Raw genomic sequence first — 115,343 nt, 5'->3', positions numbered from 1 at the left:
AGCGGACCGTTTCCCGTCCCGAGAATTCGTTGAAGCCTGCGACAGGACGTTGGCGGCCGAAGGAGCGTTGGTCCGCCTGCTACCGCTTCTCGAGGCAAGTCGCGCCAACGAGCGCACGCGGACAACATCCCCGAGCGGTCCTAACAACGGCAGCACCCTGCTGGCCGCCCAGGCGGTGAAGACGCCTGGGGCGGCGGACATGGTCGTCCGTGTCCCCTTCCAACCCGGCGTTCTTGACCGCGCCGCGCTGGACTGGCTGAACGCCTCAGCGGGGCCCCATGTACCCATTGCCGCCCGAGCCGACGCGCCCGATCGGGTCTGCGAAGAAGATCTCGACTCCGCTGAGGCTGTCCTAGCGATGTTCCGCCAGTTGGATCACACCCACGGGGCCGGACGAGTCCACGCCCAGGTGCAGCGGTACGTCGAACGCGAACTGAACCGGCTTCTTGCCAGCCCGCCCGCCTCGGAGGCGATCGGCCGGCACCTCTACACCCTGGCGGCGGGATTCTTCGAGCTCTGCGGATACCAGGCGGTCGACACGGGTGCCCAGGGCCTGGCCCAGCGCCGCTACCTTCGCGCTCTTCGTCTGACCGAAGCCGCCGACGACCGCCTGTACGGCAGCTACCTGCTCGCCGTGAATATCGGCCATCTCGCGCTGCACTGCGGCCACCCCGAGCCGGCACGCCGGATGGCGTTGACGGCGGTGAGAGGAAGCGAGACCCGAGCGACACCCGCAGTGGCCGCAGCGCTGCACGCGGTGGTGGCGCGCACGCACGCCCGCCTTGGACGCGAAGACGACTGCCTGCTCCACCTCGACATCGCGGAAAAGCAACTGGTCCGCAGCAAGCCCGAGATCGAGCCAGCGTGGATCCAGTACTTCGACGCGGCGTACCTCGCCGACGAGATCGCCCACTGCTTCCATGACCTGGGTCGACCGCAGCAGACTCAACGGCACCTGGGCGACGCTCTCGCCGCCCTAAGCCCTACTCACGTCCGGCGACTCGCCATCGACACCGCGCTCCTGGCCTCGTCGCTGGTCGCCGCCGGGCGCATCGACGAAGCCTGCGCCACCGCACGCGTAGCAGTCGACTACACGGCACGAACCACCTCACACCGCTGCCTGCAGCGCATCGTCGAGGTACAGGCCGACCTCGAGCCCTACCGGTGCGAGCCGGAGGTCCGCGAGTTCGGCGAGTATGTGCGCCACCAGCTACCGCTTGCCGCGGTGTAACCCCTCTTGATTGTTGGCCGCACCCGCCATCACCGAGCGGTAGTGAGTCAGCTCCGCATCCAGCGCCGCGCCTGCTCGATCGGATGTCGCTACGTAGTGGCCGACATCCGGAAGGAGCAACACCTCGGGCGCCATACCGAGAGATGTCAACTCCTCGGCGAGTTCCCGCACATCCTCGATGACAGCCACCTCGTCGGCGGTGCCATGAATCAGCAGCACAGGACGCTGGACATCGGCGGCACGGACCGGGCCGGCACCGCCTCCCAGCCGCATCGCGTGCGCCCGCTGGAACCGGGGCACCGTCTGCGCCCACCGATCCGGATCCACAATCGCCGAAACGGCGGTCGCAGCAGCGAACGGCCCGTTCTCTGCCACCGCGTGCAACGCGGTGTATCCGCCGGCGCTGGCACCACGGATGAACACCTGGCCGGGCACCGCCCGTCCCGTCGACAGCAGGTGAACCGCCACCGCAGCGCAGTCATCGACATCGTCCAGGCCCCACCGGCCGTAAAGCGATTCCCGGAACACCCGGCCGTAGCCGGTGCTACCCAGGTAGTCGACATCAACGACGGCGAACCCGCGGCTGGTGAAGAACTGCGCCTGCCAGTCCAGGCGCAGCAGGCAGGATGCGGTCGGCCCAGGATGCGCCCGAACAATCACCGGTGCCCGCCAGTCCGACGCCGCGTCCGTCGGCGGGTACACCAGGGCGAGCACCTCCCTACCACTGGCCACTCGAACGCGCAGCTCCGTCGGCGTCGATACTCGCGTGCGGTCGAGTTCTGCGTGCTCCGGTCTGGCAAGTACCTCCACACGGACGTCAGCGCCCGCCAGGTCCACGAGAGCGACCTGCGGGGCTGCGGTCGGTGAGGATCCGATCAACGCCGCCGTCGTCCCTTGGATGGCGAGGTACGGCTTGATCGACGTGTAAGGAAGGTCGACCGGGCAGACAGTGCCGTCGGGCTCGATGACGACAAGGCGTTGTCGCGGCCCCTCCTGAACGATCGCGACTATCCGACCGTCGTCGAGGAACCCATACGACGTGTAACCCAACTCCCACGGCTCCGCAGCGCACTCACCCGCGATCGACGCCACAGCCTCCGCCTCAAGGCCGTTCCAGCGGTAAGGGTTCCACCAGCCGCTGCGGTCCGACACGAAGTACAACACTCCGTCGGGCCCCCACTGCGGCTCCACCGCCGATTCCTCTGGACCACCGGCCAGCTTCACGGGGTTCTCGACCCCACCGTGGCCTGAGTAGGAGGCGGTCCACACCTCGCAGGCATCCCACGGCATGTCGCGCTCACTCCAAGCGGTCCAAGCCAACCGACCAGGGCCTGGCCGAGGAGCGCCGAGAAACCCTGGGGACGAGACGAGAGTCCGCATCTGCGAGGCGCCAGTGAATGACACAGCGACGAGCTGGTCACCCTGCTCCGACTCTCGTACAGCCAGCAGCTCGCCGTCACCGATCGTTAAGTCGCCGAAGCACCCGCGGCTGACCAATTCGGGTTCATTGCTACGAGGGCGGCTCCGGTACAGGCCGTCCCCAGCGACGCACCACAACGTCCCCGCGGCAACAGCGAACGACCCGCCTCCGTACGCATGCACTCTGCTGGCGACATCGAAGTTCTTCGGACTGACGTCACGCTTGCCATCGCTTGCCCGCCAGCGTGTCACCGTAGTACCCCGGTCCGCTCCGGGGCGAGACTCCAGCCAATAAAGGCCATCCTCACCGGCACGTAGCTGGTCGTAGCTAACCGAGGCGCGGACGGCGTCGTCGACCGATAATTCGGCGGTCCTGTGCGCCACCCTCACATGTCCTCCTCGAACGACCCTCCCAACGGGCCGGACGACGGCAGGCTCCTCAACCGGTCGTCCGGGCGTCGGCAGGGCCAGCGGCTGATCTCGGCCCTGCAGGCGCCGCGAGTGCTCAGACGACCGACTCTACGCCCGAGCGGTGTGTCCCTGCCGCTGGATGCCTCCTTGTAACGTGCCCGCCCTCTCGTGTCGGCTCTCGATGCAGCTTCGATGCGGACATCAATCCTTGTCCGCATCTCCGGTATCGACCAAGGCATTCAGAGCGAGCCACCATTCGGAGCGATAAGCCTCTCATGGGTGGCACGGCGATAGATGTTCCGGCCCCCCTTACGAATTCGATGGAAGGGTCTAATGCAGCCACAGGATGAATTGGCGCGCTACGGCTACCGCCAAGAGTTGGGCCGGAGGCTGCGGTTCCGGGACTTGGTCGCGTACGGCTTGGTGTATATGGTGCCGATCGCGCCGATGGCGATCTTCGGCAGCGTGTACGCCGGCTCCGGTGGGATGGTGGCCCTGGCGTACGCGGTCGGTGTGGTGGCGTTGGTGTTCACGGCGTTTTCCTATGCTCAGATGGTCAAGGCGTTCCCGATGTCGGGCAGCGTCTACAACTACGCCGGCCGGGGCATCAGCGCACCGGTCGGTTTCCTGGCCGGTTGGGTGATCCTGCTCGACTACGTTCTCGTGCCGGGCTTGCTGTATCTGGTGGCGTCGGTGGCGATGCATGCGACGGTGCCGGCGGTGCCGGTGTGGTTGTGGCTGCTGGGGTTCGTCGCGGTGAACACGGTCGTCAACTCGGTCGGCATACGGATGACCGCGATGGTGACTCGGGTGATGCTCGTCGGCGAGCTGATCGTCCTGGCGGTCTTTCTGGCCGTCGCCTGCTGGGCTCTCGCCTCGGGTAGGGGCCGGTTCAGCTGGGACGCGTTCTACAACGCCGACACGTTCACCTGGGCCGTGGTCGCGGGGGCGGTGTCGATCGCCGTCCTCAGCTTCCTGGGCTTCGACGGCATCAGCATGCTGGCCGAGGAAACCAGGGGCGGCTCTCGGCAGATCGGCCGGGCAATGGCCGCCGTTCTCGTCCTGGCGGGGGTGTTGTTCATCGCCCAGACGTGGCTGGCCGCGATGCTCGTCCCCGACCCAGGCGTGCTCCTGGCGCAGGCTGACCCGAACGGCACCGCCTTCTACGACGCCGCCGCGGTGGCCGGCGGCGGCTGGCTTGCGATGCTGTGCGCGGTGGCGACGGCCATCGCGTGGGGGTTGCCGAACTCAATGGTCGCGCAGGTCGCGACATCCCGGCTGCTGTACGCGATGGCCCGCGACCGGCAGCTCCCGGCCTTTCTGGCAAAGGTGTCGATCCGCCGCAACGTGCCGATCAACGCCACCCTGCTCACCGGCGCCGTGTCCCTCACGCTGGGCCTGTACATGGCCACCCGCGCCGACGGGATCACCCTGCTGTCATCGCTGATCAACTTCGGGGCGATGGTCGCGTTCCTGGTCCTGCACGTCTCCGTCGTCGTGCACCACCTCATCCGGCGGCGCAGCGGCAACTGGTGGGCACACCTCGTCATGCCCGGTATCGGGTTCGCGATCCTCGCCTACGTAGTGGTGAACGCGAACATCGCCGCGCAGCGCCTCGGCCTGGCCTGGCTCGCCCTCGGCATGGTCGTGCTCGCCGGCCTCTACGCCACCGGCCGCCGCCCGTCGCTGTCCGGCCTGGCGCCAGTGCAGCGGTCCGCTCGTGACCTGGAGCGGGTGTGACCACGATGTCTTCCGGAAGTCACTTCACGTATCGGCCGACGCGCGACGAGCTGGCCTACACCTTCGGCGGGCGGATCCCGGTAGCGCATGTGCGCTCCGGTGACGTGTTCATCGTGCACACCGAGGACTGCTTCGGCGGCCGGGTGCGAGGGCCGGCGGACCTGCCGTCGCAGGTGTGCGCGATGCCGTATCTGAATCCGGTGTCGGGGCCGTTCTTCGTCGAGGACGCCGAACCCGGCGACACCCTCGCCGTCCACATCGCCTCGATCGTCCCGGCCCGGGACTGGGGAGTGTCCGCGACGTTCCCGTACTTCGGGGCACTGACCTCCACTCCGCACACCGCGACCCTCCAACCACCCCTCGACGAGCGCGTCTGGGTCTACCACATCGACCCCACCGCCGGAACCGTGCGGTACTGCGCCACCAGCAGCGACCACAGCGTTGAGCTGCCGCTGGATCCGATGATCGGCACGATCGGCGTCGACCCCGCCGCGATGGAAACCCGCGCCACGATCGTCCCGGACTACTACGGCGGGAACCTCGACACCCCGCAACTGCGCGCCGGCACCACCCTCTACCTCGGCGTCAACGTCCACGGCGCGCTCCTCGCCCTCGGTGACGGACACGCCCGCCAAGGCGAAGGGGAGGCGTGCGGGGTCGCGGTGGAGATCGCCACCGTCACCACCCTCGCCGTCGAGGTCATCAAGGGCGGCCTTCCCACCGCGTGGCCGCGGCTGGAAACCGACACCGCGATCATGTCCGTCGGCTGCGCCCGACCACTCGAGGACGCCTACCGCATCGCCCACCAGGACCTCACCACCTGGACCGCCGACCTGTGCCGTCTGGACACCCTCGACGCCTACCAGCTCATCTCCCAAGCCGGCCGGGCGCCGATCGGCAACGTCTGCGACCCCAACTACACAATCCTCGCCGCCATCGACAAAGCCCACCTCCCCCAGCCGCAGCCCGCCTACGCAGACGCCCACGCCCGGCTCCGCAGCCTCACCCAGGGGCAGCCATGACCGCGCCGGTGCCCGGGCTGCCGCTGCGCGACGAGCTGTACCTGCTCGCCCACAACGACGACACCGGCCAACCCCACATCCACCGCCAAGCCCTGGCCCTCGGTCTCGCCGGCGCCGTCCTCATCGACCTCGTCCTCACCGGCCGCACCACCCTCGACGGCAGCGGCCATCCGGCCAGGGAGCAGCGGATCCGGCTGCACATCGACCGGCCCGTCGGCGACCTCATCACCGACGCCGCCCTCACCAGCCTGCGCCACACCCGGCCCGCCCCACCGCTGCGCCACTGGCTGCGCGGATTCGCCGACGACCTCTACGAACGCACCCGCGCCGGCCTGCACGCCGCAGGAATCCTCCGCCACACCAGCCACCGCCGACTCGGCGGACTGATCCGCGCCGACACCTACCTTCCCACCCACCAGCGGTGGCCCGTCATCGCGCGCGCTCGCCTGCGCTACCTCGCCGACGGCCGCGAGCAACCCGACAACCACACCGCCGCCCTCGCCGGACTCGTCGTCGCCCTCAACCTCACCGACCACCTCTATCTCCATGACGACACCACCACCGTCGCCGCCCAGCTGCGCGCCATCGCCGAGCAACACCACCGGCCCGTCCGCGACATCACTACCGCCGTCGACGCCGCCGTCGGCGACCTCGCCACCGCCACCTACCGCTAACCACGAGGAAGGAACCCCCGACACCGTGCTGCTCCCCTCGACGGTCCCCACCCGCCTGGCGGTGAACCTGGTCGGCAGCGTCCTGCTCGCCGACTGCCCCGCCAGCTCCCCCGGCCATCCGAGGCCCGCGTCGACCGCGCCCACGGTCGCCGGCAGCCGATCCGCCACCACGCACCCCAGCGCCACCGGGCCAGGATTGACCCCGTGGCAGCGGCTCACCGCCCTCGCCGACCCCATCGACACCACACCCGGCGAGGCGCCGAGGAAAACGAACGAGCACCTGCCCGGCGGCTTGCACCCATACCTGCCCGAAGCACTCCTGGAAGACGCGGACGTGCTGGCCGGGGCGGTAGCGCCCCGAGAACTGGCCACCGACCTCGCCTATTCGCGGGTGCTCATCAGCGGTGTCGTCGCGCTCGTGAGCAGCCGATCCCTCGACCAGGCCCTGCGGGCGACGAGCCTGCGTGTCATCGCCGACATCCCCGGCATCACCTCCCGCGGCCAGAGCACCGACCTCGTCGGCTGCACCGGCCTGACGTTTACCGTCACCGCCGACGGATCCACCTCGCAGCTCCTGGTCGACCCGCAAATCGGCGAGGTCCTCGCCGCGCACGAACGGCTGACCGGCCGCCGGGCGGGCCTGTTCTCGTACGTCCTCATCCTCGAACGCGGCCACACCACCTACGCCGGCGCCCCGTCGGACCCTGACCGGCCGGCCACCAACCTCCACCGTCGCAGGCGCGATCAGCAGCAGGGGTCACCCGAGCTGCGACGCGTAGCCACTGCAGCATCAGGCCACCGAATCATGGCCACCGCCTACCGACAGTGGCGAAGGAAAGAGGTACGTCCTCATGGCTCTACATACGTGGGCCGGCTCTGGCCGTCGAACGGGCCCGAGCGAGCAACCCCGCCAGGAACGGCAGGTGCGAGCATCTGGGAGCCGTCGGTGATGTCGTCGCAGTTGCAGACGCCGGGCGCCGGCCCGACGCCAGATCGGCCGCGCTACCGCACGCAGACGACGCCTCCTCACACCCCGCTGCGGCCGACGTGGGCATGCCGGGCATGCGGTCAGGCGTGGCCGTGCCCGCAGGCGCGGCTGTTGTTGAAAGTGGAGTACGAATCGGCTCTCCCTGCGCTCTCGATCTACCTCAGCGGGCTGATGTTCGAGGCGATGCGTGACCTGTTCCATCTCAACCCACACGACGGACCGAGCCCGCAGGAGATGTTCGACCGCTTCGTGGCCTGGGGCCCCTTCCGCAGATCAATCCTGAAGCAGCGGTGAGCAAGCACCGCAGCCTGCCGCTGGTGAGGGGACCTCCGCGACGGCCTGGCCGCGACGTCCCCTCTACATCACCGCACGACAAACGCTCGCATCACCGCCCCGACGGCGGCCTGATACGCGCTCATCCCCGTTCGCGATCAAGGAGGAACCTTGAGCATCACCGCAGACAAACCCGTCACGACCGTCGCACAGGACCCGCGCACGCTCGTGTCGGCCGAGGTGTTCGACAAGCTGACCCGCTACTTCGCCGCCCGGCAGGAGGTAAGCCACACCTACGCCGAGCGTGCGGTCGGGCAATTCCTGGTCTTCCTGAAGGCCCACGCCGACCACGTCGGCAAGCCCGACTTCGGGATGCTCCTGCCAACCGGCGAGTCCTACCGGGTCGTGCCCACCCGACCGGTCGACGCCGTCTGGCACGCCCTACTGCAGATCAGCGAGCCCTACACCGCCGCCTGTCACCAGATCGCCGGCCACTACGTGCACCACCGGCCGATCCTGACCGAAGCCATGCGAGACGGCACCGCGATCACCTACACCCTCGCGGCGTTGCACGACACCGGCTACCAGATCGACATGGAATTCTGGGGCGGTGAGGCCGAGTCCTGCTGTCCGCCGAACCCGCCGCAACCCGGCCGGTAACAGGAGAACCTGATGCGCAGCGACTGGACGACCCTGCCCCACAGCGTGATCACCAAAACCACCGAACAGGTCGGTGGAGCGTTCGAGGCAACCCCGGCACCCGACGGCAACCACGCACAGATCGCCTCGACCGTCACCGGCCCGTCCGGACCGGTCTTCGTCAAAGCGGCCTGCGGCGAATGGGCCGTCCAGTCGCTGCGCTACGAGCTGGCCGTCACCCAAGCCGTCGACCGGTACCCGCCAGCGCTGCGGTGGCACTTCGAGGCCGATGGCTGGCTGGTGGTGGGAACTGAGYATCTCGCCGGCCCTCACCCCGACCTGTCCCCCGGCAGCCCCGATCTCGACCTGCTCACCGCCGCCCTGAAAGACCTTCAGCAGACGCCGGCGCCGGGCGATCGGTGGTTCACCCCGGCCGAGCGGCTCGGGTTCACGCACCCGGCGATGGACGGCGGGACACTCGTGCACTCCGACCTCAACCCGACCAACCTGATCGTCACCCCGCACGGCCTGCGCATCGTCGACTGGGCCTGGGCCACCAAGGCAGCGGCATGGGTCGAACTGGCACTACTCGTCCAATGGCTGATCGGCAGCGGCCACACCGCCGACCAAGCCGAAGACTGGCTCGGGCAATTCCCGGCCTGGACCGGCACAAGCGGTGACGTGCTAGACCACTTCGCCTCGGCCAACGCCGCGAAGTGGGCGGCCAAGGCCCGACACAACACCGAGCGCTGGGTACACGACCTCGCCCGATGGACCGGCGACTGGGCGATCCACCGGGTCCGCGGGGCGTAGCTCAAGGCCGTGAGCCGCAGCCGAGGGCCCGGCGGTCTTGACAACCGACAGGCTGGACAAGGTCACCCCACGCCACAGGATCTCGGCCCGACAAAGTCAGGAATGAACACGCGCGCTGAGCGCCCGAACCGCAGGGAGCCAACAATGGCCGATCCGCTCGACACCGAGCTCACGGAGACGGCTCGCGCTCGACTGGTCGACAAGCTGCTCGCCGACGGTGCGATCACCTCACCGGCCGTGGAAGCGGCCTTCAGACAGGTCCCCCGCCACCTGTTCACGCCCTCGGGAATCAGTGTCGAGGCCGCGTACGCCGACCACGTGGTAGTCACCCGCCGCGGCCCGGACGGCAAGGCGACCAGTTCGATCTCAGCGCCGTGGCTTCAAGCCGCCATGCTGCACGCCGCCCACCTCCAACCCGGCGCACGGGTGCTGGAGGTCGGATCCGGCGGCTACAACGCCGCGCTCATCGCCGAGGTCGTCGGCCCACACGGCACGGTCACCAGCATCGACATCGACCCCGCCGTCACCGCCCACGCCCGCACCGCCCTCGACACCGCCAGCTACCCGCACGTTGCAGCGGTGCACGCCGACGCGGACAAAGGCTGGGCGGCGGCCGCCCCGTACGACGCCATCATCGTCACCGTCGAGACCAGCGACATCCCACCCGCCTGGACCGACCAGCTCACCCCCGACGGCGTCCTCGTCGCCCCACTTCGGATGCGAGGCCACACCCGCTGCCTCACCCTCATCCGCGACAGCGGACACCTCGTCGCCACCAATGCCCTCGTCTGCGGCTTCGTCCCGATACAAGGCGCCGGCGCCAACCCCGTCACACCACACCACCTACGCGGCGACGACGTCACCGTATTCGTCGACGACCCTGTCACCGAGGCCCTGGATCTCCGCGCGCTGCCCGCCGCCCTCGACGGACCGCGGCACGACGCCTGGTCACCGGTCACCACCCCACCGGCGACCCCGTTCGACACCCTGCAACTATGGCTGGCCAGCCAACCCCACCCTCACGGTCTGCTCGCCGTCGACCGGCAGCGCGCCGCCGACCTGGCACCGCAGAACTGGGTGGCCTGCCCGGCCCTGCTCACCGCCGACAGCATCGCCTACCTCGCCACCCGCCAACTCGACAACACCACCTGGCAGTTCGGCGCCCACGGCTACGGGCCCCGCGCCGCCGCACTCACCGACCGCATGCTCGACCTCATCGGCACCTGGGACCGCCACCACCGACACCAACCCGGCCCGCACATCGCCGTCTACCCCACCGGCACCGCACCCAGCCCCACCAACCACCTGCGGCTACTGATCCCCCGCCCGCACACCACCATCGCGATCACCTGGACCAGCAACGGCCATCCCGCATAACCAGCAACAGCCCCTCCACGCCCGCGCGAAGAACCGTCGCGAACAGAAGCGGCAGAACGGCACCCGCACCCAAGTTCTATCCCCGCCTCACGCCGCAGCCCACCCTTGTGTAATCAGTCAACGGGATCCACGGACCGCGGCGACTCCGCAGGCAAGCACGAACGCGAGCACGATCAACGCGATCCTCAGCCAGGGCACATCCCGTACCGGCCGGACACCGATCGATGCCGCCAGCCCCGACTGAGCCAGCAACAGCACACACACGACGACGCTCAACGCCGATACGTGTTCCCGAACTCGAACCAGAACACCCAGGCTCCGGCGATGGCGGGGACGACCATCAGCAGGCTCAGACCGATCAGCGGGACGGCAAGCCTCCACCGCAAACGGGCATCCACCGCCGCTCCCTCCGTCTACCGCCGTCGGCACACACACTGCCACCCTGCGGTCAGCAAGAGCTCCACGCGCGGCGGATCCTCGGCCTCGGCGGCAGACTGCCGCAGGAAGCCGAACACCCTCCCCCATGGGCTCTCGCGTTTCCCGTACGGTGTCCCTGCGCCGTAACGAGCAAATCACCGTATGCGTTGGCCATCTCGCGGGGGCTGAGACTGATGTTCGGAGACAGAGCCAACCTTCGGCTGTCCATGGCACACCTCGACTTCCTCGGCGACGACGAGACGCTTCGCACGAACGCCGCACACGCTGTCGACGAGTTCGCTTCCCGGTCCGCGCCGAGGCTCCACTCCGGCCAGGACCGCACAGCGTCCGTGAGCCTCGTCCTCGCCAGGTCCGGACAGGTGGAGGACGTGACGATCAGCCACGACTGGCGACGCCAGGCCGGCGTGACCCGTATCGGGGATGCCGTCTACGAGGCATACACCCGCGCGCTGGGAAGCCTCCTCGAAACCACCGCACTCGAGGAGTTGCAGCGAGACCAGCCCGCCCCGGCACGACCAGCACAGCCGCCAGCCACCAGCACGAAGCCCGAACTCGACCAAGCCCTCTGGCTGCAGCGCACGTGGGGCGCCCTGCACCACATCGACGCCGAACTCGCCCGGCTGACCCACGCACCGAAGCAGCCCGAGCAACGGACGATCTCCAGTCCGCACGGATGCCTGACGCTTCACCTGCGCGGCGCGGGCATCACGGCGATCACCTCAGACACGGCGCGCGTCGCCCGCATGGACACCGAACAACTCCGGTTCGAGACCCGATCACTCTTCCGGACCTACGAGCTCGCCCGTCCCGGCGAGACGGAGGCGCGATCATGAAGGACCTGGAAGTCATCACCGACGCGCTGCGCGACGAGGGCAAGAAGTGGCTGGCGATGTCCGACAGCATCGCGGCGGTCAAGACAGCCGCCGAACAGCTGCACCTCGAGCCGTCCGCGTTCTTCATCGGCGACGCGAGCGTCGTCCTGCACGCCGGCTCCTACCGGGACTTCCACACATTCATGGTGCGGATCCTCAACGGCGCCGTCACCGAGTTCGATCAGATCGGCGCGGCGCTGCGACGCATCGCTGACGAGTACGACCGGGCCGACGAGGTCATCTCCCTGGACCTCGACAAGATCTACCGCGCATGACGATGGAAGGCAGTGCAGGTGCAGCCCGCAAGCAGCGACCTTGAGTACGGTGAGCCGTTCAACAAGGCGTTCGACCAGATCCGCTCCGGCATCGACCGAGCCGTCGGCTCCTTCAACGACATCGTGGACCGAGTCAACGAGCACAGGTGGCTTCTCGGACCCGCCGGGCTGTGGTGGATCAAGCAGAACCTCGACGCCACCCGCCGGGCCATGAACACGGTGCTCGACCAGGTCGACCACGCGCTGGAACGCCAGGTGCCGGTGCTGTCGCTGATCAACGTCAGCTTCCGGTGGGTCAACGACGTCAAGACGCCCGTCTCCGAGTTGTCGTTCACCGCCACCGAGCCGCGCAGCGACAACATCGCCAAGTGGAGCGGTGACGCGGCGATCGCCTACAACGCCAAGGCCACCAAGCAGAAAGCCGCGATCGACGAGTCGGTGCTGAAGGCCGAGTTCATCAGCCAATGGCTGTTCAAGATCGCCCGCTCGAACGTCGACTACGCCGTCGAGCTGGCCAAGATCGTCACCGGACTCGCCGGCAAGTTGACGCAGGCCGCCACCGAGGCCAGCACCGTCATCGACATCCCCTGGGCCATCTCCACCCTCGCCAAATCGGTCGGTGACCTCGTCACCGCCGGCCTCAACACCCTGCTCACCGTCGGGCAGCGCTTCATGGACGCCCTCGGCAACATCCGGGACATCGCCACCCAGGTCGGTGACTACTCGAAGCTACCCGGAAGCCAGTGGCCGCAAGCCGTTCGGGACTGACCCAGCACGAGGCGCCCCTCTCCAGAGGCCACAGCGTGCGCTACCCGGCAAGCGTGGGCGTTCACGCCAAAAGGCAGTGGTTTCGGGGGGACGAGTCAAGGCCGCTCAGGCCGTCGGCACCGCCGCTTGCGTGGCCCGCAGGATCGTCAACGACTTCTCCGCCAGCGCCGAGTTCGCAACGTAGGAGTCGCCGCCGACGGCGAGCCACACCTTCACCACCAGGTTGCCGGTACGCGCGTGCACCATGTACTCGGCGTACTTGAACCCCGGTGATGACCGCTTGGTGAAAGCCTCCGCCTCCTCCCCCACCCCTGGCACAACTCCGGCGGGCGTCATCCCCGTAGCCCGCCTCGTCCCGCGATACAGCTGCCGCGCCTCGTCGGCCGTTGCAAGCGTCGACGCCTCCACCCGAAGATTCGCCTGGTAGCCAGCCTTCGTTCGCATCTCGAACAGGCAGGCGGCACCGGGCCGAGCCAGCGGCGGCCGCGGATCTTCGCGGGTCACCTCGGGCGCCAGGTCCGCCACGACCTTCACATCCGTCCTCGCGCACAGGTCCAGCCCATCCGCGGTGTACGCCGGTTCGGCAGGTGCTGTCGGGCTGGCCGTGACGCCGGTAGCCGAGGCAGATGGCGGGGTAGGCGCCGCGATGGGACCATCATCGGCGTTGTCACAGCCAGCCACCGCCACGGCGAGCAGTACGGCAGCGGCGACGGCCGGGAGACGGACCGAGGTAGGCACGACCCGAACATACCCGCTGTCACCGAACGCGACTGTCCGTGCAAGCGACAACTAGGGTTCACGTATGGCCGCCCGTGAGACACCGGAGCAGATAGCCCGCACGAGAACGGTCACCACCGACGCGGTCCTCGGCGGCAGTGTCGACCTGCGCGTCTACCCATACCGGCTTCTCACCGTCCTGTCGCATCGCGGCGTGGGCGGTGACCAGGTCACGCAAGCCGTCGCCGCCGCAGAGGTGCTGGAACGATTCGGCTGGGAACTGATCACAATCTCCGAGTTCGCGAGCAGCAGGATGGTCTACGCGATCATGCGCCGACGGTGACGCCAGCCCCTCCGTGACTACCGCGGGAACGCCGTCACGAGAGCGACTACTGGGCGATGGCCCACAGAATGACAATTATTGGTACACCGCCAGCATCGCGGGAGCGCCCGCTGCATCACGTCGACGCCCTGTTCTTATGATTGGAGCGCCCCAAGGTCGGCGGATAGCAAGCCCACCTGCCTGGGAGTCCGGGCTGTCGGCGTAGGGCGATTTGGACGTACGTCTGCGCGACAGGCTGGCCACGGGAACCACCGGTTCCAGTCATCGCGTCGAAGGCTTGGCTATCATGAACTCGCGGACTACTAGGTGCCTCCAGACTTCGGCGTTTAGTTCGCGTGCCTCCTGGAGCCATTGCGGTTGGTCGTGTGGATACGGGGTAGGAAGCCGTTCACCCCAAAAAAACCCGATCAACGCTCTCCCTGCCGCGTAGCTGTTGAGGATGTCCTCGCGGATATATAGCAGGTCGCCCTCGAAGCGGCTGGGTGCGCTGAAGGTCAGCGCTACGACGCTTCCGTCGGGTGCGCATTGGTTAAACGTTTGCGGTTCGGCCGTGAGTTGCATCGCCGTGGACAGGTTGCGTGAGGGTACGAGCAGGTGTCCGGCGTCGTTGAGCGGGGAGTGATATCCCTCCCAGCCGAATCGATGTGTCACGATCTCGGCTGGAACCAGCACTCGGCCTTCAAGTCGGATCGCCCCTAGGTACGGGTCGTCCTGGCGATCGTCTTCGTGAACGTGGGCGAAGTGCGGATGCCAGGGGATCTCTCCGGCGAACGTGTAGTGATCTTCGGGTGCCTCGGGAATCCAGTCGCGCCCCGGGTACGGGCGTGACTGGAGCGCTTCGCGGACGGCGTCGACGTGCTCGGGTGCGACGAGTGCAGTCGCGAGGAGTCCCCAGACTCTCCGGCCGGGAGTCTGTCCCCTGGTGGAGAGGTGTCCTCCGACTGCGATCCAGGGTCCGGGATGCCCGTTGAGTTCGGCCGGGTACAGCAGTTCGTCGGGGACAGTCACCTCGCCGAGGACGATCCAGTCTTCGTCGCTGGTGGGTGTCGGCGTAGCCCAGTCCCCGAGGGCGATGGGCAGCGGTGTCGGTCTCTCAGGAAAGGATGGGTCGACGCCGAGGTCGGAGAGACGCTCGGAGCGAGGCTTGAGTTCTCCCCGATCATCGAGCGCGCCGGCCTGCCCGTAGAAGGCGATCCAGCTGTACTTCTTGCCGTATCTCTCGGGGTTACCCTCCCTGTCGGCGTCTCGATAGGAGCGTTCGGCGATCTCGGAGTCGATGGCCGTGAACCTGTCGCGCGACCAGCCCAGTTCCGCCACCCCGCTGCGCACGTTGGTCAGGATTTGCTGATACTCCGGGTCATCGAAGTCGTAGTTGCTGCGCTCGGGAAGTAGCCGTCCAAGGGTGTAGTTCTCGAAGTCCATGTGTATAGCGTCACCGACGTCCTCGAAGCGCGGATCAGAGTCCTCGAGGAGGTTGACGGCGGGACCTTCGCCGAATGCGATCCGTCCGTTGGCGTCCAGGGCCGCTGTGTCCGCTCCGGGGTAGTACGTGGCGGCGAAGGTGAAGATGCCGTGGACGTGCAGGCGGGTCAGCCAGTGGTTGGTTGGGCGGCGGGCGGCGGGCCCAACGAGCGTTTCGACGAGGGCCGCCAGAAACGGGGGAAGCGCTTGGGCGATCGTCGTGTCATGTACCTGGTGGGCCATCACGACGCCGTAGCTTGCCGCAGCCATGCGCTCGGAGACGTACTCGTCGTTGATGTCGAATGACTCCATGGTGATCGTGAACAGCGCCTCGGGTTCGTGTCGCCCGAACCAGTACAGCGACCTGGTGGCCTGGTCCCGAAGCGCTCGCACGGTGCTTGTCAGGACCCACATCGCCCAGCGGGCCCGAAGCAAGTCACGAGCCGTGCGCACGGGTGATGCGCGCCATCCAGCTTCCAGATCCTGGAGGTCGCGCGTCAGTGCACGCCAGTTCTTGCGCGTCCACTCGGTCCAGCGAAGGTCGCGTTCATGGACAGACATCGCTTTGAGCGTCTCGTGGAGAAAGCTGGCGTTCAGCGGATGGTTGAGGGAGGCCCGGGTCTCGCGTAACCGGCGTAGCACCATCGCGGATGAGCTTGGTGACGCGGTCTGGACGTGTTCGGCCAGCGCCTCGACGGTGGGCATGTCGAGGTACGTGGATTCCAGCCCTGCGGACGGGATTAATGCCCGAACGCGCATGTCGTCGGGCACCATGGCCCATAGCTGCCGACGGTGGAGACGTGGCAGCAGGCCGGCAAGTGCTACGAAGATGTCTTCTGCGAGAGGATGCCGGTCGCCCCGATTGCCAGCGAAGGCGGCGACGGTTGCCGGGTCTTTAAGCCATGCGTTCATCTGGTCTCGGCTGTGGGTGGCGATAATTGCCTGGGCGATGACGTGCCCGGCGAGGGCGTCGTAGCTGATACTCACCCCAACCTCGCCGGTTTCGCCGATCGGGTCCCGGAGGAGGATGCTCTCCTGCTCCAGCACTCGCATCAGGCTGCCTTCCCAGCTGGCTCCGTTGTCGATGAGTTCGCGGAGGCTGGAGACCCGGAACCCATTGGCATTGTGTTCCCACAGGCACAGGCCAATCTTCTCCAAGCCTTCGCGGACATCGGTTTCGAAGAAGCGGTGCCCGATGGGCGACAGCTCTGCGACCCGGGTGGCGACCTGCTGGAGATAGCTGGCGAACACCGCGGTCAGCGAGTGTGGAATCGACTCGACGCCCACAACGTGTTCCCGTTTAGGGTTTGCCACCTCGCAGAAGAGCCGGAGAGTCAGCGGATGATCAAGTAGGCCCTCCGGCAATTCAGCGTCACCGGAGTCGATCTTGTAGTAATCCATGTACCGAGCAACTGCCGCCTTCTGGTCAGCGGCGAACCCGTCGATGGTGATCTGGAGCGTGTCGGGAGGCAGGCACTCCTCCACGAATGTCGACCTCAGCGTGCATACGAGCAGGACGTGCGGGTACTCCGATAGAACGCTTTTGACGTTGGCGATCAGGAGCTTCCAGACACGCGGGTCTTCAGACTCATTCAGCCCGTCGATGATGATCGGCAGTCGGCGATGGGTGCGTTCCCCTGCAGCGTCGACGGCGGCGATCAGAGCATCCATGCTCGGACACGGCTGCCCGTTCAGCGTGACCTGGCGGGCGAGGTCGTCGAGTGTCCCCCGAGCGGAAAGTCCGTGTCCGCGGAGGAATACGCCAGCCGGACGTGCCTCCTCGGCTGCCGTTACTTGGGCGGACAGGTGGGTCTTGCCGTTCCCGGCTGCGGCGGTGACCGCGACGATCTCCACCTGGGTGTCGCGGTCGGTCACCCGGAGGAGCTCGTAGGCCTGGTTCAGGTCGTCCAGCGCGTTGGTCACGGACATGGAGGGCTGCCGCTGTGCCCGTAGCCGGCGAGGAAGCTGACGGACGTCCTCGGGAGCCGTTGGCACATCGGAAGCGAGGTTCCGTAACGACTCCCAGTCGCCACCGATGAGGGCGTCATTCACCCTGGATAGGTGAACGGCTACGTCTTCCAGATGCATAAGGGTCGACTCGATGGACGCCACCAAGTCCTCGGGTAGTCCGAGACGGTCGGCGTTGATCGCTGCTTGAGCCTCCCGGAGTCGGGTCACGGCCTCGTGGATTTCTTCCCTGGCGTGCTTTCCACCGAGCATCCGCCGCAGGGCACGTTCGGCGTCAACCGGCTGATGCGCCTCAGGCAACCACCGGAACCGGACCGGCTCGACTGCCCGGGTGTGCTGGGAGCGAAGCGCGTCATCGGTGAGGACCAAATGCCCGAAGTAGGTGCCTCGGTAGATTTCTCCCGGCCCAGCCAGAAGCTCCTCGATGTTGTGGCCCGTCCACAAGGTCAACGTCATGCCATGGCTGTCGAGCCCGTAGAACCACTCCTGATCGGCCTCGGTAAGCGTGTGCTTGGTCCACAAGACCCAATCCGTGATCCCAGGGACATGCGAGGCCGTCTTCTTGATTCCGTCCTCGATGACCTTCTTGCGTGTGGTGCCGATCGCCCTGCCAGGTGGAAGGTCGTACCACTTGCACTGCCAGCCGTACCAGCGCCCGGCGTCGCCCAGCGGACAGGTGTCCCGCAGCTTGAGGTGGAACTCCACGCCGGGCTGGTTTGCCAGCGCCTTGAAGTCTCCAAAGCTCCCATAGTGGCGGTGAATCAGGTGGCGGGCAAGGTTCTCGAAATTGTTCTGCCGGCTGCCCGGGAGCGCGGCGAAGACGTCCCAGTTCACGCTTGCCATGTCGACTTAATTCGCTTCATCACAGTGACTTCGCCTGCTCCGGGAAGTCGTGCCCCGAGAAGACCTCGATGCGTGCACCCTTGTCGAGCAACAGCTTTAGGTACGCCGACACGTCGGACTCATCGGTTCTGATGATCACCGTGTTGTCGTACCGCTTCGTCGTAACGTTGTAGCAAAACTGCTCCAGCTCCGTAGGGCCGAGAGAGTAGAGGTGCAGCGCCCGAATGGCGTTCGACAATGCCTCCGGGTAGCGCCTGCTTGGTTCGCCGACAACCAGGCGGCCCGCCTCCATCTCGAGATGCGCCACCGTCTCCATCTCCTCGATGGCCTGCTCGACAGCCTCCGCGTCACCGGCGGTCGCGAAGTGGCCGATCATCACGAGGTTCATCGAGTGCTCCGACCCATACCCCGCCCAGATCTTCACGCCGTACCTCCGCGCTCTCGGAGCACTTGCAGGGCTGCCATGAGCCCGTCATCATCCACGGCAACTCCCTCAGAGTCGTAGGACGACCACTTCAGGACACCCTGCGCGTCCACATGAGCATAGGCTTCCGAAGGCAACTCCCCCGTCAGCGGTAGGCACACGGGCAGCCCGTCGGCCCCTGCGGTACTGACCGTCAGGCGCAATGGTGGATGGTTGTCGCGGACCCACTCACGTAGCCGCGTCGACGTGACCTCGTCGATGCCGGCCCGCTGCATGGTCGGCTGCTCTGGCAACAGGAGGAACTCCGACGCTCCCGCCTTCACCGCAACTTCCACAGCATCGTCAAGATCGCCGACTGTCTCGGCGTTCACCACGAAGTTGATCCCGAACGGCGCGACCTGGCGGACATCGTCCAGGCGGTCAACCAGAGTGGCGAACGGGCGCCCCCTGAGCCGCTCGTACGTGGCACCCACCCCGTCCATGCTGACCCTGACGAACTGCACGGACCCACGCAGCTCGTCACACAGCCCAGCGGTGAGCCGATGCCCATGCGTTGTGAACGTGACTGCAAGCCCGGTCTGGCTCGCCACCGCGGAGCACAAGCTCACAAAGCCCGGAAACAGCATCGGTTCACCACCTCCGAAGCCCACGCCCAGACACCCGTTGTCATCGAACTCTCTCAGCCAGCCGACGACGCGTGTCGCGTCTAACCGGGCCTTCAGCTTCGGTGCGTAGCAGTATGGGCAAGCCAGATCGCAGGAATTGGTGAGGGCGATGGACACCTGCCGAGGCGCCTGATCCCATTCCTGCGGGTCCACCGCCACCTCGTCGAGCAGAATGTTGAGCCCGGTAGCTACATCGAAAAGGTGCACCCCAGCCCGTGTGCGACGAACCTTCAGCCCAGACGGGATGCGGGAAGCGTAAGCATGAGCCGAGTCGATCGACGGCCGCATCGCACCTCCCACGAGCTGCCCACAAGAAGACTCACAGCCTACCCAGCCCAGAGCGGCGAAGGGGGAGGTGGCGTGACAGGGCTTTCCTCCGGCTTTCAGACGCACGACCGACATGTTGAGTCGAGCGACATCTCCGAGCGGCGGTTAGGACGCGTGCGATCGGCAGCAGCTAGGGAAATGACATGCGCTGGGCTTCGCACGAAGTGCCTCTGGTTCGTCGCGAGCCCGCTCAGGGCCTCCGCTTAGCCCTCGACAGTTGGTCTATAGTGGCCGGTGGCGACGACGAGGCCGTTCGCCGAGTTGTACACCACCCGCGTGCCGCTGGACTGGCGCGAGCACGCGCCCACACACCGCCACCTCACCGCCTCGAACCGATAGCCCAAAATCGAACAGGCTGCGATTCGCTTGGCCGCCACACTGCAGGTCGGCTGCAGTAGCCAGGACTGTGTGGTCGACGAAGACGGCAGGCAGGCACGATCAGCTGCACGTCAGCGATGCCTGCCGGTGCTCGGCGCGGATAGCCGGTCCGCTGATGCCCCACCGCTCAAAGCGGAACGGGCCCCGATGCAGGGTCGACGCCGGCTGTCAGAATGTCCGGCAGTTGGTGCGGGAGTGCGAAAGGCACCTGCGGTTCGGCGACGAACGCGGCAGGTTCTACGTCGCGGGTCACCAGGATCGGCACCACGCGCCACATTGCCCGGTCAGGACCGCCGGCCAACACGGCGACGCCGCGCGCGGCGTCGCGGACCTGTGCGGCCTTGGCGAGCAGCCGCGGCACGTACGGTTTCGGGCCGCGGTAGAACTTACGAATGTGGTTCCGGAGAGTCTCCGTGCTGAACGCCGCGATTGGGTCCTTGACCTCGCCGACCCACAGTCTGCCGGTGGCCGGATCGGCGACCACCAGGTCCACCTCCCCGAGCGGTTCCGGGATGCCAGCTCGCTTGAGCTCGGCCACCTCGACATGCGTGCGGCATGGCAACCCCGTCGCGGCGACGACGCCGTGGACGAGCTCCTCGAGTTGGGCGTTCAACTCCTGCCGATAGGCGCTCATCATGGCGGCGACGCCGGGCGGAAGGTCCCGGTGGGCGAACGGCAGCCGTGACCGGTGCAGGTAAGCGTTGAACAGACGCTGCGTGTCGAGTAACCGCCACGGCAAGATTAACAACTGTCCATCGACGTAGACGAGCGGGCGCAAGGCGAGGCGATGCGCGCGCCGCTCGATGTCGAGAAATCGCAGCGGGCCCGCCTCGCGCAGATGGTCACCGGACAGGGTGAGCAGGTCGACGGCTGCCTCAATCTGCGCCGCGCTGAGCTCGGACCATTGCGCGACGGCATCGACGAGGTCGGCACGGCTTACCGCGTGTACGCCGGAGGCGTCCGTGGCCCAGTCGACGGCCACGCCGAGGACAGCACGCATCCCGTCGAGACCCGTGCCCCAGTGATCGCGAAGTCGATTATCGACCCGTTGCAGTTTGACCGGCAGTCGTCCGTGTATAGCGGTGAAGGGGACCTGGTACCGATGTCCCGACGGTGTGTTTGTGAGGAGGCCGGAGTCATGGTCCTGATGGTCGTCGACGGCGCCAGCCGGCTGACTGTCCGCCGGGATGAGACGGGCCGCGCGGCGGCGGTGGTCGGTGTAGGCGGCGAGGTCGATTTCGACGCGCTCGACGTCGTCATGGTCGGACCAATCGGGTTCGACCGCGAACATGCCGCGGTTGATGGTGAGGCGCAGGCCGTGCAGCCGGTCGGTGTAACCGCGGACCACGGCGGCCGAGACCGCCAGCCGGTGCGCCAGCGCGGTGATCTCGGCGACGTCGAGCTCGTCGGCGACGGCGCTGCCTACGGGTGGTTCGGCGAGAAGGGACTCGAGGAGGGTCTCCAAGGCGTGGGTCTGCTGGTACTGATCGTCAGTGAGGGCGATCTCGTGCCAGTTGTGCGCCCAGGGCCCGGTGAGGGCTACGGCAAGTTGCTGGGCGCTACGATAGGCGGTGGCGTGGGCGTCGTTGACCCGGGCGGCGACGGCCAACGTCACCGTGCGATCGAACTGGCACGTTAGGTCATGCAGCGATTCCTGAACGGCCGGCAGGATGAATTCTTCGCACATCCGCAGTGCGTCCGGGCCGAGAAAGACGCCGTCGGGGGGTCGGCAGCGCAGAATGGCGGTGACGGCCCTCCGATTGGCGCGGGCGTGTACCGCCGCCGATCGCGGGAGGCCGTCATTGCGCGCTACCAGCGGGAGTGCCTCCACCTGTCGGTGCACGGTCATGAGGGGGCCTGCCTCCCGCCACGCCGTTCGGAATGCTGACGGTTGGAACCTGCTTGCTTCGTGGCCGGTGGCCAGCGCGGTGAGCCCGCGTTCCAGCCCTTCGCCAATCAGCGCATGCGCAGATGCCGGGTTGTCGGCGAGCATGATGAACAGCCCTGCTGCCATGACCAGGGCGATCTGCCGCAAGTTCGGGTCGACCCGCACGAACGCGAGAGCGCCGTCGGTGTGCTCGAATGAGGTGTCCGGGAGCCAGACCAGGGCCAGCCTCAGTGTTCGCCCCGTCCCGTCGCGCACGTGTTTACTGATGGCCGGCTTGCGTAGGTGTAGGCGCAGGCTGTCGGCGAATCCCACGACCGTGTCGGGATGGGTGTGCAGCGTGGCGGCGTCATTGAGGTCGACTTCGAGAACGACTGGCGGGTTGACGTTGACCAACATCGCCGGGCTGTCCGGCTTGTAGAACAGGTCGGCGCCATCACCGTGGTCACGACGCGCGAAGGGCCAGTCGATGTGCTCCGCGCTGATGCCGGCCCCGGCCAGCACGGTGTCGACGCCCTCCCATGACGCCGCCCTCTCCCAGGTCTTGTCCGTTGTCGCCGGCGCGACGGCCAAACCCTGCCTTGGTGCCCACACCGTGACCGGTCCGATCGAGCCGTGCTCCTTCCACGCTCGCCAGACGTCGAAGATGTCGACGAACGTCACGTCGGTGTAGCCGGGATGGAACGCGAGGTCTTCGAGGAAGCAGGCCACGGTGGTGAGGTCGCCACCGCACTCGGCGAGCATCTCGGCGAGTTCCTCCACGTGGAGGACGACGGCCTCGCCGACCATCTGCGCCACGACGTTCGCCGGCCCTCCGTAGACGATGACCTTCGCAACCGGCCGTTTCAAAAGTGCAGAACGGCCACCAGAGCCTTGGGCGATGTTGTGCGTCGTTGCAGTATCGACCGACAGCAGTTTCTTGCCCCAGGCGATTCCTCCTTGCAGCCCGGCACCACTTACGCCGCTGACCACCGCGATGCGGAGCCGCTGGCCCTCAATGACTGGTCGGACAGGTGCTGGTTCGGGCGTCTGGCCACGGCGGCTCACCAGTCGCCGCGAGAGCAGGTCTACGGTGTGCGACCACGTGCGCGCGTGCATCTGCACTGCGGCGGCCCCGGCGTCGCCGACCATCTCCCTGAGATACCGGGTGGCGGCGACCGCTGCGCTCAGCGCCAAGCAGGCCGGCACCCCGACGTGCCGATGATCGACGGACACTTGCAGGACTGGCCCGAGTGTTGCCTCGTCGGCATTGTGGCGCATACGCAGATGCTGACTGTCGCGGGTCAACCATGTCAGCGCCCGCCGGGCGGCCGCAGGCTTACTGCACTGGTCAAGCCAACCGAACGGCTCGGTGTCGACGAGCCGTCGGACTGCTGACACCTCAGTGTCACCGACACGAGGGGCAGCAGCGCCAGCCTCAGGGCCTGCCTGCCAGGCTGGCGCGAGCTCCTCGATGGTGTGGTCGCCGTGTGCGAGGCAGACCTCAAGGACGTCGCTGAGGGAAAAACCCATGCGAGCCGCTACGGTCTCGTCCACCGCTCGGGCGGTCTGTTCCAGCTGGCGAAGCAGCACCATGGGATGGTCGAAATCGCCGGGGTGAACTCGCCAGCGGCGGCTTCCAAGAGTAAAGCCAACCAAGCGGCGAGGATCGTTGGGCGTCCGGGACGTCTCGGGCACGCGGGACGGTGCAGCGTGCATCGCACTCTCGACCAAGCGGACCAGGTCCGCGGGCTGGGCATCGATACCGCCAGCCGGCGGCCGCCGCAGTGCTCGTCCCCACAGCAACGTCAGGTGGTACTCCCAGGGGCGACATGACGGGGAGTCGAGTGCCGCGGCGATCAATACGAGGATGGACTTGCCCGCGAAGGACGCAAGCGCCCGATCGATCACGGCCCATCGCGGCTGAGTACCCGTGTCGTTACGGGCGCCGGTGGGCTGGTAGCGAGTGGCGTGCACGGCGCCAATCCTGCGTGATCACGGCCCTCGCGGGCCAGCTAGTTCTACCGGTGCGTTGGCGTGGTGGCCTGACGTCGCGGCTGGCGTGTGGCCGTTAAGCCAAGTTGTCCTCCAGGCGCGTGCTTCTGACGCCACTGCTGGCATCGCCCGGCAAAGACGTCGTCGCGGACGTGTCTGCGGTGCGGCCGTCAGCTGAGGTCGGTCAGGGTCTGTCAAACGAACGGTGTAACTCGGGTTGTTGACGGCTACTTGCGGCCTGCGGACAGGCGTCCTTCGAAGGCGATGTCGAAGGCGTTCAGGGCGGGTTTCCAGCGCATGGTCCACCGTCGGCGGCCCTGCCCGGTCGGGTCGAGGCTCATCACGGCGAGGTAGACGCATTTGAGCGCGGCGGCCTCGTTCGGGAAGTGCCCACGGGCGCGGACGGCGCGGCGGATGCGGGCGTTGACGCTCTCGATGGCGTTGGTGGAGCACACGACGGTGCGGATCTCGGCGTCGAAGGCCAGGAACGGCACGAACTCCGCCCAGGCGTGCTGCCACAACCGGACGATCGCTGGATACTTGCCGCCCCACGCCTCGGTGAACTCGGCGAAGCGAGCCCTGGCGGCGGCTTCGGTCGGCGCGGTGTAGACGGGCTTGAGAGCTTTCGCGATGGCGTCCCAGTGCTGCCGGCCGGCATACCGGAACGACGCCCGCAGCAAATGAATCACGCAGGTCTGCACCACCGCTTCCGGCCACACCTCGCCGATCGCATCAGGCAGCCCCTTGAGCCCGTCGCAGACCACCATGCACGCATCCTGAACGCCGCGGTTGCGCAGCTCGGTGAGGACCTGAAGCCAGAACTTCGCGCCCTCGCCGCCGTCGCCGGCCCACAGACCGAGGATGTCCCGCGTCCCCTCGACGGTGACGGCCAGGGCCAGGTAGATGGGCCGGTTGGCGACCTTCCCGTCGCGGATCTTCACGTGCACCGCGTCGAGGAAGATCACCGGGTAGACCGGGTCCAGGGGCCGGTTCTGCCACTCGGTCATCCCCTCGACGACCTTGTCCGTGATCGTCGAGATCGTCTGCCGCGACACCTCGGCGCCATACACCTCAGCCAGGTGAGCCTGGATCTCCCCGGTGGTCAGGCCCTTGGCCGACAGGGAGATCACCATGTCATCCACGCCGGACAGTCGGCGCTGCCGCTTCTTGACGATCCGCGGGGCAAAGCTGCCATCGCGATCCCGCGGCACCTCAATCTCGACCGGGCCGACGTCGGTGAGCACCGTCTTGGCCCACACACCGTTGCGGGAGTTCCCGCTGTTCTTGCCCGCCGGGTCGCCCTTGTCATAGCCCAGGTGATCGGTGATCTCACCCTCGAGCGCGGATTCCAGAACCCGCTTCGTCAGCTGCTGCAGCAGACCACCGTCGCCGGTCAACTGAAGACCCGCCGCACGGGCCTGCTCCACCAGCTGGGCGACCAGCTCCGCGTCGACACCCTCCACCGGTTGCCCCGGCACGTTCCTCGCCACAGCGGCAGTATCCACGGCGATCGTCGATCCATCAGACATCAGATGCTGCTCCTTGATCAGGAGTTACACCGTTCGTCTTACAGTCCCGCCGGCCTGCTCACATGTCCGTCCGCTGGTCGATCGCGGCCTCGTAAAAGGCGTCCGCGAGCGCCATGATCACAGCGCTGATGCCAGGGCCGTCACTGAAGAAGTAGTCGGCCATCGTGTTGTGGGCCTCCTGGTTGTCAACGACCGCCTCAGTGACCGCCGCTTGGAAGTCCTGCGATTCCATGAACTGCTTCTTCGAGTTCACCTTGGCCTGGTTGACCAGGTCCGGGTAGGCGAGCAGCCGCTGTACCAGTCCCTGCACGAACTCACGGACCTGAGACACGGAGAACGACTCGGCGCCGAAGAGGTCGTTCATCTTGTCGATGACGACCTGTAGTGCGACGTACTTCGGCTCCTTCCGGGTGCCGGTGCCCGCGGCTCCGATGCCCTTGATCTGGCCGTCACCGGTCAGCGAGATGTCGACTGCGGCCATCTTGTTGTGCTTGACCCCGACTAGGACGACGTCGGAGAGGTCGACCTCCGCGGCCCAGGAGGAGTCTGCGATGACCTTCTCCAGGAGCCGCAGGAAGATCGATAGCATCTCCATGTACGGGTCGCCGTAGTCGACGATCTGGCTCATGAAGTCGTAGAGCCGGACGTAGGTGGAGACGTCCTTGCGGAACAGGTCGAGGGTGTTGAGGGTGACCTTGTCGTCGGCCTCGATCGCTGCCGCGTAGCGGCGGGCGAAGTCGCACTTAGCCGGGCTGATCGCAGCCGAGAGCGCATTGTTACCTTTGCGGGTGACCCACAGTTCGGCGACCTCGCGCACCTGCTCTGGCGTGTAGATCCCGGCTTGGGCGAGCTTGTTGGCGAGGTGGACGACAATGTACGGGTCGGTCTCGGTCTCCAGCGTGGCGTTGGTGAAGTACGGCTCGAACGCCGCCCGGATGTCCTCAGGCTTGTTCATGAAGTCGATGACGAACGTCTTGCGCTTCTGCTCCCCACCGGCAGTGCGGTGGGTGCGGTTCAGCCGAGACAGCGTCTGCACGGCGGTGACTCCGGACAGCTTCTTGTCGACGTACATGGCCGAGAGCAGCGGCTGGTCGAACCCTGTCTGAAACTTGTTGGCGACCAGCATGATCTTGTACGTCGCACCCTTGAAGGCGGCGGCGAGGTCCGGACCCGCGCCGGGGTTGAGCTTGGCCTCGGTGAACTCGTCGTCCTTGCTCGGCTGCGGCCCCCAGTCCGAAGCCCACTCCTCGTTCTCGGCCATCTTCACAGAATTGGAGAAGGCGACCAGGGTGCGGTAGTTGTACGAGTTGTCCTTGGCGGCCCGCTTGGCGATGTAGGAGTCGATCGCCTTCTTGTACTTCACCGCGGCCCTGCGGGAGTCGGTCACCACCATCGCCTTCGCCTTGCCTTCCAGCAGGTGGGCGACGTTGGTATGGAAATGCTCGACGATGATCTGCACCTTCTGGCTGATGTTGGTCGGGTGCAGCTTCACCCACCGCATCAGCCCCTTACGCGCCGCGGCCTCCTCCACCACCTCGTCGCCGTCGCCGCTCTCGGCCCGGCCGGCGATCTTCAGCGCGGTGTCGTAGGACTGATAGCCCCTGAGCACATCAAGGATGTAGCCCTCCTCGATCGCCTGTCGCATCGAGTAGAGGTGGAACTCGACCGGCTTCCCGTCAGGCCCCTTGCGGCCGAAGAGGTCCAGGGTCTTGTTCTTCGGCGTCGCCGTGAACGCGAAGTAGGAGATGTCCTCGGACTCGGCCCGCTCGGTCATCTCCGAGGCCAGGATCGCCTCGACGTCGACCTCGCCACCCTCCTCGATCTCCTTGACTTCCTCGGCGGTCAGCACGGCCTTGAGCTTGTTGGAGATTTTTCCGGACTGCGAGGAGTGCGCCTCGTCGGCGACCACTGCGAACCGCCGGCCCTTCAACGACGAGTCGACCCGGATCTCGTCGAGGGCGAACTGGAAGGTCTGCACGGTCACCGCGATGATCAGCTCCCCGTTCTTCAAGGCGGTCGCCAACAGTCCGGATTTCGACTTCGCACCCGCCTTGCGAACGTCCTGAGGGCTGATCGTGGCAACGATCTTTCCCGACCCGTCGATCTGCCGGATCGCGTCCTGGAGCTGGCCGTCGAGCACGGTGCGGTCCACGACCACGATCACTGAGTCGAAGACCTTCTCGTCGTCCACGTGCAGCCGCGCCAGCCGATGCGCGGTCCAGGCGATGGTGTTCGTCTTCCCCGATCCTGCCGAGTGCTCGATTAGGTAGCGGTGCCCCACCCCCTCCTCGCGCACCGCTGCCACGAGGTTCGTCACGGCCTCCCACTGGTGGAACCGAGGGAAGAGCATGCTCGTACGCCGCACCGACGTCCCGGTCGCGACATCCCACTCCTCCTTGGTCTCCACGATCATCAGCCGGCCGATGATGTTGAGCCAGGCGTCCTTCTCCCAGACCCGCTCCCACAGATACGCCGTCGCCGACCGCCCGCCCTCACCCGGCGGATTGCCCGCGCCACTCTTGTGCCCCATGTTGAACGGCAGGAAGTGCGTCTTCTCGCCCTCGAGCTTGGTGGTCATCGCGGCTAGGTCGTTGGAGACCGCGAAGTGCACCAGCGCCCGGTGCCCAAACGACAACAGCGGCTCCGGTCGCCCGTTGGTCAGCGGCCGCCGGCCTTTGCGGTACTGGCTGATCGCATCATCGAGAGACTGCGTGAAGTCGGTCTTCAACTCGACGGTGGCCACCGGGATCCCGTTGACGAAGAAGACCAGGTCGATGCTGCGCTGGTCGGCGGTGGAGAAGTGCACCTGCCTCATCACCCGCACCCGCATCGCCGCGTACTGCTCGTTGGTGGTCGCATTCAAGCTGGTCTCGGGCCGGAACTGCGCGACCTTCAACCGGCCGCCACCGATGTACTGCACTCCGTTGCGCAGGATGTTCAGCGTTCCGCCACCATGTTCGAGAGGCTTGTCGAGTGCCGTGGTCAGCACATCGAGAAACTTCGCCTCCGAACCTGCGGCCGTCAATGCCTTCTCGTACGCCGCCTGCTGAGTCACTTCCAGCCAGGCGAACAGGTCCTCGGGGAAGAGTGCCCGCTCCCGGTCGTAGCCGGTGTCGCTCGCAGAGTAGAGCCACCCGTGGGACTCCAGGTACGCGCAGATTTCGGACTCGAAGACGGCCTCGTTGTGATCGGCCATCACGCCATCTCCCATACGTCGATCTGCCCCGTCACCGCTGCCGTGATTAACGCCGCCCGCCGCTCACGGGCGAGTTCGATGAACCGCTCAGTCTCGGCGCTCAGCGCGTCGATTTTCGCGGTTCGCTCGTCGAGGTAGACCGCAATGGCCCGCTGCTCGTCGAGCGGCGGGAGATGAAGTTCGATCTCCCTCAGCTTCTCGCCGGTGAGGTGGACGAATGACACCGACCCGTAGTGCTTGGCATAGTAGGCGGACTCGTAGAGGCGGAGCATCGACCAGTACACGAACCGTGCATCCGCCTGTGATCCGACGCGTAGGCGGTTAACGGTCTTCTGGAAGGCGATCCCTGGTGCCGATTCGAACATGAATCCTGGACGCCCGACTGTGGCTCCGCCCTCGATTAGGAGGACGTCGCCCGCACGGAGGTCGAACACCTCCATCTCTGCGTCGGAGAATGGCATCTCATTGAGGTCCACGAGGTTCACAGAGCCATCCGCACGAACATCTGCTGCCCGGACGTAAGGCCGCGGCTGGTCTCCGTCGCGGACCGCACGGCCCGCGTCGAGCATCTTCCCCAGACTGGTCTCACCGATGTGCTTTATCCGGCGACGAACCCATGAGTCGGTCGGTGCCAAGGCGGATGAGATAACGGCTCTACGCCTTTCGCGGAGCATACCGATCAGGCGCTGCTGCTCCTCGATGAGCGTGTCGACGCGGGTGGTCTCGCGGTCGAGGTAGTCGGCGATGGCGCGCTGCTCCTCTCGCGGCGGCAGCGGCATCGGAATCCTCGCGAGCTTCTCCGCAGTGAGATGCGGCATCGAGACAACGTTGGAGTAGGCGCGAATGAAGCCGCTACCCCGCAGCGCGATCAGATAGAACGCGATGAACCGGCCGTCGAAGTCCCGAATCGGTCGAAGTCGGTTGATCGAGTTCTGGAATCCCCAGCCCGGAAGATCCTCGTCGACATACGCGGCACGACCGAACCCACCTTGGCCGCCCTCAACGACGACAACGTCGCCCGCTCGGATGCTCAACTGCTCCAGCTCGGCGTCGCCGAACCACATCTCCTTCACGTCCTCGAGAGCCAGAACGCCATCGGGCTGCACGTTCGCAGCACGCATATACGGGGCACGCACGTCACTGCCGGAGTCCTTGCTCTGCAGCATCTTGCCGAGCGTGACGGTCGCAGCGTTCTTGACCTGGCCAGCCATCCACCCGTCCGGCAAGGTGCCCCAAAGCGGTCCCGTCACTGCTCCACCTCTCGCAGCAGGTCAAGGATCTTGGCGACCTGCTTTTCCAGGTCGGCGTCGATCTCGGCGAGGGGACGGGGTGGGACGTACTTGTAGAAGTGGCGGGTGAAGGGGATCTCGTAGCCGGTTTTGACCTTTGTCCAGTCAATCCAGGCGTCGGGGACGTGCGGCTTCACCTCGGCGTCGAAGTACGCCTGGATGACCTCGACCTTGCCGGCCACACCAGCAGCCGAGCCGCCGTAGGTGAACGGGACGTTCTCGGTGTCGCGCTTCCTCGGGTCCGGCTTGGGCTTGCCCTTGCGGTCGAGCACCGGCTGGCCGGACTCGTCGAGGAGGGGGCGCTCGACGGTGATGGTCCAGTAGCCGAACTCGTCGTTCCGCAGCACCTTTGAGTAGTCCGGGTCGGCGTCGGTGAAGTCGGCGTACAACTGGACGACCTTGGCGCGGTCCTCCTTGCTGAGTTCACGGTTCTTGGCGCCGAGGTTCTTGCGCATCTTGGTCCAGAACGACGAACCGTCGATGAGCTGGACCAGGCCTCTGCGGTCTGGGTGCTTGTTGTTGTCGAGAATCCAGATGTAGGTGGCGATGCCGGTGTTGAAGAACATGTTGGTCGGCAGCGCGACGATGGCATCGACCAGGTCGTTCTCCAGCAGCCACTTGCGGATGTTGGAGGGGCCGGACTCGGCGGCGCCGTTGAAAAGCGGCGAGCCGTTCATCACGATCCCGGCCCGGCCGCCGCCGTCCTCCGGCGCCCGCATCTTGTGGACCAGGTGGAGCAGGAAGAGCATCTGCCCGTCTGAGGTCGACGGGAGGCCGGGGGCGAACCGGCCGTAGGGACCCGCCTCGTCGCGCTCTTTCGTCACCGCCTTGGCGTACTGCTTCCAGTCGACGCCGTAGGGAGGGTTGGACATGCAGAAGTCGAACTGGCGGCCCTTGAACGCGTCATCGGTGAGGGTGTTGCCGAAGGCGATGTTGGTCGCGTCGTGGCCTTTGGCCAGCAGGTCGGACTTGCAGATGGCGTACGACTGCGGGTTGTACTCCTGGCCGTACAGTCTCAGTTTCGCGTCGGGGTTCTGATCAAGCAGGTGGTCCTCGGCCAGAGCGAGTATGCCGCCGGTGCCCGCGGTGGGGTCGTACAGCGTGCGGATGATGCCGGCCTCGGTCAGGTCGGCGTCCTTCTCGGCGAAGAGAAGGTCAACCAGCAGCCGGATCGCGTCCCGCGGGGTGTAGTGGTCACCGGAGGTCTCGTTCGCGGCCTCGTTGAACTTGCGGATGATGTACTCGAACGCATCGCCCATGTCGGCGTTGTCGACGACGTTTGGATGCAGGTCGACGGCTTTGAAGGACGTGATGACCTCGCGCAGCAGCTCCGCCTTCTCCAGGGTGAGGATCTCCTTCTTGAAGTCGAAGTACTGGAACACGTCGACGTCGGGCGAGAACCGGTCGATGTAGTCGGCCAGGTTGTCCGCCAGCCCATCGACGTCAGCCAGCAGGTTGGCGAAGGAGTAGTTCGAGGTGTTGTAGAAGGTCCTCCCGGTCACCTTCTTGACCTCAACCTTGAGCCGGTTGGGGTTGTCGTTCTTCGCCGCCAGCGCGCGCACCGTCTCCCGGTCATCCTTGAGGATGCAGTCGAGGCGTCGCAGGATAGTGAGCGGGAGGATCACGTTGCCGTACTGGTTGGGCCGGTAGGGGCCCCGCAGTTGATCGGCGATCGACCAGATGAAAGTACCGAGGGTGCTCACAAGGCTCCTCACGAGGCTCGCTCGACGAAATCGTGGACGCCCAGCGCGAGCCCGCGCGCGCCGTCCGAACAGGCGTCGCACAGTCTACGACCGATGCCTTCGCGCTACGGGTCCGTCCTGCCGCCCTCTTCCGGACGCTGCCTTCGCCCCCCTAGCTGGACACGGCCCTGCCATCTGGAGTGCCGAATTGGGGCCCATCGGACCGGCGGCGATCAGCAGGCCCCCCAGCCGCTACCGGTGCCCCGTGGTAGGCGTCGGTAGCGGTCCTCAAGAGACCGACCGGGTCCGACGGGTAACGCCGCGCCTCTGCCGGATGGCTCCGACGCAGCCGGATACCAGCACCGGACGCCCTGCTCCCAATCTGCTCCCAACTTAAGGGGCAAGACGGCAGAAGCCCGTTACCGACGGTTCCGGCGACGGGCTTCTGACCTGCACACATACATGGTGGGCGATACTGGGATCGAACCAGTGACCTCTTCGGTGTGAACGAAGCGCTCTCCCGCTGAGCTAATCGCCCTCAGCGCGCATGACTCTACCCGATCACCCGCCCGGACCAAAAACCGGGCCTCAGTGCGTCGCGAGGTAGTGCAGCGCCTGCGCCACGACGTCGATGCCGAGGCTGTACTTGAGCGACAGCCATACCACCACGGACACGAACACGAGCCCGACCGCGCCCAACACGAACCGCACTCCCAGTGACTGGCGCTTCACCCACTGCGTCCAGGAGTTGACGTGCCGGCGGGTGAACGCGAGCAGCCGTCGCGCCCAGTGGAACTCGACGGCCCAGACGCCGAGGCCGGCGATGACCAGCAGCCAGCCGGGCCCGGGCAGCGGGATCAGCGCGATGCCGACGGTGACCACGATCGCGCCGAGGATGCCGATGAAGATCTTCAGGGCGACGCGGCCGGTGGGGTTGGCGCGGATGAGTTCGAGGGTGGTGTGCAGGCGCAGCCGCCAGCCACGTCGGCGCCGGCGCTGCTCCGTGAGAGTGCCTCGCGACCGCCCTTCCACAGGCACCTCGTACCCCCGACTTTCGGCTGCTCGGGCCGCACCTTTCGGCGATTCGGCCGTGGTCCGCGACGTCACCGACCCGCCCCCCGTGACCATTTCCACCCCCAGTGTCGCGCGGGACCGTCACCCCTGCTGACGACTGGACGTTACCGGAGTAAGTCGACGACTGAACCACCCGTTGCCGGGCGGGACGACGGAGTGGGCGGAACCGGAAATTCTACGCGGGGCCGAGTGGTTCCCGGGGGCTTTCCGAACCCCTTCCCACCACTGGGTGAAGTCAGCGTATGGCGGAGCGTAGCCAGGAGCAGCACCTGAGTATGGGAAAAGCGGGACACGCGCGTTCCGCAGCGGTGCCGGGGGGAGAACGTCCATGAGTGTCATCCGACCGACGACCGTAGAGGTCGAGACGTCGCTAAGGCTCGTCGCGCCTGACGCCACCGCCTTGCCGGTGCGTGCCAGTCTGCGTTACGACCCTGCTGACCCGTATGCGGTCCATGTCCTGTTCCACGCCGAGTCCGCCGGCGGCGAGGCGGTGAGCTGGTCGTTCGCACGCGAACTGCTGGTCACCGGGCTCGACGAGCCGGCCGGCATCGGTGATGTGCGGGTCTGGCCGTGGGCCACACCGCGCGGCGACTTCGTCGCGCTCGCGCTGTCGTCCCCGGACGGCAACGCCCTGTTCGAGGTTCCGCGCAGCGTGCTGGTGCGCTTCCTGCGCCGGACCTACGTCGTCGTCCCGCGCGGCCGTGAGGCCGAGCACCTGGACGTCGACACCGCGGTGAACCGGCTGCTCGCCGGTCGCTGACACGGCAACACCCGGGGCCGCGCGGATCTGCCGAGTCCGCGCGGCCCCGGGCCGTCTTCACCGGGGTACGCCTCAGCCGCGCGTGGTGATTCCGCCGTCGACCGGGATGACCGCGCCGGTCAGGTACGCGCCGGCGCGCGACGCCAGGTAGATCGCCGTGCCCGCCATGTCCTCGGGTCGCCCGATCCGGCCCAGCGGCACCTGCTGCTCGATCGCCGAGCGCGACTCCGGGTCGTCGAGCGCGAACGCCATCATCTTGCTCTCGAACGGGCCGGGCGCGATCGCGTTGACGGTGATCCGCTCGCCGGCGAGCTGGTGGGCGAGGCTGCGGGTGAGCATGTGCACGGCGGCCTTGGTGGCCGAGTACGCGTACACCTCCATCCACGGCACCCGGATGCCGTCGACCGACCCGATGTTGATCACGCGGGCCGGGTCGTCGGCGCCGGCCGCGGCGCGCAGTTGCGGCAGCAGCGCGGTGGTGAGCCGGAAGACCGCCTTGACGTTGACCGCCCAGAGCTTGTCGAAGGCGCCCTCCGGGTACTCCTCCAACGGCGCGCCCCAGGTGGCGCCCGCGTTGTTCACCAGTACGTGCAGCCGGTCGTGGCGTTCCCGCACGGCTTCGGCGAGCGCCAGCGCGCCCGCGTCGCTGCCGAGGTCGGCCGGGATCGCCTCGCAGTGCCCTTCGGCGGAGAGTTCCTTGGCGACCGACTCGCACACGTCGGCCTTGCGCGAGGAGATGATCACCTTTGCGCCGGCCCGTACGAAGCCCTGCGCGATCATCAGCCCGATCCCCCGCGAACCGCCGGTGACCAGGACCGTCTTGCCGTCGACCGAGAACAGTTCCGTCATGCTCATCCCATCGCCGTCGCCCGGCCGGGGGCCGGTCGGCCGACCCGGTGCTTACCGATCGGTAACCTAACCGTCGGCCGTGCGTGCCGACAAGACCGCCTCCGCGCGCGCGAAACCGTCGAGATGCAACGTGCGGCCGGGCCGGTTACCGTCGGGGAGATGGTCACTACCGGTCAGCCCTCCCCGGCCACCCGCACCGGCCCGCCGGAGCCGCGCCCCGGCGCCGACGAGATCCTCACCGGTGCGCTCGACGACCTCGCCGCCGAGCCCGGCTGGCCCCGGCCGGTCCTGCTCGACCGCGATGTGCTGATCCTGGTCACCCACGGTCACGGCACCGCCGAGCTGGACTTCCGGCCGGTGCCCTGCCGGCCCGGCACGCTGCTGCGCGCGTACCCCGGTCAGGTGTTGCGGTGCGTCGGCGCGCAGCTCGACGCGACAGTGGTGAGCTGGCGGCCGGACGCGCTGGCCGGCCTCGACGTCGACCCGGACGCGGTGCCCGCCCACCGTCAGCTCGCCGGCGAGGACGAGGACGCGGTGATCAGCGAGGTGAGTCAGCTCGCGGTGGACGCCGAACGGCACGCGATGGTGCCGCCCGCCGCGGCGCTGCTGCGTCACCAGCTCGCGGTGCTGCTGCTGCGGCTGAGCCTGCTGCCGCATCCGGAGAACGGTGCCGCGCCGCGGGCCGAGACCGACACGTTCCGGCGGCTGTGCCGCGAGGTGGAACGCGGCTACCGGCACACCCGCCGGGTCGAGGACTACGCCGCCCAGCTGGGCTGTTCGGTGCGTACGCTGACCCGGGCCTGCCTGGCGGTGACCGGCCGCAGCGCCAAGCAGGTCATCGACGAGCGGGTCGCGTTGCAGGCGTGCCGGCTGCTGGCCGCCACCGACGAGTCGATCGCCCGGATCGGCCGGGACCTGGGTTTTCCCGAGCCGACGAACTTCGGCCGCTTCTTCACCCGGGAGGTCGGGGTGAGCCCGGGCACGTTCCGGGCCAACCGGGAGCGGCCGCTGCCAGTCCGTCTGGTGCGACCCCGGCCGCCCGCCGACTCCCCCGCACCCACCGGCCAGGCATGATGGCACTGTGCAGATCTCCGCGCGCGGCGACTACGCGGTCCGGGCAGCCCTGAGCCTGGCCACCGCGTACCCCACCCTGCTGTCCACCCAGGCCATCGCGGCGGAGCAGGACATGCCGCGCAAGTTCCTCGAGGCGGTCCTGGCCGACCTGCGCCGGGCCGGGGTCGTCCGGGCCCAGCGCGGCGCCGAGGGCGGCTACACGCTGGCCCGGCCGCCGCGCGAGATCACCATCGGGCACGTGTTGCGCGCCGTCGACGGTCCGCTCGCCGGGGTACGCGGGCTGCGCCCCGAGGAGACGCGGTACGAGGGGGCGGCGGAGAACCTGCCCCGCCTCTGGGTGGCGGTACGCGCCTCGGTGCGCCGGGTGGTCGACGAGGTGAGCCTGGACGAGCTGGTCAGCGGCCGGCTGCCGGCGCACGTGCGCAAGCTGACCGCGCAGCCGGACGCGTGGGAGCCGCGCTGACTCACAGCGTGCCGACCACCTCCTCGTAGGGCAGGCGCGGCAGCCGTTCCCGCCAGGCGTCCGGCGCCGGGCGGCCGATGTTCATCAGCAGCAGCACCCGGTGCCGCCCGTCCGGGAAGAACTCCCGCTCCACAGCGGCCGCGTCGAATCCGGCCATCGGCCCGGCGGCCAGCCCGGCGGCGCGTACCCCGACCAGCAGGTAGCCGATCTGCAGCGCGGCGTTGAACCGGGCCTGGGCCTCCCGGCCGGCCGGGTCGCCGGTGAACCAGTCGCGGGCGCCGGGTCGGTGCGGGAACAGCTCGGGCAGCCGGTCGTGCCAGTCCACGTCGGCGGCGAGCACGGCGGTCAGCGGCGCGGTCGCCGTCTTGTCCCGGTTGCCGGCGCTGACGTACGGCAGCAGCCGCGCCCGGGCCGCCGTCGAGCGCAGCAGCAGCACCCGCAGCGGCTGGGCGTTCATCGCGGTCGGGCCGTACCGGACCAGGTCGTGGATGGCGCGTACCTGCTCGTCGCCGACCGGTTCGTCGGTGAACGCGTTGGCCGTGCGGGCCGCCCGGAACAGCAGGTCCTGGGCGGCCCGGTCGAGCGCGATCAGCTCGTCGGCGGCGGTGGTCACCACGCCTCGGGCCAGTCGCCGAGCGTGGTGGTGTAGCCGCCGCGGTGGTGCAGCAGCGGGTCGCCGTCCTCGCCCGCGCCGAGCGCGAGCGGCTCGCCGAGCAGGATGGTGTGGTCGCCGGCCTCGATCCGGCGCACCACCCGGCACAGCAGCACGGCGAGCGCGTCGCCGATCAGCGGCACGCCGAACGGCCCGGTGGTCCAGCCCGGGTGGGCGCTGAACCGGTCGATGCCGCTGGTGGCGAAGATCTGCGCGATCTCCTGCTGGCCGGAGGCGAGCAGGTGCACGGCGACGTGCTCGGCCTGCTCGACGGTGGGCCAGCTCGACGAGGCGCGGCCCAGGCAGACCGAGACCAGCGGCGGGTCGAGCGAGACCGACGTGAACGAGGTGGCGGTGAAGCCGGCCGGCGGCAGGTCCGGCCGCATCCGGTTGCCGCGCAGGCCGGGGGTGGTGACCACGGTGACGGTGGACGCCTGGCGGCGCAGCAGGCCGCGGAACGAGTCGACGTCGACCGGGCGCAGCTCGACCGTTCCGGCGCCGGGCCGGTCCACGGTGGTCACGACGCCACCAGCTCACGGGTCGCGTAGACGCTGGCCGGCCGGGGCAGCCCGTAGTGCTCGCGCAGCGTGCGCCCGGTGTACGCGGACCGGAACAGCCCGCGCCGGCGCAGCAGTGGTACGACGTGGTCCACGAAGTCCTCCAGTCCGTCGGGGAGCAGCGGTGGCATGACGTTGAAGCCGTCGGCGGCGCCCTGGGTGAACCAGAGCTCGATCTGGTCGGCGATCTGTTCCGGGGTGCCGACCACGACGCGGTGGCCGCGTCCGCCGCCGAGGCGGCCGATGAGCTGGCGCAGGGTGAGCCGTTCCCGGCGGGCCAGTTCGACGACGAGCTGGTAGCGGCTCTGGTGCGACTGCACCGTGTCGGCGTCGGGCAGGTCGGGCAGCGGGCCGTCCAGCGGCAGCCCGGTCAGGTCGAGCCCGGTCATGCCGGAGAGCTGGGCGAGCGCGTGCTCGGGCACGATCAGGGCCTCCAGTTCGTCGGCGAGGTCGCGGGCCTCCTTCTCGGTACCCCCGAGGACCGGCGCGATACCGGGCAGCACCTTGACCAGTTCGGGATCGCGGCCGGCGTCGGCGGTGGCCCGTTTCAGCGCGGCGTAGAACGCCTGGCCGTCGGCGAGCGTCTGCTGGGCGGTGAACACGGCCTCGGCGTACCGGGCGGCGAACGCGATCCCGTCGGCGGACGAGCCGGCCTGCACCAGCAGCGGCCGGCCCTGCGGCGGGCGGGGCGTGTTCAGCGGTCCGCGGACCCGGAACCGCTCCCCGGCGTGGTCGATCTCGTGCACCCGGGTGGTGTCGGCGAAGACGCCCGCGGCGGTGTCCAGGACCAGCGCCTCGTCCTCCCAGCTGTCCCAGAGCTTGATCGCCACGTCGACGTACTCGGCGGCCCGCCGGTAGCGGTCGGCGTGCGCCGGGTGGTCGTCGAGGTTGAAGTTGCGGGCCTCCCGGGCCTGGGCGGAGGTGACGATGTTCCAGCCGGCCCGGCCGCCGCTGAGGTGGTCCAGCGAGGCGAACGCGCGGGCCAGGTTGAACGGTTCGGTGTACGTGGTGGAGGCGGTGGCGATCAGGCCGATGTGCTCGGTCGCGGTGGCGATCGCGGCGAGCAGCGTGAGCGGCTCGAAGACGGCCTGGATGTTGTGCCGTACGGCCGGTCCGACGGCGAGCCCGTCGGCGAGGAACACCGAGTCGAGCGTGCCCCGCTCGGCGATGCGGGCCAGGTTCTGGAAGTGGCGGACGTCGGCCAGGCGGTCCGGGTCGGCGCGGGGGTGCCGCCAGGCCGCCTCGTGGTGGCCGACACCCATCAGGAAGGCGTTGAGGTGCAGGGTCCGGGACATGGCGGTTCCTCTCAGGCGGTGGTGACGTCGACGCGCCAGGTGGAGAAGCGGCGTTCCCCGGCGACGAGGAGCTGGTTGACCACCAGCCCGATGGCGGAGATGGTGATGATCCCGGCGTACATGTCGGGGATCGCGAAGTTGTACTGCGCGTAGTTCACGAGGTAGCCGAGCCCGGCCTTGGCGCCGACCATCTCGGCGGCGACGAGCACCAGGATCGAGTACGCCCCGGCGAGCCGGACGCCGGTGAACACGGTCGGCACGGCCGCCGGCAGGATCACCTTCTGGAACAGCCGCAGGTGGTTGAGCCCCATCGAGCGGGCCGAGCGGATCAGCAGCGGGTCGACGCCCTTCACGCCGGCGACGGTGTTGAGCAGGATCGGCCAGGAGCAGGCGTAGACCACCAGGGCGATCTTCGACGTCTCGCCGAGCCCGAGGATGAGCACGAAGACCGGCAGCAGCGCCAGCGCGGCGGTGTTGCGGAACACCTCCAGCAGCGGGCTGAGCAGGTCCGCGAGCGGCCGGTACCAGCCGATCAGCAGGCCGAGCGGGATGGCGGTGACCACGGCGAGCGCGAGCCCGGTCAGCGAGCGGGTGAGGCTCGCGCCGACGTGGTCGGCGAGCTGGCCGGTGCGCAGCAGCTCCCACCAGGCGGCGAGCACCTCGGACAGCGGCGGCAGGAAGACCCGGTCGACCAGCCCGGCGCGGGGCACCGTCTCCCAGATCGCGGCCAGCGCCAGCAGCGCGGCGCTGCGGTGCAGCGCCCGGCCGCCGAGGCCGAGCAGGCGTCCGGGCCGGCGGGGCGCGACGGCCGGCGCGGGCGGGGCGGCCACCGGCCGGGCCGGTGGTGCGGCGACGTCAACCAACGCGGGCCTCCTCGCGTACGGCGGACTGCGCGGCGCGTACCTCGTCGCGCAGCAGCGTCCAGATCTGGTGCCGGTGGTGGCGGAACGCGCCGGTGGAGCGGACGTCCTCCTCGGCCTCCCGCTCGCCCAGCTCGATGTCGATGACCTGCTTGATCCGGCCGGGCCGGGACGTCATCACGGCGACCCGCTGACCGAGGTGCACCGCCTCGTCGATGCCGTGCGTGATGAACACGATCGTCTTGCCGGTGGCCTGCCAGATCCGCACCAGCTCGTCCTGCAGCGAGTCGCGGGTCTGCGCGTCGAGCGCGGCGAACGGCTCGTCCATCAGCAGCACGTCCGGGTCGTACGCGAGGCTGCGGGCGATGGCGACGCGCTGCTTCATGCCGCCGGACAGCTCGTGCGGGTAGCGGTCGGCGAAGCCGGTGAGCCCGACGAGGTCGAGGTGGTACGCGACCCGCTCGGCGCGCTCGGCGCGGGGCAGGCCCTTGGCCTCGAGTCCGAACGCGACGTTGCCGGCGGCGGTGCGCCAGGGCAGCAGCGCGTACTGCTGGAAGACGATGCCCCGGTCCAGGCCCGGCCCGGTGACCGGGCGGCCGTCCACGAGCACCTGCCCGGCGGTCGGGGTGGCCAGCCCGCCGAGCAGGTCGAGCAGGGTGGACTTGCCGCAGCCGCTGGGGCCGACGACGACGAGGAACTCGCCGGGGCGTACCCCGAGGGTGAGGTCGTCGAGCGCGGTGACCGCGCCGCCGCTGCCACGCCGGCCCGGGAAGACCTTGCGCACCCGGTCGAAGAGGATCTTGTCGGTGCTCACGCGCCACCACCGGGGGTCGCGGCGGCGTTGAACCGGTTGGTGTAGAGGTCGGACGGTTTCGGCCGCTCGCCCTTGAGTTCGCCGGTGTCGGCCAGCCAGTCGATCCAGGTGGCGAACTCCCGGTCGGTGATGAGGCCGCCGGGTTCGGCGACGCCGCTGGACTTCCAGTACTCGACGAGCGTGGTGTCCTCGTTGCGTCCGCGCTTGGCGATGATCGCCTTGAGCCGGGCCACCACGGTCTCGCGCGGCTGGGTGCGCGCCCACTCGATCGCCTTGCCCACCGCGGTGACGAACGTCCGGACGGTGTCCGGGTTACGGGTGAGGAAGTCGTCGCGGAAGACGTAGCTGCCGGCGCTGAACGCGCCGAGCAGTTCGTAGTCGGTGAAGACGGTGCGGATGCCGCCGTTCGCGACCGCCTTGTCGCGGATCACGCCGCCGAGCACGGCGACGTCGATCTGCCGGGCGCGCAGCGACTGCTCGGTGTTGACCGGCGGCAGCGCAACCAGTTCGACAGTGCCGATCTCGGCGGCGGTGAGGCCGCCGCGGGCCAGCCAGGTGCGCAGGACGGCCTCGGCGTGCGCGCCGAGCGTGTTCATGCCGACCCGCTTGCCGATCAGGTCGCGCGGGCCGCGGATCGGGCTGCCGTCGAGCACGTAGTAGCCCTGGAACGTCTGCGCGTCGGAGCCGTAGTAGCTGACCACCGCGGTGATCGGGGCGTTGGCGGCCTGGAGCTTGACGATCGCGCCGTTGAACGCGCCACCGAAGTCGCTCTGGCCGGTGGCGGTGGCCTGGATGTCGGCCGGGCCGCCGGTGACGTTGCCGATCCAGTTGAGTTTGACGTCACCGAGGTAGCCGAGGTCGGCGGCGAGTTCGGGGAGGGTCACCTGGCCCACCGAACCCTGGTAGCGCAGTTCCTTGGTCTGTGCGCCGGCGGCGGCGTCGGCGCCGCACGCGGTGGCGGTGGTGGTGAGGGCGAGCAGGGCGACGGCGGCGGTGAGGGCACGCCGCGGTGATCGGGTCGAGGGCATGGCGGAGTCTCCTGATCTGTCCACGATGCGGTGGAGGGGGCCCGCGCGGGGCCGGGGAGCACGCCGTGCCGCGCCGGGCCACGGTGCGCCGGCTGCGGGAACGGACGGGCGGAGAGGGAACGACGAGCGCTCGGCTCAACAGAGCGCGCTCGCGTGCCGGACCAGGTCGACGTGCACGCGAGCGGTGAGGAGAAGCTCGTTCCGCTGCGACATGCCCTCATGCTGCCGACCGTTCTCCACGCCGGTCAATGCCCTTCCATTCAGTGAGACTTTCATCGCTGGCTTTGTTACGACCCGCCTCCACCAGCATTTACGACTCCTTAACACCTACCCGTTGGATAGAGATTTTGCCGGGCGGCAGTCCCACCGTCCAGAGCGGACCGGGCAGGGTTTCGCGAATCGTCGATCCGGGCATGTTCGATGCCGCGAAGGCACGCAGACGACTGCAGAGGCAGGGAGACGAAGGAGGCACCCCCGATGGGCGTCCAGTTCCGCAAGCGTAAGAAGTACGGGCCGCTGATCCTCCACTTCACCCAGAACGGCTTCTCGTCGTGGAGCATCAAGATCGGCCGCTGGTCCTGGAACTCGAACACCCGCGCCCACCGCGTGGACCTTCCGGGGCCACTGTCGTGGAAGCAGGACAAGGCCTGACCTTCCCAGGCGACGAGCGGGGTGCCGGCGACGTGCCGGCACCCCGCTCGTCGTCTGCGGGCCGGGTTCGCGGTTCCGCCCGCCACGGCGTCCCCGTGACCGGAGAATCGCCGCATGACGGACCTGTCCCTGCGGCGGATACGACGGCGGGCCGTGGCGGCCTGCGCGCTCATGCTGGTCGGCTACTTCCTCGTGCCGGTCGAGGCCGACCCGAACGGCCTGCGGCTGGCCCTGCGCTCGATCGGCACGGCGATCCTGGTGGCCGTGATCGCGTTCCTGGTCACCGGTCAGGTCCGCCGCCAGCTCGTCAAGGACCAGCCGACCGGCCGGGACGAGGACCGGGCGCTCACCCGGCTCGCGGTCGCGCTGATCGCCGGACTGCTGGTCTTCGCGCTCGGCGACTACGTGGTGGCGAACACCCGGCCCGGCGAGTTCGTCGGCCTGCGCACCCGGGTCGACGCGCTCTACTTCGCGCTCGCCACCCTCACCACTGTCGGCTACGGCGACGTGCACGCCCAGGGCCAGATCGCCCGCATCGCGGTGTGCGCGCAGATGGTGTTCAGCATCGGTGTGGTCGCCACCGGAGCCTCGATCGTGGTCAAGCAGATGACCCAGCGTTCGGGGCGGCGCTGATCAGCACGTCCCCGCCGAGCCGGCCGTGCTCGGGATCGCGGGTCGCCGCGCCGGAGGCGAGCAGCGAGGCCAGCGCCCGGTTGGCGTCGGCGGCCCGGTAGACGGTCGCCGTGGTGGCGAAGCGGCGCAGCTCGGTGACCGTACGCGGACCGGAGCGGGCCAGCTCGGCCAGCAGTTCCCGGCGCAGCGGGCCGGGCTCGGGTTCGAGCGAGATGTCGAGCAGCCGCCCCTGCGGGTCGGCCGGGTCGCGGTAGCGCACCCCGGCGTACTCGTCGACCGCCCAGAGCGCCTCCTTGACCGTCTCCAGCCCCTTGTCGGAGCCGGTGGCGTAGCCGAGCAGCCGCGCCGGGGCGTCCCCGTCGGGCACCAGCTCGACCTCGGTGGCGAGCGGGAACCCGGCGGCGCTCAGCGCCGGGCGCAGTGACCGGCCGGGCACGGTGACCAGCAGCAGCTCGGCCGGGCGGCCGGACGCGGCGGCGGCGAGCAGGGCCGGGTCCGGGTCGGCGCCGTCGGCCACGGTGAGCAGCGGCGCGCCGGCCGCGCCCGCGGCCTTGAGCGCCACCGGCAGCCGGTCCGGTCCGCCGGGCACCAGGTGCACGGCGACGTCGGCCGGGAGCGCGGCCTCGGCGGCGCCGAGCCGCGTCGCCAGGTCGGTGCCGTCGTCGGCCACCACCAGCACGGTCAGCCGCCGCCCGCGCAGCCGGTCGGCGAACTCGGCCACCACCCGCAACGCCTCCTCCGCCCCGGTGGCGTCACCCCCGGCGTACGCGAGCGCGAGCGTGGCCCGCCGCGCCCGGTGCAGCGCGGCGGGGAGCCAGTGGTCGAGCTGGCGGACGAGCAGCTCGCGCAGGACGGCGTCGGTCGACATGGTGCCGTTTCTACCGCACGGCGCGGTGGGACCGGCCGTGAACCCCGCTCAGACCGGGACGGAGATGCCCACGCCGCCGCGGGTCTGCCCGCCGTAGCGCTGCCGCTCGCGGTCCAGGTCGAGCCGCCCGATGCGGGTACGCGCGGCCAGCGCTGCGTCGTCGAGCAGCTCGGCCGGGACGATCCAGACGATCTCGAACTCCAGCCCGTCCGGGTCGCGGCCGTAGAGGCTCTTGGTGGTGCCGTGGTCGGACGCGCCGACCAGCGCTCCGGCGGCGGCCAGCCGCTCGGCGGTGGTGCCCAGCTCGTCGAGCGTGTCCAGCTCCCAGGCCAGGTGGTAGAGGCCGACGGTGGCCCGGCCGGCCTGGGACGCCCCGGCCGCCGCGCCGATCTCGAACAGCCCGAGGTCGTGGTCGTTGGTGGAGTCGGGCGCCTGGAGGAACGCGGCGCCGCGGAAGCCCTCGGGCGTCATCGGGACCCGCCGGAAGCCCAGCACGTCGCGGTAGAAGGCGACGCTGCGCTCCAGGTCACTGACGTAGAGGACGGCGTGGTTGAGTCGGTGGATGCCCATGCCACCGACCGTACCCCGGTTTTGTTGAGCGTTCAACTATCGGCGCTATGATGGGCGTCATGACCCGGTGGCTGGACCCCGACGAGCAGCGGACCTGGCGCGCCTTCCTGACCGCCTCCCGGGCGCTGATGGACGCGCTCGACCGCGAGCTGCAACGCGACGCGGGCATGCCGCACGCGTACTACGAGATCCTGGTCCGCCTCTCCGAGGCCCCGGACCGGCGGCTGCGGATGAGCGAGCTGGCCGAGCTCACCGGCTCCTCGCGCAGCCGGCTCTCGCACGCCGCCGCCCGGCTGGAGGCGTCCGGGTGGATCCGCCGCGAGGACTGCCCCACCGACCGGCGCGGGCAGATCGCCGTGCTCACCGACACCGGCTTCGCCACCCTGGCCGCCGCCGCGCCCGGCCACGTCGAGGGGGTACGCCGGCACCTGTTCGACGCGCTCAGCCCGGCCCAGGTCGACCAGCTACGCCGGATCAGCGAGACGCTCGCCGACCACTTGACGGATTCGGGACCAAACTGATCCACTCCGGGTCTTGTACATACCGTCGCCGGACGAGCACGATGGGGCGTGTCCTCCGGCTTCGCTGACCTGACCGTCCAGGCGCACCAACTGGTGTCCGAAGGCGACCTCACCGGCGCGGAGCGGCTGCTCGCCGACGCGCTCAGCGACGCCGATCCCCGCCCCGACAACGCCTCCCCCGAGCTGGCCGAGGCGGCCGGACTCCAGGCCCGGGTGCTCGTCGCGCTCGGCGAGCCGCACTCCGCCCGCGGCTGGGCCGCGTTCGCGTACGCGGCCGCCACCCGGCTGTTCGGCCGCTCCGACGAGCGCACAGTCACCGCCGCCGCGACGCTCGCCGCGGTGCTGCACCGGGTCGGCAGCGACGCCCGGGCCGCCCGGCTCTACTCCGACGTCATCATCGAGCTGACCGCCCGCGACGGCCCGGAATCGCAGCGGGTGCTCGCCGCGCACGCCGACCTGGCCACCGTGGAGTACGCGCGCGGCCAGTGCGAGGTGGCCCGCGACCGGTTGCAGGACGCCTGGGAGCTGCACCGGGAGGTCTACGGCGACGGCCACCCCAGCGGCATCAAGATGCTGGCGAAGCTCGGCGCGATGGAACGCGACTGCGGCCGGTACGCCGAGGCGCACGAGCACCTGACGCTCGCCGAGGAGCTGTGCCGCCAGCACCTGGACCCCGACGACCCGCTCGCCGCCCAGGTGGCCGGGCTGGCCCGCGCCGCCGCCGACCCGGACCACGTCTGCCCCGCGCCCCCGCCCGCGCCCGCTCCCGAGCCGCCGCCCGCCCGCACCACGCCGGTGGTGCCCGCCGCGCGGGTCCCCCCGCAGGACGAAGGGCCGCACGACCTGCCGCCGTACAGCCCGCCCGCGCTGGACGAGCCGGTCGAGACGCCGCTCTACCACCCGCCCGGCCGGGCCGCCGAGACCGCGCACGTGCCGACGCCGCGTACCGCGCCCGACGCCGACGCCGACGCGCTCGACGACTACCCGTGGCCGCCCGACGAGCCGGCCGACCAGCTGTGGCGCCCCGGCGCGGACCCGCTGCCGCCCACTGTGGTCGGGCTCACCGGCGACGAGCCGGACGGCGTACGCCGGGTGCCACCGGCCCCGCCCGAGCCGCCGTCGCGCTACCTGCCGGTGCACGTGCCCCGGCCACCGGCCGCCGAGCGGCGCACGCTGCCCTGGCTGCCGCTCGTGGTGCTCGGCGTGGTGGTGGCGCTGCTGCTCGGCACCATCGCGGTGATCGCCGGGGTGTCCCGGGTGGACGACCGCCGCGACACCCCGCCACCGGCCACCGGCGCACCGGCCTCCAGCGCGCCGCCGCCCACCTCCGCCGGTCCCGCGCCGTCCACTCCCGCCGCCGCCAAGCCCGGTACCCCGCCCGGCAGCTTCACGCTCACCGACCGCCGCGACAGCATCGTGCTGAGCTGGACGTACCCGGCCGGCGCGGAAGGACCGGTGGTGGTCGCCGGCGGCCGTGCCGGGCAGCCGCAGGGCACGTTCGCCACGCTGCCCGCCGGCTCCGCCGACTACATCGCCTACGGGCTCGACCGCACCACCGACTACTGCTTCACCGTCGCGCTCGTCTGGTCCACCGACACCGTCGCCCGCACCGGCCCGGTCTGCACCACCCGCCGCCGCTGACCGTTCACTCCGCGTCCGGCTCGGCCAGCGCGGGCAGCCGTACCGTCGCCCGCAGTCCCGGCGCGGCGGCGCCGGGCGTCGCGTCGGCCAGCTCCACCGCGCCGCCGGCCCGGCGCACCAGCTCACGCACGATCGCCAGGCCCAGGCCCGCGCCGCCCGCGTCGCGGGCCCGCGCGTCGTCCAGCCGGGTGAACCGGGCGAACACCCGCTCCCGGTCCGCCGCCGGGACGCCCGGCCCGTCGTCGGTCACCGTGACCAGGTGGTACGCCCCGTCCGGCCCGCTCACGGCCAGCTCCACGCCGGTACGCGCGTGCCGCAGCGCGTTGTCCACCAGGTTCACCAGCACCCGGCGCAACTCCCCCGCGTCCCCCTCGACCCACAGCGGCCCGTCCGGCAGCGTCAGCCGCAGCGGCGGCGACGGGTAGCGGGCCGCCACCGCGCGCGCCAGCTCGCCCAGCTCCACCGGGCCCACCGGCGCCGGCCGGGCGTCCTGCTCGTCCAGCCGGGCCAGCAGCAGCAGGTCGTCCACCAGGCGGCTGAGCCGCTCGGTGTCGGCGAGCAGGTCGTCGGCGACCGCCGGCCAGTCGGTGTCGTCACCGAGCCGCCGCGCCACCTCCAGCTCGGTACGCATGTTCGTCAGCGGGCTGCGCAGCTCGTGCGCGGCGTCGGCGACGAACGCCCGCTGCCGGTCCCGGGACGCGGCCAGCCGGTCCAGCATGTCGTTGAGCGTGACCGCGAGCCGGTGGATCTCGTCCTGCCCGGCCGGTACGGGCAGCCGCTCCGCCCCGGCCCGCCCGGTGATCTCGGCGGCGCCGCTGCGCAACTGCTCAACCGGTCGCAGCGTCGCGCCCACCACCCGCCAGGCCACCACCCCGAGCCCGGCCACCAGCAGCGGGAAGCCCACCAGCAGCAGGTTGCGGACCACGCGCAGGCTGTGCCGCACGTCGGTGAGCGACTTGGCGACCAGCACCGTACGCGGCTCCTGCGGCGTGCCGGCCGGCACCGTGACCACCCGGACCGGGCCGGGCATGCCGGCGCGCCGCCCGTCCACCACCAGCCGCTGCCGCTGCCCGGGCCGCAGCTCGTCCGGGCCGAGCATCGGCACCAGGCGGTCCGCGTCGATCGAGGCGGCCCGGATCCGGCCCTGAACGTCGACCACCTGCACCCGCAACTGCCCGCCGGCCACCGGCAGCGGGTCCGGCAGCGCGTCCTCGGCGGTGAGCAGCGCCACCGCGTCGGCGGTACGCAGCGCCTCCTCGTCCACCGAGCGCTGCAGCGTCCAGCCCAGCGCGCCGACCAGCAGCGTCCCGCCGAACGCGAACCCGACCGCCAGCCCCAGCACACCCAGCGCGAGCAGCCGGGCCCGCAGGCCGAGGCGCGGCAGCGGCCCGCGTACCCAGCGGCTCACGTGGCCAGCCGGTAGCCCGCGCCGCGTACCGTCTCCAGCCGCTCCCGGCCGATCTTGCGGCGCAGGTAGCCGACGTAGACCTCCACCGCGTTCGGGGCGGTGTCGACCGAGGCGTCCCAGACGTGGTCCAGCAGCTCGGTCTTGGAGACCACCTCGCCGGGGCGGCGCATCAGGTAGTCCAGCAGCGCGTACTCGCGACTGGTCAGCACCACCTCGGCGTCGGCCCGGGTGACCCGGCGGCGGGCCGGATCGAGGCGCAGGTCGCCGACGGTGAGCACGGTCGGCCGGCGGGGCGCGCCGCGACGCAGCAGCGCCCGCAGCCGGGCCAGCAGCACCACGTACGAGAAGGGCTTGGTCAGGTAGTCGTCGGCGCCGCAGTCCAGGCCGTCGGCCTGGTCGTACTCGCCGTCCTTGGCCGACAGCATCAGCACCGGCAGCCAGCGCTGCTCGGCGCGCAGCCGGCGCACCACCTCGTAGCCGGACAGGCCGGGCAGCATCACGTCGAGGATCATCGCGTCGTACTCGCCGTGCCGCGCCGCGTCCAGCCCGGCCGGGCCGGTCGCCGCCACGTCCACCGCGAAACCCTCCGCCGACAGACCACGGCGCAGCGCCGCCGCGAGCCGCGTCTCGTCCTCCACCACCAGCAACCGCACCGGTCCAGGGTGCCACCATGGGGTCACCCGTAGGGGATCTCCTCAGCGTGGTCACAGCGACGCTCGCGCAGCATGGTGCGCAGGAGGTGCACACTATGTCCGTGATGAAGAACCGCGCCGTGCTGCGCTGGCTGGTCCCGGTGACCGCGGGGGTCGCCGTGATCGGCGGTGGCGCCGCCGTCGGCACGTTCGCCGCCGGCGCCGACCCCGCGCTGCCGCCGCGCAGCGCCGCCCAGCTCCTGGAAGACCTGCGCACGTCCCGCCTGGACGGGCTCTCCGGCACCGTGGTGCAGCGCGCCGACCTCGGCCTGCCGCCGATCGCCGCGCTCGCCGGCCGGGCCGCCGGCAACGACCTGGCCGGCCTGGTCTCCGGTACGCACACGCTGCGCGTCTGGTACGGCGGCGAGGACCGGCAGCGGCTCGCGCTGGTCGACACGCTCGGCGAGCAGGACATCCTGCGCAACGGCCGCGACGTGTGGACCTGGAACAGCCGGGAGAACACCGCCACGCACCGGCTGCTGCCGGCCGACGCGCCGGACCGAGCCACCGTGCCGGCCACCCCGGCCGACGCCGCGGACCGGGCGCTGGAGGCGATCGACCCGACCACCGCGGTCACCGTCGGCCGCACCGCCACAGTGGCCGGGCGGGACGCGTACGAGCTGGTGCTCACGCCGCGCGACAAGGCGTCCCTGGTCCACCAGGTCCGGATCGCGCTGGACGCGAAGGAGCACGTGCCGCTGCGCCTGCAGGTGCTCGCCGACGGGCAGGACGAGCCCGCGTTCCAGGTGGCGTTCACCCAGGTCGACTTCCGCACGCCCGAGGCCGACCAGTTCCGGTTCAACCCGCCGCCCGGCGTGAAGGTCACCGAGGCGACCGAGGGCGAGCGGCCCGGACCGGCGGGCAAGCGGTTCGATCGCAAGGACGCCGAGAAGCCGGACGTGCGTACCGTCGGCACCGGCTGGACCACCGTGGTGGTCGCCAAGATCGGCGACGCGGCGACCGGCGACGGCGCGAAGCCCGGCGCGGACGCGCCGGACGCCCAGATGCTCACGCAGGTGCTCGGTGACCTGCCCAAGGTCAGCGGCGACTGGGGCAGCGGCCGGCTGCTCAGCGGCAAGCTGTTCAGCGTGCTGCTGACCGACGACGGCCGGGTGATCGCCGGTCTGGTCACGCCGGAGCGGCTCTACCAGGCGGCCAAGGGCTGAGAATCGCCGTGCCCGGGGCCCGGTCGGCTGACGTCGACCGGGCCCCGAGTCGTGTCCGGGCTTGGTCGGGTGGCGGCCGACGCGCTATCTTTCTCAGTTCAGGCACAAAAAAGGAATGGCTTCTGAATGCCATTCCTGCGGCAATTTTAGTCAATGAGGAGCCGGATTGTCAACGCACTCCGACGTGTCGGCTGACCTGCGCCAGGACGACGAGATCGGCCGCGAGCAGGAATACGTCTCGATGCTGTACGACCGGCTGGACGGCATGCGGGAACAGGCCGCCCGGCGGCTCGACGAGGAGTTGCGTCACACCGGCGGCACACAGCAGGCCCGCTCCCAGCGCGACTCGACCGTGGCGATGTACGCCGACCAGGTCGAGCAGTTCTCCGCCGTGGAGAGCGGCCTGTGCTTCGGCCGCCTCGACGGCGACGACGGCGCGGTCCGCTACATCGGCCGGATCGGGATCTTCGACTCCTCCGGCGACTACGACCCGCTGCTGATGGACTGGCGCGCCCCCGCCGCCCGCCCGTTCTACCTGGCCACCGCCGCCAACCCGCAGGGCGTACGCCGCCGCCGGCACCTGCGTACCCGCGACCGCAAGGTGACCGGGCTCAACGACGAGGTGCTGGACATCACCGCCGCCTCCCCCACCGCCCACGAGGAACTGACCGGCGAGGCGTCGCTGCTCGCCGCGCTCAACGCCGGGCGCACCGGCCGTATGCGCGACATCGTCGAGACCATCCAGGCCGAACAGGACCGGATCATCCGCGCCGACCTGCCCGGCGTGATGGTGGTGCAGGGCGGGCCCGGCACCGGCAAGACCGCGGTGGCGCTGCACCGCGCCGCGTACCTGCTCTACACCCACCGCCAGCAGCTCTCCACCCGAGGCGTGCTGCTGGTCGGCCCGAACGCCACGTTCCTGCGCTACATCTCCCAGGTGCTGCCCACGCTGGCCGAGACCGGCGTGCTGCTGCGTACCCAGGCAGACCTGTTCCCCGGCGTGCACGCGCGCCGCGCGGAACCCGCCACCACCGCGGCGCTGAAAGGCCGCGCGGTGCTGGCCGACGTGCTCGCCGCGGCGGTCCGCGACCGGCAGTGGGTGCCCGACGAGCCGGTCACCATCGAACTGCCGCAGCGGGAGGTGCTGACGCTCGACCCGGACACCGTGCGGCAGGCCCGCGACCGGGTACGCCGCACCGGCCGCCCGCACAACCTGGCCCGCGCCCTGTTCGACGTGGAGATCGTGCACGCGCTCGCCGACCAGGTGGCCGAGCGGATCGGCGCCGACCCGCTCGGCGGGGAGAACCTGCTCTCCGAGGCCGACCGCGCGGAGATCCGCCGCGAACTGCGCGAGGAGCCGGAGATCCGGGCCGCGCTGGACGAGCTGTGGCCGGTGCTCACCCCGCAACGCCTGCTCGCCGACCTGTACGCCTCGCCGGAACGGATCGCCACCGCCGCGCCCATGCTCACCGACGCCGAACGGGCCGCGCTGCACCGCGAGCCGGGCGGCTGGACGCCCGCCGACGTACCGCTGCTGGACGAGGCCGCCGAACTGCTCGGCGAGGACGAACGCGCCGCCGTCGCCCGGCGGGAGCGGATCCGGGCGCTGGAACGCGAGTACGCCGAGGGCGTGCTGGAGATCTGGCGCGGCTCCCGCTCCATCGACGTCGAGGACGAGGCAGACGGCGGCGAGATCCTCGGCGTCACCGACCTGATCGACGCCGACCGGCTCTCCGAACGGCAGGAGGAGTCCGACCGGCTCACCACCGCCCAGCGCGCCGCCGCCGACCGGACGTGGGCGTTCGGGCACGTCATCGTGGACGAGGCGCAGGAGCTGTCACCGATGGCGTGGCGGCTGCTGATGCGCCGCTGCCCCAGCCGGTCCATGACGATCGTCGGCGACGTGGCGCAGACCGGCGCGCTCGCCGGCACGCCGTCGTGGGGCGAGGCGCTGGCGCCGTACGTGGCGGACCGGTGGCGGCTGGAGGAGCTCACGGTCAGCTACCGCACCCCGGCCGAGATCATGGCGGTCGCCGCCGACGTGCTCGCCGAGATCGACCCGGCGCTGCGGCCACCCCGCTCGGTACGCGCCACCGGCGTACCGCCGTGGGACCGGACCGTGCCGGCGGACCGCCTCGTGACCGAACTGGTCGAGGCGACCGCCCGGGAGGCCGCGTCGCTCGGCGACGGGCGGCTCGGCGTGCTGGTGCCCACCGGGCGGGTGGACGAGCTGGGCGGCGCGGTGGTGGCGGCGCTGCCGGAGGCGACAGTGGGTGAGCAGCCCGAGCTGGCGAACCGGGTGGTGGTGCTGACCACCGAGCAGGCCAAGGGCCTGGAGTTCGACTCGGTGCTGGTGGTCGACCCGGCCCGCATCGTGTCCGAGTCCCCGAGGGGCCACAGCGACCTCTACGTGGCCCTGACAAGAGCCACCCAGCGCCTGGGCATCCTCCGCACCCCCTGACCGCCTCCGCCTCCGCCCCGTTGATCATGAAGTTGACGGCCTTGTCGATCTCTAAGTCGGCCGCCAACTTCATGATCGACCGGGCCGAGCACGTGCTTCCTCACGTCCCGCCGCGCCCCTCTCACCCTCGCTCCGCTCCGCTCCACTCCGCGATCATGGAGTTGCGGCCCCGGAAAACTCCACCAAACGGACAATCTTGGGGGCGGAAGTGCAAGATCGACGAGTGCCGGCTTTGAGGGGCGGGGCGTGTCCGGGCGGCCTGTTCGCGCCAGTTCGCCGGAGTGGCGGGGCGGGCATCAGATCGGGGAAGTTGCCACATCATGGCCGTGCTGACTGCGCCACTTCGGCGAAGTGGCGGGTGCGCGAGGGCGGGGGTGGCCGGAGGCCGCCCCCGCCCTCGCGTGCTGCCTCGGTCAGCCCGGATTAGGGCGATTGTTGGTGAAGTTGCCCACCTGCGCGCCGGTGGCCGAATTGTCGCTCGTGGAGCCACCGGCCGGGGTGCTCAGGCCACCCGTACCCGCGTCCCCGGTCGTCGTCGGGGCCACCTTGCCCGGGTGCTTCTCGGGCTGCCGGGCCAACCGGCGCACACTGGCCGGGCCGGCCGTGCCACCGGTCGTGGTCACCGCGCCCTGACCCCGGGTCGGTCCGCCGTCGCGCAGCACCGTCGGGTCGACGGGTACGTCCGCCGGGTCGTCCGGGTCGAGTTCCTGCCGCATCCGTTCCACGTCGGTCTGCGGCACGGTGATCTCGTCCAGCGCGCCGTCGCCGTACACGCCGCCGGCGACCCGCTGCTCGGCCCGCCGGGCGGCGTCCTGCCGCATGTCGTCCTCACGCACGTCAACCACCTCGCAGCTCTCTCGGGGTACCGGTGTTGCGTGCCCGAGGGTGGGTGGCTGAAACCGGAACCGGCGGCGGGAGGACCGGTGTGCGCCCTCGTGTCCGGTTCCGGCTGCGAGGCCGAGCGTGGTGGCCATTCGACGGCGACCGGCGGTTACCTTGTCTCCGGCCTCGGGTAGACCCAGGGTGCCCCCGCCACAGAGCGCGAACCGCGCCGTGGCCGACCTGCGGTAGCGGGGCGAGGGTGTGCAGGTTAACGACTCATCAAATCCTGAGGAGGACCAGATGAGCACGCAGGCTGCATCCACCAGGCCGATGAACCGGCCGATGTCCGACGTCCAGAACCGGTCGAGCATGCAGGACACGTCGACCCGGCACATGCCGTCGATGCACGACGGTCACCGGGAGAACATGCCGTCCCCGGGTACGGAGACGAAGCAGGCGTTCCTGACCACCGAGTTCTGGGTGTACGCCGCAGCGGTCGCGCTCGTGGTGATCGCCGCGTTCTGGAAGGGCACCACCGCCAACGGCCTGAACATCAACAACCCGAACCAGGCCTGGTGGTACCTGACCGCGCTGACCGGCGCGTACCTGGTCAGCCGTGGCCTGTCGAAGGCGGGCAGCGCGCGCCGCTCCGGCAAGGAGCGCCGCGGACGTTGATCCGACGCCGCGCGAACGGCGACGCCCCCGGGATCCGTCCCGGGGGCGTCGTCGCCTCTGCTCACTCCTCGCCGAAGTCACCGAAGTCGTCGCCGCCGCCGTCGAAGGCGTCGTCGAGCATCTCGCCGGCGATCATGCCGCCGGCGACGCCCAGCGCGGCGCCCGCGATGACGCCGCCCATGCCCGGGCCGCGCCGCCCGTGGCCGGCGTAGCCGTGGTGACCCGGGTAGCCGTGGCCGCCGTGGTGCGGCATGCCGAAGCCCTGGGCGCGCATGCTGCCGTAGCGGCCGGTGGTCTCCCGCAGCCAGCCGTCGACGACCTGCACCCAGTCGGTACGGGCGGCGTCGGTGTGCGGGACCGAGTAGCGGCCGATCACGTCGTGCCCGGGGCTGAGGAAGCCGCCCCGCTTGTCGCACTCCAGGATCACCTCGACGCCCTGCGGGCTGGTCACGAACGTCAGCTCGACCTCGTTGACCGTCTGCGCGTACTGCGGCGCGGCGAAGAACTCGATCTCCTGGTAGAACGGCAGCGTCTGCGGCACGCCGTAGATGTGGCCCCGCTCCAGGTCGGCGTGCTTGAACCGGAAACCGAGCGCCTGGAACGCCTCCAGGATGCGCTCGTGGACCGGCAGCGGGTGCACCGACACCTGGTCCAGGTCGGACTTGTCGACGGCGCGGGCCACCGCCAGCTCGGTACGCAGGCCCATGGTCATGCCGTGCAGCCGCTGGCCGTAGACGTCGGTGATCGGGGTCTCCCACGGCACCGGCATCTGGAACGGGATCGACAGCTGCTGCTTCGGCGCCAGATCGAACGCGCCGCTGACGGGCAGCCGGTGGAACTCCATGACGCCCGCGTACTCGTGGTTGCCGCTCTCGATCTCGACGCGGGTGACCAGGCCGAGGTTGATCTGCTCGATCCGCGCCGGGCTGTCGCCGCCGACCAGGTTGACGTGACCGTCCAGGGTCAGCCCGGGCCGGGTGTTCGGGTTGGTGAGCACCGTGTCGACGCTCGGACCGCCCACGCCGAACGCGCTCAACATCTTCTTGAAGACCATCGGTCACTCCCGCTGAACTGCATTCCGACATGGACCGTCGGACGCTTCGTCAGGGCACCCTAAATGCCGCGACTGAGAAGTGGCTGTGAGGCGCACCGGATCACAGGCCCTCCTCCTGGTGCTCGGTCTCCAGCGTCGGCGGGCTGTCGGCGTCGGGGGTGATACGGATCCGGCTGGTCTTGATCCGGTCGTCGAGTTTCGCGTAGCAGAACTGCGGCAGGGGTTTGCCGACCGGCACCAGCGCGACCTCCGGGAACTCGTCGCACCGCAGGTCGCTCCAGCGGTTGTCGCTCGTGTACTGGCGGTGGAACAGGGCGAGCAGCCCGTCCCGGGTGACCACCGTCCGCTCGGCGGTCGCCGTCCACTTGAAGAGCTGGGAGCCCGACGGTGTGGCGACGACCGTGTAGACCACGTCGAGTCCGGCGTACGTGACTGTGCAGTCGAACGTCGCCGCGTGTTCGCCGGTGAATCCCTTGTTGTCGCAGGAGCTCGTCATCGGCTTCAGCACACCGGCGGAGTCGAGCACGTTCTGCTCCAGCGTGTGCCGGATGCCCGGATCGGGTCGGCCGTAGAGGAGGTTGGGCTTGGGCCAGGTCGGTTTCGGCGACTCGGGCACCGCCGGTGACGTCACCGGGCGGCCGAGGCCCTCCCAGTCGTCCTGGTTGACCACGTTGGTGATGAGCTGACCGACGCCGCAGAGACCGCCGCAGACGAGCAGCGCGGCGAGCACGCCGAGCAGGATCTTCCGCCTGCCGGGTCTCGCCTGCTGCGGGCCTGCCGGCTGGGCTGGCGCCTCGGCGTACTGACGATCACCGTCCATGTTGTCTCCCCCGTCGGTCATGGCGAGGGCAGAGGGTAGCCGACGGCGGGCCGGCTGTCAGTCCGCCCGGACCACCACCAGTTCGCCGACCTGCTCGCCGAGTTGGCGTCGGGCCTCCGGCAACAGGCCGCTGTCGGTGATCAGCATGTCGGCCTCCTCCAGCGGCGCGATGGTGGCGATGCCGATCGTCTCCCACTTGGTGTGGTCGGCCAGCACCACCAGCCGCCGGGCGGAACCGATCAGCCGCCGGTTCACCGCCGCCTCCAGCAGGTTCGGCGTGGTGAACCCGGTACGCGGGCTCATCCCGTGCACGCCGAGGAAGAGCAGGTCGACGTTGAGCGCGGCTATCGCCGCCTCGGCGACCGGGCCGGTCAGCGCGTCCGACGGGGTACGGATGCCGCCGGTCAGCACGACTGTCTGATCGGCGCGGGGGTTCTGGTAGAGCGCGTCGGCCACCGGTATCGAGTTGGTGACCACAGTGATCCCGCGTACCTCGGCCAGCCGCGCGGCCAGCGCGGCGGTGGTGGTGCCGGCGGACAGCGCCACCGCCATCCCCGGTTCGACCAGGCCGGCGGCCCGCTCCACGATGGCGCGTTTCTCGGCCTGCTGGCGGACCGACTTGGCGGCGAAGCCGGGCTCCTCGGTGGAGCCGGGACCGGCGAGCGTCGCGCCGCCGTGCACCTTGTCGATCAGGCCGCGTTCGGCCAGCACCTCCAGGTCGCGGCGGATCGTCATGTCGGACACCCCGAAGCGGCTGACCAGGTGACTGACCCGGACGCCGCCACTCTGGCGGATCAACTCCAGGATGGCGCTCTGCCGTTGCTGGGCGAGCATGTGGACCTCCATCGGCGCGAACGGCAGGGTTGCGGTCAGGCGCTCACGGGCGCCGGCGCGGGCTCCTCGCGGACCACCGCCACCTCCCCCGCCGGCACCTCCAGCTCGCCGTCGCAGCGGGCGCCGCCGAGCAGCTCGACGCCGGTGACCGGCAACCGTACCGGCTCGGTGGTGTGGTTGATCAGGAACAGCCAGCTCCGGTCCGCCGCGCGGCGGCGGACCACCTCCACCCCGGTCGGCGCGCTCACCGGCGGCCGGACGCCGGCCTCGGCCAGCACCCGGGCCACCAGCCGGTCGGTGGCCTCGTCGTCGAGCCGGGTGCCGACGTACCAGGCCGCGCCCGCGCCGACGGCGTTGCGGGTCAGCGCCGGCACGCCGGGCAGGGGCCCGTCGGCGTACGCGGCCAGCACCTCCGCGCCCTCGGCGTGCAGCCACTCGGTCCACACGTCGGCGCGGGCGCCGTCGTCGAGGCGTACCGTCTCGCCGGCCCGCAGCGGGAAGAACTCCTCGACGTGTACGCCGAGCAGGTCGCGGTACGCGCCGGGGTAGCCGCCGAGCCGGATGTGGTCGTGCTCGTCGACGATGCCGCTGAAGTAGGTGACCACAGCGGTGCCGCCGGCCTCCACGAACCGGCGCAGCGCGTCGGCGTCGGCGTCGCGGACGAGGTAGAGCGTGGGAACCACGACGAGCCGGTAGCGGGACAGGTCGGCCGAGGGGTGCACCACGTCGGCGGTGATCCCGGCCCGCCAGAGCGCGGCGTGCAGCGCGGACAACCGGTCGGTGTAGGTGACGTCGACGCTCGGGTGGGAGTCGAGTTCGGCGCCCCACCACGCCTCGTAGTCGAAGAGGATGGCCACGTCGGCGTCGACGCGGCTGCCGCGTACCTCGGCGAGCGCGCGCAGGTCGGCGCCGAGCCGGCAGACCTCGCGGAACACCTTGGTGTCCGGGCCGGCGTGCGGTACCAGCGCGGAGTGGAACTTCTCCGCGCCGGCCCGGGAGGCCCGCCACTGGAAGAACAGCACGCCGTCGGCGCCGCGCGCGACGTGGGCGAGGCTGTTGCGGCGCATCTGACCGGGTGTCTTGGCCACGTTGCGGGGCTGCCAGTTGACGGCGCTGGTGGAGTGCTCCATCAGCAGCCACGGCGCGCCGCCCGCCACGCCCCGGGTGTGGTCGGCCGCGAGCGCCAGGTTGACCTGTGGCTGCGGGTCGGCGGCGGTGAGGTAGTGGTCGTTGGCGACCACGTCCACGTCGGCGGCCCAGGAGTGGTAGTCCAGGTACTTGATGCCGGTGCCGATCATGAAGTTCGTGGTGACCGGCTGCGGGACGAGCCGGTTCAGCAGTTCCCGCTCGGCGCGCAGCTGGGCGCGCTGCTCGTCGGAGGAGAACCGCAGGAAGTCCAGCTGCTGGGTCGGGTTGGCGAACGTCGGCGCGGTACGCGGCGGGTTGATCTCGGCCCAGTCGTGGTAGCGCTGGCTCCAGAACGCGGTGCCCCAGGCGGCGTTGAGCGAGTCCAGGTCGCCGTAGCGCTCGCGCAGCCAGCCGCGGAACGCCTCGGCGCTGACGTCGCAGTAGCAGTGCACGTTGTGGCAGCCGAGTTCGTTGGAGACGTGCCAGAGCACGACGGCGGGGTGGCGCGCGTACCGCCGGGCGACCGCCTCGACCAGGGCGAGCGAGTGGTCCCGGAACACCGGCGAGCTGGGGCAGTACGCCTGCCGGCCGCCGGGCCAGAGCACCGTGCCGTCGGCGCGGCGGGGCAGCGTCTCCGGGTGCCGGTGCGCCAGCCACGGTGGCGGGCTGGCGGTGGCGGTGGCCAGGTCGACGCTGATGCCGCCGTCGTGCAGCAGGTCGATCGCCCGGTCCAGCCAGTCGAAGACGTACCGACCGGGGGTGGGCTCCAGCAGGGCCCAGGAGAAGATGCCGACCGAGACCAGATTGACCCCGGCCCGTCGCATGAGTTCGACGTCCTCGGTCCACGTCTGCTCGGGCCACTGCTCCGGGTTGTAGTCAGCGCCGTACCAGATGCCCTCGCCGTGCCAGTTCCGCATGACAGCAGAGGTTGCCCCCCGAACAGCACCCAAGTCAACACTTTCCAACATCGACTGAAGTTCCAACGTTTACCGGCTCTTTGCCCTGCCTTACCACCAACGGCGTCGCCTTTTTGCCCTCTTGACAGCGCCGCGCCAAGGGGTAGCTTCAAGCGCCACCGGCTGTTTGTGTTCGGACGTGTGGATTCTCGGTGGATCTACCGCGACCGACACGACACCGCTCACCGCCAACGATCACGGTCCATGAGCGCAGCGCACCTCTTCCACGCAGGAGGCACCATGTCCCGTCCCCGCTCGCAAGCCGAATACCTCGCCCGGCTCGTACCCCCGTCCGTCGCCGGCCTGAACCGGCGCTCGCTGCTCGCCGGCGCGGCCGGCGCGGGAGCGCTGCTCGGCACCGGCCTGCTCGCCGGCTGCGGCGACTCCGACTCCGGATCCGGCGGTGACGCCAAGAGCGTCTCGGTCGGCTCGAACCAGTCGGACCCGAAGCCCAAGGACGTCGTCGCGAAGGTGATGGACGGCTTCAAGACGTCCTCCGGGGTGACGGTCAACATCAACACGGTCGACCACAACACGTTCCAGGAGAACATCAACAACTACCTGCAGGGCAAGCCGGACGACGTGTTCACCTGGTTCGCCGGCTACCGGATGCGGTTCTTCGCCGCAAAGGGCCTGGCCGGTGACCTCAGCGACGTGTGGGGCAAGCTCGACGGCTACTCCGACGCGTTCAAGAAGGCGTCCACCGGCGACGACGGCAAGCAGTACTTCGTGCCCGCGTCGTACTACCCGTGGGCCGTCTTCTACCGCAAGTCGGTGTGGCAGCAGCGCGGCTACGAGGTGCCGAAGACGCTGGACGACCTGAACACGCTCGGCGCGCAGATGAAGAAGGACGGGCTGAACCCGATCGCGTTCGCCGACAAGGACGGCTGGCCGGCGATGGGCACGTTCGACATCCTCAACCTGCGGATCAACGGCTACCAGTTCCACATCGACCTGATGGCCGGCAAGGAGGCGTGGACCTCCGACAAGGTGAAGAAGGTCTTCGACACCTGGGCCGGGCTGCTCCCCCTGCACCAGCCGGACTCGCTCGGCCGCACCTGGCAGGAGGCCGCCCAGTCGCTGCAGCAGAAGAAGAGCGGCATGTACCTGCTCGGCCTGTTCGTCGGCCAGCAGTTCAGCGGCGCCGACCTGGAGGACCTGGACTTCTTCACGTTCCCCGAGATCGACTCCACCATCGGCGCGAAGGCCCTGGACGCCCCGATCGACGGCTACATGATGGCCCGCAAGCCGAAGTCCAAGGACGCCGCGCAGAAGCTGCTGACGTACCTGGGCTCGAAGGAAGCCGCGGACATCACGGTGAAGAACGACCCGAGCACGCTCGTCGCCAACAGCGGCGCGGACACCGGTGCCTACACCGCGCTGCAGAAGAAGGCCGCCGAGCTGGTCGGCTCCGCCACCGAGATCGCCCAGTTCCTCGACCGCGACACCCGGCCGGACTTCGCCTCCACCGTGATGATCCCGGCGTTGCAGCAGTTCATCAAGGACCCGAAGGACATCGGCGGGCTGCTCACCAGCATCGAGAACCAGAAGAAGTCGATCTTCACCAGCTGACGGCGGAAGGGGGAAGGACATCATGTCCGACCTGCCCCTGATCCAAGCGGATCGCGCCGTGCCGCCGCCGGCCGCGACCACCAGCAACGGTGGTCGCGGTCGCCGGCTACGGCTCCTGTCCCGCACCGACCGCGTGGTCATCACGCTCATGGTGCTGGTACCCCTGCTGCTCGTCGCCGGCCTGGTCTGGCTGCCCGCGGTGGCGACGGTGCTGCTCTCCGGCACGAACTGGGACGGCATCGGCCCGGTCTCCGAGATCGAGTGGGTCGGCCTCAAGAACTACGACGACGTGGTGAACATCTACCCGCCGTTCGTCCCCGCGGTGCAGAACAACCTGCTCTGGCTGGCCGCGCTGTTCGTGGTGGCCACCCCGTTCGGCATGTTCCTCGCCGTGCTGCTGGACAAGGAGATTCGCGGCAGCCGCTTCTACCAGACCGCGCTCTACCTGCCGGTGGTGCTGTCGCTGGCGCTCATCGGCTTCGTCTGGCAGCTCATCTACAGCCGCGACCAGGGGCTGCTCAACGGCGTGTTCGGCGGCGAGACCGACTGGTACGGCGACCCGAACGTCAACATCTGGGCCGTGCTGGTCGCGGCCGGCTGGCGGCACGTCGGCTACATCATGCTGCTCTACCTGGCCGGCCTCAAGGGCGTCGACCCGTCCCTGCGGGAGGCCGCCGCGGTCGACGGCTCCTCGGAGACCAGCACGTTCTTCCGGGTCGTCTTCCCGGTGATGCGCCCCATCAACATCATCGTGCTGGTGGTGACGGTGATCGAGTCGCTGCGCGCGTTCGACCTGGTCTGGGTCATCAACAAGGGCCGCAACGGGCTGGAGCTGATCTCCGCGCTGGTCACCCAGAACGTGGTCGGCGAGGCCAGCCGGATCGGCTTCGGCTCCGCGCTGGCGACGATCATGCTGGCCGTCTCGCTCGTCTTCATCACCATCTACCTCTGGACCGTGATGCGGGAGGACAAGCGATGACCGCCGTCTCCGCCGGCCGCCGCCGACCCGTGCGGCCCGCCCGGGTCGTCCTGCACCTCTTCCTGGGTACGGTCGCAGTGGGCTGGCTGTTCCCGATCCTGTGGGCGGTGCTCACCTCGTTCCGCTCCTACGAGTACACCGCCGCCAACGGCTACGTGTCGCTCGGCGGCTGGACCGTCGACAACTACGTCACCGCCTGGCGCACCGCCGAGTTCGGCAAGCACTTCCTCAACTCGGCGTACATCACCGTCCCGGCGGTGCTGCTCACGCTCTTCCTCGCCTCGTGCGTGGCGTTCGTGATCGCCCGGTTCAGCTGGAAACTCAACATCGCGCTGCTCGGCCTGTTCACCGCGGCGAACCTGCTGCCGCAGCAGGCGCTGCTCATCCCGCTGTTCCGGATGTTCACCGAGATCCCGCTGCCGGCCTGGATGAGCGACTCGGAGCTGCTGTACGACAGCTACTGGGGGCTGATCCTGGTCAACGTCGCGTTCCAGTGCGGCTTCTGCGTGTTCGTGCTCAGCAACTACATGAAGGCGCTGCCGCACGAGCTGTACGAAGCCGCGATGGTCGACGGGGCGAACGTGTGGCGGCAGTACTGGCAGGTGACGATGCCGCTGTGCCGGCCGGCGCTCGCCGCGCTCGCCACGCTCGAGGTCACCTGGATCTACAACGAGTTCTTCTGGGCCACTGTGCTCATGCGTACCGGCGACAAGTTCCCGGTCACCAGCTCGCTGAACAACCTGCGCGGCGAGTTCTTCACCGACAACAACCTGGTCTCGGCCGGTTCGGTTCTGGTCGCGATCCCCACCCTGGTGATCTTCTTCCTGCTGCAGAAGCAGTTCGTCCGGGGTCTGACGCTGGGAGCCTCCAAGGGATGACGATCGTCCATCTGCGCCGCGCGCGGACCAGCCTGGTGCTCGACGCACGCGGCCCGGGGCTGCCCCGGGTCGTGCACTGGGGCGCCGACCTCGGCCCGCTGCCCGACGAGGACCTGCCCGCGCTCGCCGACGCCACGGTGCCGCCGGTGGTGCCGAGCAGCTTCGACGCGCCCACTGTGCTGTCGCTGCTGCCCGAGGCGAGCGCCGGGTGGAGCGGGCGGCCCGGTCTCGCCGGTCACCGCGACGGCCGGGACTGGTCCACCGCGTTCCGCCTCACCGGCCTCGACGTGCACGACGAGCCCGCAGCGCAGTCGCCCGACCTGTTAGGAGGGGCCCCTTTACATGCACCAGGCGTTAACAAGGGGCCCTTCCTTTCCTCCGGGCGGGTGGTGGTGCGGGCGGCGGACGCGGATGCGGGGCTGAGCCTGACCGTCGAGATCACGTTGGACCCGGCGGGTGTGCTGACGCTGCGGCACCGGCTGCGCAATGACGGCGACTGCCGGTACGAGCTGCGGGAACTGACGCCCGTGCTGCCGGTGCCGGCGGTCGCCACCGAACTACTCGACCTGACCGGACGGTGGTGCCGGGAACGCGCGCCGCAGCGGCACCCGTGGCCGATGGGCGCGTGGGTGCGCGAGGGGCGGCACGGCCGCACCGGCCACGACGCCACGCTGCTGCTGGTCGCGGGCACCGCCGGGTTCGGCTTCCGGCACGGCGAGGTGTGGGCGGTGCACACCGCGTGGAGCGGCGACCACGTCACCGCCGCCGAGCGCCGCCCGACAGGCGAGTCCACGCTCGGCGGCGGTGAGCTGCTGGCGCCCGGCGAAGTAGTGCTCGGGCCGGGCGAGGAGTACGCCACTCCCCTGCTCTACGCGGCCCACTCCACCGACGGGCTGGACGGGCTCAGCGAGGCGCTGCACACGCACCTGCGGGCCCGCCCGTCGCACCCGCGCACACCGCGGCCGGTGACGCTGAACGTGTGGGAGGCGGTCTACTTCGACCACGACCTGGACCGGCTGCGGGCGCTCGCCGACGCCGCCGCCGAGGTCGGCGTGGAACGCTTCGTGCTCGACGACGGCTGGTTCCGGGGCCGGCGGCACGACCAGGCCGGGCTCGGCGACTGGTGGGTCGACGGCGAGGTCTGGCCGGACGGGTTGCAGCCGCTGATCGACCACGTACGCGGGCACGGCATGCAGTTCGGGCTCTGGGTGGAGCCGGAGATGGTCAACCCCGACTCCGACCTGTTCCGCGCCCACCCGGACTGGGTGCTCCAGACGCCGGGCCGGCTGCCACCGCCGTGGCGGCACCAGCAGGTGCTCGACCTGGCCAACCCGGACGCGTACGCGTACCTGCTCGAACGGCTCGACGCGGTGCTGAGCGAGCACGACGGGATCGCGTACCTGAAGTGGGACCACAACCGCGACCTCACCGAGGCCGGGCACGCCGGACGGCCCGGCGTGCACGCGCAGACCCTGGAGGTTTACCGGCTGCTGGACGAGCTGCGCGCCCGGCACCCGGGCGTCGAGATCGAGAGCTGCTCGTCCGGCGGTGCCCGGGTCGACCTGGAGATCCTGCGCCGCACCGACCGGGTGTGGGCCAGCGACTGCAACGACGCGCTGGAACGGCTGTCCATCCAGCGCTGGACCGGCCTGCTGCTGCCGCCGGAGCTGATCGGCACGCACATCGGGCCGCAGCGCTCGCACACCACGCACCGCGTGCACGACCTGGGTTTCCGGGCGGTCACCGCGCTGTTCGGCCACTACGGCATCGAGTGGGACATCACCGCGATCGACGCGACCGAGCGGGCCGAGCTCGCCGCCTGGGTGGCGCTGCACAAGCGGCTGCGCCCGCTGCTGCACGGCGGCCGGGTGGTCCGGGTCGACCACCCGGACCCGGCCGTGCAGGCCCACGGCGTGGTCGCCCACGACCGCGACCACGCGGTGTACGCGGTCAGCCGGGTCGCCACCTCGGCGGCGCAGGTGCCGGGCGTGGTGCGGCTGCCTGGGCTGGACCCGGCCCGGCGCTACCGGGTCCGTCCGCCCGCCGAGGCGCCGGAGCCGGCGATGCTGGAGCTGTCCCCGCCGGGCTGGCTGGCCTGGCCGGGCGACGGCGTCACGGTGACCGGTTCGGTGCTGACCTCGGTCGGCCTGCAACTGCCGGCTCTGCACCCCGAACAGGCCCTCCTCCTGGAGGTGGTCGCGGCCTGACCCCGCGCCCCACCCCGGTGATCAAGGAGTTTGTGTCACCGCAGGCGTCCGAACGGGACACAAACTCCTTGATCACGCACTAGAGGGTCAGGCGGGGGTGCAGGTCACGGCGGGGGTGGAATTCGTGCCCTGCCAGCTGCCGATGAAGCCGAACGTGGTGCTCGCGCCCGCGCCGAGGCGGCCGTTGTAGTCGACGTTGCGGGCGGTGTACGCCGACCCGCTGTTGCTGACGCTCGCGTTCCACGCCTGGGTGACGGACTGGCCGTTGGCGTACGTCCAGCGCACCGTCCAGCCGGTGATCGCGGCCGCTCCGGCGGTCACCTTGACCTCGCCCTGGAAGCCGCCCTGCCACGAGTTCGCGACGGTGTAGGTGGCGGTGCAGCCACCGGACGGCGGGGGCGTGGTGGGCGGCGGCGGGGTCGGGCTGACGGTCGGGCTGGTCGTCGGGCTCGCGGTGGGGCTGACCGTCGGGCTGGCGGTCGGGGTGGTGCTCGCGTACACCGACGCCTCACGGGAGGTGGCGGCGATGCCGTTGGCGCCGTTGAAGATGCGCTGCCCCCAGCTGGTGAGCTGGGCCGGGTTGAACGACGTGGTCATGTCCAGGTACTCCACGCCGCCGCCGTTGCCGCTCCACGACCAGCCGAGGTAGCCGATGCCGTTGGCCTGGGCGTACGCCATGATGGCGTCCTCGTCCGGGTTGCCGTCGGAGTGGTTGAACCCGAACTCGCCGACCACGATGGGCAGCCCGGCGGTACGGAAGCGGCCCAGGTAGTCGCTGATCTCGGCGGCGGTGTCGAACACGCCGTACATGTGGATGGAGAAGACGGTGTTGCGCTGCGGATCGGCGGCGAACACGGTGCCGGCGTTGTCGCGCATGGTGAACGACCAGTCCTGGCCCCAGTTCGGCGCGTCCACCATGATCGTGTGGGTCAGGCCGGCGGCGCGCAGCCGCTTGATCGCGTTCGACGTGTCGGTAATCCAGGCGCTGTAGCCCTGGTTGCCGAACGGCTCGTTGCCGATGTTGACGATGACGTACCTCTCCTGGCCCTTGAGCACGTCGGCGATGCTCAGCCAGTAGTCGGTGGCCTTGGCCAGCGTGGTGGCGGCGCCGTCCTCGCCGTACCCGGTGGTGTCGTGCACCTCCAGCACGCAGATCATCCGGTTGCCCTTGCACAGGGAGATCACGTTGGCCACGTCGGCGGCGCTGTTCTTCGTCCAGCGGTCGCCGCTGGACAGCACCACCCGGACGGTGTTCGCGCCGAGCGCCTTGATGTTGGCGAACGAGCTGGTCTGCTGCGGGTACCAGGTGTGCGCGTGGTTGACGCCACGCATGACGAACTCGACACCGTTGGCGTCGTAGAGACGCCCGTTGGAGACGGAGAAGCCGGTGGCCGCCTGGGCCGGCTGCCCGAGGGCGAAGACGGCGGCGAGGGCCGTCAGCAGGGCGGCGCCCGCGACGGAGAGCAGTTTCTTCATGGCTGTCCTCAGGGGAAGGATCCCCCGTGCCCGAGCGGGGGTGCGGTGACGGTGAGAGGGTGGTGGCGACTGAGCCCGGTAGCCGCCGCCCGGTTCCCGAACGGACGCAGGCATCAGCGTAGGACGATGGAAGGCGTGAGGCAACCGGTTAAGCAGGATCGGCCGGGAGGCGACACCGCTTGGCGCGCCGCATGAACTGAACCGGTTAAGAGACGAATGCGAAAGCGGACAGCAGGGTTGACCCGCGCCGGGCGGGGTATCCGGGGACGATCCGCCCGGGAAGGAGACGTGCCATGGTCAACGTCGGTTACACCCTCATGTGCGAGCAGGCCGGCCCGAAGGAACTCGTCGACCACGCCGTACGCGCCGAGGCCGCCGGCTTCGACCACCTGGTCATGTCCGACCACTACTACCCCTGGCTGGAGTCCCAGGGCCACTCCCCGTACGCCTGGTCGGTGCTCGGCGCGGTCGCGCACGCCACCAGCCGGGCCGAGCTGATGTCGTTCGTGACCTGCCCGATCCGGCGGTACCACCCGGCCGTGGTGGCGCAGAAGGCCAGCACCATCGGGGTGCTCTCGGACGGCCGCTTCACGCTGGGCCTCGGCGCCGGGGAGAACCTCAACGAGCACGTGGTGGGCGGATGGCCGCACGTGCAGCAGCGGCACGAGATGTTCGAGGAGGCGTTGCAGATCATCCGGCCGCTGCTCAACGGCGAGACGCTGACGTTCTCCGGCAACCACTTCGACGTGCCCGACGCGTACGTCTGGGACCGCCCGGACCGGCCGGTGCCGATGGCGGTGGCCGCGTCCGGGCGACAGTCGGCCACGCTTGCCGCCGAGTACGCCGACGCGATGATCGCCACCGACCCGCTGTCGCACCTGATCGACATGTACGAGGAGGCCGGTGGCGCGGGCCGCCCCCGCTACGGGCAGGTGGCCATCTGCTACGGCCCGGACGAGGACGAGTGCCGCAAGATCGTGCACGACCAGTTCCGCTGGTTCGGCCTGGGCTGGAAGGTCAACGCCGACCTGCCCGGCCCGGAGTCGTTCGAGGCGGCCACCCGGTTCGTCCGGGAGGAGGACGTGGCCGAGGGCATCTCCTGCGGCCCGGACACCGACCGGCACGTCGAGGCGTTCAAGAAGTTCGTCGAGGCGGGCTTCACCCACGTCGCGCTGGTCCAGGTGGGCGGCGACACCCAGCCGATGTTCCTCGACTGGGCCCAGGAGGAGCTGCTGCCCCGGCTGCGGGAGCTGTGACCGCTGAGGAGTTGACGCCATGCGTATCGGGAACACCGAGATCCGGCCCGCCGGGGGCGGGCTCGGCTGCCTGCTGATGATCCTCTTCTCGATCGTCGCCTCGGTGGTGCTCACCGTGCTGCTCAACCTGGTCCTGTAGAACCCGGCCCGGCGCGCTCGGCGGCGACACCAGAACGGGGTGGCTGCGCCGGTCGCACCACGTATGCCTTCGGTCTGGGCTGGCGCGTTGTTCAGCCGGCCGTGAGGTCCACCTCGGCCAGCACCGGATAGTGGTCCGACGCCGAGTCGGCGTCACCGTCGCGGACCACCCGCACCGCGCGTACCCGGTCGGCCAGCGCCGGGGTGGCGAGCAGATAGTCCAGCCGCATCCCGGCGAACTCGGCGCCGCCGTGCCGGGTCGGCACGGTCCGGCCGCCGGGCTCGTCGCCGCCGGAGCGCGGCCACAGGTCCACCAGCCCGGCGTCGAGCAGCCGGGCCACCGCGCGGGTGTCCACGGTACGGCCGTCGCGGCGCAGGTGCCGCCGCCGGTACGGAGTGGCCAGCCCGGCCAGCCGGGCGGTGTGGTCGACGGTGGGCTCCAGCGTGTTCAGGTCCCCGGCCAGCAGCGCCAGCTCTCCCCCGGTCCGCCGCAGCGCGGCGGCGAGCCAGTCCGCCTCCATCCGCCGCCGCCCACCCGAGTAGGGGTACAGGTGCGTGCTCAGCACGGTCAGCGGTCCCGCGCCGGTGGCGACCTGCACCCGGGCGGCGGCGTGGTGGAACGGGCGGCGGACCCGGCCTGCGCGCAGCACCCGCAGCGGCGAGCGGACCAGCACCGCCACCGGCTGGCCGAGACAGGACCGGGCCAGGTACGCCGCCATCCCGAGCCGGTCGGCCAGGCCGCCCAGCGTGGCGTCCATGCCGCGCAGCTCCTGCAACGCCAGCACGTCGGGGCGCTGCGCGGTGACGACCGAGACGATCCGGTCCCGGCGGTCGGCGCCGCCCGCGTCCCGCCCGCCGGTCCGGATGTTCCAGGTCATCACCCGCAGCATCGGCTCAGTCCGGCCGCGCGGCCTTGGCCAGCTCGTCGTCCAGCTCGTCGACCTGTTCGGACTCGATCGCCGGCTGGTTGCCCTCGTGCACGTCGGCGTTCGGCTTGATCACCCAGTACAGCAGCGACAGCCAGAGCGCGCCGAGCAGGATCGCGCCCATGAAGTCGGTCGGGTGGTGCATGCCCCGGTACATCCGGGAGGTGGCCACGCCGACCGGCATCAGCACGGCCATGYCCACGAACAGCCACCGCCACCACCTGTCGGTACGCGGGAACACGATGACCGCCATGGCCGCCCAGAGGCAGATGGTGGCCGCGATGTGCCCGGACGGGAAGGACGAGGTGGGCATCTGCCCGTCCAGGTTCTCCACCGGCGGCCGGGGCCGGTCCACCACCCGGGCGCTGGCCAGGAAGAGGCTCAGCTCGCCGAACATCGCCAGCACCACGTACAGCACCGGCCGCCAGCGCCGCCACACGGCCAGCACGATCGGGCAGAACACCAGCGACACCAGCAGGATGGCGTGGGTGTCGCCGAACTTGCTCCACCACCAGCTCAGGTCGGTGAGCGCGTCGGTGTGCCGCTCGGCGAACCAGCGCGGCACCTTCGTGTCGAGCGTGTCGAAGAACGTGCCCTTGGCGTGGTAGCTGACGAACATGCCGAACGCGTAGAGCGCGCCGAAGACGAGCACCCAGCCGACCAGCAGCTCGGCCACCGCGGAGCGGGGGTGCTCCAGCACCTTCTCCTCGTCCGGCGCGAGCGCCAGCTCGTCGCCCGCCTCCGGTTCCAGGCCCTCGCGCAGCGGCGGCACCGGCCGGCCGCGCTCGCGCCGCCACAACCGGAAGGCGTACGCGGTGACGCCCAGCCAGGCCGCGCCGAGCAGCCAGCCGCCGATCACGTCGGACACGAAGTGCACGCCCAGCGCGATCCGGGTCAGCCCGACCAGGAAGACCAGCACGGCGGCGACGGCGATGGCGGGCTTGCGCCAGCGCGGCGACATGGCCGGCAGGAACACCAGCAGCAGCGCCCCGTACGCGACGAACGAGCCGAGCGCGTGCCCGCTGGGGAAGCTGTTGCCGGGGGCGTCGGCGATCGGCACGTCCACCACCGGGCGCAGCCGGCCGACGAGCGCCTTGAGCGACGGGTCGAGGATCAGCCCGCCCACGCCGGTGACGATCAGGTAGACCGCCAGCCGGGACTGGCGGCGGATCAGCAGACCCACCACCGCGATGGTGACCAGCCAGATCAGCACCGGCCGGCCGCCCAGGTCGGTGATCGCCTGGAGCACCGTGACCAGCGGGCCGTGCGGCGCCACCAGGCCGTTGAACCACTCGGCCGCCGCATGATCGGCGTCGCGCAGCGGGCTCCAGCGGAACCGGACGAGCATCAGGAGCAGCCCGAACCCGACTCCCGCACCGGCCACGGCGAGCAGGCCCGCCAGACTCCGCTCGGCGAAATGGCCCAGCGGCCGGCGCCCGGCTTCCTTGACCGCGGTCACACCGCACCTCCCTCGTTCCTCTGCGAGGCGCGCTGTACCCGATCGGCGTGTCCCGTACACGCCGGACCGGCGCGGCGTCAGAGCGAGGTCATCTCACCGGTGTCGAACAGGTCCTCGCGGTGCGCCTCCGGCTGCCACAGATCCGGCTGGGCCGGCTCCTCCACGCCGATGCGCATCGCCTCCAGCTGGGCGGCGAAGGCCAGCCCGCCGAAGAGCGCCATGCCGGTGAGGTTGGCCCAGAGCAACAGCGCCATCATGCCGGTCAACGCGCCGTAGGTCTGGCCGAATCCGCCGCTGTACTTCACGTAGGCGGCCAGCAGCAGGCTGGCCAGCCACCAGATCGCGATGGCGATGGCCGCGCCGAAGACGAGCCAGGACAGGCCGGGCTGGCGGCGGCGCGGCGCGTGCCGGAACAGCACCGCCACGGCGATCACCGTCAGGCCGAGGCTCAGCGGCCAGCGGATCACGTCCCATCCGGCCATCGCGGCGTCGCCCCACTCGTAGTGCCGCCGTACCGACTCGCCCATCGCCCGGCCGCCGACCAGGATGAGGAAGCCGGCCAGCGCGGGTACGCCGGCGACCACCGCGAGGACCGTGGCGCGCAGGTACTTGGCCAGCGCCGGACGGTCCCGCTCGACGCCGTAGATCCGGTTCGCGCCCCGCTCGATCTGCGCCATCGTGGTGGTCAGCGCGACCAGCCCGGTGAGCAGGCCGAGGGTCAGCGCCAGCTCGCCGGCGTCCTCGCTGCGCTCGCTGTCGGTCAGCAGGTCCTGCACCATCGCCTCGCTCTGGCCGGGCGTGATGGCCAGTACGGTGTCCGCGACGACCTTGCCGCCCTCGTCCACCCCCAGGTCGGTGATCAGGCCGGTGAGCGCGATCAGGAACGGCACCACCGCCAGGCAGAGCTGCAACCCCAGCGCCCGGGAGTGGCTGAATCCGTCGCCGTAGCGGAACCGGACGAACGCGTCCCGCAGCAGGCACCAGCCGCCGTGCCGGCGCAGCGTGTGCCAGGCGTCGTCGGCGGATAGCTCGTTCTCGGTCATCAACCGGGTCTCGGGGACCAGCTTGGTGCTACTCACGGCGGGCCTCCTCGACCAGGTGCTCGCCGCGCTCGCCGACCGCGTCGGCGTCCACCGCCAGGTCGGGGTGCTCCTCGGGGCGCGGTACGCAGAGCCAGAGCGACTCGGGGCGGATGGTGGCCTTCAGCGAGCGGCCCGGCTCGATCAGGTCGCCGTCGAGCTGCCGGGGCTGCGCCCGGGTGCTGGTGATCTCGACCGAGCGGGCCCGGAACACCTCCATCCGGGGCACGCTGTCGCGGCGGCGCAGCACCGCCCAGCCCATGGCGAGCCAGTGACGCAGCGCGCGCGGTGTCAGCACCGCCACGTCGAGCCAGCCGTCGTCCGGCTCGGCGTCGGTGAGCAGGCGTACCCCGCCCTGCAGGCGCCCGACGTTGGCGACCAGGACCGACCGGGCCCGGCGGCGCAGCGGCGGGCGGCCGTCGATGCGCACCGAGACCCGCATCGGCCGGTCGCGCAGGTGGCGGGCGGCGCCCATCAGGTACGCCGGCCAGCCGATCCGCTTCTTGGTGGTCTCGGAGGTGGAGTCGAGCATCTGGGCGTCGAAGCCCATCCCGGCCATCACCGCGAAGCACTGGTCGCCGACCACGCCGACGTCGAGGCGGCGCATCCCGCGTTCGACGGCGACCTGGAGCCCGGCGGCCAGGTCGTTCGAGAGGCCGAGGTTGGCGGCGAGGAGGTTTCCGGTGCCCTGGGGCAGCACCGCCAGCGCCACGTCGGTGCCGGCCAGCGCGGTCACGCACGCCATCACCGTGCCGTCGCCGCCGCAGGCGAAGACGACCTCCGCGCCCGCCTTCACCGCCTGTTCCGTCTGCCCGCGGCCCGGGTCCTCGACTGTCGTCTCGTACCAGGTCGGGGCCGGCCAGCCGGCGGCGGCGAGCGCGCCCTCCACGGTCCGGCGGAACTCGTCCAGGTCGGCCACCTTGACCGGGTTGACCACCACTGCCGAGCGCGGGGTGCGGTTCTCCGCGTTCACCGGGCGCTTGTCGTCTGCACCGTCCACGGCGTCAGTGTGCAGGACACGGGGCGTGACGGCGACCCGGCGCAGCGGGACGTTGCGATGACCGCAAACAGGTTTGAAAACCGGGTACGGGTCAGGCGGCCTCGCGCAGCGCCGTGTCGATGCGGCGTCGCAGGTCGTCGATGTCCACCCCGGCCTCGGTGAGCACCGCGGCGGCCAGGCCGTCGCCCTCGCGCAGCAGGCCGAGCAGGATGTGTTCGGTGCCGATGTGCCGGTGGCGCAGCCGCAGCGCCTCGCGCAGCGACAGCTCCAGCACCTTCTTGGCGCGGGGCGAGAACGTGCCGTGGTGCGTCCCGCGACGCCACCACCGGCGCGGGCGCGGGGTCGCCTCACGCAGCGCGTCCGGGCCGAAGGACTCCTCGATCCGGGCCACTATCGCGGCGAGGTCGATGCCGATCTCGCGCAGTGCCGCGGCGTCCGCCGCGCCGAGCCCGTCCACGCCCTGCGCGGTGTGGCGGGCCACCGCGGCGCGCAGGGCGTCGGCCTCGACGCCACCGGCCGCGAGCAGCCGTACCGCCAGGTTGTCGCGGTCGGCGAGCACGCCCAGCAGCAGGTGCTCGGTGCCGACCGGCCGCCGTCCCTCGGTGCGGGCCTCGTCGAGCGCGTGGTGCACCACGGCACGGGCCCGGTCGGTGAATCGTTCGAACATCACGCCTCCCAGCTGTCGCGTACCGCCGGTCGCCCGGCGTGCTTCTTGTGGACCGCCTGCCGGCTGACCTCGAGGGCGTCGGCGATCTCCTGCCAGGACCAGCCCTGTCGCCGGGCGTTGTCCACCTGGATCACCTCCAGCCGCTCCAGCAGCCGGCGCAGGGCGAGCACGGCACGCAGGCCGATCTTGGGGTCGGTGCTGCCGGCCGCCGCCGCGAGTTCCGTCGCCTGACTCATGCTGTCAATTTAGGTTGACAAGCACCCGCGTGTCAACCCCGGTTGACACGCGGCCCGGCACGCCGCCCCGGGGCGGGACTATGCCCGGGGCGGGGTGGTTTTGTTCGCGGTGGACGTCCGGTCGAACTCGTCACGGTTGCGGACGATGTCGCTCTGGTGATCACGAACCCAGTGCACGAGTCCACTCACGGCCTCACCCAGTGAGCGGCCGAGCGGCGTCAGGGCATACACGACCCTCGGAGGCACTTCCGGGTACGCGGTCCTGGTCACCAGCCCGTCGCGGTTGAGGGCGCGCAGCGTCTGGCCGAGCATCCGCTGGGAGACGCCGGCGACCTGCTCGTGCAGCGCGGTGAAGCGCAGCGGGCCGGACGCCAGGGCCGTGATAGTCAGCAGCGTCCACTTGTCGCCCACCCGCGCCAGCACGTCACGGACGAGCTCGATCGTCTGAACGCAGTCCGGCGCGACCCCGCGCTGCGCAAGTTCGGCACCAAGGAGGCTTGCCATGCTCTTCCGTTCCTCGCGCGTCAGTAACTGACTTCAAAGTGCGTATCGGGCGGCCGGACTAAATCCGTTGGACGCATGTTTCTTACTAATCGTAACTGGCGTGCGGTCACCCATTCGTGGCCGTGACAGCGGGAGGACGGCATGGTCCGGCACGACACGTTCACGATCACGCGGCACCTCGACGGGCCGCCGGGCGAGGTCTTCACCGCCTTCGCCGACACCACGATCAGGCGCCGATGGTTCCGGCTTCCCGGCAGCGGAGCCTCGTACGAGCACGACTTCCGGGTGGGTGGTGGCGAGACGGCACGCAGCACCTTCACCGTGCCGGACACGGCACCCGAGCGACTGGAATACCGGTCGCGGTACATCGACATCGCGGACGCGCGCCGGATCGTCTACGGCTACGAGGCCGTCGTCGACGACGAACTGCGATGGACCTCGCTGGTCACCATCCGGCTCGGCGCCGAGACGACCGGAACCCGCCTGGAGTGGACCGAACAGGTGACTTTTCTCAGATACACGGGGGACGGCAGTTCCGACCTCGCGCACCTGCGCGGCGCCAGCGTGCTGCGGCTGAACGGACTGGACGCCGCCCTGCAATTCGAATCGACGAGAACGGATCACTCATGACGAACATCGGGATCATCCTCGGCAGCACCCGCCCCGGCCGGGTCGGTCACCAGGTGGCCGAGTGGGTGGCGAAGCACGGCAGCCGGCACGAGGGCGTCGACGTCGAGGTGGTGGACGTCAAGGACTACAACCTGCCGGTCTTCGACGAGCCGCAGTCACCGCTACTCGGCTCCTACACCCACCCTCACACGTGGCACTGGAGCAAGAAGATCGCCGAGTTCGACGGATACGTCTTCGTCACTCCGGAGTACAACCGATCGATTCCCTCGGCGCTGAAAAACGCCATCGACTACCTCTACGGCGAGTGGAACAACAAGGCGGCCGGATTCGTCTCCTACGGCAGCAACGTCGGCGGCGCCCGCGCGGTGGAACACCTACGCCTCATCACGGCAGGTCTTCAGCTGGCAGGCGTACGCACCCAGGTCAGCCTGTCACTCGCCACCGACTTCGCGGCATTCACCACGTTCACTCCTGGCGACCGCCACGACACCATGCTCCGCCAGCTCTTCACCGAGGTGGCCGTCTGGGCCGACGCGCTCGCGCCACTGCGCCGGCCCTGACCGCGCAGGCCGCTCACGACCACCGCCAGTACCAAAATGCGCCCTGAAGATTCCACACCCCGGCCCGTCCCGGTGTTAGGTTCCGCTGGTGTTCCGCCGCCGTCCGCTGGACCGGCCGGTCGAGCCCGCGCGCCGGCTCACCGCCGGCCGCCTCACCCTGGAGATCGCCGGGGGCAGCGTCGTCGGGCACCGCTACCCGGAGAACTACGACGTGCTGCACGTCGACCCGGAGCTGCCGCTGGCGGTGGTCTGCGACGGCATGGGCGACGGCGAGGGCAGCCGGATCGCCGGCACCACCGCCGCCGAGACGTTCGTGGCGCGGGTCCGCGCCGACTGGCCCGCCGTCGGCCCCACCGGGCTGCGCGCCGCCGTCGCCGAGACCCAACGGCGGGTACGCCAGGCCGGAGCGGCGCAGCCCGGCCTGACCGGATGCACGCTCACCGCGCTCGTCGTCCAGCCCGACGGCGACCAGGGCTGGCTGGTCCAGCTCGGCGACTCGCGGGCGTACCGGCTGCGCGACGGGCTGCTGGAGCTGGTGACGGTCGACCACACCATGGCCTGGCTGGGTCTGCTGCACGGCTGGTGGCCGCCGGACTCGCCGGAGGCGGCCCGGGCCCGCTACCAGCTGCTGCGCTACGTCGGACACCCGGACCGGCCCGAGCCGGACCTGCTCGCCGTGCCGCTGCGCCGGGGCGACACCTGGCTGCTGTGCACCGACGGGGTCAGCGACCAGCTCGGCTACCACCGGCTGCGCGACCTGCTCGCCGCCCGGCGCGACCCGGCGCGCACCGCCGAGGCCCTGCTCGCCGCCAGCCTCGACGAGGGCGGCGAGGACAACGCCACAGTCGTCGTGCTGCGCGTCCACCCCGCCCTGCCCGCCCCGCGCTGACCGCCGGTTTCCGCCGACCCGGTCCGGCGCACCCGGTCCCGCGACTACGGTGAGTAAAAAGCGGGGTCGGGAGGTGAGCCGGGGTGGCCGCACCCAGCCACGGTTCGGTGGTCGTCGGCGTGGGCCGGTCGGCGGAGGATCTGGCGGTGGTCCGCACCGCCGCCGCCGAGGCCGCCGCCCACCACCGGCCGCTGCATCTGCTGCACGCGTTCAACTGGGCCGCGACGCCCGGGCCCGCCCCGGCGGGCGGCAGCCGCACGGACGCGGAGAACCTGCTGGAGGCCGCCGGGCAGGCAGCCTCCGAGTGCGCGCCGGAGGTGCCGGTCAGCGGCGAGATCGTCGAGGGCTCACCCGTCGAGGCGTTGTTGCGGGCCGCCGACACCGCGTTCCTGATCGCGCTCGGTGACGGCGGCATGTCGACCCGCCCGCACTCGGTACCCACCGACACGCCGGCCGTGGAGGTGGCCGCCCGGGCGGGCTGCCCGGTGCTTGTCGGCCGCGCCGAGCCGGCCCCGCCCGGACCGTTGGTCGTCGGCTTCGACGGGTCGGCCAGCTCCCGCGCCGCACTCGGATACGCCTTCGACTGCGCGGAGAGCCGCGGCGCCCGCCTGCTCGCCGTCCGGGTGATCGAGCCCGGGTGCGGCGACGGCGACGACGGGCTGCTGGAGGAGGCGGTGAACCGGCACGCCGTCCGGCACCCCCGGGTCACCACCGACTGCCTCACCGTCCACGGTGAGCCGACATCCGTCCTGCTCGACCGGTCCCGCGCGGCGCAGCTCGCAGTCGTCGCCGCCCGCGGCGACGGGCCGGTACGGTCGACTCTGGGCGCGGTCAGCCAGTCCCTGCTCTACCATTCGCCGGCCCCGCTGATCGTCGTACGGGGACTCGACACGGGCGCCGGGGACGGATCGTGACGCCCACCCGAGGCGGGACCTACGGCCCTGACCGGCGGCCCCGGACCGGGGCGAAGCTGAACCCGCCGGGGAAGAAGACGTGGTCCCCGAGTGGCAGCAGATCCCGAGCCACGAGAGGCTAAGGCAGCATGGACACCGCGGTGAACCTGCACAGCCCCCTGACCGAGGACGAGTTGCGCCGGCTGGACGCCTACTGGCGGGCGGCGAACTACCTGACCGTCGGCCAGATCTACCTGCTCGACAATCCGCTGCTGCGCGAACCGCTCAGACCCGAGCACGTCAAGCCGCGCCTGCTGGGCCACTGGGGCACCAGCCCCGGGCTCAACCTGCTCTACACGCACCTCAACCGGGTCATCGTCGACCGGGACCTGTCCGCCATCTTCGTCACCGGTCCCGGCCACGGCGGCCCGGCGCTGGTCGCGAACACCTGGCTGGAGGGCACCTACAGCGAGCTGTACCACCACATCCCCCGCGACGAGACCGGCATGCAGCGGCTGTTCCGCCAGTTCTCCTTCCCGGGCGGGATCCCGAGCCACGTGGCGCCGGAGGTGCCGGGTTCGATCCACGAGGGCGGCGAGCTGGGGTACGCGCTGAGCCACGCGTACGGCGCCGCGTTCGACAACCCGGACCTGCTGGTGGCCTGCGTGATCGGCGACGGCGAGGCGGAGACCGGCCCGCTGGCCGGGAGCTGGCTGTCGAACGTGTTCCTCAACCCGGCCCGCGACGGCGCGGTGCTGCCGATCCTGCACCTCAACGGCTACAAGATCGCCAACCCGACCGTGCTGGACCGGATCCCCCGTGCGGATCTGCGCGAGATGATGCGCGGCTTCGGCTACCAGCCGTACGTGGTGGAGGGCGACGACCCGGCGACAGTGCACCAGTCGCTCGCCGCCACGCTGGACCGGGCGGTCGACGAGATCGGCGAGATCCAGCGCCGCGCCCGCTCCGGTGAGCGCGTGGAACGCCCGCGCTGGCCGATGATCGTCCTGCGTACGCCGAAGGGCTGGACCGGGCCGTCCCGGGTCGACGGCAAGCAGGTCGAGGGCACGTTCCGCGCCCACCAGGTGCCGATCTCCGGCGTCCGGGACAACCCGGAGCACCTGGCCGAGCTGGAGCGCTGGCTGCGCAGCTACCGCCCGGAGGAGCTGTTCGACGCCACCGGCGGCCCGGTCGCCGAGGTGGCCGACCTGCCGCCGACCGGTGACCGCCGGATGAGCGCGAACCCGGTGGCCAACGGCGGCCGGCTGCTGCGTAACCTGGAGCTGCCCGACTTCCGCGACTACGCGGTAGACGTGCCGACGCCGGGCGAGCCGATGGCCGGCGCGACCGGTGTGCTCGGCCCCTGGGTCCGCGACGTGATCGCGCGTAACCCGGAGACGTTCCGCCTGTTCGGCCCGGACGAGGTCGCCTCGAACCGGCTCGGCGCGGCGTTCGAGGTGACCGGCCGCGCGTTCATCGGCGCGGAGGTGCCCGGTGACGACCATCTCTCCCCCGACGGCCGGGTGATGGAGGTGCTCTCCGAGCACCTGTGCCAGGGCTGGCTGGAGGGCTACCTGCTGACCGGCCGGCACGGCATCTTCACCAGCTACGAGGCGTTCATCCACATCGTCGACTCGATGGTCAACCAGCACGCCAAGTGGCTGAAGGTGACCCGGGGTATCCCGTGGCGGGAGCCGGTGGCCTCGCTGAACTACCTGCTGTCCAGCCACGTGTGGCGGCAGGACCACAACGGCTTCTCGCACCAGGACCCGGGCTTCATCGACCACGTGATGAACAAGAAGGCCGAGGTGGTCCGCGTCTACCTGCCGCCGGACGGCAACACGCTGCTGTCCACCATGGACCACTGTCTGCGCAGCCGGCAGTACATCAACGTGGTGGTGGCCGGCAAGCAGCCCGCACCGAACTGGCTGACCATGGACGAGGCGATCCAGCACTGCCGCCGCGGCCTGGGCATCTGGGACTGGGCCAGCACCGACGACGGCGTCGAGCCGGACGTGGTGCTCGCCTGCGCCGGCGACGTGCCGACGCTGGAGACGCTCGCCGCTGTCGACCTGCTGCGCCGGCACCTGCCGGACCTGAAGGTGCGGGTGGTCAACGTGGTCGACCTGATGCGCCTGCAACCGCCGTCGGAGCACCCGCACGGTCTGCCGGACAACGAGTTCGACACCATCTTCACCCGCGACAAGCCGGTGATCTTCGCCTACCACGGCTACCCGTGGCTGATCCACCGGCTCACCTACCGCCGGACCAACCACGAGAACCTGCACGTACGCGGCTACAAGGAGGAGGGCACCACCACGACGCCGTTCGACATGGTGATGCTCAACGACCTGGACCGCTTCCACCTGGTCATCGACGTGATCGACCGGGTACCGGGGCTGCGGTCGCGGGCCGCGCACCTGCGTCAGGACATGGTGGACGCCCGCCAGTCCTGCCGCGACTACACCCGGCGCTACGGCGAGGACGACCCCCGCGTCGCCGAGTGGCGCTGGGTCCGCGAGAACGATCCGGCGGTAAGGAGTGGCGAATGAACGAGGAGATCCTCGTCGGCTACGACGGCTCCCCTGACGCGGCTGTCGCCCTGAACTGGGCGCTGGACGAGGCGGGCCGCTCGGGCCGGCCGGTGCGGCTGGCGTACGTCTTCGAGTGGTTGACGGTGACCGGCTGGATCGGTCCCGGGGTGGCCCCGGGGGTGTGGCCGGACGAGGCCGCCCGCCGGCAGGTCGAGGAACTGGTCCGCAAGGCGGCGGCGGACGCCGCCGCCGACCGGCCCGGCCTCACCGTGCACGGCGAGGTGTTCGACGGCCCGCCCGCGCTGGTGCTGCAGGAACGGTCCGCCGAGGCCGGGATGCTGGTGCTCGGCAGCCGGGGCCACGGCGGCTTCGGCGGGCTGCTCGCCGGCTCCACAGCGGTCTCGGTGACAGCGCACGCCCACTGCCCGGTGGTGGTGGTCCGCGACGGTCAGGCCGCCACGTCCGGGCCGGTGGTGGTCGGCTCGGACGGCTCGGAGACGGCGCTGCGGGCGCTCGGCTTCGCCGTCGAGCGGGCCGCCCAGCGGGACGTGCCGCTGCGGGTGCTGCGGGCCTGGGAGCCGCCCGGCGACAGGTGGGTGCCGCCGGGCTTCGACCCGGAGGAGACCGCCGCCGCCGAGCGGGCCGCCGCCGAGGCGGAGCTGGCCACCTGGCGGGAGAGCTTCCCCGACGTGCCGATGGAGGTCGAGGCCGTTCCCGGCAGCCCGTCGGCGCTGCTGGTGGAGGCGAGCCGGTCGGCGCAGCTCGTGGTGGTCGGCAGCCGGGGCCGCGGCGGGTTGCGCGGCATGCTGCTCGGCTCGGTCAGCCAGCAGCTCATCCAGCACTCGCACTGCCCGGTCGCCGTGGTACGCGAGCGCTGACCACCCTCAGCGGCCGGACGCGGTGGAGCCCTCCTCCGGGTTGAGCGAGAAGTAGTCCTCCTCCTCCTGCGCCAGGTGCAGGCGCAACACCGCGTCCAGGCCGTAGAGCGCGGCGAGCAAATCGGGCACCTCGTCACGGCGCAGCCGCCCGTCCGGCTGCGCCGTGAGATGCCCGCCGATCCGCTCCACCAGCCGCACGATCTCCACGTGCGCCCGGCTCATCGTGGAGGTCGCCTCGTCGCTGCCGAGCGGCCCGGCCAGCGCCGGGTACAGCTGCCGGTCCTCGGCCGCCTCGTGCGGCAGCACCTCGTCGACCAGACGCCGGTGCACCTCCCGCAGCGCCGGCAGGCACGCCGGGTCGTCCGGTCGGGTCGCCACCATGTCGGCGGTGTCCCGCAGCCGGGCCAGCACGTCCCGGATGCCACCGTGCTCGCCCGCGTACCTGTCGATCAGCTCCGCCGTGTGCGGGGGCAGGTCCCGCCGCCGCAGGCCACCGCCGAGCGCGCGCAGCGCATTGAGGATCACCAGGACGTCGATGCCCTCCTGCAGGAACGCGCCGGCCACCGGGGGCAGCCGGCCCGCGGCCGCCACCAGCATCGCCAGCACCGCCAGGCCCATCCCGACGGTGGCGCTCTGCACCGCGATGCGGCGGGCGTACCGGGCGATCTCGACCGCGTCCGCGAGCCGGTCCAGGCGGTCCACGGTGAGCACCGCGTCGGCCACGTCGGCCGAGGCGGTCGCCCCGGTCGCGCCCATCGCCACCCCGACGTGCGCCTCGGCCAGCGCGGGCGCGTCGTTCACGCCGTCGCCGACCATCACTGTCACCGCGTGCGCCGACTCCTCGCGTACCCGCTCGGCCTTCTCCTGCGGCGAGCAGCGCGCGATCACGTCGTCCACGCCCACGATCTGCGCCACCTGGCGGGCCGTGCCCGGACGGTCGCCGGTCACCATGACCAGCCGGGTCAGGCCCGCCTCGCGCAGCCGCCGCACGGTCCGCCGGGCGTCCGGGCGCACCGGGTCCTCCAGCAGGATCGCGCCCAGCGGGCCGTGGTCGTCGCTGACCCAGACCGCGGAGCGCCCGGCCCGTTCGGCGCGCTCACCGAGCCGGCCCACCCACTCCGGCGGCTCACCCGCGAACTGCCCGACGTGCACCGTCCGCCCGTCGACGCGCCCGCTCACGCCGTGCCCCGGCTCCTCGGTGACATCGGTCGGCTCGGCCAGCGCCAGCCCGCGCTCGCGGGCCTGCCGGACCAGCGCGGCGGCCAGCACGTGCGGGGAGAGCTGCTCGACCGAGGCGGCCAGCCGCAGCACCTCGTCCCGGTCGCCGCCCGGCGCCACCACCACCTCGGCCGCCCGGGGCCGCCCGGCGGTGAGCGTCCCGGTCTTGTCCAGCAGCAGCGTACGAGCGCGGCCGAGCTGCTCCAGCGAGCCACCGTCACGCACCAGCACGCCGCGCCGGGCCACCCGGGACAGGCCGGACACCACGGCGATCGGGGTCGCCAGCAGCAGCGGGCACGGGGTGGCCACCACGAGCACCGCCACCGCCCTGGTGAACTCGCCGGACAGCAGCCATGCCAGCCCCGCCAGCACCAGCGTGAACGGCACGAACGCGGCGGCGTACCGGTCGGCGAGCCGTACCATCGGCGCCTTGCGGGCGGTGGCCTCCCCGGCCAGGCGGACGATGCCGGCGTAGGTGCTCTCCGCCGCGTTGCGGCGGGCCCGCAGCCCGAACCCGGCGCCCGCGTTGACCACGCCGCTGGCGACCTCGTCGCCCGCCGCGCGGGTGACCAGCTGCGACTCGCCGGTGACCACCGACTCGTCGAGCGTGGCCGCCTCCTCGACCACACCGTCGACAGGCACCACGTCGCCCGGCCCGACCACGAGGCGGTCCCCCACCTCGACGCGGTCCAGCGGCACCACCTCGATCCCGCCGTCCGGGGTCCGCCGCCGCGCCTGCCGGGGCGCGCGTTCCAGCAGCGCCCGCAGGTCACGGGTGGCGCGGCGCTGGGCGTACTCCTCCAGCGCCCGCCCGGTCGCGACCATCACCGCGATCACGGCGCCGGCCAGGAACTCCCGCACCAGCAGCGCGCCGAGCAGCGCCAGCACCGCGATGACGTCCACGCCGAACTGCCGCAGCCAGAGCTGGCGCAGCGTGGTCCAGGCGGCCGGGACGAGCGCGACCACCGTGACCGCCGCCCAGACCAGCCGGGCGGCGTCGTGCGCGCCCACGAACCACAGCGCCGCCCCGGCCAGCACGGCCGCGGTGAGCAGCACCAGCGGCGCCCACTCGGCCCACGCCCACCGCCGGGCACGGGCCGGCTGCTCGGGTACGCACTCGCGTGGTTCGCTTCCCACGTGTGGATCGTCTCAGCCGGACGTGGGGCGGGCGGGCCGACACGGGTAATCCGGGGGATGGAACGGCGTCCCCACCCGGGCGTGGGGCACGATGGGGAAAACAGGAAAGGTCGTGACGATGAGCCACGAGACGCCGGCCGGCGATCGCCCGTTGACCACCGCGCTCGCGGAGGCCGCCGGAATGGCCGGCCACGCTCCCTCGGTGCACAACACGCAGCCGTGGCACTGGACTGTCCTGCCCGACGCGCTGGAGCTGCGGGTGGTACGCGAACGGCACCTCAGCGCCATGGACCCGGAGGGTCACCTGCTGGTGGTGAGCTGCGGCGCCGCGCTGCACCACGCCCGGGTGGCGCTGGCCGCCGAGGGCTGGACCCCGGTGGTGGAGCGGCTGCCCGACCCGGCCGAACCCGACCTGCTGGCCCGGATCACCACCCTGAAGCACACCGGCGCCGACCCCGACGCCATGCGCGTCGTGCAGTGCATGCAGGTGCGGCACACCGACCGGCGGCCGGTCAGCGACGAGCCGATCCCCACCGCCGCGCTCGACGACATCGAGCGGGCGGCCACGCTGGAAGGCGTGAACCTGCAACTGCTCGACGACACCCAGAAGATCCAGCTCGCCGGCGCCGCCCAGCAGGCCGCCGCCGTCGAGGCCGACAGCCCGGAGCTGCGCGAGGAACTGGCGTACTGGACCAGCCGGGCCGGCACCGGCACCGGGCTGCCGCCGGAGGTGCTGCCCGACCAGGCCCCGCAGACGACCGTTCCGGCCCGCGACTTCGGCCGCGCCGGCTCGCTGCCGATCGGGCCCGGCCACGACAAGACCGCCGTGTACGGGATCCTCTGGGGCGCCGACGACGAGCTGATGAGCTGGCTGCGCGCCGGTGAGGCGCTTTCCGCCGCCTGGCTCACCGCCACCCGGCACGGGGTGTCGCTGGTGCCGCTGTCCGGCGTGGTGGAGGTCGAAGGCACCCGCGAGGTGCTACGGCAGATGCTCGCCGGCCTGGGGTTCCCGTACATCAGCATGCGGCTGGGTGTGGCCGACCCGAACCACGCCGGCCCGCCGCACACCCCCCGGCTGGACGTCACCCAGACCGTCGACACCTCGGCAGTCCGCGACCGGCTCACCTGACCGGTCTCGATCAGGGCGGCCGCCGGGCGATACCATCGCCCGGTGGCCGCCGCACCCCAGCCCCAGCACGAGCACGTCGCGCCGTCGCTCGGGCTGACCCCGCTGTCCCGCGTCCGCCTGGACGAACTGCTCCAGGAGATGCTCGACCGCGTCGGCGAGGTGGTGACCAGCCGGGAGCGGCTCCGGGCGCTGCTGGACGCCGTCGTCGGCATCGGTTCCGACCTCGACCTGCGCAGCACGCTGCAGCGGATCGTGCAGTCGGCGTGCGAACTGGCCGGCGCCCGCTACGGCGCGCTGGGCGTGATCGGCCCCGACCGGATGCTGCACGACTTCATCGTCCACGGCATCAGCCCCGAGCTGCACGCGAAGATCGGCGAGCTGCCGCACGGCCGCGGCGTGCTGGGCCTGCTCATCGACGAGCCGAAGCCGGTACGCATGCCGGACATCACCAAGCACCCCAACTCGTACGGCTTCCCGCCGCACCACCCGCCGATGCACAGCTTCCTCGGCGTGCCGGTGCGCATCCGTGACCACGTCTGGGGCAATCTCTACCTGGCCGAGAAGCAGGGCGCCGCCGAGTTCACCGAGGACGACGAGGAGATCGTGGTGGCGCTCGCCGCCGCGGCCGGCGTGGCGATCGAGAACGCCCGCCTCTACGCGCTGGCGCACCGGCGCGAACGCTGGCTCGCCGCCGCCGCCGAGATCACCTCGGTGCTGCTCGGCGAGGTACGCCGCACCGACGCGCTGACCCTGGTGGCCCGCCGCGCCCGCGAGGTCGCCGAGGCCGAGCTGGCGCTGGTGCTGCTCTACGACGAGGACGAGGCGCAGTTCACCGTCGAGGTGGTCGACGGCGCCGACCCGGTCACCCGGGAACTGGTCGGCGCGGTGCTGCCGGCCGCCGAGACCAGCTTCGCCGCGTCCGCCACGTCGGGCCGGCACGACCAGGTGGAGAACCTGGCCGCCGCGGCGCCCTGGCCCCGGCCCGTGGTCGCCGGCCCGGCAGTGGTCTCCCCCCTCGCCGCCGCCGACACGCTGCACGGCGTCCTGGTGATCGGCTACCGGCCCGACCACGGCCCCGCCGCCGACGACGACCTCGCGCTGCTGGCCAGCTTCGCCGGGCAGGCCGCGCTGGCCATGGAACGGGCCCGCGGGCAGGAGGAGCGGGAACTGCTGGTGGTCCTGGAGGACCGCGAACGCATCGCCCGCGACCTGCACGACGTGGTGATCCAGCGGCTGTTCGCCACCGGCCTGCAACTGCAGAGCGGCGCGATGAACGCCCGCCCCGAGGCCGCCAAGCGGATCAACCAGGCGGTCGACGACCTGGACGCCACCATCCGCGACATCCGCCGCACCATCTTCGAGCTGCGTACCCCGATGAGCGCGGCGCTGCGCACCGAGATCCGCGAGGCCATCGAAGTGGCCGCCGAGTCGCTCGGCTACCGGCCCGACCTGGAACTGGTCGGCCCGATCGACAGCGCCGTCCCGGACGAGCTGCGCGGAGAACTCACCGCCGTGCTGCGCGAGGCGCTGTCCAACGCGGTACGCCACGCGCAGGCCGACCGGGTGTCGGTGCGCGTACGCGTCGACTCCGGCCGGGTCGAGATCACCGTCACCGACGACGGGATCGGCTGCGACCCGGAGGCGGCCCGCAGCGGTCTGGTCAACCTGCGGGAGCGGGCCGAGCGGCTGGGCGGCGAGTTCTCGCTGCGCCGGGCCGAGCCGCGCGGCACCGAGGTGCGCTGGAGCGTCCCGCTCGGCTGAGGCGGCGTCAGGTGTTCTTGCCGAGCAGCCGGGTCGCCAGCACCGCCGCCTGGGTGCGCCGCTCCAGACCGAGCTTCGCCAGCACGCTGGAGACGTAGTTCTTCACCGTCTTCTCGGCCAGGAACATCTTCCCGGCGATCTCCCGGTTGGTGAGCCCCTCCGCCACGTACTCCAGGATCCGCCGCTCCTGCTCGGTGAGCGACTTCAGCTCCCGGGGCTGCTCCACGCCGCTGCGGATGCGCTCCAGCACGCGGGTGGTGATCGCCGGGTCGAGCAGGGACTGCCCGGCCGCCACCCGGCGGACCGCGTCCACCAGGTCGGTGCCGCGGATCTGCTTGAGCACGTACCCGGCGGCGCCCGCCATGATCGCCGCGAACAGCGCCTCGTCGTCCTCGTACGAGGTGAGGATCAACCCCTTGATCGAGGAGTCCACGGCGCGGACGTCCCGGCACACGTCGATGCCGTTGCCGTCGGGCAGCCGGGCGTCGAGGATCGCCACGTCGGGGCGCAGCGCGGGGATGCGGCGCGCCGCCTCCTGGGCCAGGCCGGACTCGCCGACCACCTCGATGTCGCCGCTGCTCTGCAGCAGGTCGGCAAGGCCACGACGGACGACCTCGTGGTCGTCGAGCAGGAACACCCGGATCATCAGTCCTTTCTACCCGCTTTCCCGCGTCAGTAGCACGGGTCGAAAGTCCCGTCCTGCACGCGCCGGCCGGGACCGACGGCCGGGCCCAGGTGGGGACCTCCGGCCCTGCTCACCGCGCCGCCCGCTGACGCACCGTAGTGGTGTACCGGACGGGGGAGCCGGCGCCGCACGAGAGGAAGCACCACCATGACGACCGAATACACCACCGCGGACCTGCGGGCCGCGGTCGCCGACGCGGTCCGGGCGCCGTCGCTGCACAACACCCAGCCGTGGCGGTTCCGGGTGGTCGACGGCGGCATCGAGGTGTCCGTCGACCCGCTGCGCGGCCTGCCCGCCACCGACCCGACCGGCTGGGGCGCGCGCATGGCGGCCGGCGCGGCGCTGTTCAACCTGCGGCTCGCGCTCGCCGTGGCGGGCACCCCGGCCACGGTGCGGCTGCGCCCGTACCCCTCCGACCCGGACGTCGTGGCCCGGCTCGTGCCGGACGTGCCGCGCCGCCCCACCCCGACCGAGCAGAGCCTGTACGGGGCGATCAACCGCCGGTTCAGCAACCGCGCGCCGTTCTGGCCGGACCCGGTGCCGGCCGAGGCCCGCTGGCGGCTCGGCGAGGCGGCCCGGGCCGAGCAGTGCTGGCTGGAGCTGGTGATCGGCACCAGCGCGGTGAACGCGGTCGCCGAGGTCGCCCGCAGCGCCCACCGGGTGCTGGAACGCGACCCCGCGTACGTGGCCGAGCGGGCCGAGTGGATCCGCTCCGAGCCGGCCCCGGACGGCGTGCCCTCCGGCGCCGGCGGACCGCAGAGCGAGCCGCAGGACCTGCTTCCCCAGCGCGGTTTCGGCGGCCGCAACCGCGCCCCCGGCCGCGACTTCGAGCCGGAGCCGCTCGTCGCGGTGCTCGGCTCGGCCGGCAACACCTCCGCCGACCAGATCCTCGCCGGGCAGGCGTTGCAGCGGGTGCTGCTCACCGCCACCGACGCCGGGCTCAGCGCGTCGATGCTGTCCCAGCCGATCGAGGTGCCGGCCGCCCGGGAGGCGCTGCGGATGTCGCTGGGCCGGTTCGGCACCCCGCAGATGGTGATGCGGATCGGGTACGGCCAGCCGGGCCGCGCCACCCCGCGTCGCCCGGTCGAGGAAGTGCTCGACCTGCCGGTCGTGCCGGCCTGACCCGAACCCCTCCGCGGGTCAGGCCGGCCGCACGGCCCTTGTGCCGGCTCCGGGCTCCGGCGCTGGCTCAGGCCGGGAGCGAGGCCAGCAGGGTGGCCTCCCGCTCCGGCGCCAGGCCGACCGGCGCGCGCGTGGGCCGCCCCGCCCGGGCCGGCACCTGCCCCACCTCGCGCAGCCACCGCCAGGTGTCGGCGACCGTCTCGGTCACCGGCCGGCACACCAGCCCCGCCGCGTACGCCCGCTCGACGTTCCGCTCCTGCAACCACCGGTACTCGTGCCCCTGCGGCACCCAGACCGGCAGGTCGTTCCACGGCACCACCCCGGCCGCCAGGATCGGCTCCGGCGGCGTCCACCGCAGCGTCGCGCCCGACCCGGTCGCCGCCACCGCCGCGTCGAGCAGCTCACCCATCGTCGCGTGCCCGGTCCGACCGATCACGTTGTACGCCCCGCCGACGCCCTCGGCACCCCGGTCCAGCAGCCAGGTCGCCAGGTCACGGACGTCCACGTACTGGATCGGCAGGTCACGCGGCCCGGGCGCCAGCACGTCCCCGCCCCGGGCGATCCGGTTCAGCCACCACGGCAGCCGCCCGATGTCCTCCCCCGGCCCGAGGATCAGCCCGGCGCGCACGAGCAGCGCCCGGTCACCGAACACCCGCGTGGCGGCGAGTTCCCCGCCCGCCTTGTTCTCCGGGTAGTCGCCGTCGTCGGCGTCCGGGTCCGCCGCCACCGTCGGCGCCTCCTCGCCGGTGCCGAGCTCGACGGGTGGCGCGTACACCGAGCCGCTGGACACGTAGACGTAGTGCGGCACCGCGCCGACGAGCGCCGACGCCGCGTCCCGGACCACCCGGGGCGCGCCGTCCCAGGTGTCCACCACCAGATCCCACTCGCCGCCGGCCAGCGCGGCCAGCCCGTCCGGCGCCGTCCGGTCACCCCGCAACCGGTGTACGCCGGGCGGCGCCTGCCCGTGTACGCCCCGGTTGAACACTGTCACCTGCCAGTCGCGGCGTACCGCCTCGGCCACCACGGCACCACCGACAAAGCCCGTACCACCCAGCATCAGCAGTCGCATGCGTCCCAGCCTGCCGCCGCCCGCCGGCCATGGCGCCCCTTGTTCACGGTGAGCGGATCTGCCAGCGGCAGAACCCGGTCCGAGGGCAGCTCGGCCCGGACGGGGCGGCGGCGCATGTCTTTGTCCGCCGATCTTGGAGTAATGGTGCCCAGTATGCCCGGTTGACACCCTTCGCAAGGCACCACAACTCCAAGATCGGCGCACCCGCCCAAGACCACGGCGATTTCCGAGCCCTCTCAAACAGCCCTCGCCCCAGTCCTCCGCGATCTTGCACTTCGGTACCCCGCATAACGCGCAAACGGGGACACCCGAAGGGCTGCACCTGCAAGATCGACGCGGCACTACGCCGCCCTTCGGTCCGATCCGGCCCCACCCCGCCCCGCGCGAGCCGCCCCAAGGGCGTCGATCATGAAGTTGACGGCACTTGGTGTCCGGTTTGTCGCCGCCAACCTCATGATCAACCGATGGCGGGGTGCCTGGGGAGGGCTTGTTCGATCTTGGAGTTGTGGTGCCCAGGATGCCCGGCTTGACATCGTTCGTGAGGCGCCACAACTCCAAGATCGCGGTGATCAAGGAGTTTGTGTGCTCGTGGGTGCCGGAAAGGGCCGCAAACTCCTTGATCACCTGTGCAGAGCGAGGTGCCGGGTGGGGTGGGTGTGTCTGGTCGGTGGTGGGCGGGGTGTCGGGTTCGGGGGTGGTGGGCGGCACTCTGGTGGCGGAATCGTGGGCGGGTGCGGGGCGTTGTAATCGGGTGAACGACCGAGCAGGACCGCCCCCGAGCGGTCGGCTGAGGGAACACGGCCTGCGGGTCGTTGAGCCTGGTTCCGACGACGTGAACCCGCGCCCGGGTGGTGTGAGGCCCCCGGGAATGATGCCGGGTCGACGGTCGTTGGACATCCTTCCGGCGCCGCGTGAAGGCCCCCCGCCCTCCGCGAGCAGCCCGAGACCCCTGAGACTTTTGAGCGCCTGACGGTGCCCACGTATCCCGTCCCCCACGGGTGCGTCGACCCCCGAACGGAGCCCCCATCATGAACACGATTCTGCGTAAGAGCATCCTGGGTATTGCTGGCCTGGCTTTCACCGGTGGCGTGTTCGCCGGCCCGGTCGCCGCCCACGCCGTTGACACCACCCACGCCGCCAAGCCGGTCACCGCCACCGTGCAGGGTGACAAGCTGATCCCGCACGGCGTGCAGGGCGACCAGTCCCGCATCGACCTCAACGACGAGCAGACCGCCAACGTCAAGGCCATCATCGCCGCCACGAAGAAGGCCGGCATGGACGAACGCGCCGCGGTCGTGTCGATCGCTACCGCCCTGCAGGAGTCGAAGCTGGAGAACCTCGGCCACCTCGGTGACCGCAACGACCACGACTCGCAGGGCCTGTTCCAGCAGCGCCCCTCCAGCGGTTGGGGCACGGTCGAGCAGATCACCGACCCCGAATACTCCACCACCGCGTTCCTGAAGGGCCTCAAGCAGGTCGACGGCTGGCAGGACATGCCCCTGACCAAGGCCGCCCAGACCGTCCAGGTCTCCGCCTACCCGGACCACTACGCCCAGTGGGAACAGCAGGCCGCCGACCTCGTCGCCAAGCACTGGAACAAGTAAGACAAAACGTGAAGGCCGGCACCCCGAACCAACGGGGTGCCGGCCTTTTCGCGTACCCGATGGGTCAGGCCGGGGGCAGGACGAACGTCCACGTGGTGGTGGTCGTGCTGGCCGCGGCGCCGGTGGCGGTGAGCCCGCCGTAGCTGCCGGTCGGCACGCTGCTCGCCGAGTCGGCGAGCAGGCCGGTCACCCGTCCGCCCCCGGTCTGCGAGGTGTTGCTGCGCACCGCCACGCCGGCCGGCGGGGTGAGCGCGGTGGAGGTGCTGTCGCCGTGCAGCCAGTACGACACGGCCCAGCTCTGCGCCGCGGTCACCGGCGCGTACGGGGTGATGCGGGTGGCGGTGCTCGCCGGATCGGTGGCCCGGGTGAAGACCGGCGCCCCGGGCGCGACCCCCCGGTACGCGGCCAGCACCAGGTTGCCCTTCGCCTGACCGTCCAGTGTCACCCGGACCGCAGTGCCCGCATCACCGGCGCTCGCGGTCTTCCACCAGGCGGTGGTGGTGGCGAAGCCGCCGTCGAGGCGGTCGAGCCTGCTCCAGCCGGTCACGCCGGTCGGCTCGCCGGTGCCGGTGTGCGTGTTCTGGCTGAGCAGGAGCAGCAACATGTCACCGGCCTGCACGCCCGCCGGAACGGTCACGGTGTGGCTGGTCCAGTTGGCGTTCGCGGTGGCCTGGCCGACGAACGAGATCCGCTCCGGTACGGGCTCGACAGTCACCTCGACGGTCGCGGTGCCGGTGGCGCCCCGGTCGTCGGTGACGGTGAGCGTGACCGGGTAGGTGCCGGCCGCCGCGTACGTGTGGGACGTGGTCGGTACGGAGGCGGTGCCGGTGGTGTCGCCGTCGCCGAAGTTCCAGCTGTGGTCCTGGATCGCGCCGTCGGCGTCGGTGGAACCCGCGCCGGTGAACGTGCACACCAGCCCGGAGCAGGTGGGCGTCAACGCGGCCACCGGCGCCTGGTTCGCGGGGCCGCCCGATCCCTTCAGGATCTTCACGTAGTCGATGTCGCCGGCGAAGTAGTCGCAGGTGACCTTCGTACCGTCGCACTGGCTCTTGCCGCCGACGGACAGCGGCCAGGTGTTCGCGATGGTGCCGGTCGGCCCGTTGAGGCGGCTGGTCCGCACGCCGTCGACGTACATCTCCACGTACGCGGAGGTGCGGTTGCAGGTGATCGTGTGCCACTGGCCGTCGGAGATCGGCACGTCGGTGTAGCCGGTACGGGAGGCGCCGTCCGCGCCCCGGAACAGGCACTTCGGCTTGCCGTTCGGGGCCTCGAACTTCCAGTAGCCGCCGACCGTGTTGCCCTGTCCCTTCTGGAGGATGTTGCCGAAGGAGTACGTGGTCCGGTAACGGATGGTCACCGAGAAGTCCCCGGCGTCCGGGTTGAAGTCGGTGGTGTGCGGCACCAGGTCGACGTGGCCCGGGACGTACTCCTTGTCGGTGGGCAGGTGCGTGGCGAAGCGGTGGCCGGTCGCCCCGGCGTAGAGCGCGCCGGTGACCACCTCACCGCCGATCGTGCCGTGGCGGCCGTTGCCGCTGTAGTCGGTCAGCACCGTCGACGACGACGCCGGCTCGTCCATGCTGTAGAACGCCACCGTCCGCGTCGCGGTGGCCTGCGCGGGCGCGGCCGATACCGTCACCCCGGCCGCCGCGACGACAGTCGCCACCCCTAATCGTGCGGCCGTCCGCCGCCACCGTCCCCGCTCGATCGTTGCCATGTGACCGCCTCCCTGCGCATCGGGCCTCACAGTGACACGCGCGGTGGCGGCGGCAGAATAATCCGCACGGTGGACCTGGGAGACCGATGTAGCCGGTGCCGGCTGTCCGGTGGGAGACGACCGCCTGTCGACCGGCGGCGTGGTGACTCTCGGTGGGCGATACTGGGTTTGAACCAGTGACCTCTTCCGTGTCAAGGAAGCGCGCTCCCACTGCGCCAATCGCCCGGGCAATCGCGAGCGGACGACGGGATTCGAACCCGCGACCCTCACCTTGGCAAGGTGATGCGCTACCAGCTGCGCTACGTCCGCGTGCCGCCGGTTCGCGCCGGCGACGGGGTGAACTCTACCCGATGCCAAGATCGCCGTGCGGCAGACCCCCGCCGTGCCAGGTGGCCGTGTGGTTGCGCCGCTCACCGCCGGGGTACTGAGGCCGGTGACAGCACAACCATCCCCCCGAAGGAGGCTGTCGTGGGTATCGGTACGAGCATTTTCCTGATCGCGGTCGGCGCGATCCTCACGTTCGCGCTCAACGCCAGCGTCGGCGGGGTCGACCTCGACGTCGTCGGCTGGATCCTCATGGCGGCCGGCGTCCTCGGCCTGATCATGACCACGCTGGTCTGGGGCCGGCGCCGTCAGGTGGTCGCCACGACCACCGACGAGCCGGTGGAGTACCGCCGGGTCGAGGAGCGCCGGGACGTCGCACCGCCCATGTGATCGTGAGCGGGGCCGACGGAGCTGATCGGTCCCGGGACCGGACCGGCCGGATCGAACATCCGGCCGGTCCGGTCTGCTATGCCCGCTCGCCGTCGGTAGCGGCACCATCGGTGGCGGCGCGCAGCCCGTACCAGCCGATCGCGGCCACCAGCGCCACCTGCGCCAGGTAGCTCGCGACGACCACCGCGCGAGCGGCGTCCTGCGGCACCAGCACGAACGCCACCACGTAGACGAGCGCGGCGACGACCAGCGGACGCGGCATGGTCCGGCCGATCAGGATCCCGACGAGCGCCAGGACCATGCCGAGGACGATCGCCACCTGGCTGCCGAGGACGGCCGGGAGCAGCCCGTCCAGTTGGTCGTTGAACACGTCGAACAGCGCCCGTCCCTGCGCCTCCGGCACGACCGCCGGATCGGCGGCGTAGGCGAACGGCAGCACCTCCGCGGTGATCGCCAGCGCGAACACCACGCCGCCGAGGCCGGCCAGGAAGGCACCCACCAGGTTCAGCACGCCCGCGCGGCCCCGGGCCAGCCCGACGATGAACACCGCCGCGGCGATCCAGGACACCGCGTACGCGGGCCCGCCCAGGTAGAGGTTCATCGGCCAGTACGCGGACCCCAGCTCACGTACGTCGTCGTAGTGGATCGCGCCGTCGAACGGCGGCTCCCACAACATGAAGACGGTCCGTCCGGCCAGGGACGCCAGGAGCAGGACGAAAAGGGCGACGAGCGCGGCACGGCGCAACTTCGGTACGGGCACGGTGAGAGCCTCCGTCGATTCAGGTGTCGCCCCACCGTGCCGAGGTACCGCCCGCGCGGGCATCGGCCTCAGCACCTATCTTCGGAAAATCCCTGCTCAATGCGACTGTCGGGCGTGCTCCAGCCAGATCCGCGCGGCCCGCACCCGACGGTTCGTGGCGCCGCCGGGCGTCAGGTCGAGCTTGACGAAGATCGCGCGCAGATGGGCGTCGACGGTCCGCTCGGAGACCACCAGCTGCGCGGCGATCCCCGCGTTGCTGGCGCCGTCGGCGAGCGCGGCGAGCACCTCCCGTTCACGCGCCGTCAGCCCGCCGACCGACACCGGGCCCGCGGCATCCACCGCCGCCCTGGCCGGGGCCGCCGGCTCGATGACGTTCGTCGTCTCCGCCGCACCGCCTCCCGTCGTACCCTCTGCGCCGCCTCGCGGCGTCACCGGCGCTGTCGGCGCGGCGGTGAGCAGCGCCGACAGCCGGCCGGTGCCGGCCCACGCCCCGCCGACGACGGCGACGGTCAGCGCCGACACGACCAGGGCGACCGAGGTCGGGCCGAGGGACGTCCCGGGAGCGGCCACGAGTGTGCCGACGCCGACCACCAGCAGGGCCGCGGCGGCCAGGCCGGCGCCGCGCACCACGGCGCCGACCCGGCGCGGCTCGGTGGCGCCGCGGGCGGCGGTGACCGCGCACGCGGCGGCGAACACGGCGGCCCCGGCCAGCGCCACCAGGAAGGCGACCGAGCCCAGCGACGGTTCGACGTCGCCGGGCGTGCGGGCGACGGCGAGCAGCAGGCAGAAGACGACTGTCAGCGGCGCGGCGGTGGTGGCCGCCGCGGCCACGCCGAGTCGCGCCCGGACGGCGTGGTGCGATCCGAGAGCGGCCCGCCAGAGCGTCACCGGGAGCAGGAACAGCGCCACCGCTGCCAGCAGGGTGACGGCGGCGCCGACCGGCGCGAGCGCGGTACGCCAGGATTCCGCGGCGATCGTCGGAACCCCCGCGAACGGCTGGGTCGCCGTGGTCAGCAGCGCGTTGACGAGCGTGGCCACGCCCAGAGTGAGGCCCACGAGCCGGTGCGTCCACGGGACGGCGTCGCCGGTGCGGACGGCGGCCGAGGCCGTCAGCTGAAGGAGTGCCAGCGGCGGGATCCACGCCGAGTTCCACGCCGCGACGGCCGGCCCGGCCCACGGGTGTCCGGCCGCGACGGCGGCCACCGCGACGACGGCGAGCGCCAGATACGCCAGCAGCGACGCGGCGAGCCCGGCCGCCAGCCGGCCGGCGGCACGGTGACCCGACCGGCTGAGCCGGAGCGCGGCGAGCGCGGTGACCACGGCTGCCGTCGCGAGGGCAATGGCGCCGACCGGGTCGCTCGCGAAACCGCCGTGCCCGGCCGCGCCCAGGACGGCGAGCGCCGCGACGCCGAGGGTCGCCGTGGCGGCGGTGAGGACGGCCAGGCTCCGCAGCGCGCGCACCGGGCGGACGACCGCCGTCATCCGTGGTGATCCCGTCGACAGCCGGTCGCCGTCCGCCGGCTCGGACGCGGGACAACGGCCACCAGCACATTCAACCCGGTCCCCCGCCCGAGGTCGATCCCGTGGCCGGTCAGTCGCGCATCAGCTCGTTCAGCTCGCCGAAGTCGAGCCCGCCGGCGAGCGCCTCGTACGTCCCGGCGCCGAACACCTCCGCCGCCGCGCGCCGGACCACCGCGTACGCCGTCTCGGCCAGCGCCGGGCCGAGGCTCACCCGGGCCACCCCGAGTCGCGCCAGCTCGGCCACCGGCGGCGCGCCCGGCCCGGCCAGCACGTTCAGCGGGGCCGGGATCGCCGCCGTCAGCGCGGCCACCGTCTCCGGCTCCACGGTTCCGGGTACGAAGATCCCGTCCGCGCCGGCGGCCAGGTACGCCTCGGCGCGCTCGACCGTCTCCGGTACGCCCCCGGCGCCCCGCAGGTACGTGTCGACGCGGGCGTTGACGTACAGCGGGATGCCGGCGCGGTCGGCGGCGGCCCGGACCGCGGCGAGCCGGGCGACCTGCTCGTGGATCGGGCGCAGCGGACCGCCGCCGTCGTGCCGGGCGTCCTCGACGTTGACGCCGACGGCTCCGGCGGCGAGCACGGCGGCGACGGTCTCGGCCACCTGGTCGGGGTTGTCGCCGTACCCGGATTCGATGTCGGCGGTGACCGGAAGGCGGACCGCGTCGGCGACGCGGCGGATGACGTCGACGGCGGTGTCGCGGGCGAGCAGGTCGCCGTCGGGGGCGCCGCGACTCCAGGCGACGCCGGCGCTGGTGGTCGCGATCGCGTGGGCGCCGGCCGCGGCGACGAGCCGGGCGCTGACCGCGTCCCAGGCGTTGGCCAGGATCAGTGGGTCACCGGGCCGGTGCAGGGCGCGGAACCGCTGGGCTCGGGTCTGTTGATCGTCCACCGGGCCAGTCTGGGTGGGGCACGCGGGTGCGGCAATGGCCAGCGGCGCGGCACTGGACTGATCGATGGCGACGAGAAAGGCCGTGTCGAATGATCGACACGGCCTTTCCGCTGGTGGGCGATACTGGGTTTGAACCAGTGACCTCTTCCGTGTCAAGGAAGCGCGCTCCCACTGCGCCAATCGCCCTCGTCTACTGCGAGGTGGAGACGGGATTTGAACCCGTGTACACGGCTTTGCAGGCCGTTGCCTCGCCTCTCGGCCACTCCACCGAGGTTGCCCCCGAACTGCGTGGCGGCATCTCCGAGCGGACGACGGGATTCGAACCCGCGACCCTCACCTTGGCAAGGTGATGCGCTACCAGCTGCGCTACGTCCGCACGCCCCCGGTGTTATCCGGTGACGGATGAGAACTTTAGCCGAGCCCGGGAACGGTTGCCAAATCGGGTTCCGTTTCCGGCGCGTCCGGTGGTGGCGGACCCCGCTCCCCCTCGGCTTCCTAGGAGCCTGGGTGGCTTCCGTCCGAGAGCACCGGCGAGCGCTCCCACCTGCGGAAGCAGACCGGCGCGTCGAGTGTCCGGCATCCGACTGCCCGCCCGCCGACCAGCCGCTTCGGTAACTCCCCGTGGTCATGCGGATGGGTTACCGTAACGCCGTGACGAGACGAGCCGCCGAGATCCGCCTGGACGCGCTGCTGCGTACGGCCTGTGAGGTGATCGCGGAACGAGGGCTCGCCAACACCCGCACCGCCGACGTGGCGGAGGCCGCCGGGGTGAGCCAGGCCCTCGTGTTCTACCACTTCGCCACCAAGGACCGACTGCTCGCGCAGGCGTTCGCGTACGCCGTCGAGCAGGACCTGGCCAAGCTCGACGCGGTGCTCCGCTCCTCCGCGCCGCCGCTGGCGAAGCTGCGCCGCATGCTGCGCCTGTACGCGCCGACCGGCCGGGCCACCTCCTGGTCGATGCGCATCGACGGCTGGGCGGAGTCGCTGCGTACCCCGGAACTGGAGAAGCTCTCCCGGCGGCTGGACCTGCGGTGGCGGCAGGACCTGGCCGCGCTGATCACGGACGGGGTCGCCGAGGGCACGTTCGACTGCCCCGACCCGGCCGGCGCGGCCTGGCGGATCAGCGCGGTGATGGACGGCCTCGCGGTCCAGCTCGCGGTGCACGAGCGGGTGATCACGCGCCGCCAGATCGCCGAATGGATCCGCCTCGTCGCCGCCCGCGAACTGGGCCTCGAACCCAGTCAGCTCGACTGACCGGGCCCCGCCCCCGGCCCGCGCGGGCGGGTCCGCCGGTCAGGGCCAGGTCGGGCGGGGGCGCTCGAAGGGCGGTGGCAGGGTTTCCGGTTCGGTGACGGCGGCCGGGCGCAGCAGGCGGCGCATCCGCAGCAGCAACCCGGCGCCGAGGAACAGCAGCAGCCCGCCGAGCAGGAAAGCGGCCTGCACGAGGCCGAAGCCGCCGCTGTCCGCGACCGGGCGTCCGGCCACACCACCGGGCGGCGGCGGCTCCACCACTGCCGCGTCGGTCGGCTCGTCGGTCACCGGGTCGTCGGTGGGTGGCTCCTCGCTCGGCGTCTCCGAGGGCTCCGCGCTGGTGGGCGCCGGGGTCGGCGAAGCCTCCTCCCCCACCACCTCACGTGAGGCGGTCCGCCGGGCCAGCAGCCGCAACTGCGGGTCGTACGCCTCGGCGGCGAAACTCACCCGGCCGCGCGCGACGTCCTCGGCGAACGCCACCCGGTAGCGGGCGGTCACGGTCCGGCCCGGGCAGAGCACACCCGGGTCGAGTTGCCGGTCGGTGAGCCGGGCGGTGTCCCCCTCGGTGCGGATCTCCAGCGGGAACGACCCGCTGTCCTCCACCCGGTCCACCTTGAGCTGGTCCAGCCGCAGGCCCTGCACCCGCACCAACATCGACCAGCGCACCTTGACACAGCCGCCCCCGTCGGAGCGGGACACCACGGCGGACAGCGTCTCCACCCGGTTCCCGGCGGTGAACTCGTCCGGCAGACCGCTCAACTCGGTGGAGAAGGCCGCCGCCGCCCGCGCGGGCAGGGCTCCCCCGTACCCGGTCCCGGCCACGAAGGTCAGCACCAGTCCGATCCGTAGCGTGTGCCGCCACCCGCTCACCACGCCTCCTCACCCTCGGTCGTGTCCACAGGCAACGCTAGGAGCGCGCCGGGCACGCCGGTAGACGGGCGTGTTCGCATCCAACGCCACAACACGGGGGCCATTTCACCGAACGTGGTGAACCGGTCACGGCCCCGCCGCGACACGCCCGGGATCGGGCCCGGCCGGCGGGTGGGACACAATTCTCCGGTGTCCGAGCTGTCCGCCGCGTTCGTCCGGCTGCACGCCCGCCTCGCCCCCGTGGCGTTCGTACCCGAGGTGCGCCTGCACCAGGCCGACGAGCCGATCGGCCTGTGGGAGCTGACCGAGGGCGAGTTCCGCAGCGCCCAGCCGCCGCCGTTCTGGGCGTTCGCCTGGGCCGGCGGGCAGGGCCTGGCCCGCTACGTCACCGACCACCCCGAGGTGGTCGCCGGCCGCCGGGTGCTCGACCTGGCCTCCGGCTCCGGCCTGGTCGCCATCGCCGCCGCCCGCGCCGGCGCGGCCGCCGTCCGGGCGGTCGAGGTGGACGAGCGGGCCGTCGCGGCCGTCGCGCTCAATGCCGAGGCCAACGGGGTACGCGTCGACGCCGAACTCGGCGACATCCTCGACACCGACGCGGGCGACGCCGAGGTGGTGCTGGCCGGGGACGTCTTCTACAGCGAGGCGATGGCCCGCCGGATGCTGCGCTTCCTGCTCCGGGCCGCCCGCGCCGGCGTCCGGGTGCTGGTGGGCGACCCGGGCCGGGCGTTCCTGCCCCGCGAGCGCTTCCACGAGCTGGCCGCGTACGACGTGCCGGTGTCCGAGGCGCTGGAGAGCGTACGGGTGAAGCACACCACCGTGTGGGAGCTGGACCCGAACCCGCCCGGCGCCCGCCGCTAGCGTTACCGCGTGCTGTTCCGGGGCTGGGGGGAGTCCGTCGACGAACAGTGGCCCGACGCGGCCACAGTTGTCGACCACGTCGGCGTGCCGCACCTGGTGGTGACCCGGCACGCGCTCGTCCGCCGGGTGCTCACCGATCCGGTGACGTTCCGGCCGGACAACGCGCTCGACGCGGTCACGCCGATCCCGGTGGCCGCGCTGCGGGTGCTCGCCGGGCACCGGTTCCGGCTGCCGCCGACGCTGGCGAACAACGGCGGCGCCAGCCACCCGGAGATCCGCGGCATCGTCGCCGACGCGCTGCACCCGCACCGGGTGGCCGCCCAGCGCCAATGGCTGACCGGGCTGGTCCGGGAGCGGGTGGCCGGGCTGGCAGCGACGCTGGACGCGGGCCGCCCGGTCGACCTGTACGCGGGCCTCGCCGCCGACCTGCCGCTGCTGGTGCTGGCCCGGCTGGTCGAGCTGCCGGACGCGCCGGTCGGCGCGGTGAAGGACTTCGCCCGGGCGGCGCTGGAGCTGTTCTGGGCGCCGCTGGACTCCGCCCGGCAGCTCGCGCTGGCCGCCGAGGTGGGCCGGTTCCACACCGTGCTGCGCGAGTTCGCCGCCACCGGGGGCGGGCTCGCCGCGCGGCTGCGCGACGCCGGGCACTCCCCCGACGTGGTCGTCGGCGCGCTGTTCTTCCTGCTGGTCGCCGGCCAGGAGACCACCTCGCAGTTCCTGACCCTGCTGCTGCACCGGCTGTCCGGCGAACCGGCGGTACGGGCCGGCCTGCGCGCGGGCACGGTCGCCGTGGACGACGTGGTCGAGGAGGGGCTGCGGCTGGAGCCGCCGATCGTCACGTGGCGGCGGGTGGCGGCGGTCGACACCACGCTCGGCGAGCTGCCGGTGGCGGCGGGCACCAGCGTGGTGGCCTGGCTGGCCCGCGCCGGCCGCGACCCGTCGGTGGTCGGCGCGCCGGGTGAGTTCCGTCCCGGGCAGCCCGGCTCGCGGCGGCACCTGGCGTTCGGCGCCGGGCCGCACCGCTGCGTCGGCGCGCAGCTGGCCCGGATGGAGGCGGCGGTGGTGGTCGCCGAGGCCGTCGCGCTGCTGGACGACGTGACTGTGGTCCGTCCACCCTGGTGCCCGGACAACCTCACGTTCCGGATGCCCGACGCGTTCGTGGTCCGCCGTGCCTGAGCCCTGCGTGTGTTAACAGGGGGCCCTTCCTCTACCGGAGGCGTTAATAAGGGGCCCTTCCTTACTCCTCGGCCCAGGCGCGCCAGTCGTCGAGCACGCCGTACAGGGCGGGGGTGAGCCACCCGGGAGCGGACCGGCGGAACACACCGGGGTCCATCCCGCCCGCGCCGGCCGGTACCGCGCCGAGCAGGTTCGGCACCAGCTCGGACAGGTTGAGCCAGTGCACCAGCTCCGGTTCGGCCGGCCAGGCGCCGATCACCACGCCGGCCGGTACGGCCCGCCTCTCCAGCGCCTCCAGCGTCAGCGCGGTGTGGTTGAGCGTGCCGAGCCCGGCCCGCGCCACCACCACCGCAGGCGCGCCGAGCGACACCGCGAGGTCGGCCACCGTCCACGGCTCGCCGGACGGGCGCAACCCCATCGGTACGAGCAGCCCGCCCGCGCCCTCGATCAGCACCAGGTCGTGCTTGTCCGCCTCCTCGCGGATCGCGTCGACGGCGTTGTACAGCTCCAGCGGCGGCAGGTCCGCCACCCGGGCCGCGGCCAGCGGCGCGAGCGGGTCGGGATAGCTGGCGAGCGTCCGGCCGGTGAGCGGGGCGGCCAGCCGGGTCACCGAGTCGACGTCGCCGGGCTCGCCGGTGGCCGTACCGGTCTGGCCGGGCTTGACCACGGCGACCCGCAGCCCGGCGGCCTGCGCGGCGGCGGCGACGGCGGCGGTCACCACCGTCTTGCCGATCTCGGTGTCGGTGCCGGTCACCAGCACCGGCCCGGTCCAGGCGTCGCCGAGGCTCATGGCGCACACTCCACGATCACGTCCAGGGCCCGGTCGAAGCCGGCCCGGTCCACCCCGGCGCTGACCGTGAGCCGCAGCCGGGAGCGGCTGTCCGGTGTGGACGGCGGACGGAAGCAGCCGACCGCCACGCCCCGTTCCCGGCAGGCGGCGGCCCAGGCGGTCGCCGCCTCCGGTCCGGGCGCGGTCACCGAGATCACCGCGCCGTCGGGGGCGGACACGGACAGCCCGGCCTCGCCGAGCCGGCGCACCGCCGTCGCGACCCGGTCGGCCAGCTCGGCGCGCAGCGCGTCGCCGTCGCGGGCCAGGCGCACCGCGGCGCGTACCCCGGCCACCACGGCGGGCGGCGGCGCGGTGTCGAAGATGAACGTGCGGCCGGTCTCCACCAGGTGGCGGACGAACTCGGCCGGCCCGGCGACCACGCCGCCGGCCCCGCCGAGCGCCTTGGACAGCGTCGCGGTGACCACCACGTCCGGCGCGCCGGCCAGCCCGGCGGCGGCCACCCCGCCGGCCCCGGCCGGGCCGGTGACGCCGAGCGCGTGCGCGTCGTCGACGAGCAGCAGCGCGCCGTGGCGGCGGGCCACCTCGTGCAGCTCCGCGAGCGGGGCCAGGTCGCCGTCGACGGAGAAGACCGACTCGGTCACCACCACGGCCGGGCGGCCCGGCGCGGCGGCCAGCGCCGCGGCCACCGCTGCGACGTCCGCGTGCGGCGTCACCAGCGTCTCGGCGCCGGAGATCCGGCAACCGTCGATCAGCGAGGCGTGGTTGTGGGCGTCGGAGACGAGCAGCGTACGCGGCTGCGTCAGTCCCCGAACGGCGGCGAGGTTGGCCAGGTAGCCGGAGGAGAACACCAGCGCCCGGTCGACGCCGAGCCAGTCGGCCAGGTCGTCCTCCAGCGCGTGGTGGGCGTCGGTGGAGCCGCGCACCAGGCGTGACCCGGTGGCGCCCAGCCCGTACGCGGACAGGGCCTCCGCGGCGGCGGCGGTGACCTCCGGGTGGGTGGCCAGGCCGAGGTAGTCGTTGCCGGCCAGGTCGACCACCGCGTCGTCGGCGGCCCGGGGACGCAGCGTGCGGGTCAGTCCCGCCCGGGCCCGCAGCTCGGCGCGGCGGTCCAGGGCCGCCAGCCAGTCCGCCACCGTGCCGTCCCCTCCCGCCGACCACCGCCCCGCCGGGCGCTTCCGCGGGGCGAAGTTACCACCCGTCCCGAGGGCTCCGGCGTGGCGCGGTCCCGGCTCGCCGGGGCTGCTGGCGGCGGTTTCCCGGCCCCTCGGTGGCCTGTTAGGTTACGAGCCATGCCAGAGATCCTCGACCAGGCCCGGGAGCGGGTGCTGGGCAACGGTGTCGGCCTCGACGAGGCCGGTGTCCTCGCGGTGCTGAACCTTCCCGACGAACACCTGCCCGCCGCCCTCCAGCTCGCGCACGAGGTCCGGATGCGCTGGTGCGGTCCGGAGGTCGAGGTCGAGGGCATCGTCTCGCTGAAGACCGGCGGCTGCCCGGAGGACTGCCACTTCTGCTCGCAGTCCGGCCTGTTCACCTCGCCGGTCCGGTCGGTCTGGCTGGACATCCCGGCGCTGGTCGAGGCCGCGAAGCAGACCGCCGCGACCGGGGCGACCGAGTTCTGCATCGTGGCCGCCGTGCGCGGTCCGGACGCCCGGCTGATGAAGCAGATGCGTGAGGGCGTCGCGGCCATCCGCGCCGCTGTCGACATCCAGGTCGCCGCGTCGCTCGGCATGCTCACCCAGGAGCAGGTCGACGAGCTGGTCGAGATGGGCGTGCACCGCTACAACCACAACCTGGAGACCTGCCGCTCCTACTTCCCGAACGTGGTCACCACGCACTCGTGGGAGGAACGCTGGGAGACGCTGCGGATGGTCCGCGAGTCGGGCATGGAGGTCTGCTGCGGCGGCATCCTCGGCCTCGGCGAGACGGTCCAGCAGCGGGCCGAGTTCGCCGCGCAGCTCGCCGAGCTGGACCCGCACGAGGTGCCGCTGAACTTCCTCAACCCGCGGCCGGGCACGCCGCTCGGTGACCGTCCGGTGGTGGAGGGCAAGGACGCGCTGCGCGCCATCGCCGCGTTCCGGCTGGCCATGCCGCGCACCATCCTGCGGTACGCGGGCGGCCGCGAGCTGACCCTCGGTGACCTGGGCACCCGCGACGGTCTGCTGGGCGGCATCAACGCGGTGATCGTCGGCAACTACCTGACCACGCTGGGTCGCCCGGCCAACGCCGACCTGAAGCTGCTGGAAGACCTGAAGATGCCGGTGAAGGCGCTCTCGGCGACCCTGTGAGGCAGCGGTGACCGATCTTTCCCCCGCCCCGGCCGCGCCCGCGGCGCTGTGGTGCGACAGGTGCGGCGAGTCGGTGGCGGCCGGGCCGCATCCGGCGTGCGAGGCGGCCCGGGCGTGGGAGCCGCCGCGCTGGTGCGCGTCCTGCCGGCGGCGGATGAAGGTGCAGGTCGTACCGGCCGGCTGGTCGGCGGTCTGCGTCGAGCACGGCGAGCGGCGGGGCTGAGGCGTGCTGCGGGGGCGGGCGGTGACGCTGCGGCCAGTGACCGACGCCGACGTGCCCGCGCTGGCCGCGATCCGGGCCACCCCTGAGGTGCGCCGCTGGTGGCGCGGCGGGGACGATCTGGCCGAGTCGGTCCGGGCCGACCTGGCCGACGACGCGGTGACGATCTACGCGGTCGAGCACGACGGCCGGCTGGTCGGGGCGATCCAGTGGTACGCCGAGACCGACCCGGACTACCGCCACGCCAGCCTGGATGTCTTCCTCGACCCGGCGGTACGCGGCTCCGGGCTGGGCGGCGACGCGATCCGCACGCTGGTCCGGCACCTGATCGACGAGTACGGCCACCACCGGTTCACCATCGACCCGGCGGCGGCGAACACGGCGGCGATCCGCGCGTACGCGAAGGTGGGGTTCCGTCCGGTGGGCATCATGCGCCGCTACGAGCGCGGGGCGGACGGGCGCTGGCACGACGCGCTGCTGATGGATCTGCTGGCCGAGGACCTGGCCGGCTGAGCTGACGGACGGGCGTGCCCGGCACCACGCGGGTGCCGGGCACGCTCTCCGGTAACTGTGTGACGGTGTCAGCGCTGGAGGGTCAGCACACCCGGCCGCCACGGCAGCAGGTTGTAGTCGCCGCCCGCACTGGGGTTCTTGCCCTGGTACAGGAACTGCAGGTTGCAGGGGTCGATGGTCTTGGTCTGGTCGGGGTTGTTGCGGACCAGGTCACCGTGGCTGATGTCGTTGGTCCAGGTCGCGCCGCTGTTGGCCTTGCCGGCGAACGGGTTGCTCTCGGTGGCGGCCTGCGGGGTCCACGAGCCGCTCAGGCTGTTGGACGTGAACGACCGGAAGTAGCGTCCCTGGCTTCCGATCGCCTCGACGATCATCAGGTACTGGTTCTGGCCCGCCACCTTGTAGACCTCGACGCCCTCGAACAGGTTGTTCGTCGAGTCCGACATGATCGTCGTGTAGCTCGAGCCGAAGCTGCCCGGGAAGTTCCCGAGCGGCATGCTCGACCGGTAGATCTTGCCGTTGTCCCCGGCGAAGAACAGGTACATGTTCTGGTCGTCACCGATCAGGGTCTGGTCGATGACGCCGTACGGGGCGTCCGGCAGGGTGGCGGTGGACAGCGTCTGCGCCGAGGACCAGCCGTTGGCGTTGGTCGGGTCGCTCGACGTCTTGTAGCTGAACGAGGTCGGTCCCCACTGGTACGCCAGCACCCAGATGTTCTTCGGCGCGAAGTACAGCAGCGTGGGCGCCACGGTGCCCTGGCTCATCCCGTTCTGGCCGGCCGAGGCCATGTCGGACCAGTTGGTGAACGGGGTGAAGTTCATCGAGCTGTACTGGCCGCTGCTGTTGACGTACGACCCGTAGACCAGGTGCTTGCCGTTGTGGACGACGTTTGTGAAGTCCTTGAGCGAGACCCAGCCGTTCTGCGGGTTCGCCAGCGCGCCGGTCGACGACCACCGGTAGGTCGACGGGAGCGAGCAGCCGCCCGGCGGGGGCGTCGTGGTTGGCGGCGGCGTGGTCGGGGACGGCGAGGTGCCGCCACCGAAGTCGGTCCGCCACTGCTGGTTGGTCTGTCCGTGGCAGTCGTACAACTGGACCTGCTGGCCGTTGCCGGTGCCCCAGACGTCCAGGCAGCGACCGGACTGCACGCCGCTGATGGTGCCGTTGGAGTTGATGTTCCACTGCTGGTTGGACTGGCCGTTGCAGTCCCAGATGATGATTCCGGTGCCGTTGGCGGTGGCCGCGCCGTTCGCGTCGAGGCACTTGGTGCCGTAGACCATCAGCTGCTTGCTGGAGGTGTACGTCCACTGCTGGTTCGACTGACCGTTGCAGTCGTAGAGCTGCACCCGGGTGCCGTTCGTCTGGGTGGCGTTCGGCACGTCGATGCACCGGCCCGACTGCACGCCGACGATCCGGCCGGCGCCGCCGCTCGGCGGCGGTGCCGTGGTCGGGGTCGTGGTCGGGGTCGTGGTCGGCCCGGAGGTCGGGGCGGCCGCGTTGAGCGCGTTGAGGACCGAGTTGTACGCGGCCTTCTTGTTGCCTCCGCCGTCGAACAGCAGCGGGCTCTCGTTCGAGCGCCACGAGTCGCTGTCCCGCACGCCCCACACCGTGATGCCGATGCAGCGCGGCACGTTGATGCACGCCTGCGTCAGACCGGCGTACTGGCTGGTCGAGGAGTTGGTGACGTCGACCTCGGTCAGCGCCACGTCCACACCCAGCGCGGCGAAGTTCTGCAGCGTGGTCTGGAAGTTGCCCGGCAACGAGCTACCACCGGTGAAGTGGGTCTGCAGACCCACGCAGTCGATCGGCACACCCCGGGACTTGAAGTCCCGGATCATGTTGTACACACCCTGCGTCTTGCCGTACGACCAGTTCTCGATGTTGTAGTCGTTGTAGCACAGCTTCGTCGACGGATCGGCCGCCCGCGCGGTGCGGAACGCCACCTCGATCCAGTCGTTGCCGGTGCCCTGCAGGTTGGAGCTGCGGCGGCTGCCGTCCTCGTTGAACGCCTCGTTCACCACGTCCCACGCGGCCAGCTTGCCCCGGTAGTGGGCCATCACGCCGTTGATGTGGTCGATCATCGCCTGACGCAGGTTGCTGCCGTTCAGGCTCTGCATCCAGCCCGGCTGCTGCGCGTGCCACGCCAGCGTGTGGCCCCGGACCTTCAGGCCCCGCTGGGTCGCCCAGTTGTAGATCTGGTCGCCCGAGTTGAAGTTGAACTGACCGCGCTGGGGCTGCGTCGCGTCCGGCTTCATCTCGTTCTCGGCGGTGATCATGTTGAACTCACGCGCCGCGATCGTGCTGTACGTCGAGTCGCCGAGCCGGCCCGCCGCGATGGCGGTGCCGAAGTAGCGGCCCGACTGCGCGGCGGCCGCGCCGAGCGTGCTCGCGGCGGCGTTCGCCGCCGGCATCATCACCGCGACGGCGGCCACCGTCACGGCGCTGACCGCGCCGGCGAGCAGCGCTCGGACGGCTGGTGATCGCCGTCGCCGACTCCCGCCGCGATGAGCGGATGGGCTCATTGCCATCTTGGCCTCCTTACTGGCCAACACCCAGGCCGTCGGGGCGGGACGACTGGACGTTTCGGTTGGGGTATCTAGCTTCGTCGATGCTTCCACCACGCATCGGTGGGGACAATGGTGTTTCGGAAAAGTTTCGGAACGTTTTTGGCCGCGCGGGGCCGGGTGCGGCGTGGCCGGTCACACGGGGTGCGGTACCGGCCACGCCACGTCGACGGTCAGGAGACCGTGCAGGCGGTCCCGTTGAGCGTGAAGGTCGCCGGCCTCGGGTTCGAGCCGGTGTGGGTGCCGTTGAAACCGAAGCTCGTCGACGCCCCGGGCGCCAGCGTCCCGTTGTACGACAGGTTCGTCGCGGTCACCGCCGTGCCCGTCTGGGTCACGTTCGCCGACCAGGCCTGCCCGACCTTCTGCCCGGTGTTGCCGAACGTGAACGCCAGCGTCCAGCCGTTGATCGCCGTGGTGCCGGTGTTGGCGACGGTGATGTTCGCGGTGAACCCGGTGTCCCAGGAGTTCGCCGTCCAGGTCACCGCGCAGGTGCCGCCGGCCGGCGGCGCGGTGGTGGTCACCGTGACGCCGGGCGAGGCGGGTGAGACGTTTCCGGCCGCGTCCACCGCCACCACCGTGAAGGTGTACGTGGTGGAGGCGGTCAGCCCGGTCACCGCCAGCGTGGTGCCGGTGGCGGTGCCGACCAGGACGTTCCCGCCCCGGTAGACGCGGTACCCGGTGACGCCCACCGCGTCGGTGGACGGACCCCAGGTCAGCGTCAGTCCGGTCGGGCCGATCGCGGAGGCGGTGGGAGTGCCCGGCGCGGTCGGCGGGGTGGTGTCGGGCGCCGGGCCGGCCGGCGTGGTGACGCTGACCGCAGCCGACGACGCGGATCGGTTGCCGGCGCCGTCGAGCGCCCGCACGGTGAACTGGTACGTCCGCTCGGGTGCCAACCCGGTCACGGTGAGGGTGGTGCCGGTCGAGGCGGTGACGACCGGGTCGGCGCCGGCCGAGGTACGGGTCACCTCGTACCCGGCCAGCCCGCTGCCACCGGTGTCGGTGGACGCGGCCCAGGTCAGCGTGAGCCCGCTCGACGTGATGGCGGACGCGACAGGGGTGCCGGGCACCGAGGGCGCGGTGGTGTCCGGGATGACCGGGCCGGGCTCCTCGCCCCAGACCCGTACGCCGCCGGAGTAGAGCGGCACCTTGCGGTTGGGCCCGGCGGTGGCCTGGTACGACGGGTCGTTGGTCGGGTCCCAGGTGCCGCCCTCCGGCACGCCGATCTTGAACTGCACCTCCATCCGGTGCTGGGACTGCCCGGCGGGCGCGATGGTGTAGCCGGTGCAGTCGACCTCGACGTACCAGATGTCGCCGGAGAACTGCTTCGCCGTCGACGGCGACGGGCAGCCCTGGGTGTAGCCGGGGGTGACGGTGACCGGTCCGGTGCCGTCGGGCCGGAAGAAGTACCGGAACTTACCGGTGGTCAGCGCCCGGGCCGGGAACGCCGACTTGTTGTAGATGATCGCCTTCAGTCCGGTGGCGCGCGGCTCGGCCTGCATGACTGTGGTCTCCACGGTCATCTCGTCCATGTCGGGCGTCTCGGCGGACGGGAACCCGGCGCGCGGGCTGCCGCCGTACTCGTTGGCGAGCCGGGCCAGCGCGGAGGTGAAGCCGGCGTTGTAGTCGGTGGCCACCTCGTTCATCACGTAGTCCGACCGGCTGTCGGTGTACGCGTCGTTTGCCGATGACGGGCCGCCGACCAGCGCGCCGTAGAGCACGTGCCGGGTCTCGGTGGGCACGGTCTGGCTGTCCCACCAGGAGCCGTGCGCGGTGCGGTGGTGCGGGTTGCGCGGCGAGTTCGTGCCGAAGCCGATCTGGTAGCTGGAGTTGCGCGGGTTGTCGCCGAGCGCGTAGTTGATCTGCCGGACGGCGAAGTCGTGGTAGCGCGCCTTGCGCGTGGTGTCGGTGGTCTTGTCGCTGTAGACCAGCGCGGCGAACGCGGTGTTCGAGGCGTACCGCAGCGCGCCCCAGGAGTCGAGCACCGCCATCCCGCCGGGCGAGTACGGCACCCGCTGCCCGTTGACGCCCACCGTCCAGTAGTCCAGCCACCGGTTGGCGTCGTCGGCGTACTTCTGCTTGCCGGTCAGGTTGGCCAGCAGCACGTACGCGCCGAACTGCTTGTTGTCCCAGGCGATGGTCCACTTGTAGGAGCGGGTGGTGGACTGCGGCTCGGTGCCGAGCTTGTCGTACTCGCTCTCGGCCTTGGCCAGGTAGGTGGCGTCGCCGGTGGCCCGGTACAGCCAGATCGCGCCCCAGACCAGCTCGTCCTGGTAACCGCTCCACGACTTGTAGAAGCTCGTCGCGTCGGTGATGCACTCGTGGTAGCTCTTCCGCACCGTGTCGGCGAACGTGTAGAGCTGCTTGGCGTGGCCGAGCAGCTTGTCCGCGTAGGCCGCGTCGGTGGGGCGGAACACCATGGACGAGGCGGCCATCGCGGCCGCCGTCTCCCCCGCCAGGTCCGCGCCGCCGCAGCTCGCGTCGATCTTGTACGCGGGCCGCGCCATCGGCATCACCTCGGCCGAGCCCCACCACTTGTGGTCGTCGTCGCCCTTGCCGACCTGTCCGTACAGGACGTTCGGCGCGGGGTGCGCCTTGACGAAGTAGTCGTTGACGAAGCGCAGGTTGTTCAGCAGGTGGGTGAGCTGCCCGGAGGCGACGTAGCCGTCGCGGTACTCGACCGCGCCCCAGGCCAGCATGGTGGCGCTGAACGCCATCGGGAAGCCGAACTTCACGTGGTCACCGGCGTCGTACCAGCCGCCGGTGAGGTCGACGCCGACGTCGGCGCCGTCGGTGAGCGCCGAGTCGCCGCGCCAGGAGACGCGGTTCCACGAGGGCTTGGGGCCGGACTGCTGCGCCTCGTAGAAGAACAGCGACTTCTGCAACGCCTCGGCGTAGTTGAACGTGGCCGCGGCCTGCGCGGCGGGTACCTCGACGGCCGACGCGGGCGGCGCAGCGGCGACGGCCGTGGCCAGGCCGACGGCCAGCGCGGCGCCGGCGGCGAGCAACCGGCGCAGCCGCGACCGGCCTCCGGGCGGCGGTATCGGACGGGGCATGGCGAGCTCCTGTGGCTGGCGCCGCGCGGCAGCCGGAGCGGGGACGGCACTCGGGGCTCCGGCTGCCGCGAGGCAGTGGTGGTGGGGTGACCGCAGGAGCCTCGGGAGCGCTCCCATGGATAAGCGACAATGTAATGCGCGGGCAACATGTTGGGAAGGCCGCCGTCGGCGGGGCCCGCTCGGCGTACCGACGGGTAACAAACGGGAGCTGAATCACACCATCGATACAGCTCGATATCGAGCCGACTCGTTCCCAGCTCAGCGGCATCGCGGTGACGACGAACGCGCCGCGGACGACCCCGTCCAGGCCGCCGCCGTCCTGGCATACGAGCGTACGGTTGCCCGCCCGCTCGGCACCGCGCGACAGTACGCCTCACCTGCGGTGCCATCGACGCCGCCGCTCCCCGGACGACACTGAGGAGATCGCGATGGCTCTACGACTCGCCGAGGGCACCTCCTGGTCCGACACGCTCGCCCGGGCGGTGGCCGCCACCCCCGAGGCCTTCGACACCACCTCCGACGGCGTGCCCACGCTCCACAATCTCGTCCAGGGGCAGTGGCGCGCGCTCGGCACACCGGCGCCGGTCCGTACCCCTGTCGACAACACCGTCCTCATCCACCTGGCCCGGCTCGACGCCGAGGCCGCGCGCGGCGCGGTCGCCCACGCCGCGGCGGCGCACCGGGAGTGGGCGCAGACCCCCCTGGCCGAGCGCGTCGCCCGCGTCACCGACGCGCTGGACGCGCTCACCGGGCACCGCGACCTGCTCGCCCTGCTGCTGGTCTGGGAGATCGGCAAGCCGTGGCGGCTGGCCTGCGCCGACGTGGACCGGGCGCTGGACGGCGTGCGCTGGTACGTGGACGAGATCGAGCGGATGCTCGCCGACGGCCGGGAGCCGCTGCCCGGCCCGGTCAGCAACATCGCCTCCTGGAACTACCCGATGAGCGTGCTGGTGCACGCCGAGCTGGTGCAGTTGCTGGCCGGCAACGCGGTGATCGCCAAGACGCCGTCCCAGGGCGGCGCGGTCTGCCTCACCGTCGCCCACGCGCTGATGCGCCGCGCCGGACTGCCCGCCACCCTGCTGTCCGGCAGCGGCGAGGAACTGTCCGAGGTGCTCGTCCGCGCGCCGGAGATCGGCGCGGTGGCCTTCGTCGGCGGGCGCTCCAACGGCGGCAAGGTCGCCGCCGCGCTGCTCGACTGCGACAAGCGGCACTTCATCGAGCAGGAGGGCCTCAACGCCTGGGGCATCTGGAACTTCTCCCAGTGGGACTCGCTCGCCGCGCACCTGCGCAAGGGCTTCGAGTACGGCAAGCAGCGCTGCACCGCGTACCCCCGGTTCGTGGTCCAGCGCGACCTCGTCGACGAGTTCCTCGACATGTACCTGCCCGTGGTCCGCTCGATCCGCTTCGGCCACCCGCTCGCGGTCGACGAGACGTGGCGGGCCGGCGACCCGCTGCCGGAGCTGGACTTCGGTCCGCTGATCAGCGCCGCCAAGGCCGAGGAGCTGCGCCGCAAGGTCGAGGAGGCGGTACGCGGCGGCGCCGTACCGCTGCACCGGGGCAAGCTCGACGGCGCACCGTTCCTCGACGGGCAGGACACGTCCGCGTACGTCGCGCCCGCCGTGCTGCTGGCCCCGCCCGGCCGGTCCCGGCTGATGCACGCCGAGCCGTTCGGCCCGGTGGACACCATCGTGGTGGTGGACACCACCGACGAGCTGCTGGCCGCGATGAACGCCTCCAACGGCGCGCTCGTGGCGTCGCTGGCCTGCGACGACGAGGAGCTGGCCGGCAAGCTGGCGGTGGACCTGCAGGCGTTCAAGGTGGGCATCAACAAGCCCCGTTCCCGGGGCGACCGGGACGAGCCGTTCGGCGGCCGGGGCGCCTCCTGGAAGGGCGCGTTCGTCGGCGGCGACCTGCTGGTGCAGGCGGTGACGGTGGGCGGAGACGGCCGGCTCTACGGCAACTTCCCCGACTACAGCAGCTACCCCGCCACCTGATCCCCGCGAACACGGACGGGGCCCCCGCATCGGGGGCCCCGCCGTGTCACCGTCCCCCGCATCGGAGGTCGGTCCGGGTGGCGCGCGAACGCGCCGGTTGCGGCCCTCCGGCCGGACCCCTCGGGCGTGCCGCGCCGTTGCGGCTCACCTCCGTGGTCCGGTCGGACGGCCGTCAGCTCATCCCGGCCGCTGCGCCGGCACGACCGCGCCGGCACGCGCGCCGCTACCGGCCACCGCCGGTGCGCCGGTCACCGCGTCACCGCCGGACGCCGGCTCGCCCGTCGACGGCGCGGGAACCAGCGGAAGCGTCGCGGTCAGCACCGCGCCGTCGCGTTCCAACGCCACCGGCCGGTCCAGGCGGCGCAGCGTCCGCAGCATCGGGGTGTTCTCGGCCTGCACGTGCAGCAGCACCGCGGCGTAACCGGCCCGGTCGGCGTGGCCGAGCAGGCGGCGCAGCAGCGCCGAGCCCAGGCCCCGGCGCTGCCAGTCGTCGCGCACCAGCAGCGCCGCCTCGGCCTCGTCGCCCTCACCGAGCAGGTTCGCCATCGCCACGACCGGCTCCGCCGCCCCGCCGGAGCCCGCCGTCGCGAGCAGGGTCACGCCCCGGACCGGCTCCAGCAGCCGGCGCAGCCGCGCCGGCGCCGGGTCGGCCGCCCCGCTCAGGTAACGCCGCTGCCGGCTGCGCGGCGAGCAGGCCGCGTGCAGCTCGCGTACGCCGGGCACGTCCTCGGCCGTCGCCGCGCGCACCGACACCTCCCCGCCGTCGGGCAGCACCAGCGTGACCCGTTCGGTGTCCCGGCGGGCCAGCATCGCCGCCAGCTCGACCACTGCCTGCGCCCGGGCGTACTCGGCCGGGGTGAAGCTCGGCTCCCGGCGGCACAGCTCGTACGCCCCGCCGGCCGGGTCCGCGAGCGCCATGGTCGTGCCGCCCACCCCGCCCGGCGCGGTGGCCGGCGTCGGACGCCAGGTCACGGTGTCGGCGCCGAGCAGCGTGCGCAGCGCCGCGCCGGTCGCCTCCGGGTCACGGGCCAGCCGTCCGGCGAGCCCGAGCACCCGGGTCGGCTCGTCGGCCAGCCCGCGCGCCTCGCTGCGCGCGACCCAGCAGTCCCGGCCCCGGCCGCGCTCCACGGCGGCCCGCAGCTCCGCCTCGGTGACCTGCTCGGGCGCGTCGACCAGGAAGTCGTCGACCGCGCCGGCCTCGGTGGTGTGCACCTGCACGCTGAGGATGTTGACCCCGCGCAACGCGAGGCTCGCCGTGAGCACCGACAGGTAACCCGGCCGGTCGTCCACGGTGGCTCGGATCCGCCACAGCGCCATGGTTGTCTCCCTTCCTCGGCACCGACCATGCCGTGCCCCTGTTGCGGGCCCGTTGCCCCGGGGTGACGCGGCCCGTCCGGTCAGGTGACGGTGGTCACGGGTGGCGTGCCGACCAGGTCCAGCCGGTCGCCGAGGATCACCGCGCCGGCGCGGACGATCTGGGCGAGCCGGTCCACCTCGGTGGAGTGGAACCCGGCCGCGGCCAGTGGCTCGCTGTGGTCGCGGGCGACCACCAGCACCAGGCCGGCCCGGCCGAACGGCGCGACCGCGTAGTGGTGCCCCTCCGGGCTGGTCATGGCCCGCGCCCGCAGCGGGGTCACCTCCGGCAGCCGGGGCGGCGCCGGGGCCCGCCAGCTCGCGTGCCCGATCGCGGCGACGCCCGCCTCGCCGCTGCGCGAGGCCCAGTCCAGGGGTACGACGGCGGCCACCGCCCAGTCGGCGGCGAGCAGCCCGGGTGCCGCGTCGACGAGCGTGGCCACCCCGTCGGCCGGGTTGGCGGCCACCTGGGCGAGCAGTTCCGCGTCCTGCCCGGTGGTGGTGGGCGCGCCGATCGCCCGCCACACGCCGTCCACCCGCACGCCGGGGATCGCGGCCAGCCCGGCGAGCATCCGCTCCACCCGCGCCGCGCCCGGCCACACCACAGTGAAGTCGTCCACCGCCCGGCCGCCGAGCCGTTCCAGGACCACCACCTGCACGATGTCGGCGCCGGAGACGCCGAGTGTCCGGGCCACCTGGCCGAGCGTGCCCGGACGGTCCGGCAGGGTCACCCGAACTCTCAGCAGCATGTCTGATCCCCTCCGCTCGGCGGGCCGGCCGAGCGGCCGACAGGCTGGGGCCCAGCCTGCCGGTTGACCATTTCGCCCCTGTTGCAGCGGCATGTCCCGCCGGGAAAACCCCGACCTTGACAACAAAGCTGAGCTGCCATCAACTAATCGGATGACCGATCCGGCCGCCGCTGCCCGGCTCTCGGCCGGCTCGGCACCCCGCGGGCTCGACCTCGACCGGCTCGCCACCTACCTGGCCGCGCACCGGCCGGACCTGACCGGCCCCCTGTCGGCGCGGCTGATCGCCGGCGGCAAGTCCAACCTCACCTACCTGCTGCGCGCCGGTGACCGCGAGGTGGTGCTGCGCCGGCCACCGCTGGGGCACGTGCTGGCCACCGCGCACGACATGGCCCGGGAGCACCGGGTGATCTCGGCGCTCGCGCCGACCGGCGTACCGGTGCCGGAGGCGCTGGCGCTCTGCGCCGACGAGAGCGTCATCGGCGCGCCGTTCTACCTGATGGCGAAGGTCGACGGCGAGGTCTACCGGCGGCGCGAGCAGACCGACGCGCTGACGCCGGCGCAGCGGCGCGACCTCGCCATGGCGATGATGGACACGCTCGCCACGCTGCACCGGGTCGAGCCGGCCGAGGTCGGGCTGGCCGACTTCGGCCGTCCGGAGGGCTACCTGGCCCGGCAGGTACGCCGCTGGGCCGGCCAGCTCGACCGGTCCCGCAGCCGGCCGCTGCCCGGCATCGACGAGCTGCGCGACGCGCTGGCCGCCAGCGTGCCCGAGGGCGCGAACGCGGGCCGGATCGTGCACGGCGACTACCGGCTGGACAATCTGCTCGCCACCGTCGACCCGCCGGCGGTGCGGGCGGTGCTCGACTGGGAGATGGCCACGCTCGGCGACCCGCTGGCCGACCTCGGGCTGCTGCTGACGTACTGGGACGTGCTCGGCGACAGCGACCACGGCGAGGGCAACCCGGTGGCCGACGGCATCGGGCCGCGCGCCGGGTTCCCCACCGGGGCCGAGCTGATCGAGCGGTACGCCGGGCGCAGCGACGTCGACGTCGGCCCGCTGCACTGGCACGTGGCGCTCGGCTGTTTCAAGCTCGCGGTGATCTGCGAGGGCATCCACTACCGGCACACGCTCGGCCAGACCCTGGGCGAGGGCTTCGACCGGATCGGCGACATGGTGGCGCCGCTCGTGGCACACGGGCTGCACGCGGTGAGGGAGAGCTAGATGGAGTTCGCGTACGACGACCGGACGGTCGAGCTGCGGCAGCGGCTGGAGGCGTTCCTCACCGAGTGCGTGTACCCGGCCGAGCCGGTGCACCACGCGCAGGTGCTCGCGGCCGGCGACCCGTGGGCCCGCCCGCCGGTGATGGCGGAGCTGAAGGCGCAGGCGCGCGAGCGCGGGCTGTGGAACCTGTTCCTGCCCGACGCCCGCTACGGCGCCGGCCTGACCAACCTGCAGTACGCGCCCCTGGCCGAGCTGACCGGCCGCAGCCCGCACCTGGCCCCGGAGGCGCTCAACTGCGCCGCGCCGGACACCGGCAACATGGAGCTGCTCGCCGAGTTCGGCTCGGAGGAGCAGCGCAAGCAGTGGCTCATGCCGCTGCTCGCCGGGGAGATCCGGTCCGCGTTCTGCATGACCGAGCCGGAGGTGGCCTCCTCCGACGCGACGAACATCGGCACCCGGATCACCCGCGACGGCGACCACTACGTGATCAACGGCCGCAAGTGGTGGTCGTCCGGGGCGATGGACCCGCGCTGCGAGATCTTCATCGTGATGGGCAAGACCGACCCGGACGCCGACCGGCACCGCCAGCAGAGCATGATCCTGGTGCCCCGGGACACCCCCGGCGTGACGGTACGCCGCGGGATGCGCGTCTTCGGCTACAGCGACGCCCCGCACGGCGGGCACGCCGAGATCGACTTCTCCGACGTACGGGTGCCGGCGGAGAACCTCGTCGGCGAGGAGGGCACCGGGTTCGCCATCGCCCAGGCCCGGCTCGGCCCCGGCCGGATCCACCACTGCATGCGCCTGATCGGCATGGCCGAGCGGGCCCTGGAGCTGCTCTGCCGGCGCGTGCTCGACCGGGTCGCGTTCGGCCGCCCGCTCGCCGAACAGGGCGTGGTACGCGAGTGGATCGCCGAGTCGCGGGTCCGGATCGAGCAGGCCCGCCTGCTGGTGCTCAAGACCGCGTGGCTGATGGACACCGTCGGCAACAAGGGCGCGCACACCGAGATCCAGGCCATCAAGATCGCCACGCCGCTGATGGCCGAGTGGGTGATCGACAAGGCGATCCAGGCGCACGGCGGAGCCGGGGTCAGCCAGGACACCCCACTGGCCGAGCTGTGGGCGGCGGCCCGCACGCTGCGCCTGGCCGACGGCCCCGACGAGGTGCACCGCGCCTCGCTGGCCCGCCGGGAGCTGCGCCGCTATTCCTGACCGGCTCCCGCCGGGCGTGGTCAGGCGGAGGCGCGGTGGATCAGCTCGGTGTCCAGCAGCACGTGCGGCGAGGGAACCTCCTCGCCGCGGATGCGGGAGACCAGCAGCCGGGCCATCTGCCGGCCCATCTCCTCCACCGGCTGGAACACGGTGGTCAGCGGCGGCTCGGCCTGACGCGCGATCGGGGCGTCGTCGAAGCCGATCACCGCGACGTCCTCGGGCACCCGGCGGCCCGCCTCGCGCAGCGCGCGCAACGCGCCGAACGCCATCAGGTCGGAGGCGACGAACACGGCGTCCAGTTCCGGGCAGACGTCCAGCAGCCGGCGCATCGCGGCGGTGCCGCTGCCCTCGCTGAAGTCCCCGTACGCGATCAGGCCCGGGTCGATCCGGCCGCCGGACGCCCGGACGGCCTCCTGGTAGCCGGAGAGCCGGGCCAGGCCGGCGCCCATGTCCTGCGGGCCGGCGATGGTGGCGACCCGCCGGCGGCCCTGGCGGAACAGGTGCTCCACCGCCTGCCGCGCGCCGCCGACGTTGTCCATGTCGACGAACCACGCCGGCTGGGCGTTCGGGTGCAGCATCCGCGCCGGGCGGCCGCCGAGCACAGTCGGCAGGCCGCGCTCCTCCAGCAGCGTGGGCAGCGGGTCGGCGTCGTGCAGCGAGAGCAGGAGCACGCCGTCGACGTGCTGGTTGGTCAGGTGGTGCTCGACCCGTTCCCGCTCGATCGGCGACTGCACCATGGCCAGCCAGAGCTGCATCGGCGTCTCGACCAGCCCGGAGCTGACGCCCCGCACGATGGCCGCGAAGAACGGCTCGGTGAAGACCCGCTCCCCCGACTCGGAGACGACCAGGGCCACCGAGTCGGTCCGCTGGGTGACCAGCGCACGGGCGGCGCGGTTCGGCACGTACCCCAGCTCGGCGATGGCCTGCTGGACGGCGGCCCGGGCCTCCGGGCTGACCTGCGGCGAGCCGTTGACCACGCGGGAGACAGTGCCGCGCCCGACGCCGGCGCGGGCCGCGACCGCGTCGAGGGTCGGACGCCCGAGCGAGCGGGTGCGCTGCGTTGTCATCGTCTGTTGCTCCTCCGACGGTCGGGCGGGCCCGGCACCGATTGAGGCGTCGGCGCCGGGCCGCCCGTTACTGGCTGGCCCAGCTTATTGTGCGGGCAGTCCGTTGCGTCGGATCACGTCGGCGTACCACCTGGCGCTGGACTT

Annotated in this window: 100 protein-coding genes and 6 tRNA genes (2 of these 106 only partly in view); 47 read left to right on the top strand and 59 right to left on the bottom strand. The window is 71.3% G+C overall.

The annotated features are described in order from the left end of the window. Positions 1–1,231: the 3' portion of a helix-turn-helix transcriptional regulator gene (locus A8711_RS24860; RefSeq protein WP_069089457.1), read on the top strand. Its footprint begins 155 nt before the window's first position; the window shows 1,231 of its 1,386 coding nt (coding positions 156–1,386); the start codon falls outside the window, past its left edge; the stop codon is at positions 1,229–1,231. Here A8711_RS24860 and A8711_RS32170 read toward each other — a convergent pair. Continuing rightward, positions 1,211–2,422, bottom strand: a complete 1,212-nt coding sequence (locus A8711_RS32170) for a prolyl oligopeptidase family serine peptidase (protein ID WP_233607722.1) — start codon at positions 2,420–2,422, stop codon at positions 1,211–1,213. The two genes, A8711_RS24860 and A8711_RS32170, sit on opposite strands and share 21 nt — an antisense overlap. A 972-nt stretch (positions 2,423–3,394) precedes the next feature. On the opposite strand from A8711_RS32170, the gene A8711_RS24850 reads away from it, so the two are divergent. The 7 genes from A8711_RS24850 to fxlM all read left to right on the top strand — a co-directional run bounded on the left by A8711_RS24850 (position 3,395) and on the right by fxlM (position 10,587). Then, on the top strand, positions 3,395–4,801 hold the full coding sequence (locus A8711_RS24850) for an APC family permease (protein WP_069089456.1): 1,407 nt from the start codon (positions 3,395–3,397) through the stop codon (positions 4,799–4,801). Between the two features lie 5 nt (positions 4,802–4,806). Further along, positions 4,807–5,823, top strand: coding sequence for an acetamidase/formamidase family protein (locus A8711_RS24845; protein ID WP_069089532.1), 1,017 nt, complete (start codon positions 4,807–4,809; stop codon positions 5,821–5,823). Further along, a complete protein-coding gene (locus tag A8711_RS24840; RefSeq protein ID WP_069089455.1) occupies positions 5,820–6,497 on the top strand; it encodes a GPP34 family phosphoprotein in 678 nt (225 codons plus the stop codon). Before A8711_RS24845 ends, A8711_RS24840 begins: the two co-directional genes overlap by 4 nt. A gap of 949 nt (positions 6,498–7,446) precedes the next feature. Beyond that, positions 7,447–7,779 carry a hypothetical protein gene (locus A8711_RS24835; protein WP_069089531.1) on the top strand — a complete coding sequence of 111 codons (333 nt, stop codon included), beginning with the start codon at positions 7,447–7,449 and terminating at the stop codon, positions 7,777–7,779. Between the two features lie 150 nt (positions 7,780–7,929). Further along, positions 7,930–8,418 (top strand): hypothetical protein, encoded by a 489-nt coding sequence (locus A8711_RS24830; protein ID WP_069089454.1) that lies wholly within the window; start codon positions 7,930–7,932, stop codon positions 8,416–8,418. 12 nt (positions 8,419–8,430) lie between these two features. Then, positions 8,431–9,210, top strand: coding sequence for an aminoglycoside phosphotransferase (locus A8711_RS24825; RefSeq protein ID WP_069089453.1), 780 nt, complete (start codon positions 8,431–8,433; stop codon positions 9,208–9,210). A 144-nt stretch (positions 9,211–9,354) separates the two neighbouring features. Continuing rightward, positions 9,355–10,587 (top strand): methyltransferase, FxLD system, encoded by a 1,233-nt coding sequence (gene fxlM / locus A8711_RS24820; protein ID WP_069089452.1) that lies wholly within the window; start codon positions 9,355–9,357, stop codon positions 10,585–10,587. Positions 10,588–10,859: 272 nt separating this feature from the next. Here the strand turns inward: fxlM and A8711_RS32960 are convergent, their stop codons facing one another. Next, positions 10,860–10,985 carry a hypothetical protein gene (locus A8711_RS32960; protein ID WP_255365686.1) on the bottom strand — a complete coding sequence of 42 codons (126 nt, stop codon included), beginning with the start codon at positions 10,983–10,985 and terminating at the stop codon, positions 10,860–10,862. Positions 10,986–11,231: 246 nt separating this feature from the next. Between A8711_RS32960 and A8711_RS24810 the strand changes: the two genes are divergently transcribed. From A8711_RS24810 to A8711_RS24800, 3 genes are read left to right on the top strand one after another with little or no spacing between them, the layout of a single operon-like run. Next, entirely contained in the window at positions 11,232–11,858 is a 627-nt protein-coding gene (locus A8711_RS24810) for a hypothetical protein (protein ID WP_233607723.1), read from the top strand. Beyond that, a complete protein-coding gene (locus A8711_RS24805; RefSeq protein ID WP_069089450.1) occupies positions 11,855–12,172 on the top strand; it encodes a hypothetical protein in 318 nt (105 codons plus the stop codon). The genes A8711_RS24810 and A8711_RS24805 overlap by 4 nt, the downstream gene beginning before the upstream one ends. Before the next feature lie 18 nt (positions 12,173–12,190). Next, complete coding sequence (locus A8711_RS24800) at positions 12,191–12,940, top strand: hypothetical protein (protein WP_233607724.1); 750 nt, start codon at positions 12,191–12,193, stop codon at positions 12,938–12,940. A 105-nt stretch (positions 12,941–13,045) separates the two neighbouring features. Here A8711_RS24800 and A8711_RS24795 read toward each other — a convergent pair whose 3' ends face one another. Next, positions 13,046–13,678 carry a hypothetical protein gene (locus A8711_RS24795; protein WP_233607725.1) on the bottom strand — a complete coding sequence of 211 codons (633 nt, stop codon included), beginning with the start codon at positions 13,676–13,678 and terminating at the stop codon, positions 13,046–13,048. 64 nt (positions 13,679–13,742) lie between these two features. On the opposite strand from A8711_RS24795, the gene A8711_RS24790 reads away from it, so the two are divergent. Continuing rightward, entirely contained in the window at positions 13,743–14,000 is a 258-nt protein-coding gene (locus A8711_RS24790) for a transcriptional regulator (RefSeq protein ID WP_069089447.1), read from the top strand. A 261-nt stretch (positions 14,001–14,261) separates the two neighbouring features. On the opposite strand, the gene A8711_RS24785 is transcribed toward A8711_RS24790, so the two are convergent. From A8711_RS24785 to A8711_RS24740, 10 genes are all read right to left on the bottom strand, one after another. After that, on the bottom strand, positions 14,262–18,263 hold the full coding sequence (locus A8711_RS24785; protein WP_124778846.1) for a hypothetical protein: 4,002 nt from the start codon (positions 18,261–18,263) through the stop codon (positions 14,262–14,264). A gap of 28 nt (positions 18,264–18,291) precedes the next feature. After that, complete coding sequence (locus A8711_RS24780; protein ID WP_069089445.1) at positions 18,292–18,696, bottom strand: DUF6375 family protein; 405 nt, start codon at positions 18,694–18,696, stop codon at positions 18,292–18,294. Continuing rightward, entirely contained in the window at positions 18,693–19,649 is a 957-nt protein-coding gene (locus A8711_RS24775; protein WP_083297087.1) for a radical SAM protein, read from the bottom strand. The genes A8711_RS24780 and A8711_RS24775 overlap by 4 nt, the downstream gene beginning before the upstream one ends. Positions 19,650–20,193: 544 nt before the next feature. Further along, positions 20,194–23,907 carry a hypothetical protein gene (locus tag A8711_RS24770; protein ID WP_124778847.1) on the bottom strand — a complete coding sequence of 1,238 codons (3,714 nt, stop codon included), beginning with the start codon at positions 23,905–23,907 and terminating at the stop codon, positions 20,194–20,196. Positions 23,908–24,152: 245 nt separating this feature from the next. After that, positions 24,153–25,454, bottom strand: a complete 1,302-nt coding sequence (locus A8711_RS24765) for an IS256 family transposase (RefSeq protein ID WP_069089443.1) — start codon at positions 25,452–25,454, stop codon at positions 24,153–24,155. A 58-nt stretch (positions 25,455–25,512) separates the two neighbouring features. Further along, complete coding sequence (locus tag A8711_RS24760; RefSeq protein ID WP_069089442.1) at positions 25,513–28,650, bottom strand: type I restriction endonuclease subunit R; 3,138 nt, start codon at positions 28,648–28,650, stop codon at positions 25,513–25,515. Continuing rightward, positions 28,650–29,900, bottom strand: coding sequence for a restriction endonuclease subunit S (locus A8711_RS24755; protein ID WP_069089441.1), 1,251 nt, complete (start codon positions 29,898–29,900; stop codon positions 28,650–28,652). The genes A8711_RS24760 and A8711_RS24755 overlap by 1 nt, the downstream gene beginning before the upstream one ends. Continuing rightward, a complete protein-coding gene (locus tag A8711_RS24750; protein ID WP_069089440.1) occupies positions 29,897–31,642 on the bottom strand; it encodes a class I SAM-dependent DNA methyltransferase in 1,746 nt (581 codons plus the stop codon). The genes A8711_RS24755 and A8711_RS24750 overlap by 4 nt, the downstream gene beginning before the upstream one ends. A gap of 442 nt (positions 31,643–32,084) precedes the next feature. Continuing rightward, a tRNA-Val gene (locus A8711_RS24745) sits at positions 32,085–32,159 on the bottom strand. Between the two features lie 50 nt (positions 32,160–32,209). Further along, complete coding sequence (locus tag A8711_RS24740) at positions 32,210–32,749, bottom strand: TIGR02611 family protein (RefSeq protein ID WP_176722870.1); 540 nt, start codon at positions 32,747–32,749, stop codon at positions 32,210–32,212. 274 nt (positions 32,750–33,023) lie between these two features. Between A8711_RS24740 and A8711_RS24735 the strand changes: the two genes are divergently transcribed. Beyond that, positions 33,024–33,455, top strand: a complete 432-nt coding sequence (locus tag A8711_RS24735; RefSeq protein ID WP_007457244.1) for an SsgA family sporulation/cell division regulator — start codon at positions 33,024–33,026, stop codon at positions 33,453–33,455. Between the two features lie 72 nt (positions 33,456–33,527). Here A8711_RS24735 and A8711_RS24730 read toward each other — a convergent pair whose 3' ends face one another. Further along, positions 33,528–34,304: a RhlG family 3-oxoacyl-ACP reductase gene (locus A8711_RS24730; RefSeq protein WP_069089529.1), complete on the bottom strand. Its 777-nt coding sequence runs from the start codon at positions 34,302–34,304 to the stop codon at positions 33,528–33,530. A 159-nt stretch (positions 34,305–34,463) separates the two neighbouring features. On the opposite strand from A8711_RS24730, the gene A8711_RS24725 reads away from it, so the two are divergent. Both A8711_RS24725 and A8711_RS24720 read left to right on the top strand, forming a co-directional pair. Continuing rightward, positions 34,464–35,378, top strand: a complete 915-nt coding sequence (locus A8711_RS24725) for an AraC family transcriptional regulator (protein WP_069089439.1) — start codon at positions 34,464–34,466, stop codon at positions 35,376–35,378. 7 nt (positions 35,379–35,385) lie between these two features. Next, positions 35,386–35,841: an Rrf2 family transcriptional regulator gene (locus tag A8711_RS24720; protein ID WP_013284925.1), complete on the top strand. Its 456-nt coding sequence runs from the start codon at positions 35,386–35,388 to the stop codon at positions 35,839–35,841. A 1-nt stretch (position 35,842) separates the two neighbouring features. Here A8711_RS24720 and A8711_RS24715 read toward each other — a convergent pair whose 3' ends face one another. The 7 genes from A8711_RS24715 to A8711_RS33225 form a co-directional block, all read right to left on the bottom strand. Next, positions 35,843–36,454 (bottom strand): malonic semialdehyde reductase, encoded by a 612-nt coding sequence (locus A8711_RS24715; RefSeq protein ID WP_069089528.1) that lies wholly within the window; start codon positions 36,452–36,454, stop codon positions 35,843–35,845. Continuing rightward, positions 36,451–37,014, bottom strand: a complete 564-nt coding sequence (locus tag A8711_RS24710; RefSeq protein WP_043325522.1) for a flavin reductase family protein — start codon at positions 37,012–37,014, stop codon at positions 36,451–36,453. The genes A8711_RS24715 and A8711_RS24710 overlap by 4 nt, the downstream gene beginning before the upstream one ends. Then, positions 37,011–38,345, bottom strand: a complete 1,335-nt coding sequence (locus tag A8711_RS24705; RefSeq protein ID WP_069089438.1) for an LLM class flavin-dependent oxidoreductase — start codon at positions 38,343–38,345, stop codon at positions 37,011–37,013. Before A8711_RS24705 ends, A8711_RS24710 begins: the two co-directional genes overlap by 4 nt. 11 nt (positions 38,346–38,356) lie before the next feature. Continuing rightward, positions 38,357–39,208: an ABC transporter permease gene (locus A8711_RS24700; RefSeq protein WP_069089437.1), complete on the bottom strand. Its 852-nt coding sequence runs from the start codon at positions 39,206–39,208 to the stop codon at positions 38,357–38,359. Next, positions 39,201–40,019, bottom strand: a complete 819-nt coding sequence (locus tag A8711_RS24695) for an ABC transporter ATP-binding protein (protein WP_069089436.1) — start codon at positions 40,017–40,019, stop codon at positions 39,201–39,203. Before A8711_RS24695 ends, A8711_RS24700 begins: the two co-directional genes overlap by 8 nt. After that, positions 40,016–41,047, bottom strand: coding sequence for an ABC transporter substrate-binding protein (locus A8711_RS24690; protein WP_069089435.1), 1,032 nt, complete (start codon positions 41,045–41,047; stop codon positions 40,016–40,018). The genes A8711_RS24695 and A8711_RS24690 overlap by 4 nt, the downstream gene beginning before the upstream one ends. A 135-nt stretch (positions 41,048–41,182) precedes the next feature. Then, on the bottom strand, positions 41,183–41,260 hold the full coding sequence (locus tag A8711_RS33225) for a putative leader peptide (protein WP_355097166.1): 78 nt from the start codon (positions 41,258–41,260) through the stop codon (positions 41,183–41,185). A gap of 264 nt (positions 41,261–41,524) precedes the next feature. Between A8711_RS33225 and A8711_RS24685 the strand changes: the two genes are divergently transcribed. Both A8711_RS24685 and A8711_RS24680 read left to right on the top strand, forming a co-directional pair. Next, positions 41,525–41,698 (top strand): DUF4236 domain-containing protein, encoded by a 174-nt coding sequence (locus A8711_RS24685; protein ID WP_064498970.1) that lies wholly within the window; start codon positions 41,525–41,527, stop codon positions 41,696–41,698. A 114-nt stretch (positions 41,699–41,812) separates the two neighbouring features. Continuing rightward, entirely contained in the window at positions 41,813–42,331 is a 519-nt protein-coding gene (locus A8711_RS24680) for a potassium channel family protein (RefSeq protein ID WP_064447224.1), read from the top strand. On the opposite strand, the gene A8711_RS24675 is transcribed toward A8711_RS24680, so the two are convergent. Beyond that, a complete protein-coding gene (locus A8711_RS24675; protein ID WP_064447223.1) occupies positions 42,297–43,199 on the bottom strand; it encodes a hypothetical protein in 903 nt (300 codons plus the stop codon). The two genes, A8711_RS24680 and A8711_RS24675, sit on opposite strands and share 35 nt — an antisense overlap. A 48-nt stretch (positions 43,200–43,247) precedes the next feature. Further along, positions 43,248–43,769, bottom strand: coding sequence for a VOC family protein (locus A8711_RS24670; protein WP_069089434.1), 522 nt, complete (start codon positions 43,767–43,769; stop codon positions 43,248–43,250). Between the two features lie 50 nt (positions 43,770–43,819). Between A8711_RS24670 and A8711_RS24665 the strand changes: the two genes are divergently transcribed. Both A8711_RS24665 and A8711_RS24660 read left to right on the top strand, forming a co-directional pair. Next, positions 43,820–44,290 (top strand): MarR family winged helix-turn-helix transcriptional regulator, encoded by a 471-nt coding sequence (locus A8711_RS24665; RefSeq protein WP_043330503.1) that lies wholly within the window; start codon positions 43,820–43,822, stop codon positions 44,288–44,290. A 48-nt stretch (positions 44,291–44,338) separates the two neighbouring features. Continuing rightward, positions 44,339–45,931, top strand: a complete 1,593-nt coding sequence (locus tag A8711_RS24660) for a tetratricopeptide repeat protein (protein WP_069089433.1) — start codon at positions 44,339–44,341, stop codon at positions 45,929–45,931. Positions 45,932–45,935: 4 nt separating this feature from the next. Here the strand turns inward: A8711_RS24660 and A8711_RS24655 are convergent, their stop codons facing one another. Together A8711_RS24655 and A8711_RS24650 are read right to left on the bottom strand one after the other, a co-directional pair. After that, positions 45,936–47,339: a cell wall metabolism sensor histidine kinase WalK gene (locus A8711_RS24655; protein WP_069089432.1), complete on the bottom strand. Its 1,404-nt coding sequence runs from the start codon at positions 47,337–47,339 to the stop codon at positions 45,936–45,938. Next, positions 47,336–47,992, bottom strand: a complete 657-nt coding sequence (locus A8711_RS24650; protein ID WP_043325535.1) for a response regulator transcription factor — start codon at positions 47,990–47,992, stop codon at positions 47,336–47,338. Before A8711_RS24650 ends, A8711_RS24655 begins: the two co-directional genes overlap by 4 nt. A 95-nt stretch (positions 47,993–48,087) precedes the next feature. Here A8711_RS24650 and A8711_RS24645 point away from each other — a divergent pair, with 95 nt between their 5' ends. Next, positions 48,088–49,197 carry a sigma-E factor regulatory protein RseB domain-containing protein gene (locus A8711_RS24645; protein ID WP_069089431.1) on the top strand — a complete coding sequence of 370 codons (1,110 nt, stop codon included), beginning with the start codon at positions 48,088–48,090 and terminating at the stop codon, positions 49,195–49,197. A gap of 241 nt (positions 49,198–49,438) precedes the next feature. Beyond that, positions 49,439–51,658, top strand: a complete 2,220-nt coding sequence (locus tag A8711_RS24640; protein WP_233607708.1) for an AAA family ATPase — start codon at positions 49,439–49,441, stop codon at positions 51,656–51,658. 413 nt (positions 51,659–52,071) lie between these two features. On the opposite strand, the gene A8711_RS24635 is transcribed toward A8711_RS24640, so the two are convergent. Next, positions 52,072–52,494 (bottom strand): hypothetical protein, encoded by a 423-nt coding sequence (locus tag A8711_RS24635; protein ID WP_043325539.1) that lies wholly within the window; start codon positions 52,492–52,494, stop codon positions 52,072–52,074. 286 nt (positions 52,495–52,780) lie between these two features. On the opposite strand from A8711_RS24635, the gene A8711_RS24630 reads away from it, so the two are divergent. Then, positions 52,781–53,155, top strand: coding sequence for a hypothetical protein (locus A8711_RS24630; RefSeq protein ID WP_043325541.1), 375 nt, complete (start codon positions 52,781–52,783; stop codon positions 53,153–53,155). A gap of 61 nt (positions 53,156–53,216) precedes the next feature. Here A8711_RS24630 and A8711_RS24625 read toward each other — a convergent pair whose 3' ends face one another. From A8711_RS24625 to A8711_RS24610, 4 genes are all read right to left on the bottom strand, one after another. Continuing rightward, positions 53,217–54,209 (bottom strand): sporulation protein, encoded by a 993-nt coding sequence (locus A8711_RS24625; RefSeq protein ID WP_064447217.1) that lies wholly within the window; start codon positions 54,207–54,209, stop codon positions 53,217–53,219. 100 nt (positions 54,210–54,309) lie between these two features. Beyond that, on the bottom strand, positions 54,310–55,029 hold the full coding sequence (locus A8711_RS24620) for a hypothetical protein (protein WP_104114909.1): 720 nt from the start codon (positions 55,027–55,029) through the stop codon (positions 54,310–54,312). 57 nt (positions 55,030–55,086) lie between these two features. After that, entirely contained in the window at positions 55,087–55,863 is a 777-nt protein-coding gene (locus tag A8711_RS24615; protein WP_030501763.1) for a DeoR/GlpR family DNA-binding transcription regulator, read from the bottom strand. 35 nt (positions 55,864–55,898) lie between these two features. Continuing rightward, positions 55,899–57,908, bottom strand: coding sequence for a beta-galactosidase (locus A8711_RS24610; RefSeq protein WP_069089428.1), 2,010 nt, complete (start codon positions 57,906–57,908; stop codon positions 55,899–55,901). A gap of 279 nt (positions 57,909–58,187) precedes the next feature. Here A8711_RS24610 and A8711_RS24605 point away from each other — a divergent pair, with 279 nt between their 5' ends. The 4 genes from A8711_RS24605 to A8711_RS24590 are packed head-to-tail and all read left to right on the top strand — an operon-like array spanning position 58,188 to position 63,583. After that, positions 58,188–59,519, top strand: a complete 1,332-nt coding sequence (locus tag A8711_RS24605) for an ABC transporter substrate-binding protein (protein ID WP_043325545.1) — start codon at positions 58,188–58,190, stop codon at positions 59,517–59,519. Positions 59,520–59,541: 22 nt separating this feature from the next. Further along, the gene (locus tag A8711_RS24600) at positions 59,542–60,498 is read left to right on the top strand and encodes a carbohydrate ABC transporter permease (RefSeq protein WP_064447215.1); all 957 of its coding nucleotides are present in this window, start codon (positions 59,542–59,544) and stop codon (positions 60,496–60,498) included. Then, complete coding sequence (locus A8711_RS24595; RefSeq protein ID WP_013284905.1) at positions 60,495–61,376, top strand: carbohydrate ABC transporter permease; 882 nt, start codon at positions 60,495–60,497, stop codon at positions 61,374–61,376. The genes A8711_RS24600 and A8711_RS24595 overlap by 4 nt, the downstream gene beginning before the upstream one ends. After that, the gene (locus A8711_RS24590; protein ID WP_069089427.1) at positions 61,373–63,583 is read left to right on the top strand and encodes an alpha-galactosidase; all 2,211 of its coding nucleotides are present in this window, start codon (positions 61,373–61,375) and stop codon (positions 63,581–63,583) included. The genes A8711_RS24595 and A8711_RS24590 overlap by 4 nt, the downstream gene beginning before the upstream one ends. Before the next feature lie 87 nt (positions 63,584–63,670). Here A8711_RS24590 and A8711_RS24585 read toward each other — a convergent pair whose 3' ends face one another. Continuing rightward, positions 63,671–65,059: a cellulase family glycosylhydrolase gene (locus A8711_RS24585; protein ID WP_069089426.1), complete on the bottom strand. Its 1,389-nt coding sequence runs from the start codon at positions 65,057–65,059 to the stop codon at positions 63,671–63,673. Between the two features lie 293 nt (positions 65,060–65,352). Here A8711_RS24585 and A8711_RS24580 point away from each other — a divergent pair, with 293 nt between their 5' ends. Continuing rightward, positions 65,353–66,315, top strand: a complete 963-nt coding sequence (locus tag A8711_RS24580) for a TIGR03557 family F420-dependent LLM class oxidoreductase (protein WP_043325553.1) — start codon at positions 65,353–65,355, stop codon at positions 66,313–66,315. 230 nt (positions 66,316–66,545) lie between these two features. Here A8711_RS24580 and A8711_RS24575 read toward each other — a convergent pair whose 3' ends face one another. The 7 genes from A8711_RS24575 to A8711_RS24545 form a co-directional block, all read right to left on the bottom strand. Further along, positions 66,546–67,343 (bottom strand): endonuclease/exonuclease/phosphatase family protein, encoded by a 798-nt coding sequence (locus A8711_RS24575; RefSeq protein ID WP_069089425.1) that lies wholly within the window; start codon positions 67,341–67,343, stop codon positions 66,546–66,548. A gap of 4 nt (positions 67,344–67,347) precedes the next feature. Beyond that, on the bottom strand, positions 67,348–68,838 hold the full coding sequence (locus A8711_RS24570; RefSeq protein WP_069089424.1) for a phosphatase PAP2 family protein: 1,491 nt from the start codon (positions 68,836–68,838) through the stop codon (positions 67,348–67,350). Between the two features lie 77 nt (positions 68,839–68,915). Further along, complete coding sequence (locus A8711_RS24565) at positions 68,916–69,917, bottom strand: YihY/virulence factor BrkB family protein (RefSeq protein ID WP_043325557.1); 1,002 nt, start codon at positions 69,915–69,917, stop codon at positions 68,916–68,918. Next, complete coding sequence (locus tag A8711_RS24560) at positions 69,910–70,917, bottom strand: diacylglycerol kinase family protein (protein WP_043325560.1); 1,008 nt, start codon at positions 70,915–70,917, stop codon at positions 69,910–69,912. Before A8711_RS24560 ends, A8711_RS24565 begins: the two co-directional genes overlap by 8 nt. 91 nt (positions 70,918–71,008) lie before the next feature. Continuing rightward, positions 71,009–71,584: a Clp protease N-terminal domain-containing protein gene (locus A8711_RS24555; RefSeq protein WP_064447209.1), complete on the bottom strand. Its 576-nt coding sequence runs from the start codon at positions 71,582–71,584 to the stop codon at positions 71,009–71,011. Beyond that, positions 71,584–71,820, bottom strand: a complete 237-nt coding sequence (locus A8711_RS24550; RefSeq protein ID WP_064447208.1) for an HTH domain-containing protein — start codon at positions 71,818–71,820, stop codon at positions 71,584–71,586. The genes A8711_RS24555 and A8711_RS24550 overlap by 1 nt, the downstream gene beginning before the upstream one ends. A gap of 78 nt (positions 71,821–71,898) precedes the next feature. Beyond that, on the bottom strand, positions 71,899–72,324 hold the full coding sequence (locus tag A8711_RS24545) for a helix-turn-helix domain-containing protein (RefSeq protein ID WP_069089423.1): 426 nt from the start codon (positions 72,322–72,324) through the stop codon (positions 71,899–71,901). Between the two features lie 141 nt (positions 72,325–72,465). Between A8711_RS24545 and A8711_RS24540 the strand changes: the two genes are divergently transcribed. From A8711_RS24540 to A8711_RS24515, 6 genes are all read left to right on the top strand, one after another. Next, positions 72,466–72,954, top strand: coding sequence for an SRPBCC domain-containing protein (locus A8711_RS24540; protein WP_069089422.1), 489 nt, complete (start codon positions 72,466–72,468; stop codon positions 72,952–72,954). Then, positions 72,951–73,514, top strand: coding sequence for an NADPH-dependent FMN reductase (locus A8711_RS24535; protein WP_069089421.1), 564 nt, complete (start codon positions 72,951–72,953; stop codon positions 73,512–73,514). The genes A8711_RS24540 and A8711_RS24535 overlap by 4 nt, the downstream gene beginning before the upstream one ends. An 88-nt stretch (positions 73,515–73,602) precedes the next feature. Next, positions 73,603–74,403: a PP2C family serine/threonine-protein phosphatase gene (locus tag A8711_RS24530; RefSeq protein ID WP_043325565.1), complete on the top strand. Its 801-nt coding sequence runs from the start codon at positions 73,603–73,605 to the stop codon at positions 74,401–74,403. Between the two features lie 83 nt (positions 74,404–74,486). Then, on the top strand, positions 74,487–75,317 hold the full coding sequence (locus A8711_RS24525; protein ID WP_064447207.1) for a universal stress protein: 831 nt from the start codon (positions 74,487–74,489) through the stop codon (positions 75,315–75,317). Between the two features lie 128 nt (positions 75,318–75,445). Continuing rightward, positions 75,446–77,848 carry a phosphoketolase gene (locus A8711_RS24520; RefSeq protein WP_069089420.1) on the top strand — a complete coding sequence of 801 codons (2,403 nt, stop codon included), beginning with the start codon at positions 75,446–75,448 and terminating at the stop codon, positions 77,846–77,848. Next, positions 77,845–78,708 carry a universal stress protein gene (locus tag A8711_RS24515; protein WP_043325569.1) on the top strand — a complete coding sequence of 288 codons (864 nt, stop codon included), beginning with the start codon at positions 77,845–77,847 and terminating at the stop codon, positions 78,706–78,708. The genes A8711_RS24520 and A8711_RS24515 overlap by 4 nt, the downstream gene beginning before the upstream one ends. Before the next feature lie 6 nt (positions 78,709–78,714). On the opposite strand, the gene A8711_RS24510 is transcribed toward A8711_RS24515, so the two are convergent. Continuing rightward, positions 78,715–81,063 (bottom strand): heavy metal translocating P-type ATPase, encoded by a 2,349-nt coding sequence (locus A8711_RS24510; protein ID WP_069089419.1) that lies wholly within the window; start codon positions 81,061–81,063, stop codon positions 78,715–78,717. 91 nt (positions 81,064–81,154) lie between these two features. Here A8711_RS24510 and A8711_RS24505 point away from each other — a divergent pair, with 91 nt between their 5' ends. Together A8711_RS24505 and A8711_RS24500 are read left to right on the top strand one after the other, a co-directional pair. Beyond that, positions 81,155–82,192 (top strand): nitroreductase, encoded by a 1,038-nt coding sequence (locus A8711_RS24505; protein ID WP_255365683.1) that lies wholly within the window; start codon positions 81,155–81,157, stop codon positions 82,190–82,192. A gap of 93 nt (positions 82,193–82,285) precedes the next feature. Further along, positions 82,286–83,953, top strand: a complete 1,668-nt coding sequence (locus A8711_RS24500) for a GAF domain-containing sensor histidine kinase (protein ID WP_176722880.1) — start codon at positions 82,286–82,288, stop codon at positions 83,951–83,953. Between the two features lie 7 nt (positions 83,954–83,960). Here the strand turns inward: A8711_RS24500 and A8711_RS24495 are convergent, their stop codons facing one another. Beyond that, entirely contained in the window at positions 83,961–84,599 is a 639-nt protein-coding gene (locus tag A8711_RS24495) for a response regulator transcription factor (protein WP_013284884.1), read from the bottom strand. A 186-nt stretch (positions 84,600–84,785) separates the two neighbouring features. Here A8711_RS24495 and A8711_RS24490 point away from each other — a divergent pair, with 186 nt between their 5' ends. Then, a complete protein-coding gene (locus tag A8711_RS24490) occupies positions 84,786–85,760 on the top strand; it encodes a hypothetical protein (protein ID WP_064447202.1) in 975 nt (324 codons plus the stop codon). A gap of 67 nt (positions 85,761–85,827) precedes the next feature. Here the strand turns inward: A8711_RS24490 and A8711_RS24485 are convergent, their stop codons facing one another. Then, positions 85,828–86,829 carry an NAD-dependent epimerase/dehydratase family protein gene (locus tag A8711_RS24485; protein WP_069089417.1) on the bottom strand — a complete coding sequence of 334 codons (1,002 nt, stop codon included), beginning with the start codon at positions 86,827–86,829 and terminating at the stop codon, positions 85,828–85,830. Between the two features lie 1,028 nt (positions 86,830–87,857). Between A8711_RS24485 and A8711_RS24480 the strand changes: the two genes are divergently transcribed. Next, positions 87,858–88,433 carry a hypothetical protein gene (locus tag A8711_RS24480; RefSeq protein WP_043325575.1) on the top strand — a complete coding sequence of 192 codons (576 nt, stop codon included), beginning with the start codon at positions 87,858–87,860 and terminating at the stop codon, positions 88,431–88,433. A 64-nt stretch (positions 88,434–88,497) separates the two neighbouring features. Here A8711_RS24480 and A8711_RS24475 read toward each other — a convergent pair whose 3' ends face one another. The 3 genes from A8711_RS24475 to A8711_RS24465 all read right to left on the bottom strand — a co-directional run bounded on the left by A8711_RS24475 (position 88,498) and on the right by A8711_RS24465 (position 90,456). Beyond that, on the bottom strand, positions 88,498–90,147 hold the full coding sequence (locus A8711_RS24475; RefSeq protein WP_069089416.1) for a PKD domain-containing protein: 1,650 nt from the start codon (positions 90,145–90,147) through the stop codon (positions 88,498–88,500). A gap of 153 nt (positions 90,148–90,300) precedes the next feature. Beyond that, a tRNA-Val gene (locus A8711_RS24470) sits at positions 90,301–90,372 on the bottom strand. An 11-nt stretch (positions 90,373–90,383) separates the two neighbouring features. Continuing rightward, positions 90,384–90,456, bottom strand: a tRNA-Gly gene (locus A8711_RS24465). Between the two features lie 159 nt (positions 90,457–90,615). Between A8711_RS24465 and A8711_RS24460 the strand changes: the two genes are divergently transcribed. Then, entirely contained in the window at positions 90,616–90,861 is a 246-nt protein-coding gene (locus A8711_RS24460; protein ID WP_069089415.1) for a DUF6458 family protein, read from the top strand. 76 nt (positions 90,862–90,937) lie between these two features. Here A8711_RS24460 and A8711_RS24455 read toward each other — a convergent pair whose 3' ends face one another. The 6 genes from A8711_RS24455 to A8711_RS24430 all read right to left on the bottom strand — a co-directional run bounded on the left by A8711_RS24455 (position 90,938) and on the right by A8711_RS24430 (position 94,407). Then, positions 90,938–91,621: a hypothetical protein gene (locus A8711_RS24455; protein WP_069089414.1), complete on the bottom strand. Its 684-nt coding sequence runs from the start codon at positions 91,619–91,621 to the stop codon at positions 90,938–90,940. A gap of 96 nt (positions 91,622–91,717) precedes the next feature. Beyond that, positions 91,718–93,103 carry a response regulator transcription factor gene (locus A8711_RS32640; RefSeq protein WP_069089413.1) on the bottom strand — a complete coding sequence of 462 codons (1,386 nt, stop codon included), beginning with the start codon at positions 93,101–93,103 and terminating at the stop codon, positions 91,718–91,720. 109 nt (positions 93,104–93,212) lie between these two features. Next, on the bottom strand, positions 93,213–94,031 hold the full coding sequence (locus tag A8711_RS24445) for an isocitrate lyase/phosphoenolpyruvate mutase family protein (RefSeq protein WP_064447195.1): 819 nt from the start codon (positions 94,029–94,031) through the stop codon (positions 93,213–93,215). A gap of 111 nt (positions 94,032–94,142) precedes the next feature. Continuing rightward, positions 94,143–94,217: transfer RNA gene (locus A8711_RS24440), tRNA-Val, on the bottom strand. Between the two features lie 12 nt (positions 94,218–94,229). Continuing rightward, positions 94,230–94,300 (bottom strand) — tRNA-Cys (locus A8711_RS24435). A gap of 34 nt (positions 94,301–94,334) precedes the next feature. Then, positions 94,335–94,407 (bottom strand) — tRNA-Gly (locus A8711_RS24430). A gap of 275 nt (positions 94,408–94,682) precedes the next feature. On the opposite strand from A8711_RS24430, the gene A8711_RS24425 reads away from it, so the two are divergent. Next, positions 94,683–95,285 carry a TetR/AcrR family transcriptional regulator gene (locus A8711_RS24425; protein ID WP_069089527.1) on the top strand — a complete coding sequence of 201 codons (603 nt, stop codon included), beginning with the start codon at positions 94,683–94,685 and terminating at the stop codon, positions 95,283–95,285. 39 nt (positions 95,286–95,324) lie between these two features. Here the strand turns inward: A8711_RS24425 and A8711_RS24420 are convergent, their stop codons facing one another. Beyond that, positions 95,325–96,152 carry a hypothetical protein gene (locus A8711_RS24420; RefSeq protein ID WP_043330513.1) on the bottom strand — a complete coding sequence of 276 codons (828 nt, stop codon included), beginning with the start codon at positions 96,150–96,152 and terminating at the stop codon, positions 95,325–95,327. A 189-nt stretch (positions 96,153–96,341) separates the two neighbouring features. Between A8711_RS24420 and A8711_RS24415 the strand changes: the two genes are divergently transcribed. Next, positions 96,342–97,010: a methyltransferase gene (locus A8711_RS24415; RefSeq protein ID WP_069089412.1), complete on the top strand. Its 669-nt coding sequence runs from the start codon at positions 96,342–96,344 to the stop codon at positions 97,008–97,010. 9 nt (positions 97,011–97,019) lie between these two features. Then, the gene (locus A8711_RS24410) at positions 97,020–98,183 is read left to right on the top strand and encodes a cytochrome P450 (protein ID WP_069089411.1); all 1,164 of its coding nucleotides are present in this window, start codon (positions 97,020–97,022) and stop codon (positions 98,181–98,183) included. Between the two features lie 61 nt (positions 98,184–98,244). Here A8711_RS24410 and bioD read toward each other — a convergent pair whose 3' ends face one another. Both bioD and A8711_RS24400 read right to left on the bottom strand, forming a co-directional pair. Continuing rightward, positions 98,245–98,973 carry a dethiobiotin synthase gene (bioD, locus tag A8711_RS24405; protein ID WP_069089410.1) on the bottom strand — a complete coding sequence of 243 codons (729 nt, stop codon included), beginning with the start codon at positions 98,971–98,973 and terminating at the stop codon, positions 98,245–98,247. Next, positions 98,970–100,106, bottom strand: a complete 1,137-nt coding sequence (locus A8711_RS24400) for an 8-amino-7-oxononanoate synthase (protein WP_069089409.1) — start codon at positions 100,104–100,106, stop codon at positions 98,970–98,972. Before A8711_RS24400 ends, bioD begins: the two co-directional genes overlap by 4 nt. 156 nt (positions 100,107–100,262) lie before the next feature. Here A8711_RS24400 and bioB point away from each other — a divergent pair, with 156 nt between their 5' ends. The 3 genes from bioB to A8711_RS24385 are packed head-to-tail and all read left to right on the top strand — an operon-like array spanning position 100,263 to position 101,991. Further along, positions 100,263–101,258 (top strand): biotin synthase BioB, encoded by a 996-nt coding sequence (bioB, locus tag A8711_RS24395; RefSeq protein WP_069089408.1) that lies wholly within the window; start codon positions 100,263–100,265, stop codon positions 101,256–101,258. A gap of 7 nt (positions 101,259–101,265) precedes the next feature. Then, on the top strand, positions 101,266–101,481 hold the full coding sequence (locus tag A8711_RS24390; protein WP_069089407.1) for a hypothetical protein: 216 nt from the start codon (positions 101,266–101,268) through the stop codon (positions 101,479–101,481). Between the two features lie 3 nt (positions 101,482–101,484). After that, positions 101,485–101,991, top strand: a complete 507-nt coding sequence (locus tag A8711_RS24385; protein ID WP_043325589.1) for a GNAT family N-acetyltransferase — start codon at positions 101,485–101,487, stop codon at positions 101,989–101,991. A 68-nt stretch (positions 101,992–102,059) separates the two neighbouring features. On the opposite strand, the gene A8711_RS24380 is transcribed toward A8711_RS24385, so the two are convergent. Then, a complete protein-coding gene (locus A8711_RS24380; RefSeq protein ID WP_069089406.1) occupies positions 102,060–104,513 on the bottom strand; it encodes a non-reducing end alpha-L-arabinofuranosidase family hydrolase in 2,454 nt (817 codons plus the stop codon). 209 nt (positions 104,514–104,722) lie between these two features. Continuing rightward, positions 104,723–107,602, bottom strand: a complete 2,880-nt coding sequence (locus A8711_RS24375; protein ID WP_069089405.1) for a glycoside hydrolase family 9 protein — start codon at positions 107,600–107,602, stop codon at positions 104,723–104,725. Positions 107,603–108,030: 428 nt separating this feature from the next. On the opposite strand from A8711_RS24375, the gene A8711_RS24370 reads away from it, so the two are divergent. After that, positions 108,031–109,596 (top strand): aldehyde dehydrogenase family protein, encoded by a 1,566-nt coding sequence (locus A8711_RS24370; protein WP_043325594.1) that lies wholly within the window; start codon positions 108,031–108,033, stop codon positions 109,594–109,596. Between the two features lie 177 nt (positions 109,597–109,773). Here the strand turns inward: A8711_RS24370 and A8711_RS24365 are convergent, their stop codons facing one another. Further along, positions 109,774–110,913 carry a GNAT family N-acetyltransferase gene (locus A8711_RS24365; protein WP_233607854.1) on the bottom strand — a complete coding sequence of 380 codons (1,140 nt, stop codon included), beginning with the start codon at positions 110,911–110,913 and terminating at the stop codon, positions 109,774–109,776. An 80-nt stretch (positions 110,914–110,993) separates the two neighbouring features. After that, positions 110,994–111,698: an amino acid-binding protein gene (locus tag A8711_RS24360; protein ID WP_069089404.1), complete on the bottom strand. Its 705-nt coding sequence runs from the start codon at positions 111,696–111,698 to the stop codon at positions 110,994–110,996. A gap of 151 nt (positions 111,699–111,849) precedes the next feature. On the opposite strand from A8711_RS24360, the gene A8711_RS24355 reads away from it, so the two are divergent. Together A8711_RS24355 and A8711_RS24350 are read left to right on the top strand one after the other, a co-directional pair. Further along, positions 111,850–112,920 carry a phosphotransferase family protein gene (locus A8711_RS24355; RefSeq protein ID WP_069089403.1) on the top strand — a complete coding sequence of 357 codons (1,071 nt, stop codon included), beginning with the start codon at positions 111,850–111,852 and terminating at the stop codon, positions 112,918–112,920. Then, a complete protein-coding gene (locus A8711_RS24350) occupies positions 112,921–114,132 on the top strand; it encodes an acyl-CoA dehydrogenase family protein (protein WP_069089402.1) in 1,212 nt (403 codons plus the stop codon). It begins immediately after the preceding gene. A gap of 20 nt (positions 114,133–114,152) precedes the next feature. Here A8711_RS24350 and A8711_RS24345 read toward each other — a convergent pair whose 3' ends face one another. Continuing rightward, on the bottom strand, positions 114,153–115,199 hold the full coding sequence (locus A8711_RS24345) for a LacI family DNA-binding transcriptional regulator (protein WP_043325601.1): 1,047 nt from the start codon (positions 115,197–115,199) through the stop codon (positions 114,153–114,155). Between the two features lie 84 nt (positions 115,200–115,283). Beyond that, on the bottom strand, positions 115,284–115,343 hold the end of the coding sequence (locus A8711_RS24340) for a GH1 family beta-glucosidase (RefSeq protein ID WP_043325603.1). The gene runs 1,374 nt beyond the window's last position; the window shows 60 of its 1,434 coding nt (coding positions 1,375–1,434); the start codon falls outside the window, past its right edge — the gene reads right to left on this strand; its stop codon occupies positions 115,284–115,286.

Source organism: Micromonospora sp. II (genome assembly GCF_001709195.1).
Taxonomy (GTDB): domain Bacteria; phylum Actinomycetota; class Actinomycetes; order Mycobacteriales; family Micromonosporaceae; genus Micromonospora; species Micromonospora chalcea.
Note: the sequence above shows the minus strand (reverse complement) of the source record. Positions and strands in the feature narration are given on the sequence as shown.

Bases quoted from the DNA above. Each gene is read 5' to 3' on its own strand.
- A8711_RS24645 (WP_069089431.1), top strand. From the start codon at position 48,088: ATGTCCGTGATGAAGAACCGCGCCGTGCTGCGCTGGCTGGTCCCGGTG.
- A8711_RS24680 (WP_064447224.1), top strand. From the start codon at position 41,813: ATGACGGACCTGTCCCTGCGGCGGATACGACGGCGGGCCGTGGCGGCC.
- A8711_RS24620 (WP_104114909.1), bottom strand. From the start codon at position 55,029: ATGGACGGTGATCGTCAGTACGCCGAGGCGCCAGCCCAGCCGGCAGGC.
- A8711_RS24775 (WP_083297087.1), bottom strand. From the start codon at position 19,649: ATGCGGCCGTCGATCGACTCGGCTCATGCTTACGCTTCCCGCATCCCG.
- A8711_RS24495 (WP_013284884.1), bottom strand. From the start codon at position 84,599: ATGATCCGGGTGTTCCTGCTCGACGACCACGAGGTCGTCCGTCGTGGC.
- bioD (WP_069089410.1), bottom strand. From the start codon at position 98,973: ATGAGCCTCGGCGACGCCTGGACCGGGCCGGTGCTGGTGACCGGCACC.
- A8711_RS24665 (WP_043330503.1), top strand. From the start codon at position 43,820: ATGGGCGTCATGACCCGGTGGCTGGACCCCGACGAGCAGCGGACCTGG.
- A8711_RS24705 (WP_069089438.1), bottom strand. From the start codon at position 38,345: ATGTCCCGGACCCTGCACCTCAACGCCTTCCTGATGGGTGTCGGCCAC.
- A8711_RS24790 (WP_069089447.1), top strand. From the start codon at position 13,743: ATGGCCGCCCGTGAGACACCGGAGCAGATAGCCCGCACGAGAACGGTC.
- A8711_RS24615 (WP_030501763.1), bottom strand. From the start codon at position 55,863: ATGCTCGCCCAGCAACGGCAGAGCGCCATCCTGGAGTTGATCCGCCAG.
- A8711_RS24485 (WP_069089417.1), bottom strand. From the start codon at position 86,829: ATGCGACTGCTGATGCTGGGTGGTACGGGCTTTGTCGGTGGTGCCGTG.
- A8711_RS24580 (WP_043325553.1), top strand. From the start codon at position 65,353: ATGGTCAACGTCGGTTACACCCTCATGTGCGAGCAGGCCGGCCCGAAG.
- A8711_RS24600 (WP_064447215.1), top strand. From the start codon at position 59,542: ATGTCCGACCTGCCCCTGATCCAAGCGGATCGCGCCGTGCCGCCGCCG.
- A8711_RS24675 (WP_064447223.1), bottom strand. From the start codon at position 43,199: ATGTCGACCGACGCCGTCCTGCGCGAGCTGCTCGTCCGCCAGCTCGAC.
- A8711_RS24345 (WP_043325601.1), bottom strand. From the start codon at position 115,199: ATGACAACGCAGCGCACCCGCTCGCTCGGGCGTCCGACCCTCGACGCG.
- A8711_RS24350 (WP_069089402.1), top strand. From the start codon at position 112,921: ATGGAGTTCGCGTACGACGACCGGACGGTCGAGCTGCGGCAGCGGCTG.
- A8711_RS24740 (WP_176722870.1), bottom strand. From the start codon at position 32,749: ATGGTCACGGGGGGCGGGTCGGTGACGTCGCGGACCACGGCCGAATCG.
- A8711_RS24840 (WP_069089455.1), top strand. From the start codon at position 5,820: ATGACCGCGCCGGTGCCCGGGCTGCCGCTGCGCGACGAGCTGTACCTG.
- A8711_RS24735 (WP_007457244.1), top strand. From the start codon at position 33,024: ATGAGTGTCATCCGACCGACGACCGTAGAGGTCGAGACGTCGCTAAGG.
- A8711_RS24370 (WP_043325594.1), top strand. From the start codon at position 108,031: ATGGCTCTACGACTCGCCGAGGGCACCTCCTGGTCCGACACGCTCGCC.
- A8711_RS24480 (WP_043325575.1), top strand. From the start codon at position 87,858: ATGAACACGATTCTGCGTAAGAGCATCCTGGGTATTGCTGGCCTGGCT.
- A8711_RS24640 (WP_233607708.1), top strand. From the start codon at position 49,439: ATGCTGTACGACCGGCTGGACGGCATGCGGGAACAGGCCGCCCGGCGG.
- A8711_RS24595 (WP_013284905.1), top strand. From the start codon at position 60,495: ATGACCGCCGTCTCCGCCGGCCGCCGCCGACCCGTGCGGCCCGCCCGG.
- A8711_RS24730 (WP_069089529.1), bottom strand. From the start codon at position 34,304: ATGACGGAACTGTTCTCGGTCGACGGCAAGACGGTCCTGGTCACCGGC.
- A8711_RS24585 (WP_069089426.1), bottom strand. From the start codon at position 65,059: ATGAAGAAACTGCTCTCCGTCGCGGGCGCCGCCCTGCTGACGGCCCTC.
- A8711_RS24590 (WP_069089427.1), top strand. From the start codon at position 61,373: ATGACGATCGTCCATCTGCGCCGCGCGCGGACCAGCCTGGTGCTCGAC.
- A8711_RS24805 (WP_069089450.1), top strand. From the start codon at position 11,855: ATGAAGGACCTGGAAGTCATCACCGACGCGCTGCGCGACGAGGGCAAG.
- bioB (WP_069089408.1), top strand. From the start codon at position 100,263: ATGCCAGAGATCCTCGACCAGGCCCGGGAGCGGGTGCTGGGCAACGGT.
- A8711_RS24355 (WP_069089403.1), top strand. From the start codon at position 111,850: ATGACCGATCCGGCCGCCGCTGCCCGGCTCTCGGCCGGCTCGGCACCC.
- A8711_RS24575 (WP_069089425.1), bottom strand. From the start codon at position 67,343: ATGCTGCGGGTGATGACCTGGAACATCCGGACCGGCGGGCGGGACGCG.
- A8711_RS24845 (WP_069089532.1), top strand. From the start codon at position 4,807: ATGTCTTCCGGAAGTCACTTCACGTATCGGCCGACGCGCGACGAGCTG.
- A8711_RS24490 (WP_064447202.1), top strand. From the start codon at position 84,786: ATGACGACCGAATACACCACCGCGGACCTGCGGGCCGCGGTCGCCGAC.
- A8711_RS24765 (WP_069089443.1), bottom strand. From the start codon at position 25,454: ATGTCTGATGGATCGACGATCGCCGTGGATACTGCCGCTGTGGCGAGG.
- A8711_RS24360 (WP_069089404.1), bottom strand. From the start codon at position 111,698: ATGCTGCTGAGAGTTCGGGTGACCCTGCCGGACCGTCCGGGCACGCTC.
- A8711_RS33225 (WP_355097166.1), bottom strand. From the start codon at position 41,260: ATGTCGCAGCGGAACGAGCTTCTCCTCACCGCTCGCGTGCACGTCGAC.
- fxlM (WP_069089452.1), top strand. From the start codon at position 9,355: ATGGCCGATCCGCTCGACACCGAGCTCACGGAGACGGCTCGCGCTCGA.
- A8711_RS24520 (WP_069089420.1), top strand. From the start codon at position 75,446: ATGGACACCGCGGTGAACCTGCACAGCCCCCTGACCGAGGACGAGTTG.
- A8711_RS24555 (WP_064447209.1), bottom strand. From the start codon at position 71,584: ATGTTCGAACGATTCACCGACCGGGCCCGTGCCGTGGTGCACCACGCG.
- A8711_RS24505 (WP_255365683.1), top strand. From the start codon at position 81,155: ATGGGGAAAACAGGAAAGGTCGTGACGATGAGCCACGAGACGCCGGCC.
- A8711_RS24375 (WP_069089405.1), bottom strand. From the start codon at position 107,602: ATGCCCCGTCCGATACCGCCGCCCGGAGGCCGGTCGCGGCTGCGCCGG.
- A8711_RS24725 (WP_069089439.1), top strand. From the start codon at position 34,464: ATGGTCACTACCGGTCAGCCCTCCCCGGCCACCCGCACCGGCCCGCCG.
- A8711_RS24850 (WP_069089456.1), top strand. From the start codon at position 3,395: ATGCAGCCACAGGATGAATTGGCGCGCTACGGCTACCGCCAAGAGTTG.
- A8711_RS24550 (WP_064447208.1), bottom strand. From the start codon at position 71,820: ATGAGTCAGGCGACGGAACTCGCGGCGGCGGCCGGCAGCACCGACCCC.
- A8711_RS24810 (WP_233607723.1), top strand. From the start codon at position 11,232: ATGGCACACCTCGACTTCCTCGGCGACGACGAGACGCTTCGCACGAAC.
- A8711_RS24540 (WP_069089422.1), top strand. From the start codon at position 72,466: ATGGTCCGGCACGACACGTTCACGATCACGCGGCACCTCGACGGGCCG.
- A8711_RS24760 (WP_069089442.1), bottom strand. From the start codon at position 28,650: ATGGCCGATCACAACGAGGCCGTCTTCGAGTCCGAAATCTGCGCGTAC.
- A8711_RS24610 (WP_069089428.1), bottom strand. From the start codon at position 57,908: ATGCGGAACTGGCACGGCGAGGGCATCTGGTACGGCGCTGACTACAAC.
- A8711_RS24625 (WP_064447217.1), bottom strand. From the start codon at position 54,209: ATGGTCTTCAAGAAGATGTTGAGCGCGTTCGGCGTGGGCGGTCCGAGC.
- A8711_RS24670 (WP_069089434.1), bottom strand. From the start codon at position 43,769: ATGGGCATCCACCGACTCAACCACGCCGTCCTCTACGTCAGTGACCTG.
- A8711_RS24365 (WP_233607854.1), bottom strand. From the start codon at position 110,913: ATGGCGCTGTGGCGGATCCGAGCCACCGTGGACGACCGGCCGGGTTAC.
- A8711_RS32640 (WP_069089413.1), bottom strand. From the start codon at position 93,103: ATGACGGCGGTCGTCCGCCCGGTGCGCGCGCTGCGGAGCCTGGCCGTC.
- A8711_RS24545 (WP_069089423.1), bottom strand. From the start codon at position 72,324: ATGGCAAGCCTCCTTGGTGCCGAACTTGCGCAGCGCGGGGTCGCGCCG.
- A8711_RS24380 (WP_069089406.1), bottom strand. From the start codon at position 104,513: ATGGCAATGAGCCCATCCGCTCATCGCGGCGGGAGTCGGCGACGGCGA.
- A8711_RS24515 (WP_043325569.1), top strand. From the start codon at position 77,845: ATGAACGAGGAGATCCTCGTCGGCTACGACGGCTCCCCTGACGCGGCT.
- A8711_RS24475 (WP_069089416.1), bottom strand. From the start codon at position 90,147: ATGGCAACGATCGAGCGGGGACGGTGGCGGCGGACGGCCGCACGATTA.
- A8711_RS24690 (WP_069089435.1), bottom strand. From the start codon at position 41,047: ATGCCCTCGACCCGATCACCGCGGCGTGCCCTCACCGCCGCCGTCGCC.
- A8711_RS24605 (WP_043325545.1), top strand. From the start codon at position 58,188: ATGTCCCGTCCCCGCTCGCAAGCCGAATACCTCGCCCGGCTCGTACCC.
- A8711_RS24685 (WP_064498970.1), top strand. From the start codon at position 41,525: ATGGGCGTCCAGTTCCGCAAGCGTAAGAAGTACGGGCCGCTGATCCTC.
- A8711_RS24630 (WP_043325541.1), top strand. From the start codon at position 52,781: ATGAGCACGCAGGCTGCATCCACCAGGCCGATGAACCGGCCGATGTCC.
- A8711_RS24535 (WP_069089421.1), top strand. From the start codon at position 72,951: ATGACGAACATCGGGATCATCCTCGGCAGCACCCGCCCCGGCCGGGTC.
- A8711_RS24835 (WP_069089531.1), top strand. From the start codon at position 7,447: ATGTCGTCGCAGTTGCAGACGCCGGGCGCCGGCCCGACGCCAGATCGG.